This is a genomic window from Pedobacter paludis (assembly GCF_003173575.1).
In the GTDB taxonomy this organism is placed as follows: Bacteria; Bacteroidota; Bacteroidia; order Sphingobacteriales; family Sphingobacteriaceae; genus Pedobacter; species Pedobacter paludis.
In genome coordinates, this window is the sequence record NZ_QGNY01000006.1 from 173014 (window position 1) to 288356 (window position 115343).

Genomic DNA, 115343 nt, shown 5'->3' on the forward strand with positions numbered 1-115343 from the left:
CAAGCGTTTTCTTTAGATGAAGACTTTTAACTAGAATTTGAATTTAGGAATGATAGAATGAGTGAATGCTTATCCCGTCATCGAAAAAATAATTAAAATATACGAGTGGTTTAAAATGTTGAAAGGAAGTCCATTCACTCATTCAAAACCCGCTCATTCAATCATTAACAAAATAAATCTCATAAATTATGTTCGTACTAAAAAGAGATGGCCGCAAAGAGGCGGTGCAATTTGACAAAATCACAGCTCGGATTCAAAAGTTGTGCTACAGTTTAAATTCAGACCTTGTAGACCCGATTGATGTTGCCAAAAAGGTAATCGAAGGTTTATACGATGGTGTAACCACATCAGAGCTGGATAACCTTGCTGCGGAAACTGCTGCATCGTTAACCACAAAACATCCTGATTATGCGTTATTGGCATCGCGTATTGCGGTTTCCAACTTGCATAAAAACACTACTAAATCATTCTCGGGTACGATGAAAATGTTGTACGAATATTTCGACCCGAAAGCGCAGAAAGCTGCACCGCTTATCGCTGATGATGTTTATGAGATCATTGAAAAAAACAAGGATATTTTAGATAGTTCTATCATTTACGACCGCGATTTCGGTTTCGATTATTTCGGTTTCAAAACTTTAGAAAAATCTTACCTGTTAAAAGTAAACAATAAAATTGTTGAGCGTCCTCAGCACTTATTTATGCGTGTTTCTGTAGGTATCCACAAAGAAGATATCGAAAGTGCAATCAAAACATATAACTTAATGAGCGAGCGCTGGTTTACACACGCTACGCCAACATTATTCAACGCAGCTACTCCAAAACCTCAAATGTCATCATGCTTCTTGTTAACCATGCAGGATGATAGCATCGAAGGTATTTATGATACTTTAAAACAAACTGCTAAAATTTCTCAAAGTGCTGGTGGTATTGGTTTAAGCATCCATAACATCCGTGCAACAGGTTCTTACATTGGCGGTACAAACGGTACAAGTAACGGTATTATACCAATGTTGCGTGTATTTAACGATACTGCTCGCTATGTAGACCAAGGCGGAGGTAAACGTAAAGGTGCTTTCGCAATCTATTTAGAGCCTTGGCATGCAGATGTTTTCGAATTCTTAGACCTTCGCAAAAATCACGGTAAAGAAGAAATGCGTGCCCGCGATTTATTCTATGCACTTTGGATTAACGATTTGTTTATGCAACGTGTTAAGGACAACGGCGAATGGACTTTATTCTGTCCGCATGAAGCACCTGGTTTAGCAGATTGTTTCGGCGCTGAGTTCGAAGCATTATATACTAAATATGAAACTGAAGGCCGCGGACGTAAAACCATTAAAGCACAAGAGCTTTGGTTTGCGATTTTAGATTCGCAAATTGAAACCGGTACGCCTTATATGTTGTTTAAAGATGCAGCGAACAGCAAATCTAACCAACAAAATTTAGGTACAATCAAGTCTTCTAACTTATGTACTGAAATTATTGAGTACACTTCTAAAGATGAAGTTGCGGTTTGTAACTTAGCATCATTAGCATTGCCTCGTTTCGTAATCAATGGCCAATTCGACCACCAAAAATTATACGATGTAACTTATCAGGCTACTTTAAACCTGAATAAAATTATTGACCATAACTATTACCCAGTTCAAGAAGCTGAAAATTCAAACATGCGTCACCGTCCGGTTGGTTTGGGTGTACAAGGTTTGGCAGATGCATTTATCTTATTGCGTTTACCATTCGAAAGTGATGAGGCAAAACGTTTAAACAAAGATATCTTCGAAACGATTTATTTCGCGTCGATGACAGCTTCACACGATTTAGCTGTGAAACATGGTCCTTATCAAACATTCAAAGGTTCACCATTATCAAAAGGTAAATTCCAGTTCGATTTATGGAATGTAACTCCTGATAGTGGAAGATGGGATTGGAGCGCATTACGTAAGAAAGTAGTTAAAGATGGTGTGTACAACTCTTTATTGGTTGCACCAATGCCAACTGCTTCTACCTCGCAGATCTTGGGTAACAACGAGTGTTTTGAGCCGTATACTTCAAATATCTACACCCGTCGTGTATTAAGTGGAGAGTTCGTAGTGGTAAACAAACACTTATTGAAAGATTTAGTAGCATTAGGTTTGTGGAACAACGATATGAAAAACCAAATCATATTGGCTAACGGTTCAATCCAGGCCATTCCATCAATTCCTGATTATATTAAAGAATTGTACAAAACAGTTTGGGAAATCAAAATGCGTAACATCATCGATATGGCTGCCGATCGTGGCGCTTATATCTGCCAATCTCAATCGCTAAACTTGTTCGTAAATGCACCAAATACTTCAAAATTAACTTCAATGCACTTCTATGCATGGGAGAAAGGTTTGAAAACCGGTATGTACTACCTACGTACTCAAGCAGCATCGCAAGCAGTTAAGTTTACGGTTGAAAACCAAGGTGGTAAAGCAATTGAAGCGGTTATTCCGGCTGAGATGACGCAGGATCAGGTTGCGGAAGAAATCGTTGACGGACCAGTTTGTTCAATGGAAGAAGGCTGCATTAGCTGTTCAGGTTAAACCCCTAAATCCCCTAAAGGGGACTTTAAAGCGATCGTCATGCTGAATTTATTTCAGCATCTTTTCAATGGTTCCTGAAAAACAAGTTCAGGATGACGAATCTAATAATATCGTAAGGTTTTGGGCAAACGCTCAAAACCTTATTTTTTGTTTATATTTTTGTGCTTAGCTTTAAACTTTCAACTTTTGACTTTCAACTCTATAAATAGCAAACACGAAATCATTCCCTGCGAAAGATGCGGAACAGCTATTGAGTGCAAGGCAAATTCTTATACTAAATGCCAATGTAGTGTGGTTCAATTGAGCATTAATGAAGTTCAGCATATATCAGAATTGTATGATGGCTGTTTATGTGCTAAATGTTTGTTTGAGTTACAACAAGAATATAGAGAAGAAATTGGGGTTTGAGTACCTTTATTGGGCTCTCGTCATTGCGAGGAACGAAGCAATCTCAATCAAATAGTTGTTAATCCGCTTGCTTCAATGCTTAAAAATATTTAGAAAAGCAAGTTTCTATGCTTTTCATTGCTGAAGACTTGCTTTCCCTACTCCAGATGAAAATCGGGATTCTTCCCATCCAATTTAATTAACAGCGTAGATTTGCTCATTTTAAAACCTTTTTAGCCCTAGTCTGTATCATTTTTAAGCCAAATGCTTAGATCCGAAATAGGACATCTTTTCTAGGACTTATTAACAAATTTTATTTATTTCCATCAGCACATTTATGGTGTAACCTAAAATGTTAGTTTTGGGCCTTTTTGTTGAGTTTAAAAGACGATTTCGGAAAATGTCAAGTACAGTTGGTATTTATACTTAAATCGATCTTAAACCATCCCTGAGGCCTTAAAATCGATGAAAATATATATCTAAAATATGTGTTAAATCTTGTAACAAAGCACTTCATTTGCTATCAATATCATGCTTATTAAATGGTTTATTAAGTTAAAAAAAATAGAAAATACATAATATTATGGAAGCGCTCATTTCTAATTACTGGTGGGTTTTAGTGGCACTGTTGTGCGTAGTTTTATACAAATATATTTTACGGTTTTTATTTGGGATGGTTATCGTACCTGAAGATAAAATCGGGTTAATTACCAAAAAATTCGTGCTCTTCGGTTCAGACAGAGAGTTGCCCGATGGGCGTATTATCGCCGTAAAAGGTGAGGCAGGTTTCCAGGGTAAAACATTGGCGCCGGGATTATATTTCGGGATGTGGTTTTGGCAGTACAGTGTAACCATGGAACAATTTACAATTATCCCAGAAGGAAAAATCGGGCTGATTATGGCTAAAGATGGTTCAGAAATCCCGACAGGAAATATTCTAGGGCAACGAGTAGAATCAGATAATTTTCAAGATGCAGTGAAGTTTTTGGAAAATGGCGGTCAAAGAGGTCGACAAACTTCATACATTACTTCCGGTTCTTACCGTATCAACACCATGCTTTTTCAGGTTTCAGTTACCGATATGATTCGGATTCAGGAAAGCATGGTTGGCATTGTAACCACACTGGATGGTTTACCGATTGAAGCCAATCAGATTGCAGGTAAATTGGTTGAGGGACACAACAATTTTCAGGATTTTGATGCTTTTATTAAACAAGGCGGTAATCGTGGTTTGCAACCGCAGGTAATTTTGGCCGGTTCCTACAACTTAAATCCATGGGCAATTCAGTTAGAAGAAATCCCGATGACCGAAATTGCAATTGGTTATGTTGGAGTTGTTATTTCGTTTATTGGTACGGAAGGAAATGATTTAACTGGAGCAGATTTTAAGCACGGTAACATCGTAGCAAAGGGTTCGAAAGGCGTATGGCTCGAACCACTTGGTCCGGGAAAATACCCAATTAATAAGTACATTATGAAGGTAGAATTGGTGCCGACAACCAATTTAGTTTTAAACTGGGCATCGGCCCGTAGTGAAGCACACAATTTAGATAAAAACTTGTCTACAATTACGGTTCGTTCTAAAGATGGTTTCCCTTTCAACTTAGATGTGGCTCAGATTATTCATGTCCCAACAACTGAAGCACCTAAAGTAATTGCCCGTTTTGGTAACATGGTAAATTTAGTTTCACAGGTTTTGGAACCCACTATTGGTAACTATTTCCGTAACTCGGCACAGGGAAGCGATGTGATTGCTTTCTTAAGTACCCGTAAAGAACGTCAAGAATCGGCAAAAGAACATATTCGTAAAGTGCTTGATGAATATAACGTAAATGCTGTAGATACCTTGATTGGTGATATTGTTCCGCCGGAATCGTTAATGAAAACCTTAACCGACCGTAAAATTGCGGAAGAGCAAAAGGTCACTTACGAAACCCAGAAACAGGCGCAGGAAACACGCCAGGGGATGGAAAAAGAAACCGCAATTGCAGATATGCAAAAAGATATTGTTAAGGCGCAACAAAGTGTCGAAATTGCCGAACGTACTGCAAGTGCAACGGTTAAAAAATCAGAAGGTGATGCCGCAGGTGTAAAACTAGCTGTTGGTGCAGAGGCTGAGGCTACCAAAATGAGGGCACATGCCGAAGCCGAAGCTACAAAGGCAAGAGCACAAGCAGATTCTGAAGCCATTAAGTTAAGAGCATCTGCCGAGGCTGAACAGATTTCATTAACGGGTAGTGCCGAAGCTGGTAAAATTTTAGCCGTAGGTAAATCTACCGCCGAGGCCTACGAGCTTGCTGTTAAAGCACTGGGAGGCGAAAACTTTACCCGTTACAAAATTACCGAAGAGTTATCGAAAGGTAATGTTAAGTTAATTCCTGATGTGTTAATTGGTGGAAACGGAAACCATGGTGGCTCAGCAATGGATGGTTTATTAGGATTGAAGTTGATGGAACTTATGGATCCACAGCAACGGAAAGAAGTTGTAGCAGTTGCCGAAATTGTAGAAACAAAACCGAAACCTAAAAGGGATAACATTAACCCTTAATTGAATTAAAAATGTAAGAAGCCTCGATGAAAAATCGGGGCTTTCTTCTGTGGCCGTTGGCTGAATCCAAACGGCAATGAAATGCAATTTGGCTATCTGCCGAGCTATTCATTTGCAGGCTGCTTTAGCTGCCTGATCTAAATAAATTTCCATAGGCTTTAGCCAAAATTATACCTCCTGCAACCTCAAATAGTAGCAATATCTTTCCTTAATTAAACGGGATAGCAGTGGAATCCTTTTTACCAAGTTATCTACAGGGAATTTTGGGGTAAAAAGATTTAACGGATAGCCCGACTAACATTAATCCTTTGAACGGTCTTTGCTTTTCAAAAAACAATTACATAATTATGCCGTTCTACTTTTAAACAAAATAGTAACTTTGACGAAAATTTTGAATGGATGAATTTTGTGCCAAAGGCATCCCTATGGGAAATGAGTGAATGGGTTACGTATACCAAACATTCTATCATTTAATCATTCTGTCATTCTATCATTTCAATAAACATGAAGAAAGTAAAAGTTGGCTTGGTACAAATGACTTGTACAAAAGATAAGCAGGAAAATTTAGATAAGGCAATTGTAAAAGTGCGTGAAGCGGCTGCGAAAGGTGCTCAAATTGTATGCTTGCAGGAGCTTTTTACATCGCTATATTTTTGCGACGTTGAAGATTATGACAATTTCGATTTAGCCGAGGCTATTCCTGGTCCATCTACTGATGCTTTACAGGTTGTAGCAAAAGAACTGGGTGTTGTTATAATTGCATCTTTATTTGAAAAACGGGCAGCTGGTATTTACCACAACACCACCGCTGTTTTGGATGCTGATGGTGCTTATTTAGGTAAGTACCGTAAAATGCATATTCCAGATGACCCTGCCTTTTACGAGAAATTTTATTTTACGCCCGGCGATTTAGGCTATAAAGTTTTTGAAACCAAATTTGCCAAAATCGGTATCTTGATTTGTTGGGATCAATGGTATCCGGAAGCTTCGAGAATTACTGCCCTAATGGGTGCCGATATTATGTTTTATCCGACTGCAATTGGTTGGGATACTCAACAAGATGAAGAAACCAATCAAGACCAATACAATGCTTGGCAAACCATTCAGCGTTCTCACTCGGTAGCCAACGGCGTTCCTGTAGTAAGTGTAAATCGTGTGGGTTTTGAGCAAGATGGCGCCATGAAATTCTGGGGTGGAAGTTTCGCAACAAATGCCCAAGGCAAATTGCTTTATTTGGCATCACACGATAAGGAAGAAACCGAAGTTGTGGAATTGGATTTAGACCAAAGCGATTTCATGCGTAAACATTGGCCGTTTTTAAGAGATAGAAGAATTGACTCTTATCAGCCGATTACGAAGAGATATATTGATGAGGATTAAATAAGTCGGAGGTCTGAGGACAGAAGTCCGAAGAATTAGGGCTTAGGTTAAAAGTTCAAATTAGTATCTTCATACTTAAATGAATTAACTTCTGATTAAATGGCTTTCAAATTCGAGAAACTAAAAGTCTGGCAAAAAGCTTTGGACTTGGCAGATGAGATTGATAAAATGACCAAAACTTTTCCAAAGGAAGAGGTGTATGTTTTGACATCTCAAGCAAAACGAGCTGCTGATTCTATTTCGATGAATATTGCTGAAGGAAGTACAGGACAAAGCAACCCAGAGTTTAAGAAATTTTTAAGTTATTCACTAAGGTCAGATATTGAAGTTGTAAATTGTTTGCATCTAGCGATGAGGCGTGGATACATCACTGATGAAATTTTTAAAAAACACTATAATGCTTGTGAGGAAATTTTGATAATGATTTCAGCTTTAATCAAATCTTTAGAATAAAAAACTTAATATCTTCCGACCTCGTGCACAGATTTCGGACAAATTATAAAATTAAATATCTTCTGACTTCGGACATCCGACCTCAGACTTTTTAACAAGAAACATGTCAAATTTCCCTCCTAGAGCAGAATTAAATTTAAATCAATTCGATTATTCTCCAAAACAACAAGGTTATTCTTTCCCTGCCGAATGGACAAAACACGAGGCAACCTGGTTAAGTTGGCCGCACAAAGAGGCGAGCTGGCCAGGAAAAATCGAAACGATTTACGAACCGTATTGCCAGTTTATTAAAGCTGTTGCCGTGGGCGAAAAAGTTCGTATCAATGTAAAAGATGAAGAAATGAAAGCTTTTGCTGTTTCGGAACTTGAAAAAGTGGAGGCAGATTTAAGCCAAATTGAATTCTATTTCAACGAAACAAACGATGCCTGGTGCAGAGATCACGGTCCGGCTTTTGTATTAAAAGGAAACGAAAAAGCGGTAGTTGATTGGGGCTACAATGCATGGGGGGGGAAATATCCACCATTTGATTTGGACGATGTTGTGCCAACCAAAATTGCCAAGCAGTTTAACTTACCTTTATTTCTACCTGATATTGTAATGGAAGGCGGTTCAGTTGAGTTTAATGGAGCTGGAACGGTTTTAACTACAACGGCTTGTTTGTTAAACGAAAATCGCAATCCACATTTAACTAAAGAACAGATTGAAAAATATTTGCTGGAGTATTACGGACAAGAGCAGGTTTTGTGGTTGGGTGACGGCATTGTTGGCGATGATACCGATGGGCACATTGACGATATTACTCGTTTTGTAAACGAAGACACCGTTTTAACGGTTGTAGAAAGCAACCCGCTTGATGAAAACTACATTTTGTTGCAAGAAAATTTAGAAGCCTTAAAAGCAATGAAATTGAAAGATGGCCGCTCTCTTAATATTGTAGAATTGCCTATGCCATCGCCTGTGATTCATGAAGATACACGTTTACCGGCATCTTATGCCAATTTCTACATTGCTAATTCGGCTGTTATTGTTCCAGTTTTCGATGATGTGAATGATCAAAAAGCTTTGGATATTATTCAAGGTTGTTTTCCAGATAGAAAAGTTATCGGCATCAATTCGGTAGATATAATCTGGGGATTAGGAAGCTTTCACTGTTTGAGTCAGCAGGAACCGTTGGTTTAAATGAAATATAATGACCAATTAATAAGCGAAATGATAAATTCCAAGAGACTTAAGTTAGGTTATTGGGATAAAATTTCACATTATTGGATTGTGATTTTAATGCTCTTTGGAACAGGATTTTTCTGGTTTCAGGCTACTAAAAGTTATCTTAATAAATTAGAACCTGTAATTCACAGTTCAGATAAATTATTTAATATCGGTTTTTGTTTTTTAGTAATTGCTATGTTATTCTTTACTATTCAATATCGTAAATTAACCTTTAAAAAAGTATCCATTAATTTTACCGAAAGCCAATATAATCGTGCGCTAGCTATAACATGTAAAGAAATTGGGTGGATTGTAATAGATAAAAATAATATTTATGTTAGTGCATTTCATGAAACTCTTACTTATTTTAATTGGGGAGAATTAATTACAATCATTAAAATTGATAACGGAATATTGATAAATAGTATTTGTGATCCAAGTGCTAAAACGGCTATACTTTCTTTCGGGTGGAATAAAAAAAACAGAAATGCTTTTATTCGTAATTTAGAATCGATAGTACTTCAATAGAAAAACTAAAAATAAAAATTTTAGTTTTTGGATTAATATTAACTTTACAACAGTTTAAATTTTTTATAAATTATATTAAAGTCCCCTTTAGGGGATTTAGGGGTTATGAAATTATTAGAAGGAAAAACAGCATTAATTACGGGCGCATCAAAAGGTATTGGTCGTAAAATAGCTGAAAAATTTGCTGAGCAAGGTGCTAACGTTGCTTTTACCTATTTATCATCAGTAGAAAAGGGCGAAGCATTGGAGCAAGAATTGCAAAGCTTTGGAACAAAGGTTAAAGGTTACCGTTCTGATGCATCAAAATTCGACCAAGCAGAACAATTAATCAACGATATTGTTGCGGAATTTGGAACAATAGATATTGTTGTAAATAACGCAGGTATTACCAAAGATGGTTTATTAATGCGTATGAGTGAAGAAAATTGGGATGATGTAATCAACATCAACTTAAAATCTATATTCAATGTTACTAAGGCAGCATCGAAAGTGATGATGAAGGCACGCAAAGGCGTCTTCATTAATATGAGCTCGGTTGTTGGGGTTACGGGTAACGCCGGACAAGCGAATTACGCAGCATCTAAAGCTGGTATTATTGGCTTTACAAAATCAGTAGCTAAAGAATTGGGTTCTAGGAATATCCGTGCCAACGTTGTTGCGCCAGGTTTTATCCGTACAGAAATGACAGAGGTTTTGGACCCTGCAGTTGTTGCGGGCTGGGAAAAAGATATTCCATTAAAACGTGCTGGAGAAACTGAAGACATTGCCAATGTTTGCGTATTCCTAGCATCTGATATGAGCGCTTACGTAACCGGACAAACATTATCAGTTTGTGGCGGAATGCTTTAAAAGAGGTAGATGATAAAAAGGTTTAAGGTGGAGGGTTTTCTTTCCACCTTTTTTGTCAAATAGGATTATAATCCTTTAATCATAATTCGAACAATCGAAATATTCCATAGGAGTTCCTTTTGAGCAATCTCAACCAGCAGGATTTTTAAGCCTATCGTCATCTCGACTGGAGCGCCTGCGAAACGGAGAGATCTTTGAACAAATAAAAAAAAATCAAAGATTTCTCCACTGCGGTCGAAATGACGGGTTTGCTTTAATTCGATTTTCCAAGCCTAGACATAAGTAATTTTAATAGTTTACAGAATGGATAAAAACCCATAATTCAATTGATCGAGATTACTCTATAGAAGCTCCTTTGGAACAAATCTCAGCCAGCAAGCAAATTTTGATGACCACAAAGAAGATATTTTTAATATGCACCGGAATTTTCTTAGGTGTAATTTTGCTTGGCTCAAGTTTCACTAGTGCATCAGATGGTAATGATGTTATCGGTTTTCCATTTACTTTCTATCAATATTTAGGTGGAAAAAAATTTCCTGAACCCGTGAGTAGGCATAGTTTTAATGCAGTAATATTTTTAGCCGATTTATTAATCTCCTTTGGCATCCCATTTTTAATATTATTTTATCTCAACAGAAAAAAGTAATCTCGACTAATTAAAATGTGTTGTTACCAGAGCTTTTCAACATTCCAACTTTAAAACATTCTAATTACCTTACAACATATTTTCCTTTAACCTCTCTAATTTCCGCTAGGTTTTTGTTTTTCTCAAAAGCTAAATAACCCAATTGTAATGTCTTCCAAAAACTGGCCTGAGCCGGAAACTGGCTGGAATATTTTTTCAAATTTCCATCAGTCATTTTGAAAGGGTAAATATTTACGGGAATTTTTTCTTGACCGGAGTTTCTTGCTTCCACGCCTAAAACATACACTTCTTTAATCTTTTCATCCGTTAAAGGAATGCATCCAACAGTTACGCAGTTTCCATGAATATATATGTCTCCGCCAGGTTTTCTATCTTTTCCCGTTCTGGCATAATCCACAGCATTTGGATAATTTACGCCAAGCGATAAATGAAAATTACTCATTGGATTAAAAACATTGATATAATAAAATCCCTCTGGGGTTTGTCCATCGCCTTCAATAACTTTTGGTCCCAGTGTGCCAGAATGGGCGCAGAAATCGTAAGTTCTAAATAAAGAATAGGCTTTATCAGAATTCCCCTTAAGCCAAACTTCAAGTTTTCCTTCTGATTTGTATGCATTTATGAGCATCGAAAAATCATCACCATAACCACCAGCTTTCACGAATTTTTTTAAATCTTCCCATTTTTCGTTATAAGCTTTTTCTACTCTTTCGAATTTTATCTGCGTGGCTTTGAAACCGTTTTGTGCATTAGCCATGATGCTTAGGGATAATAAAAATGTTAAAAAGATAAGTTTCATAAATTTTGCTTTGGATAAAGCTAAATAAATTATTGATTTGACCACAGCGTTCACTGAGCTTTTTAACCACAAAGGCACAGAACACACAAAGTTAAATTGTGCCTCTATGATGCTCTGTGTATTTCTTTATGCTCTGTAGTTAAAAATTTCAACACCTTACTTTTTTTGCGTCCTTTGCAGTTAATAACAAAATTAGCATCTTTATAAAATATGAATGGCTTTTTTGCTGGTACTTCTATCTTGTATTTTCTAGTTTGCCTGGCTTTGGGTATTTTTTATGCTTGGTTACTCTATCGAAATAATAAAAACCTCGATAAGAAATTACTTTATGGATTAACAACAGTAAGAATAATCGCAGTTACAGCTATAGCCTGGCTCTTGTTTGCGCCATTAATTAAAACACTCAATTATACTTTAGATAAGCCAGTAATTATCATCGGGCAAGATAATTCTCTTTCAGTTGGTCAGGTCAAACCATCTGGTTTTGATCAGAAATTGTATGAGCAAAACCTAAAAATTCTGCAAGAAAAATTATCTGATAAATATGAAGTAAAAACCTACAATTTTGGAGATTCAGTTGGCGATGGATTTGATTTTAAAAATCAGGGGAAATTAACAGACGCCTCTGCGCTCTTTCAGAAGATAAGAGATGAATATACCAATCGAAATGTAGGAGCAATTGTAATGGCTACCGATGGCATTTTTAACCATGGCGGTAACCCGCTTTACAGTATAAATCAGATTAATGCACCAGTTTATACCGTTGCTTTGGGCGATAGTGTTCCTAAAAGGGATATTTTGATATCAAATATCAATTACAACAACATTGTTTATTTAGATGACGATTTTACCATTGAAGTTCAAGTTCAGGCATTCCAAAGTAATGGGGAAAATGCAACCTTGAGTATCGCTCAGAATGGCACCAAAATCACGCAGGAAAATATTTCGGTAAATGGAAATTCATTTGTTAAAACTATTCCTATAAAACTACATGCAGGGAAAATTGGAATACAAAAATATACTGTTCAAGTTGGACCTTTAAAAAACGAAATTACAACCAAAAATAACGCTCAAACATTTTATATTGAAGTAATTGATGGTCGGCAAAAAGTGCTGTTGGCTTCAGCTGCTCCACATCCGGATTTAGGCATTTTGAAAGAAGCCATTTCACTTAACAAACATTATGAGGCCAAATTAGCACTTGCTGATGATTTGAATTCGACTGATCCTTCTAAATTCGATTTGATTATTCTTTATCAATTACCCGATGCCCAAAATCTGGCTTCAGGTTTCTTGCAAAAATTAACGAATTTAAAAAAGCCAATCTGGTACGTTGTAGGTGCTCAGAGTAATATTAGTGCATTTAATCAAATTCAAAATCAGGTTAATATCGGTTCTGCTAACGGATCAATTCAAGAAGTTTATCCAGATTTGGCAAATGGATTTACGAGTTTCAATCTCTCAGAAAATGATAAGAAACAATTTTCTACATTTGATCCCTTACTCTCACCTTTTGGTCGATTAACGGTTAACGCAAGTGCCACACCGGTTTTTAATCAACGAATTGGGAAAGTGAGTACCCAACAACCATTATTGTTTTTTACCAATGAAAATGGTTTAAAAATTGGTTATTTAATGGGCGAGGGCTTATGGCGTTGGAAATTATCAGAAGCTGAGAACGAGGTTGAAGCATCTGTACTGAATAATCTTATCTCCCAAACGATTCAATATCTTTCGGTAAAGGATGATAAAAGAAGATTCAAAGTCTTTACTTCTAAATCTGCTTACGATGAAAATGAAACCATCCAGTTTAACGGAACGCTTTATAATGAAAGTTATCAGCCTGTAAATGAATCAGAAGTTAATCTCCAAATTAAAAATGAAGGGGGAAAAGTTTTTAATTATGTGTTTTCAAAAACAGAAAATGGTTACCAGCTTGATGCCGGTACAATGCCAGCCGGAAATTATTCTTATATAGCTAATGCCGTTTTAGGAGGTAAGAAATTTACCGCTTCCGGTAGTTTTTATGTAAATGCTTTAATTGCAGAATACCAACAGACTACAGCCAATCATCAATTGTTAAATACGATTTCTAAGCAAAGCAACGGAATGCTTTTCATGCCTGCTGATCTACTGAAAATTGCAGATGAAATTCTTAAAAACGAAAATATCAAAACCATTAGTTATGAAGATCGTAAATACGATGAGCTTATTAACATGAAATGGATATTTGGCTTGATCTTGATCTTATTCAGTACTGAATGGTTTTTACGGAAGCGAAATGGAGAATTATGATGTAAAATCTGGACGATGTTGAGCGCTAAAATATAGGTTTATCACTACCTTGTTCCTTTACCCATTTTCCCTCTAACATCTCTCAGTGCCATTCATCCTTATAAACAAACTTGGGCATTTGCCATTCGTACTTTATAGAGAGTAATCTGATCGTCAAACCTACCAAAGCAGCTAAGATGGTTGCTAATAATTCGCTCCCATGAAAATGCTCTACACCAATATAAACTGCTCCCGTTACAATTGCAGCGCTTGCATAAATTTCCTTACGAAACAAAAATGGAACTTCATTACACAGTACATCACGAAGAACACCGCCCGCACAGCCTGTAATCATTCCACTAAATAAAACAATTAAATAGGGAAGGTGGATTTCTTGAGCCACCCGACAGCCGATAATTGTGAAAACAACCAAGCCCATGGCATCAAGATAAAGGAATAATTTTTTTAGCTTGGTCATAATAGAGGCAATGAAAGCCGCCAATAATGCTGCGCCTGCCGTAATAATTAAATATTCTGGGTGTTCTACCCAACTCATCGGGTAATGACCAAAGAGTACGTTTCTAACAGTTCCGCCACCTAACGCGGTAACCCAGGCAATAATGCAGACGCCAACCCAATCCATATCTCTTCTTCCAGCAGAAAGTGCCGCTGTCATCGCTTCGGCTGTAATTGCAATGATGTATAAAATGTGGAGCATGAGAGAGAAGTGGTTAGCTGTTTGAATTGTTTAAATCGGTTAACTGTTCAAGTTGACTAATTATTAACTGGAAATTGTTTAACTTTTTGAATCGTTAAACTGTTTAAATGCGAACTGCCGACTGAAACTGACTAATCTTTTTTCTCTTCGTGGATAATAACAAAAACATCCTCATTGTCTTTTTTCATGAAATATTTTTCACGGGCAAACTTTTCAGCTGTATTCAGATTGGTATTGAGTTCGTTTAAATCCTTCTTAACCTGTGCCGTTTCTTTTTCGAAATATTCTTTTTCTTCCTGCAATTTATTGGCCTGACTGCGATATTCATATTGCGACATCATATCGTTTTTATCGAAAAAAAGCATCCACATTGCAAATGCAACTGTTGCAAGGAAATATTTATTACGGAAAAGGTCTATTAAACGTTTCATAATTTTCTCGAAATGACGTAAATGTATAAAAAAACATCCGAAGATTTAAAATCCTCGGATGTTCTACAAATAAGTTTTTCAACTTCTTAACACCCCAAACCCCTAAAGGGGCTTTACGGCATTTCCTTAAGTCCCCTTTAGGGGATTTAGGGGTTTATTTCTTTGCGTATTTGAAGCTTTTGCCAATAAAACGAGCAGTTTCACCGAGTTCTTCTTCAATGCGTAATAACTGATTGTATTTTGCAATTCTATCAGAACGAGATGCCGAACCAGTTTTAATCTGTCCGCAGTTTAATGCAACAGCTAAATCAGCAATGGTTACATCTTCTGTTTCTCCAGAACGGTGACTCATTACAGATGTATAACCGTTAGTTTGTGCTAACGATACAGCGTTGATGGTTTCAGTTAAAGAACCAATTTGGTTAACTTTTACTAAAATTGAATTAGCCGTTGCTTCATCAATACCACGTTGTAAACGAGTTACGTTTGTTACGAATAAATCATCACCAACCAATTGAACTTTATCTCCGATTTTATCGGTTAAAGCTTTCCAGCCAGTCCAATCGTTTTCATCCATACCATCTTCGATAGAAATGATAGGGTATTTTACAGATAAATCAGCTAGATACTGAGCTTGCTCTTCGCTTGTGCGTATTGCACCTTTATCGCCTTCGAATTTAGTATAATCGTATTTACCATCTTTGTAGAATTCAGATGAAGCACAATCTAAAGCCAAATAAATATCAGAACCAGGTTTGTAGCCCGCTTTTTCAATGGCTTTTAAAACCGTTTCAATGGCATCTTCAGTACCATCAAAAGTAGGAGCGAAACCACCCTCATCACCAACAGTTGTAGTTAAACCTCTATCATGAAGAATACCTTTTAAAGTATGGAAAACCTCGGTTCCCCAACGTAATGCCTCAGAGAAAGATGGAGCACCAACTGGCATAATCATAAATTCTTGGAATGCAATAGGCGCATCAGAGTGAGAACCTCCATTAATGATATTCATCATCGGAATAGGCAATGTGTTTGCATTTACTCCGCCAATGTAACGATATAAAGGTTGGCCAATTTCATCTGCAGCCGCCTTTGCAGCCGCCAAAGAAACACCCAAAATAGCATTAGCGCCTAAATTACCTTTGTTTTCGGTAGCGTCAAGGTCTAACATTATTTTATCAATTGTATTTTGTTCAAAAACATCAATGCCTCTTAATGCATCAGCAATTTTAGTATTAACATTTTCTACCGCTTTTAAAACGCCTTTACCTAAATATGTAGATTTATCTCCATCGCGTAATTCAACAGCCTCATGTTGGCCAGTAGATGCACCACTTGGTACCGCTGCACGCCCGAAAGCGCCTGCTTCTGTTACTACTTCTACTTCTAGTGTTGGATTGCCTCTCGAATCGAGAATTTGTCTGGCATGGACATTAACAATTATGCTCATTTCTATTTGATTTTTTGTGATTTTATAACGTGCTTAGTGTATAAAGTACAATTACTAAGCGTAACATCAAAGTTAGTATATTTTTTAAATAAATAAAGAGATAATGGCCTTAATGTTACGATAGTTATTCAAGTTTAATCCGTTCTTAATTTTAAATTAATATGGGGTTTTTGGAAAGCAGTAGCAGTAGTTTTTGGGTAAAACTTACAATTTTATGTTCTGTCAGTTGAAACTGACGGTAATGAACTGCCGAGCAATTTCCATTCATTACTGTTGACTTCATTCAACTTAAAAATTGTTAGCCATGATATTTGTATGCAGTTTGCATTTTCATTGCCGTTGACTTCAGTCTACTTGAAAATTTTCAACCATGATATTTGTATGCAATTTCCATTTCATTGCCGTTGAGTTCATTCAACTTGAAAATTGTCAGCCATGATATTTGTATGCAGTTTGCACTTCATTGCCGTTGACTTCATTCAACTAAAAAATTGTCAGCCATGATATTTGTATGCAGTTTGCATTTCATTGCTGTTGACTTCAGTCTACTTAAAATTGTCAACTATGATATTTGTATGCAGTTTGCATTTCATTGCCGTTGACTTCAGTCAACGGTAAACTATTGAGCTATAAACTTATAAAATGGAACAAATTCTCTATGCCAAAACCATTCTGTATGTTTCCCATCCTCTTTTTCTAAGAACACGACATTTTTATTTGCTCCATCAGGATTTAGAATATCATGCACTTTTTTCATATCTCTAACCATTGCAACTCCTTCTTTATCACCAGCTACAAAGAAAATTCTGTTATTCTTTAGATTTGGTAAACTTAAAGTTACATCATCATAAATTTTCGGGGCCAACCAAAATGCAGGACTAAAAACCCCAGCTGAACCAAATATTTTAGGATATGTTGCAATTGCATACATCGAAATTAAACCACCCATAGAGCTGCCGGCAATAGCAGTATTTTTAAAATCAGGCTGGGTACGGTAGTTTTTATCAATGTAAGGTTTTAAGGTTTCGGCCAAAAAAGAAACATAGGCTTTGCCTTCGCCCTTTCCGTACTTGCTATCATAAGGATTATATTCTTTTAAACGATCATCTCCACCATGATCAATTCCAACAATTATCATTTCTTTCAATCCCTGCCTAATCAAACTATCCATAATCGTATCAACAGCCCATTCATCCGGCCGTGGTGGGTTTGCGTGAAACAGGTTTTGCCCATCTTGCATATAAATTACAGGGAATCTCTTTTTCGATTTTGAATAATCCTTAGGTAAGTATATCCAGACCTTTCGATGTTTGTTTAATTGAGGGATAAAAAAGGCCGAATCAATAATGTGTACATGATCGCCAAAATGGTAATTTTCCTTTACCGTTTTAAAGTTATCAGCCCAATTCTCAATCCTTAAATCCATACTTGTATCAACAGTTAAATTTACGGTTCTGTTTGCAATGGGTTTTCCATCACTTTTCGATTCTACTTTCTCCCAGCTTCCACGGGTAATTTTAAATTCCTGATTGCCTTTAGGTAAATTTAATTGAATGACGTAAGTTGAACTATCTTTTCTAGTAAAACAGAAATTGCTGTTTTTAGGGTTCCAATCGTTAAAATTTCCAGCAATAAATAAACTATCACTGGCACTGTGAGGAATGGACAACATTAAATTAACCTTAATTTGGGCTAGTAAAATATTGGGGAATATGAGTAATAAAAATATTTTAATATGCCGTTTCGGCATTTGTATTATCATTTTTTTTAAGGGCATGTAAATCGAATAAAAATTTAATAATGATAAAGGGAAATATAATAGCAACCTGATTGTAAACCCCAAAAGATAGGTGGAAATATTCAAACTTGCCACTGGTTAAAAACCACATTACGCCACCAAATATGATAGATAAATGCAAAATAAAAATATTGCTGTTTATTGGTATAATCATGAAATCTTCTTTTTTCGCCTTATTTAAATCGATAAATAAATTAATGCTTTCGCGAAGAATGATAATTGAAACTGAAATATTGAAATAGATATCTTTAAAAAGAAATATCATCAAATTTCGGGTAAACTCATTTATGCTGGTATTTAGAAGACCATAAAACAGACCAAAAACAATTACTATAAAAATAGAATAAACAAACAGCATAAAAAAGCGTGCTCTAATCGCACTGTTTGCTGCTCTTGTGTCTATGCCAAGTGCTTTAAACCGCATTGATTTTATTGCAATAAATATATTTTTGATTACTTCATCCAGAAAAAATAAATAGATGATGAAAAATAAATTGGCCTGACCACTGAGTACAACATATAGCGAATATGCAGTAAATAACAATAAAGAAATGAGGTTGGTTAGCTTTGTGGTTCTCATTTTCAGCGCAATCTTAATCTTAAAATTAAGTAATAGGAATGAGTTTTAAACCATTTCGATTATTTTAACTCATCCAAAACCTTGAATAGCTTTTTGTTAATTCCACTTCCACTGTAATTATTGATGTTGATTACAATGATGTACTTATTGCCGGCAGAATCTGTATGGTAACCTGCGAATGCCGAAACATCGTTAATTGTTCCACTTTTAATTTTCATGCTATTATATTCTGGAAATGCCCTGTAATAATCTTCAAACCAACTTTCTTTTTGCGCCTGAAATAACACATTCGCCATTGCCGAAGTTGTAATCCGATCACCTGGAGATAACCCGCTTCCATCGATAATATTCAAGCCGCTTTTTTCGATGCCCTTATTAGCCCAGAAGTTAATTTCGGTTTCAGCGCCTTTTGAAGTTGTAGCTGGTTTTCCTGATTTTAATGCAATGGTTTTGAGCAAGGTTTCACCATATAAATTGATGCTCTTTTTTAAAAACCAATAGGTAATCTCGCTTAAAGGTGGCGAGCTGATTGTGCTTATTTTTTGAGTTACAGCAGGAATGGGTTGATTGTTTAAAGCCATTAATCTGCTTGTAGTAACGGGTTGATTGGTATTAATTCCAAGTCTTTTCAGCGTATCCTGCAAGCGGTAAGCACAATCAAAAGCAGGATCTGGCAATGCAACAGAAATTCCAGCTTTACCAATTCCTATGCCCCAACTTCCCCGCAAATAGGCAACATTACTATACGGTGGGAAAAATGCATAGCTTCGATCTCCTGTTCCGGCGCTTCCGGTTTTTAGCTCGTTTACAATTTGAATGTAAGGGGTTTCAGGGACCGCTTTAACAACTTTAACCTCATCCGTAGTGCTCGTACCTGGGCGTAAGTGAATATCGAACTGATTTTCTCTCCATGCCAGGCCAGATGTTCCTGCTCCGTAATAGTTTCCAATATCTTGCCATACCCAGCCTTCAGGGGTAGTTTGTGTTCCAAAAATTCTATCGTCTCCAATAATTGAACCCTCAATTTTTTTTATTCCTGCCGATTTTATTGCTGAAACCCATTGTGTTAAAACGGCATTTTCCTTATTCTGATATCGCCAGGAACCTAAAGTCGGGTCGCCACTCCCAATGATGATTAAATTTCCTTTCAAAGTTCCATCAGCAGTTATATTGCCTGTGTAAGCCAAAGTAGTTTGGAACTGATAATCCTTGCCCAGAATGCTAAAAGCTGTTGCGGCGGTTATGGTTTTCAGGGTTGAAGCGGTAGCTAAGCCAATCTGTTCGTTTTTTGCAAAAAGTGTTTTGCCGGTATTGGCATCTAAAACACAAAGTGAAGTAATGGCATGTTTAGTCTGCTCATCGTTTAATAAATTATTAAAGGCTTTTTCCAAATTTTGAATGCGGTTTTGGGCGAAACAGCTAACTGAAATAAGGATTAAGAATAGGGTAGGCTTTAAAAACTTCATCAGGTAAAATTAAAGGAAATAAAAAAAGTGATGTGTAACAAACACATCACTTTTTTAAATTTTATCGTCTCTCTGAATTTATATCAGCGTCTGAAATTTAAGATGCTGAACTGAATTCAGTATAATATATGATTGCTAAACCAATTCTTTCTGAATTAAGTATTCTGCAATTTGAACTGCGTTAGTTGCAGCGCCTTTACGCAGGTTATCGGCAACAATCCAAAGGTTTAAAGCTTTCGGAGCCGATTCATCTCTACGGATACGGCCTACAAAAACCTCGTCTTTTTCATGAGCATCTTTAGGCATTGGGTATTTTAAGTTTGCAACATCATCAACAACGATAATGCCTGGCGATTTTTCTAAAATACTGCGCACTTCTGCCAAATCGAAATCGTTTTCAAACTCGATGTTAACAGATTCTGAGTGACCACCCATAACTGGAATACGAACGGTAGTTGCAGTAACTTTAATGCTGTCATCGCTCATAATTTTATTCGTTTCCTTAACCATTTTCATTTCCTCTTTAGTGTATCCATTATCCATGAAAACATCAATATGAGGAAGTACGTTTAAATCGATTTCGTATGCATAAGCTTTTGGCCCATCAATACCTTTTCTTTCGTTCATTAATTGCTCAACCGCTTTAACACCCGTTCCGGTAACCGATTGGTAAGTAGAAACTACTACACGTTTAATTTTATATTTATCGTGCAAGGGTTTTAAAACTACAACCATTTGAATGGTAGAACAGTTCGGGTTTGCAATAATTTTATTATCAATAGAAAGCTCGTGCGCATTAACCTCCGGAACGATTAATTTAATCGCCGGGTCCATTCTCCATGCCGAAGAATTATCAATAACCGTTGTACCAGCTTCTTTAAAACGTGGTGCATGCTCTAGTGAAGTATTTCCTCCTGCAGAAAATAAAGCGATATCTGGTTTCATCCCGATTGCAGTATCCATGCTAACGATTGGGAACTTCTTACCCTTAAAAGTAATTTCCTTACCAACGCTCTTTTCTGATGCTACGGGAATTAACTCTGTTAAAGGGAAATTTCTTTCCTCCAATACTTTTAACATTACAGTGCCTACCAATCCGGTTGCACCTACTACTGCTACTTTCATTTTAAATTTTAATTATTATATTTATAAACATTTGATATAAGCCCAAATATGAAGAAAATTCTGCTTATATCCCTATTGTTATTTTCTAAAATTGCATTTTCCCAAGTTTCTGATTCATTTAATGATGGCGATTTCTCTCAAAATCCTGTCTGGAATGGCGATGCAAGCTACTTTCAAATTAATTCACTAAGCCAGTTGCAATCGAAAGGGCAACAACTTGCATCTCAAACAATTTCCCTCTCAACGGCAAATCAGCTCGGTTTAAATGCCAGTTGGGAGTTTTTGGTTCAGCTTAATTTTGATCCAACCACAACTAATTTTGTCCGCATTTATTTGACCTCTGATCGGGAAGATTTAAAAGGAAATCTGAACGGTTATTTTATACAGATAGGAGAGACTGGAGCAACGGATGGATTTCATTTGTACAGGCAAAACGGAACTTCGACAACAAGGATCATTACAGGACCGCAAAAAAACAGGGCGAATGCTAACGTTGTTTATGCAAAAATAAAAGTAACAAGAGATGCTTCCGGAAAATGGGACTTGTTTAGTGATCTGGCTGGTGGAACTAATTTCAACCTGGAAGGAAGTATTGTCGATAACACTATTACCTCTTCAGAATTTACTGGTGTTTATTGTAAATATGCCACAGCAAGCAGGTATAATCAATTTATTTTTGATGATTTTATAGTAGACGATCTTGTTCCTGATATCATACCGCCAAGCATAAAAAGTATTGTTGTTGTTAATCCGCTAGCTTTAGATGTTACGTTCTCCGAAGCTTTGGATTTGAATTCTGCTTCAACTTTAAGTAATTATTATTTATCAAATGGCTATGCTAATCCGGCAAATATTTCTGCAACGGCTTTCCCGAATGTGTATCGTTTAACTTTTTCAAAAGAATTTATTTCAGGTGATTATAGCTTGACGGTTAATAATGTAAAGGATAAAAAGGGGAACACAATAACACAAAATAGCAATTTGGGTTTTACATATATTAAGCCTTATGTAGCCAAGTATGGTGATGTTGTGATCAATGAAATTTTTGCAAATCCGACGGGAAATACTACTTTACCCCAAAAGGAATATGTGGAACTCTGGAATACCACGAACGAATATATCTTAACTCAAGGATGGAAATACAGCGATCAAACTTCAACCTATACGTTTTTAGTTGATACGATAAAGCCAAATCAGCATGTTGTTTTAACAGCAAAAGCTGATGAAACACTATTTAAACCGTTTGGGAAAACAATTGGACTTTCGCCATGGCCCAGCTTAAATAATGATAAGGACATTTTAACCTTAACGGATAACACAGGAAAAATAATTGATAAAATTGCCTATTATGATGCTTGGTATAAAGATGATGTAAAGAAAAAAGGTGGATATTCTTTAGAACTGATTGATCCAAAAAATATTTGTGGAGGGATACAAAATTGGTCTGCATCGGTTAATGTTTCTGGTGGAACTCCCAGTCAGCAGAATTCTGTTTTCCACGCTCAAATCAGCACAGAGATCCCAAAGTTATTGAGTGCGGGTATTATTGACAGCGTTACCGTTCAGATCTCGTATTCAAAATCGGTTGATAGCTTATCAGCTGTACAGCTTTCTAATTACTCCATAAATAATGCCATTGGGAATCCGATATCTGCAATTGTTCAAACTCCTTATTTTAATTCTGTAACGCTTAAGTTTTCAAATGAAATTGCCCGTGGAATTGAAAGCCTATTAACGGTAAATAACATAACAGATTGTGCAGGGAACGTAATCAGCTCTACCCAAAACTCAGCAAAATTATTTATTGCAAAAAAGATTGTTAAAGGGGATATTCTTATCTCGGAACTGTTGTTTAATCCCAGATTAGGCGGAGCTGATTTTGTTGAGATTTACAACCATACAGATCATGTTTTAGATTTAAAAGATTTGCAGTTGGCCACCGCAGACGGAAGTGGAAACCCTGCAAGTATCAAAAATATATCAACCAAAAATTTACTTATTCCATCTAAAACCTATTGGGTTATTACTATTAATGAAGCCAATATCAAACAAAATTACGAAACGAGGTTTCCATTGCAGTTTGTGCAGTTAGCAAGCTTGCCGGCATACAATAATGATAAAGGTTCAGTGATTTTGCTTAACAATGGTCAGGTTATCGATCAATTAAATTACAATGCCAAAATTCATCATCCACTCATTCAGAACGATGATGGAATCTCGATTGAAAGAGTTTCTTTTGATGTAGATACCAACGATCCGCATAATTTCAAATCAGCTGCATCTACGGTAGGTTTTGCAACACCCACTTACAAAAACTCACAGGAATCGAATGGAGGAGAAAGTTTTGTAAACCTCCAATCCAAAACTTTTTCTCCAGATGGCGATGGATTTGAAGATGTATTGATGCTGGATTATCAGCTTGCAGAAAAGGCTAGTCTGGCGACAATTAGTGTATTTTCCGATAAAGGGAGACTGGTTCGAAAACTTTTAAAAAATCAGACCATTGCAACTAAAGGTAGTTTAACATGGGATGGTTTGGGTGATCGGGGAGAGACTTGTGGAATTGGAATCTATGTTGTTTTGTTTGATGTTTTCGATTTAAATGGAAATACAAAAAGATTTAAAAATACCTGTGTACTGGCAGGTAAACTGAATTAAATCAATTCTGTCATTTCGACCGTAGTGGAGAATCTTTGAAGTTTGTCAGTTCAAAGATCTCTCTGTTTCGCTGGCGCTCCAGTCGAGATGACGATATATTTAAGTGAGGTAAACTGAATCAATTCCGTCATTTCGACCGTAATGGAGAAATCTTTGAAGTTTGTCAATTCAAAGATCTCTCTGTTTCGCTGGCGCTCCAGTCGAGATGACGATATATTTAAGTGAGGTAAACTGAATTAAATCAATTCCGTCATTTCGACAGTAGTGGAGAAATCTTTGAAGGTTTCTTTGTTCAGAGATCTTTCTGTTTCGCTGGCGCTCCAGTCGAGATAACGATATATTTAAGTGAGGTAAACTAAATCAATTCCGTCATTTCAACCGTAATGGAGAAATCTTTGAAGTTTGTCAGTTCAACGATCTCTCCGTTCGCTGGCGCTCCAGTCGAGATGACGATATATTTAAGTGAGGTAAACTGAATTAAATCAATTCCGTCATTTCGACCGTGTGGAGAAATCTTTGTAGGTTTCTTTGTTCAAAGATCTCTCCATTTCGCTGGCGCTCCAGTCGAGATGACGATATATTTAAGTGAGGTAAACTGAATTAAATCAATTCCGTCATTTCGACCGTAGTGGAGAAATCTTTGAAGGTTGTCAGTTCAAATATCTCTCTGTTTCGCTGACGCTCCAGTCGAGATGACGAAAGAAATTATATCAAATTAGCTTTAATGTAATCGCAACTTGATTTTATAGATCCAATTGGATCAGGATAATAATTATTTTCGTGCTCAACAAAGAAATGTTGCATTCCAGATTCTTTTGCCTTTGCAAATATGGCTTTAAAATCAATCGAACCTTTACCAACTTCGGTATTCAGTTCGGGTTTTGTTTTATCCATATCTTTAACATGCCACATTGGGAAACGACCTGGATGGGCAGAAATTAAGGTCAACGGATCATTACCTGAACGAACAACCCAATATAAATCCATTTCAAAGCCAACCAGATTTTTATCGCTTTCGTTTAAGTAAACATTATATCCTGTGGTATCGCCAATTTTCTTGAATTCAAAATCGTGGTTGTGATAAGCAAATTTTAAACCCGACGCTTTGGCGAATTCAGCAGCTTTATTAAAGGCAAGCGCTGTACTTTTAAACCCATCTGCACCTTTAGAGGTATCTACATGTGCACCTGCAATTGTAAAATATTTTCCTCCGATTGTAGCGCAAGCTTCAATGTCGGCCTTTAAGCCATCACTGTTTCCGGTTTTAATAAAATCATCCATTCCATAATGCCCACTTGGTGCCTTTAAGCCATTAGAACTTAATAAAGCCTTAAATTCTTTAGGTGTTAATCCCCAAAACTTTCCATCCGAATAGCCATAGGTTTCAACCTCTTTGTAGCCTGCTTGAGCTACCTTTTCAATTATGCCCCTAACATCCTTAGGTAATTGATCCCTTAGGGTATATAGCTGTAAACCAACATTTTTATTCACTTTATCAAAGGCTAATGATGGAACAATTAAGGTAGCGCCCGCTACCAATCCAACTTGTTTAATAAACGTTCTTCTTGAGTTCATGGCAATTTTAAATCAGTTCTTTTTTAACGTAAGCACAACTTGCTGTAACAGATCCAATTGGGTTAGGCTTGTAATTGGTTTCATGCTCAACAAAGAAATGTTTCATTCCAGAAAGTTTGGCTTCAGCAAAAATGGCTTTGAAATTAATCGAGCCTGTTCCAACTTCTGCATTTAAATCTGGGTTTGATTTGTCCATGTCCTTAACGTGCCACATGGTAAAACGGCCTGGGTTTTCTTTAAACAGTTTTAGTGGATCATTTCCCGATCGAACAACCCAGTATAAATCCAGTTCAAAATCAACTAGTTCTTTGTCTGTTTCTTTTAATAGAATTTCGTAACCTGTGGTATCGCCTTGCTTTTCAAACTCAAAATTATGGTTATGATAGGCCAACCTTAAGCCAGCATCTTTACACATTTTGCCTGCAACATTTATTTTACTGGCAAGTTTTTTATAGTCTTCTGCATTTGTTCTCACACTTGGATCTAACCATGGAATGGTTACATATTCGCTTTCCAAAACTTTCGCTGCTGCAATTGCTGCTTTCAATTCATCAGTATTTCCATCTGATAAATATGTACCTAAGCCGTAATGACCACTAACTGCCTTTAAGCCATTGGCATCCAATAGTTTCTTAAAATCGCTTGGCGAAAATCCCCAGAACTGATCTTTGATAGAGAAGCCATAAGTTTCAACTTCTGAAAAACCTGCTTTAGCAACTTTCTCAATGGTTTCTTTTACACCCTTCGGAAGCTCATCTCTAAGAGAATAAAGCTGTAAACCAACAACTTTTTTGCTGGCAACGCAAGCAAAAGATGGAATTAGAAGCGCTGCGGCTGTAGCCATGCTGCTGCTTATTAAAAAACTTCTTCTTGATAACATAAAGGGGTTTTTAAATATCACAAATTGAAATTGCCTTTTTTAAGGAGGCTAATTCATCTTCGTTTTTGGGTATAAATTCTTGTGCAACGAAACCTTTAAAGCCCGTTTCGGCAATGGCTTTCATTATGGCTGGATAATTCAGTTCCTGAGTATCATCAATTTCATTTCTACCTGGAACACCAGCGGTATGATAATGGGCAATATACTGATGATTTTCTTTAATTGTGCTAATTACATTACCCTCATCAATTTGCATGTGGTAAATGTCGTAAAGGAGTTTAAAATTCTCTGAACCTAAACGCTTGCAAAGTTCTACACCCCACGGTGTATTATCGCATTGGTAATCTTTGTGATTAACCTTACTGTTTAAAAGTTCCATAACCAGTACAACCTTGTGTTTTTCTGCCAATGGAAGAAGTTGTTTTAAACCTTCAACACAATTTGACCAACCGGTTTCATCATCTTTACCTCTACGATTTCCGCTGAAGCAGATTAAATTTTTATAGCCTGCCTCGGCAACCAAGGGAATCATTTCCAAATAGTTTTTGATCAATGTTTTATGAAATTTTTTATCATTAAAACCATCAACCAAATTAATTTCTGCACCATTGCACATGGTTGATTCCAAGCCGTGCTTTTTCAAAGTTGGCCAGTCTTTAGGTCCTACAAGATCAATTCCTTTTAATCCGATTTTTTTTGCTTCGGTACAAAGTGTTTCAACATCGAAGCTACTAAAGCACCATCTACAAACTGAATGATTTATATTGCCTTTTAGTTTACCAGAAATCGATTTTGGTTCTTTTTTATCCATTGCCAAAGCAGAAAAACCAGAAGAAACACCCATCGCAGCGGTTCCTGCGATGATGTTTTTTAAGGCGTTTCTTCTGTTTAAGTTCGAAGACATTTTATAGGGTATTTGCTTCTATTTCTGTTTTGGTTTTATTATTATCTTTAAAAAATAAAATAAATAATATAGCCACTGCTCCGGCAATTGCAGCTGGAATAAGCCATATTGCATACCAATTATGAGTGCCACTTATAGAATATTTGTTAACGACCATACCGGATATAATAGACCCGATTAACATTCCAACTCCATATGTTGCCAATGTAATAAAACCCTGTGCAGCACTTTTGAACTTTTCTCCAGCAAGCCTGTCCGTGTAAATTTGACCAGTCACAAAGAAGAAATCGTAACAAATTCCATGCAGTACAATGCCACCAATTAGCATCCAATAATTACTTTCTGCATTACCAAACGCAAAAAATAAATACCTAACAACCCAGGCTATCATTCCTATCGCAAGCATTTTCTTAACGCCCAATCGAGCAAAGAACAATGGCATTAAAAGCATAAATAAAGTTTCTGAAACTTGACCAAGAGATTGTACTCCTGCTGCTTTTTTCATCCCCACCTCATTTAGAAATGGATTTGTAAAGTTATAATAGAAGGCTAGTGGAACGCAAATTGCCACGGATGCAATAAAAAATAAAAGGTAAGATTTGTTTTTTAATAATCCAATTGCGTCTAAACCTAATATATCTCCAATGGAAGTTTTTTCGCCCTTTTTAATCGGAGGCGTATTCGGAAGGAAAAAACTGAAAATTCCTAATGCAATTGAAGCAATTGAAGCAGTTTTAAATGTTAATATTAAATTGCCTGATTGTTCCCAATTCAACCATCCAATTATTAATCCTGCTATTATCCAGCCAATAGTACCGAAGACCCTTATTGAAGGAAACTCTTTCCCTGGATCTTTTAGTTGCTTGAATGAAATAGAATTAACCAAAGCAAGCGTTGGCATAAATGCGATCATATAGCCCAGTATAAAAGGAAAAAATGCATCAAAATTTAGTGATGTTCCTGCAATCCACAAAAGTACTCCACCTACAAGATGTAAGACACCTAATACTTTTTGAGCAGAAAAAAATTTGTCAGCGATTAAACCAATAATAAATGGGGCAATAATTGCGCCTAAGGATTGTGTACTGTAGGCAGAACCAATTTGAACATCATTGGATAATAAGTTTTTTCCAAGGAAAGTTCCCATTGTAACAAACCATGCGCCCCAGATAAAAAATTCTAGAAACATCATGGTAGAGAGCTTAAAGCGAGTTGTGGTATTCATTTGGTTAGAGGTTATGTAAGATGTAATAGGTAAGAAGGATGATGGATTTTGTGACCACAAACATCTCACACGATTAATTTTATTTATTTACAATAGTTTGTAAGAGGGCCTTAGTAATTCACATTATACATTTTCCCTCTTACATTTTCCATTATTTATAGTTCTTTTATTGAGATGTTTTTGTACCAAACCTCATCACCATGATCCTGCAAAGCGATTTTACCGGTTTTAAATATTCCCCAATCTTTCCACGTTGCAAACTTACTTGCCGCAACAATTCCTTTCCAGTTTTCATCCCAAAGGGTAGTTTGTACAACCGTTACACCATTTAAAATTAAGGTTAGTTTACCTTTTTTACTAATGATTTCTGCTTTATTCCACTCACCAACAGGTTTTACCGGTTCAGAAGAACTTTTTACCAAGTCATACAGGTCACCAGCACGGTGTTTTGGGAATTTTCCATCTGGATGCCCGTCATTATCAATAACCTGCATTTCTAAACCTGTAGAGTAAGTAGCGCCATATTTTGGTTCTTCGTGAACGTAAAAAATTAATCCGCTATTAGCCTTTGGAGCAACTTTCCACTCGTATTTTAAGTGAAAATCTCCGTATTCTTTATCGGTAACTAAATCGCCACCACCATCTTTGCCTTTGGTTGCCAAATCTAAGTGAAGTGCACCATCTTGAACTTGCCAGGCACTGCCAACGGATGTTTTGTTATACGTATGCCAACCTGTTGTGGTTTTGCCATCAAATAAGGGCTTAAAACCTTTTTGAGCTTTTGTTATTTGTGTTACTGCTAATAGGATGCAAGCAGAAAGAATGATTTTTTTCATTTTGTTTCATTTGTCGTCATTGCGAGGTACGAAGCAATCTTAATGCAGAAGATTTTCTGAACCTTTTGCCCGTTGTGGGATTGCTTGGTAACTGGCAATGAAGAATATTTATTAATTAAAGAGTTAAGTTGTTCCAGCCCTTGCGGTATTCTCGTTTAACAAATTGGTTTGCTTCGTCAAAGTTGGTTACTTTCATGTTGTCGTTATCCCAAAGCATTTTTGTATATCTGCCTGGGTACGTTGTTTTACCACCAACTGTTTTTTGAATATCGAAACTTCTAATGGCCAAGTTTGCCATCAATAACGCCTCTGTTAATGGACCGGCAATTTCAAATGGCGAGCTTACTTCTTGTTTGCCGTAACCAGCAATTGCAGCCTCTACCCATTGTTTGTAGTGTCCGTTAGCACCGTCAGGTACGCGAGCATATTTTGGTGCAACTTTAATGTCTTTATTTTTGCTTAAAGGCAATAATTTAGGATTTGCGCTATAAGTTTCAGACATCATTTTGCCTTTTGTACCAATAAATAATGTTCCGTTTCCACCATCGCCAAAAGTTTCATTTGCTTCTAATTCTTCCGGGCGTTCAGGTTGAATTCCACCGTCCATCCAATGTAAAGTCACATCGCCTTTGGTTTTATTTGTTTTAGGGAATTTTAAGGTTACATGGCTTGATGGAGGGCAACTTTCTGGGAAATAGCCTCGTTTAAATTCATCAACATAAACAGAACCCACACTTGCTTCTACCTCTTTGGCATATTTTAAATTTAATACACTAAAAGGCGCTTCAATTAGGTGGCACCCCATATCTCCAAGTGCACCTGTTCCATAATCCCACCAGCCACGCCAGTTAAAAGGAACCAATTTATCAACAAAATCTTTCTCGGGAGCTGTACCCAACCATAAATTCCAGTCTAATTCTTTAGGAATTTCTGCTTTTTTACTCGGCCATGGAATGCCTTGAGGCCAAACCGGGCGGTTGGTCCAGGCGTAAACAGTATGTACGTCGCCAATTAAGCCAGCTTCGTACCACTCTTTCATTTGTCTTGGCCCATCGTTAGATGCACCCTGATTTCCCATTTGGGTAACTACTTTATATTTTTTTGCGGCAGCCGTTAAAATTCGGGCCTCATAAATATCGTGGGTTAACGGTTTTTGAACATAAACATGTTTTCCTAACTGCATGGCCGCCAAGGCTATAATGGCATGATTATGATCGGGTGTAGAAACAGAAACAGCATCAATGTTTTTGTGCTCCTTATCTAGCAATTCACGCCAGTCTTTGTAATATTTTGCCTTTGGAAAAGCTTTTACACTGTTAGCTGCTCGGCGATCATCTACATCGCACAAAAATGCGATGTCTGCTTTCCCGCTTTTAGCGAACATAGAAATATCACTTTCTCCTTTACCTCCAGCACCAATACCGGCAACTAAAAGGCGATCGCTAGGTGCTAAAAAGCCTTTTCCACCCAAAACATGGCGTGGAACAATCATAAATGCAGCGGCTGCGATTGCGCTGGTTTTAATAAAATCGCGGCGGTTACTCGCGTTTTTATTTTCTTGCTCTGTTTTCATTTTAGTAGTTGAGATTTGAAACTAATTATCTTATTTTTTTAATGATAAAATATATTTCACCATTAGTTTTGCATCGTCTTTTTTAACGGTTGGGTGCGCTGTCATTGGCATTGTACCCCAAACACCTGTTCCGCCTTTGATAATTTTATCTGCCAAAGTATTGATGTTTTTTTCTGTTGCCGGATATTTTTTTGCAACATCTACATAAGCCGGACCGATAATTTTATTGGTTTTATTGTGGCAACCCATGCAATCCGATTTGTTAATTAATTTCTCGCCAGCACTCATTTGAAAAGCATGGCTTTTTAAGGTTGCAGCAGCAACAGTTGTCTTTTCTTTTGCTAAATCTGCTTTGGTGAAGGATGCCATAAAAATGACTACAGCCCCTAAGATTAAAAATGTTTTTTTCATGTGTTTTGTAGTTTTTAAAGAATTCAGTCTACTAAATCGTTTTATATAAATAACTCCATTTAGTAGATTTTCATTGTGGTGTGTGTTTTATTTAATTTTATAAACCTAATATTTTTTTGTTAAAATCGCTATCACTTCCTGATGCTGCAAAATCATCAAAAGCTTTGTCTGTTACCTTTATGATGTGATTTTTAATAAACTCTGAGCCTTCTCTAGCACCATCCTGTTGATTTTTAATGCAACATTCCCACTCCATAACTGCCCAGCCTTTAAAATCATATTGAGCCAATTTACTAAAAATGGTTTTAAAATCAACCTGTCCATCTCCTGGAGAACGATAACGGCCAGCACGATTTGCCCAGCTTTGATAACCTCCAAAAGTGCCCTGCTTGCCTGTAGGGTTAAATTCTGCATCTTTAACATGGAAAGCTTTAATTCTTTCGTGGTAAAAATCGATGTATTGAATGTAATCTAATTGTTGCAACACAAAGTGAGATGGATCATACAATAAGCACGCCCGAGGATGATTATTAACGGCTTTTAAAAACATTTCGTAAGTTTCTCCGTCGAATAAATCCTCACCTGGATGAATTTCATAGCAAACATCTACACCGCATTGATCAAACTCGTTCAAAATTGGCATCCAACGTTTTGCCAGTTCTGCAAATCCTTCTTCTACCAAACCTTGCGGGCGTTGTGGCCAGGGATGAAAATATTGCCATAATAATGAACCACTAAAAGTTGCGTGGGCATTTAAACCCAAGTTTTGTGATGCCTTTGCTGCATATTTCATTTGCTGAACAGCCCATTCTGTTCTGGCTTTTGGGTTTTTATGAACTTCTTTTGGTGCAAATGCATCAAATAAATCATCGTATGCAGGGTGTACAGCAACCAACTGACCTTGAAGGTGCGTAGAAAGTTCTGTAATTTCTAATCCGTAAGATGCGATTTTGCCTTTTAATTCGTCTGCATAGGTTTTGCTTTCGGCAACTTTTTGCAAGTCGATAAATCTAGCATCCAAAGTTGGCATTTGAATGCCTTTGAAACCTAAATCGGCTGCCCATTTACAGATATTATCCAATGAGTTAAACGGTGCTTCATCACTGATGAACTGAGCTAGAAAAACCGCTGGTCCTTTTATAGTTGTCATTGTTTATTAAATTTTATAATCTGTCCATTTCTGATCTGACTGACTAGAAGCCACTACATTTTCAATAAAGGCCATTCCTCTAATTCCGTCATCAGCATTAGGAAAATCTAACATTTCAGCTGTCGGCGTTTCGTTATTTAGTTTAGCATCAACAGTTAGGGCGAAGTTTTTATAAATATTTGCAAAGGCTTCCAAATATCCTTCGGGATGACCCCCGGGCGTTCTGGTATTGTGCTGAGCGAAACTGCCCATGTAGCCATTACCTGTTCTGTAGATCTGAGCGGGCGCATTAGACCATTTTACAATTAAGGTATTCGGTTCCATTTGGTGCCATTCCATGCCGCCTTTTTCTCCATAAACCTTAATTTTTAAGGCATTTTCTTCACCAGCTGCAATTTGCGAAGCAACCAAAACACCGTTTGATCCATTATCAAATTTCAAGAGCACATTTCCATCATCGTCTATTGCTCTTCCCGGAACAACAATATTTAAATCTGCACAGATTTTTGAGATTTTTAATCCAGAAATGTATTCCGCTAAATGAGCTGCATGTGTACCGATATCGCCCATGCTTCCGCTTTTTCCGGTTTTTGCAGGATCTGTACGCCAAGCAGCCTGTGCATTTCCTTCGCGTTCTGATAAGGTACTTAACCAACCTTGTGGATATTCAACCATTATTTTTCTGATCGATCCTAGTAAACCTTCGCTAACCATTTGCCTGGCCTGTTTAACCATTGGATAACCAGAATAAGTATGCGTTAAACAAAGTGTGAGTCCAGTTTCATCAACTTTGGCTTTTAATTGTTTTGCTTCGTCTAAAGTTAAAGTCATTGGCTTTTCAATTACCACATTAAAACCTTTATCAAGCGCCATCATTGCTGGCGCAAAGTGGGCAAAGTTTGGAGTAACAATGGTTACGAAATCAATTCTTTCTTCGGCTGGCAACTCACTTTCTTTAGTGAGCATTTCTTCGTAATTTTTGTAGATTTTGTGATCTGGGAGAAAAAGAAGTTTTCCAGATTCATAGCCAACTTCGGGGTTTACGCTTAAGGCACCTGCATTAAGTTCAATTAAACCATCCATGTTAGCAGCTAAACGATGTACGGCACCAATAAAAGCGTCTTTTCCGCCGCCTATCATGCCCATTCTCAATTTTCTTCTCATTTTTATAAAAGGGATGAGGCGTAAGTGTAGGACTTAGGGTTATTCCCCTCATGCCATAATCTTACGCCTTTTACCTCATCTAGATGTTGTTTTTCTTTAATTCTTTAACCGCATAATCACATGCACGAGCGGTTAAAGCCATGAATGTTAATGACGGATTTTGACAGGCGATTGATGGCATACACGATCCATCGGTAACGAAAACGTTTTTAACCTCGTGCATTTGGTTCCATTTATTCAGAACTGAAGTTTTAGGATCGTTACCCATTCTTGCTGTTCCCTGTTCGTGAATGGCCATACCCGGATAACAACCATTATCATACGTTTTAACATTTTTCATGCCTGCTGCCTCCAACATTTCGGCTGCATCATTCATCATGTCTACACGCATTTTCTTCTCGTTTTCTTTGTATTCGCAATCAATTGCCAATACCGGCTGGCCCCATTTATCTTTTTTGGTTTTATCGATGTAAACTCTGTTTTCATAATACGGCAGCATTTCTCCGAAACCGCCTAAACCCATTGTCCATTTGCCCGGTTTGGTCATTTTTTCTTTCAAACCAGCGCCGAACGATAGTTCTGCAACATCGTTTTGCCAATTGCTTCTGCTTGCCCCACCTTGATAACCGAAACCACGTAAATATTCACGTTTATCGTTATTTACATTTTGATAACGCGGAACGTAGATTCCGTTTGCACGGCGACCGTAAGTATATTTATCATCAAAACCCTCAGCCTCACCAGATGCGCCGCAACGGAAATGGTGATCCATTAGGTTGTGACCCAGCTGACCACTACCGTTTCCTAAACCATTAGGATGAGCCTCGGAAGTAGAATTTAACAATACAAAAGTAGAACCTAAGGTAGAACCGTTTACGAAAACGATTTTGGCATAAAATTCCATTTCTTTATTGGTTTCCGCATCGATAACCATTACACCTTTTGCCTTTTTGGTATCCTTATCGTAAATGATATGATTCACGATAGAATAAGGTCTAACGGTAAGTCTTTTGGTAGCCATTGCAGCTGGAAGGGTAGAGGATTGTGTGCTGAAATAAGCGCCAAAAGGACAACCACGGCTACACAAATTTCTGTATTGACAATTTCCACGGCCTTTATGCGGAACGGTTAAGTTTGCAGTACGGCCAATCATCATTATACGCTCTTTTTTGTAGTGTTCTTCTATACGGGCTTTAACCGATTTTTCCACCACGTTTAAATCCATTGGAGGAAGAAATTGTCCATCAGGACATAATGGCCAGTTTTCTTTAGAGCCACTAATTCCTGCAAATCGCTCTGCATAATCATACCATGGAGAAAGCTCTGCATAACGAATGGGCCAATCGGTTCCATGTCCATCTTTTGCATTGTCTTCAAAATTATGGTCACTAAAACGGTAACTCTGGCGACCCCACATCAGCGATTTTCCACCCACATGAAATCCACGATACCAATCAAAGCGTTTATCTTCTGTGTAAGGACATTCCAGATCGTTTACCCACCATTTCTCGTTCGCTTCCTGATATGGATAATCCCTTTTTTGTACAGGGTGCGTACGCTTTTGTTCTTCTGTTAATTTACCGGCATGCTTAAACTCCCAGGGACTTTTCATCGCTGTTTCGTAACCCGTGATGTGCTCGATATTCATTCCTCTTTCGAGCATAATCACACGCAATCCCTTTTCTGTAAGCTCTTTTGCGGCCCAGCCACCACTAATTCCCGATCCTATAACAATAGCATCGTAGGTATTTTCTTCTTTTAAATTTATATTTAAATTCATGATGTTTTGTCGTTGTAGTTTAAACTAGGTTGCCCAAGATTTTTGTCCGGGTTTTAATTTAGTATTCCCATCATATCGCCCAGGAACGAGCACATACTCACGGGCTTTGGTACAACCAATTTCTGATGAATAATAACCTAGCAAAGTTAAATCTCTAGCGGTTGTAAAGAAGTAAACTAAATCTTTATTCTCTTCGGATTTGGTTTCCTTTTGAGCTAAAGAAATTGCCCTCAAATCGATCATCAATTTTGTTCTTTCTGCCGGAGTTAGTTCCAGATATTTCTTGCTAAAATCTTTCTCTGATTTGGCCTGTAAATCTTTGAAGCCCTGAGCAAAAGATTCTTGCATTTTTGCAGGGTAGCAATCTTGCATCATCATCGGAATAAATTTTCCTAATCCAGCAGCCTTGGCACCAGCCGATGATTTGGTGGTTGGTACAATAACATCAGCAAATTCGGCAAAGATTTTTTCATCCTGCAAAGAATAGGATACGAAGTTTTTTTCGTTTTCAGGGAGCGTAAAACTTTCAAATAAAACGCCCATTGTACTTGCGGAGATTGCTCCTCCAAGCAAGAAAGCGACGTTTTTGAGTGCTTCTCTTCTGTGCATCGTTTTTATGTATTTATATATTGGTTGTCATTGTGTTTAATAGGTAATATTAGAAAAAATAAGCCATAATTTTTAACTCTTATGGGTTAATTTATTAGTCTGCAATGCGATTGTTACCGAATAGAATTATTCTAAATAAATGAGGTGCGCTAAGTTTGGAATATTACTAAAACGTTTTCGTAAAATTTTTATTTATAGAACAATCGTTTGATCGAACCGGATAATTGCTTTTTTTATTTTTGAAAACATTGCCAAATATTCCGCAGGTTTGTTAAAGATTTTATGCCATTTTTTTACCTTTGCTCATTCTCTAAAAATACTATGCAGGAAAAAATTGTTGTTTTGGGCTCTAACGGGCAAATCGGTACCGAGCTGGTTACGATGTTACGTAAAATATATGGCGATGATCATGTAGTTGCATGCGATATTCGTAGGCCGGATTATGACATTAAAAATTCAGCTCCATTCGAATTTGTAAACGTGTTGGATAAGGAGATGATTAAAGGGATCTTTCAAAAATATAAGCCTACTCAAGTTTATCTTTTGGCTGCATTGTTATCTGCAACAGGAGAGCAAAATCCAAAATTAGCTTGGGATTTAAATATGAACGGTTTGCTCAATGTGCTCGATCTTGCCCTAGAATACAAAACCGCAAAAGTATATTGGCCAAGCTCCATCGCTGTTTTTGGTCCAAATTCTCCAAAAGACAATACTTCGCAATATTGTATTATGGATCCAAATACGGTATATGGAATTAGTAAATTGGCTGGAGAAAGATGGTGCGAATATTACAATCAAAAATATGGTTTAGATGTTCGAAGTATCCGTTACCCAGGATTAATTAGCTGGAAAGCAGCGCCAGGTGGTGGAACTACCGATTATGCAATTCATATTTTTCATGATGCATTAAAAAAGGGAAGTTATCAGAGTTTCTTAAATGCAGATACTGAATTGCCGATGATGTATATGGATGACGCCATTCGAGGAACGATTGAATTGATGGATGCACCTGCAGATCAAATTTCTGTTCGGAGCAGCTATAACTTTGGTGGCGTTAGTTTTACTCCAGAAGTTTTAGCGGCAGAAATCAGAAAACATATTCCAAATTTTACTTTATCTTACACAGCTGAAAATGATCCACGCCAGCAAATTGCAAATAGCTGGCCTCGTTCTATCGATGACAGTTATGCAACTAAAGATTGGAATTGGAAACCAGAGTTCGATTTATCGAAACTCACAATAGACATGTTAAATAATTTAAAAAAATAAAAAGAGTAAAATTGGTTAACTGTTTAGTCGGTTAATCGTTATTAAGTATCAGTTAAACGGTTTAAGCAATTTGAACAATTAACCCTTCTTAATAATAAATACTTAATACTAAAAAATGGGAAGAGCATTCGAATTTAGAAAAGAAAGAAAATTTAAGCGTTGGGCCAAAATGGCGGTTCAGTTTACGCGTATAGGCAAAGATATTGTAATGGCGGTTAAGGAATCTGGGCCTCATCCAGAAACCAACTCGCGTTTACGCACTGCAATGCAAAATGCTAAAGCTGTAAACATGCCTAAAGATAGGGTAGAGGCTGCAATAAAACGTGCTTCTGATAAATCTATGGCGAATTATGAGGAAATTGTTTACGAAGGTTACGCCCCTCATGGTGTTGCCGTTTTAATTGAAACCGCTACAGATAATACCAACCGTACAGTGGCTAACGTAAGAAGCTACTTTAATAAAACAGACGGATCGCTTGGTAAAACAGGATCTTTGGATTTTGTTTTCAACCGTAAATCAATTTTCCGTTTTGTGCCTGTTGATGGTTTGGATTTGGAAGAGCTGGAATTCGAATTGATCGACGCTGGTTTGGAAGAATTGTATGTAGAGGCAGATGAAGAAGGAAATGATATTGTAGTAGCGCAAGGTACTTTTGAAAACTTCGGACCTTTACAAAAGGCTTTGGAAGAGAAAGGAATTGAACTGAAAAGCTCTAAATTAGAGCGCATCGCACTTTCTCATCACGAAGTTACAGAAGAACAAGCTCTGGATGTTTTAAAACTGATTGATAAGTTGGAGGAAGACGATGATGTTCAGGCGGTTTATCATAACATGGCTGAATAGAATTAATTGAATATTTTTAAAAAGGCTTGAGGATTTTTTCTCAAGCCTTTTTTGTTTTAAACCTCGTAGGTTTTTAAAACCTACGAGGTTTGATTTGAACAGCAAATTATTTAAGTTTAAATATGATTAATGCTCTTCAACTTGAACACGGATGTTTTTACCACATCTACAATCGCGGAAATAACAGTGAGGTTATCTTTAAGGAAGAGGAGAATTTTCTGTACTTTTTGATATTATTAAAAAGCACATTTCACCAATAGCTGAAATTTATGCTTATTGTCTCTTAAATAATCATTTTCATCTTTTAATAAAGATAAAAGAGAATGAAAATAATGAGATAAAATACGAACAAAGCTTCTCGAATATTTTTAACGCCTATGCTAAAGCTTACAATAAAAAATATAACCGTACTGGAAAACTATTTGAAGAAAGGTTTAAAAGGAAAAAAATAGATGACGAATTCTATTTAACGGAACTAATTTATTACATCCACGCAAATCCACAAAAGCACGGAATTTCAAAAGATTTTAGAGATTATAAGTATTCTTCTTATAAAACAATCATATCTTCAAAACCTACCATGTTAAGTAGAAATGAAGTTATTACATGGTTTAGTGGCTTACCCTTTTTTATAGAGTATCATCTTGATAAGCACATCAGATTATCCAATGAAAAACTAGCTAAATTTGATATTTAAACCTCGTAGGTTTTTAAAACCTACGAGGTTGATGACTATTTCTTATGACTAAACAACCAAGGCAATAATTCTGGCTCTGCAAAGGCACTATCCCAACTGTTGTGGTTGGCGTTAGGGTACAGGCTAAATTTAACCTCATCGCCTACAGTTTTTAAGCGCTCGGCAATAACCATAGAAAAGGCAGGATCAACAACATCATCCTTTGCTCCATGAAAAATCCATAGTGGCACTTTTTGATATTTCTTTATGTTGTTGGTATTGTCGCCACCACAAATTGAAATTGCAGCTGCGAAAGTATTCCGCTTACGTCGAAGCAGTTCAAATGTGCCCATTCCGCCCATAGATAAACCGCCTACATAAACCTGCTCTTTATTAACAAAAGGTTTTTTCAAGAAATCTTTAACCATACCAACCAGTGCATGCATGGCTTTTGTGGGTTTGCCACCTTCTACAAACGTTATTTTTCGCTTACCATTTTCATCCTTTGTATTATTGATGTTTGCCCAAAAGTCGTTATCAGGGCATTGAGGAAAAACCACTATGGCAGGAAAATTCTTACGAACATCATCCTTAAGAAATAGATTGCCACCATGAGCCAATTGTTTTTCATTATCGCTCCCCCTTTCGCCACTGCCATGTAGAAAGAACACAATAGGGTATTTTTCTGTAGGATTAAAATTTTCTGGGAATAAAATTCTATAGTAAATAGAGTCTTTGCCTTTTATAAAACTTCCTTTATCGTACTTTTTAAAATCCTGAGCCCTTAAAATAAATGCGAAAAAGAGAAGACTAATGGTTAGAAATATATTCTTCATAAAACAAAATTAAAAAACCCCAGCTATTTTGCAACAGTCTGGGGTTCATAACCAACCTAATAATATTTATTTCAATGTGAATGCTGTTTCCTTAACATCATGTGAGTTTGTGCCAATAAATAATTTAAAATCACCAGGTTCTGCAACAAATTTTAAATCTGAGTTGTAGAATTTAAGATCATTTTCTGATATGTTGAACGTTACCTGTTTACTTTCTCCTGCTTTTAAATTAATTTTTTGGAAACCTTTAAGCTCCTTAACCGGACGTGTAATGCTGCCCACTAAATCTCTGATATACAGTTGCACAACTTCTTTTCCCTCATATTTTCCTGTATTTGTTAAGGTAACCGAGGCTGTGATGGATTTACCTTTGGTTAAAGTATTCGAACTTAATTTAATATCGCTGTAACTAAAAGAAGTATAACTCAAGCCATAACCAAATGGGAACAATGGATCGTTGCTTACATCTAAATAGTTGGAACGGAATTTCTCAAACCATTTTCCTTCTGCTAGTGGTCTACCAGTGTTTTTGTGTGCATAATACAACGGAACCTGGCCAACATTTTGTGGGAAAGTTGTGCTTAATTTTCCTGATGGATTAACATGGCCAAAAAGTACGTCGGCAATTGAATTTCCTGCTTCACTTCCTGGAAACCAAACATTTAAAATTGCTGGAATATTTTCATTTTCCCATTTCAAAGCCAACGGGCGACCTGTAAACATAACCAATACAATTGGTTTACCTGTTTTAGCCAATTCTTTTAATAAATTTTTCTGTGTTTGAGGAATCTCGATATTGGTAACACTGCTGCTTTCTCCTGTAAATTCAGATCCTTCGCCCATTACAGCAACAACTACATCCGATTTTTCTGCAACTTTTAATGCTTCTTTAATCATATCCGCTTCACTTCTCGAATCGCGAACATAAGTTGGATTATGAATATTTACATAGCGATGCTCCATAACTGAATCTGCTAGGAAGTTAGAACCACGAGCCGTTAATATTTTAGCATCATTACCCAAAGCATTTTTTAAGCCTTGAAGTACTGTAACCGATTTATCAAACAAAGCAGCAACGCTCCAAGTACCATACATGTTTGCCGTGTTATCTGCCAATGGGCCAATTAATCCAATCGTTCCAGTTTTTTTAAGCGGTAAAATATTATTGTCGTTCTTTAATAAAACGAAACTCTCTGCAGAAACCTCCCTAGCAATTTGACGATTTTCAGGACTGAAAACTTCTTTTTCTGCTCTCTGAGCATCACAAAACTTATATGGATCTGCAAATAAACCTAATTTATATTTTGCTTGAAGAATTAATCTACACGCATTATCGATTTGTTGAAGGGTAACTTTTTTCTCCGATAAAGATTTTTTTAATGTACCTAAAAAACCTTCTCCAACCATATCCATATCAACGCCTGCATTTAAGGCCAAAGCTGATACAGTTTGTAGATCGCCCATTCCGTGAGCAATCATCTCTGGAATACCTGTATAATCTGTTACTACAAAGCCTTTAAATCCCCATTGGTTGCGAAGCACTTCTGTCATTAACCACTTGCTCCCAGTTGCAGGGATACCATCTACTTCATTAAATGAAGCCATAATGCTTGCTGCACCAGCATCAACTGCAGCTTTGTATGGAGGAAGATATTCGTTATACATTCTAACCTTGCTCATATCGGTAGTATTGTAATCTCTACCACCTTCTGCAGCGCCATATAAGGCATAATGTTTAACACAAGCTAAGATCTCGTTATTGGCCTGAAGTTTACCTTGATAGCCTATAACCATAGCTTTTGCAATCTGCGATCCTAAATAAGCGTCTTCACCGCTCCCTTCCGAGATTCTACCCCAACGTGGATCGCGAGAAATATCTACCATAGGAGAGAAAGTCCAGTTAATGCCGCTGGCACTGGCCTCAATTGCAGCAACCCTTGCCGATTTTTGAACGGCATTCATATCCCAAGTACAGCTCAAACCTAATGGAATGGGAAAAACGGTATTGTAGCCATGAATTACATCCATTCCGAATAATAAGGGAATTTTCATTCGACTATTTTCTACAGCAATTTTTTGAACAGCTTTGATTTTTTCGACACCTTTAATATTAAATAAACCACCTACTTGCCCGTCTTTAATTTTCTTTGCAATATCACTGCTATTGGCCTGGCCGGTTGTAATATCTCCCGAACTCGGTAAATTGAGTTGACCGATTTTTTCATCAATGGTCATTTTTGCCAATAAGTTGTTAATGAAGGTATTCATTTTCCCTTCTTCGGCAGAAACTGGTTTTTTGGTTTGCGCTGAAGCATTCAGTGCAAGAATTGTTAAAAAAACAACTAGGATGTTCGCTCTATTCATTATATATGTGTTTATTCTTTTAAAATTTAATCAACTTTTTTTACTTCGGTTTTTGCAGATACGCCATTCTCATTTATCGCTTCTATAGAAAAGTAGTAAGCTTTTTGACTGTCCATTGCCTTAAACCAATACTCATTGAAATCATGGATCATAATGCAGTTGTATAACTTATCTGGTGCTGTTCCATAATACAAATTATAGGCAAAAGCATTATTAACAGGTTGCCATTTTATGTAGGCGCTCCGCTTGTCTTTTTCGGTTCTTAAAACGATTAGGTTTTTTACCTGAGTTGGTTTTTCGCCATTTCCATTTCCAAATACACGTAAACCGCTGATGGCGAACTTGCCTGTAGGCATATGGATGTTTACCATTTTTATAAATCTTGTTTTTATCGGTTTGTCTAATTCGATATAATCATGAGGAACATCAGTTTTGTTCTGACTTTTATCAACCAGCATTGTCCATTTTTTTCCATCAAGCGATGAAAGAATTTTGTATTGATGATAGATTCCGATCTGTTTGCCTATAAATTCAGCATCCTGATCTGCATAATTAATCTGGATTGCATTAACCGTTGATACACTTCCCAAATCGGTTTGGATCCATTCGCCATTGTTAGCTGTTTTTGCACTCCAATAGGTTTTAATGCTTTCATCAACAGCATTATTCGCATTAAAACTTCCAAGTGTAGAAGATACTGTAACTGGTTTTTTGTAATTAATTAACATCCAACCTGGGCCAGTAGGGCCATTTTCTTTTCTTTCTGATGGTAGATAAAGCGGATAATCGCCAAATGCCGTATTCGTCCACATTACATCATCTTGATCAAAACCTGTTGGCCAAATTCCCATTCTGCGTTCCCAAGTGTTTTTCACACAAATAATGCTTGTAGAAATGTGCCAGTAGTTTTTATTGTTATCCTGAAAAGTTGCACCATGACCTGCACCACGAGAAAAACCACCCCCCTTATAACTTAACGGATCAGATTGTGGGGTAGCTTGTATGCCATCAAATAAGGGCTTGCTTCCAACAACTACACCATCTGAATAGCCGCTAAATTCGGTGCCGGGAGCACCATATTGGAAATAATATTTGCCGTTATGTTTTGTCATCCATGCGCCTTCTGCAAATGGATCAAGAAAAGTATCGTCCATATATTCACCAAAGCGTTGCCATCCATACCTCCAGCTTTGGAGCAAATACATTGGGGTACGCGTTCCTTTAGGTTGAAAAGTTTTACGATCTAACTCAACACCATACATTGGATAATTGTTGCTGCTTCCGTTGTACATATAAAATTTGCCATCGTCATCAGTAAAAAATGCTGGATCCCAGCCACCAATTTCTAGAGAATCGACAAGTGGAAACCATTTGTTGCCCATTGGATCTGTGCTTCCCCAAAGTGTAAAGTTTTTGGTATAAGTGCTTCCGAAAACAACAACGGTATCGCCAATAATGCCTACACCCGGTGCGCAAAGTTCATCTTTTGTTTTATTCCATGGACGAAGAAATTTACGTTCTATAAATTTCCAGTTCAACAGATCAGAGCTATGCCAATAACCCCATTGATTCGTGCTAAAAAGTAAAAATTCACCTTTATAATTTACAATCACTGGATCAGCCGTTGCACGATGCTTGCCCCATTCGGTAAAAGATTCGAAAGGGGTATAGCCATAATCTACATTTATGGGGTTACAATAGGTTTTCTGCTTTTGAGCAAAAACGCTTATAAATGTTGTTAAGTAGAAAAGTGTAAGTAAGGTTTTTCTCATGTTGTAAACTATATTGCTCCGTCATTGCGAGGCACGAAGCAATCTCATTTGTGAGTAAGATTGCTTCGTGCCTCGCAATGACGATTTATTTTATCTCCGGGCTTTCAAAACCTAATTTTATTAAACCTTTTTGTACATCAGGATTACTCATAAATAGTTTCCAAAGCAATCCTGATCTATAATTTTCAATCATCACCACCATCGGACCCTGATCAATTCCTAAATATCTTTTTGGGTACCAATTTTCGGTTTCTGAAAAGGCATCATAAAATCCGTATTTCCCCCAAACTTTATCTCCTAAATTTTCATACAAATGTCTAATCACTTTCATTGATTCTTTTGGAGTATACGGAAGAGATGAAATGGCTGCGGTAGGGGAGATTACACCGAAATCTTCTTGAGGATTGTGAGCCGCATAACCTTTAACAGAATAGCTAGCAGTCAGTCCCCAATTATTTTCGCCATAGCCTTTAAAGCCTTTTGGATTGGCAACACAATAATCGTGGATGGCCAAAGTTTGATTTACGTTGTTTGCCCAATAATCTGCATATTGATCTTTTAAACCTTTCGGATTTAACCCCAGATACGAATAATGCGCCCAAAATAGTGGCCCAACAGAGTTCTTTTGCCCTTGGTAATCTAAAGTAAACGGATGTCCGTATAATTCAAATTTGGTTTTAATCTCTCCGTTTCTAGCCCAGCCCTGGTGATAAACTTCAGCAGGAACCGTATGTGTTGGAGAGGAGGCTGCTAAAACATACATGATTAAACATTCGTTATAGCCTTTAACGGGAAAATTCATTTCCCATTTATATTCTGGCGACCAATGCCAATAAAGTACATTTTGATTGCCATTTCTATACCAGTTAAAATCGATGCCTTTCCATAAATCGTCAGCCTTTTTTGCTAGGGCTTTTTCTTCTGCAGTACCGTTTTTGTAGTAGGCATTAATACAGATTAACGATTGCGCAACGAATGAACTTTCCACAAGATCGCCACCATTATCTTTTTTTCCGAAAGGATGAACCTTTGCCGTTTCGCCATAAATCCAATGAGACCAAGCACCATGAAAACGATCTGCTTTTGCCAAGAAGTCAAGTATTTTATTTAACCTTCCTAAACCTTCTTTTTTGGTTACATAACCTCGATCTATTCCGCTTAAAATAGACATTAAGCCAAAGCCTGTGGCACCAGTTGCCACTGTGCTCTTATCGTTATCAGGATAAATATTATCGACGTGAAAGCGTTCTCTAGCGGCGCCAGAAGTTGGCTCGGCACCATCCCAAAAGTACTGGAAGGTTTGTTGCTCCACCAAATCCAATAACTGATCATCTGAAAGGTTTTTCCTTATGGTTAAGTCGGGATTATAAGTTTCCTTAACTTTTTGGGCACAGGATGAACAGGTTAAAGCCGTTAAAAACAAAAACAGGAAATGTTGGAATGCAATTTTCATTGGATGTATAAAGGGATGTTAGAGATTTGGACTACTGAAACCAAGATTTTTCATGCCGGCTTTTACTTCTGGTGCACTCATAAATAAGTTCCAGATCAATTTAGATCTATAATTTTCAATCATTACGATAATTGGACCCTGATCGATTGCAAGTGTAGAAGATGCAAACCATTGATCTTGCAATGAAAATGCATCGTAAAACCCGTAATCTCCCCAAGTTTTGTTACCCAATTTATAATAGAAGTATTTAAGTGCCTGCATCGATTCAGTTGGTGTATAAGCTATAGATGATAATGCCGCAGTTGGTGCAATTACGCCAACATCATTTCCAGGAGCACTCGCCGTATATCCGTTTGGAATATCGCTAGCGGTTAAGCCCCATACATTTTCTCCATATCCGTAAAAACCAAGCGGATTTGCCTTGCAGTAATTATAGTTAATTAAGGTATGCGCTTTTGTTTGGGTTTCGTAATTGGCATAAGCATCAACTAAGCCAGTAGGGTTAATTCCCATAAAAGAATAGTGTGAAAAGAATAGTGGGCCACCATTGGCAGATCCAAGTGGAAGTTGAACGCCATAATAGGTATTGCCATTTTTCATTGCACCGTTTTGTGCCCAGCCCGTGTCATAAACAGTTTTTGGTATTGAATAAGTTGGCGATGCAGCCGCCATTACATAAGTTACCAAACATTCGTTCCAGCCTTTGATGGGTAGGTTCATATCCCAGTTGTAATTTGGACTCCAATGCCAATATAAGGTGTTACTGTTATCCTTACGATACCAGCTCCATTCTACACCATTGTAAATAGAATTAATATCGTTTCTTAAAGCGGTTTCAGAAGCATCAGCACCATTAAAATATTGACGGGCAGTAATTAAACCCGCCATTAAATAAGAGGTTTCTACCAAATCGCCTCCATTGTCTTTGGTACTAAAAGGGATAACCTTTCCGGTATTTCCATCTAACCAATGTGGATAAGCGCCATGGAAACGTTCAGCAGTTTTTAAAAAGGCAACAATTTTCTGCATACGGGCAAGTCCATCAGCTCTGCTAATAAAATTGCGGCTTATACCGGTAACCAATGCCATAATTCCGAAACCAGAACCTCCTGAAGTTACCGTATTGCCTGAAGAATTTCTTTCTCGAGCCAGGCCACTAGTCGGGTGACCAAAATCCCAGAAATATTTAAATGTTTGTTTTTGAACCAAGGTTAAAAGTTCATCATCACTAATGCGGGGAAATTTATCCGTATCATCTACAGCGGTAATTAAATTTACGGTTATTGCCGTTTGAAGTTTATTGCCGCCTTTTGATAAAAGCCCCGTATTAACGGTTAAAATATATTTAGTAATCGGCTGTAATGTAGATGTTGTAATTACAACTGTATTATCGTTATTCTCTAAGGTTGGAGTGAATGCAATGGCTGTGCCATTTGCATCATTTAAGGTAATGTTTCCGCTAACGGAAGTTAAGTTAATAGGAGATGAAAAGGTGATTTTAACAACTGGAGCAGTGTTTAAACCATAATATGTAAAGCCACTGTATGTGCCGTTTACTTTAAGATCGGAAAAAGAGTAGGATGATGGTGGCGTTACTGGATCAACAGGAGTTGGGGTATCGCTTTTTTTGCAGGCAAAAATGAAAACGGATAGAATTAGAATATAAGAATATAGTTTGCTCATCATTTGGGAGTTAAAAAGGGTTGCCATTATAGCAACCCTTTAATTGTTTATTGCCTTAATAAGATTAGGACTTATTATTTTCCTCTACCTTCAAGTTTTTGTAACGAACTGATTTCCGTATCAGTTAAGGCTTTGTTGTAAATTCTAACTTCGTCTAATTGGCCAACTAAATAGCTTGCCCAATCTTGTTTGCCAGTTGCTGTAGTTAAACTTGGTGTAGTTTGGAAATGAACTGTCCCAAAAACCATTTTACTCGCATTTTGGAAAACCAAAGCACCATTGTTTGCGATAACCTGAGTTGCTATTTTAGCTCCGTTAACATAAACTTTATAGGTTGATGTTGCTTGATCATAACTTAAAGCAATTTGATTCCATTTATCCCAAGGGCTTGTCATCGCATAGTTACCTAACCAATTATCAACGCCACCATTGTTTATGTGGAATTTTAAATTGCCAGAAGCAGCAGTTCCACCATTTTCAAAAAAGGTTGTCATGTTACCCCAAAAAGATGTTGAATTCGAAACATCAACTAGACCAACAATACCTTTATCATTTAAAGGCATTTTTTCCCAAAGGGTTAAGGTAAAGCTTTTTAGGTTTTGAACAGCAGTTGGCGTATTAGATACCACATAGCCATTTAAAGCACCTTGCAAACCCTGACCTTTAACAGCAGGAGCAAATGAAGTTCCAGTATTAACACCTACAGTGTTGGAAACACTATCAATCAAACTTCCATCAAATGCCCAATAAGCAACTAAACTGCTAGGAGCTACTTGTTTTGCACTTGTATAGCCTCCAATGTTTAGTGCAGGAGCATAAGTGGAAGGATCAAACTCCTTTTGGCAAGAAGATAACCCTAAGGTTGCAACTGCCATCAATAAAAAATATTTTGTTTTCATTTTTATTAAAAATTAGCGATTAATAACCTGGATTTTGAGTTAAAGTACCTGCGCTTAAATCGATCTCTGTAGATGGAATTGGCCAAACTTCGTTTTTGCCTGCTTTCCAGCCTTTTGTACCAAATACTGCGGTACCGCGACCTTGACGAATTACATCAAAATAACGATCAGATTCCATAGCTAACTCAACTTGTCTTTCTTTCCAAATGGCCTGACGAATCGCATCTTTGTCTGTTGAAGTAACATCAGGTAAAACACCAGAAACACCACCTCTCGCACGAGCACGAACCCTGTTTAAGGAAGTTTTTGCCTGTGTTGGATTTCCCAATTCATTTGCAGCTTCTGCATTCATTAGCAATACATCGGCAAAACGCATTACTCTAACATTTTGTTGAGCGCCTTCATTAAAACCAGTAATGATTAAACTAAATGGAACGTAAGATTTTTGATTATACATCGGATTATCGCCAGTAGCCGGAATGATATCACCTTCAGGTGTGGTTTCACCTCTAAAAATGATGGTTGCGTCTCTTCGTGTATCGCCAGCCTCATATGCAGCTGCTAAAGTAGCTGTTGGTACATTAAAGCCCCAACCTGCAACTGTTCCTCTTACACCTTGAACCTGACTATATTGAGAAGTTGCAGAACCTGCGATGTTTTGTTTAATTTCACACTGTATCTCAAAAATCGACTCAATGTTGTTTTCATTATTTAAACGGAAACTCTGCTCGTAATTAGGAAACAAATCGTAACCTAAAGTCATTACAGTATTGGTAAAAGATAAAACTTGATCCCATTTAGCTTGGTACATAGCAACTTTAGCATGTAATGCTAATGCAGCGCCTTTTGTAGCTCTACCTAAATCGGTAATTGGATAACTTTGTGGTAAACCTGCAGCTGCATCATCCAAATCTTTTTCAATCGCTGCCCAAACTTGTGCTTTTGGAGTTCTGGGAATATTAAATTCTGATGCATCTTTTGGAAGGCTTAAGCGTAATGGCACATCGCCAAACGCACGAACCAACCTAAAGTATGAGTAAGCACGAACAAACTTAGCTTCTGCCAAGTAGCGGGCTTTCAAGCTGGCATCCATATTAATTGCTGGAATATTAGCCAATACCTGGTTACATAAATTGATATTTTGGTACTGACCTGTCCAAAAACCCTGAAATTGTCCTTCTGTTGATGAAGCCGAATAGTTGTCAAAATTATTAAGGTAACTCGCATCATTAACAGAGCTTCCTTTTTCAGCGTCATCTCCAGGGATACTTTCCACTGCAAGTGCAGGGAAGGCAGTATTTTCCCACGATCTTAAATTACCGTAAATTGCATTTACAGCTTTTGTTGCATCATCCTGCGATTTCCAAAAGGTAACTGCGGGTTGCTGAGCCTGTGGGTCTACATTTAAAAAATCTTTTTTACATGCAGGTAATGTCAAAAGAGTTGAGCACAATGCGATTATGCTAACTTTTTGAATATAATTATTTTTATAATTTTTCATCTCTTAATTGATATTAGAAAGTAACTTGAAGACCTAATCTATAAGTTGCTGATAATGGATAAACATTAGCATCAATACCTCTTGAAGTTGGACCACTACCAGTATCATATCCAATTTCTGGAGTGAAGCCTTTGTATCCAAATAAGTTAACAGCATTTTGTGCATCAGCAAATACCCTTACTTTTTTAATGCTTAATTTGTTCATTAAACTAGCTGGTAAAACATAACCCAGTTGAATGTTTCTTAAACGGATATATGATCCATCTTCTACGTAGAATGAATTTGGTGCTGCGTTTGCAGTAGAACCCACATTTGCTGATGGATAAGTTGTAGAAGTACCTTCTCCATGCCATCTGTTATCGTAAAAATCTTTGCTGAAGTTCTCATTACCAAAACGATAAGCAATATTTGCATTGTAAACATCAACATCAGCTACACCCTGAATATCAAGTGTTAAATCGAAATTTTTATAACCAAATGTTGAACTAAGTCCGTAGCTGTATTTTGGATTTGGATTTCCTAAAACAACACGGTCTTTTCCATCAATTACACCATCGCCGTTTGTATCAACATATTTGAAATCTCCAGGCTTAGCCGAAGTTTTTTGAGCTGAAGCAGCAACATCAGCCGCATTTTGGAAAATTCCTGCTACCTGATATCCGAAAAATGCACCAATTGGACTTCCTTGAACGGTTCTAGTAGCTAATGCACCATTTGCAATTCCTTGTCCACCACCATAAATTGGGTTTAGACCTGTGATTACAGATAATACTTTGTTATTATTGATGCCAACGTTTGCACTTACTGAATAACTAAAATCGCTTTTCGTTTTATCAGCATATGTTGCCAAGAATTCAAAACCACGGTTTTGGAAGTCGGCCTGGTTACCAATTAGTTTGCTTGATGCAGTACCAATTGAGCTTAATACGTTAATATCAAAGATTGCTTGCTGCGTTTTTTTGTTGTAAAAACCAGTCTCGATGCTCAAACGATTGTCTAAGAATCTAGCCTCTAAACCTAAATCTGTACCAACTGTACGTTCCCAGTTTAAGAATGAAGGAACAATAGAGTTAACGCTTGCACCTGTATAGCCTACACCATTAAAGAATGCAACTAAGTTACCACCTTGAGCAATGGTTAAAGTTGTTGGATTAACCGGAACACCAGCGTTACCTACTTTACCCCAAGATCCTTTTAATTTTAAATAGTTAACAACTTTTTGATCTTTCATAAAATCCTCGCTAGTTACAACCCATCCTGCTCCAACTGCTGGGAAATTACCCCATAAATCCCCACCGTTAAAGAATTGAGAAGCCCCATCTCTACGAATGGTTGCGTTTAATAAATAACGATCTTTGAAAGAGTAATTTACACGACCGAAATAAGATGCCGAAGTTCTTAAACTTCCTCCGTCACCTACAGTACGGGTTCCAGCTGATCCTAAAGCAAGGTATAAATCACCATCGCTAGAGTAGGGAACGTCAAATGCAGCAGAATTAATGAAATAATTTTTTCTACGTTGTGCAGTTGTACCGGCGAGTATTGTAATGTTATGATCACCGAAAGTGTTTTTGTAGGTTAAAGTATTCTCTACGATCCAATTTCTATTTTCATCTCTCTTAATGTCAAGTTTACTCTGAGTATTTCTCTGTCCCTGAGTTGCTTGATATACAGGAGCATAAGCTCTAACCTCATTTTGTGCAAATTCGCCACCTGCACTTGTTCTAAAAGTAAAATGCTTTGCAAAAGTTAACTCGGCATACACATTTCCAGTAATACGATAGTTTTTAGATTTTTGGTTAAAATAATCCAAAGTAACCTGAGGGTTAAAGTTGTTACCACCACCTAATCCAAAATCGTTCGCATCACCATAAGATCCATCTGCATAATAAACAGGTACTACTGGGCCAGCAGCATAAAGCTGACGAAAAATACCCCCGTCTATATCATTAGAATTAATTGCAGTTCCAGAAACCGTATAGCCAATTTTCAATGGTTTTAAAACTTGAAAATCATTAGATAATTTGGCTGTATAACGAGTATAGTCTTGAGTTTTAACAATACCCTCTTCATTTGTATAACCTAAAGAGAAGTTGTAAGTTGTTTTCTCAGTTCCACCGTTTACAGAAATCTGATGGTTGGTTTGCAATGCATTTCTAAATCCTTGATTGTACCAGTTTGTACCTTCTCCATAACTCGCTGGATTAGCAAAAAGTGGAGCTGCTGTTGCATCATTAGATTTAATCAATTCGTTAATTATTGTTGCATATTCTGTAGCATTAGCCATTTCAATTTGATTGGTTACTTTTTTATAACCTACCGAGCCGTTATAGCTAATTACAGGATCGCCTGTTTTACCTTTTTTAGTGGTAATTAAAACCACACCATTAGCAGCACGAATACCATAAATAGATTGAGAAGATGCATCTTTTAAAATACTTAAATTTTCAATGTCACTTGGATTTAGAAAGCTTACATCATCAAACCAAACACCATCCACTACATATAATACACCTAAGTTACCATAAATTGTTCCCGTACCACGGATTGTAATTTGTGGTGATGAACCTGGGGAACCGCTATTTGTAATGTTAACACCAGCAACTTTACCCTGTAATGCGCTAATTGGGTTAACCGAAGCTTGCTTAGAGATGTCTTCACCTTTTACTGAAGCTACTGAACCAGTAACATCAATTTTTCTTTGTGTACCATAACCCACAACCACTACTTGATCGAGTTGTTGGCTATTTGAAGCAAGTACAATATTTAGAGTTGTACGGTTATTTACCGGCACTTCTTGTGTTACATATCCAATATATGTAAATACCAATGTTGCATTCGCCGGAGCGTTGATGCTGAATGCACCCGTTGCATCTGTTTGTGTGCCATTTTGTGTTCCCTTTACCAACACGCTTACGCTAGGAATGGTCGACTTGTCGCCTCCATCTGTTACCCTACCTTTTACGGTAATGTTTTGCGCAAATGCTACGTTAATTGCGAGTAAACAAATTCCGGCTAGAACAGAAATTCTTGTAAAGATTCTTTTCATGCTTATTATAAATTTAGTTTAATTGTTAAGCTAAATGTGAGGTTGTTTTTCTGACTGTGCAAGTGTTTCTACCTCTACATTATTACATCATATGGATGTGTAGGGTATCTCAACAATCAAAACCAATTGTGATTTTGGGCCAAAAATGCAGTTTTAGCAATTGTAACTGAATAATTACCTACACACAAGTGTACAAAATACACCAAGTGATTTGTGGGGTGTAATTTTTGTCTATGAGAGGTAATGATGTAGTACTAGAAATAAAAATTTTTAAAGATGTTCAGAAGATTAGAATTTTATGCAAACGTTCCCGACCTAGCAACACCCTAGTTTATTGCAAAAATCCTGCGCTTATTACAGCTCCATTAAAAATTCTGTTAGGTTTTTATCGTGTGGTACTTCTAATTTTTTGCGCAGCCGATATCGACGAATTTCTACTCCTCTTAAAGTAATATTTAACAAGGAAGACATTTCTTTGCTGCTCATGTTCATCCTTAAATATGCACAGAGTTTTAAATCGTTGGGTACAAGATCCGGGTGTTGGGCTTTAAGCTTTTTAAAGAAACTTTCATGGGCTTCATTAAAGCTGTTTTCAAACAAATGCCAATCCCGTTCATCATTCATCCCATCATTAATAACCTTCTGGATTTTTCGAGTTTGATCTTCGGATAATTTCTTACCACTTTCATCCTTCAGCTTTGCAATCTCGTCACCTAGTTTTTGAAGCAGTTCATTCTTGTAAACCAAAGTCATTGCAGAGTTGGCCAACTCCCTGTTTTTAGAAGCCAGTTCTGCCTGGAGTTTTTCTGTTTGAAGTTTGTGAATTTGCCTTTCATTTGCTTCAGCTTCCTGTTTTAAAATTTCATCTTGCTCAGTTTTTAGGCGATCGCTGATTTTTTGACTGTCCTTTTGAAGTTTTCGTTCATAAATTTTCTTACCCATTATCAAAGCAATTACAGCAAAAATTAGGTAGAAGAGAACTGCCCAATTATTTAAATACCATGGTCTTAAAATGGTAAACTCGTAGGTTGTAACCTCACTTATGGATGAATCATCGGTTTTTGCCCTTACTTTAAATGTATAATTTCCACTGCCTAAGTTGGTGAAATCTTTTTGTGTAGCGTAACTCCAGTCAGACCAATCTTTAGAATAACCTTCTAAATAATATTGATATTTAATCTTTGCTTGCCTGTAATATGGCAGTGCGAAGGAAATTCGAATGTTGTTTCTACTATAACGAATCTCTGTTGGACCATCATCATTACCGGTTTCACTAATTGTGAAGTATTTATCCGTGATATCATCCACCCGTCTGATTAAAACTAATGGAAGCCTGTGTTTATTTGATGCAGTATTTTGACTGGTATTATAAATAACAAAACCATCATCAACACTGATTAAATATATAGAATTGCTAATTCGGCTTATATTTTCATAATATTGAACCATTCTTCCGTCTAATAGACTAAACTGATTTGAATCAATTTCTATTTTTCCAGGTTCGGTAAAGTTAACCAGAGCTGTTTTGCCATGGTTTATAAACCAGTATTTTTTATCGCCTGCACTTATAATTTTATTTGAAGTAGCGAAAGAACCGAGTTTTTTATTAAGAACCTCATACTTTGTAAATTTGTTGCTCAATTCATCGTATGTATAAAAACCCACATCAGAAGAAAAGACAATTCTATTCTCTAAGTTGAAAATATTAATGTTGTAATTTCCGGGTAAGCCATTTTTTTCGTCGAAATACTTTGTGCTGATAACCCGTGTGTAATCCGAATTTAGGGTTAATTTATACAATCCTTTGTAAGCATGAGCAACCCAAACGTCGCCCTTATTATCTTGTTCTACATAACGGGATGGAGCATCGAAACCAGCTATTTTTGTAATAAATTTTAATCCGGAAGCTGGCGACTTTGTAAAGAGCGCAAGTCCGGTATAGGTTCCTTGAATTAAATTATCTGGACTCGAATTTAGTTTCTTGATGGTCCAGCCACCGCTAGAATGAGAGATCCATTCAATTTTATCGCCAAGGACTTTAAATGTTCCATTATTATGGCCACAAATCAGTTCATTATCTATTATGGCCAATTCCCAAACCTGACCTTGTGAATTGGGGATTAATCTAAAATTAAAAGATAATAGCTCTTTATTGGGTGCCCATTCACTGTAAAATAAGCCTTGATTGGTTCCCAGGTAAATTTTGCCATTAAAAATAATACTGGAGTAGACGGTTCCAAATTGTCCTGTTTTATCAAAATAGAAATAGAGTGGCGAGTTTAGCTCGATCCGATCGATTCCATTATCAAGTCCGGTCCATAAATTTTGTTCGTTATCGGCATATAAACTCAATACCGTATTGTTTTGTAAACCACTAGATTTATTGATTTTTTGAACGATACGTCCCTCTTCATCAATAATGATTAGGCCATTTAATATGGTTCCGTAAGCATAATATTTACCTAACAGGCTTACGCCATTGTTTAACTGATAGGTTTTTAAATAGTTGTTTGCGGGTGTATTTAATGGCGTAAAATTTTTACCGTCGTATATAAATAAACCGTTTTTACTCGTACCGATTATAAAACCGCCACTTTTGTAAGGTAAAATTGATAAAATTCCTTCCTTACCCAATTTATCACTTTGTGTTACAAATTCTAATTTATTTCCCTTCAGCTCAAAAAGGCCTTTATCCAAAACTTCGATAAAATATCGATTGTAAACTTTATGAAGAAATAAAAAAGATGATGGTGATTTTACGATTTCAATCTTGTTGTTTTGATAAATGAAGATTCTAGAAAAGGATTGAAAGATTACTCTGTCTTTATCGACATATATTTTCCAAACTTCGTCCGTAACAGATACGCCTTTTGGTAAAAGATTGGTGAGTGAATTGTAGGTGAGTTTATTGTTTTTGATTGCCCAATAACCAAATTCTCCGAAGCTCCCTGTATAGATTCTTCCCTTATTGTCTGTCGCTACTGAACGAACAATCTGCCTGTTTGGCATCTTGTATTTTTGCCAATAACGGCCATCAAATGTGAGCAAACCTTCTGCATTGCCAAAGTACATAACCCCATTTTGATCTTTTGCAATACTCCAATTTTGATTTCCGGAAGCGTAAAGTGCTTTTGGGTAATTTTCTATATACGGTACCCCGATACTTTTGATATCGGCAGCAAAAAGTTTAAAGGATATTAAAATAAGGGATATGAAAATTAAACGTACTGTTTTTTGCATAAAATGGTTATTTGGCTAAGCCATTGTTGCAACAAAGTAAATGAAAAAAAGTTAGATGGTTATTAGACAATGGTTAATGGCTAAATGAATTTTTGATTATTAGCTTATTTGAAAGTAAACAGACGTTAGCTATGAACCATTAACTATAACCAATTAACCCTTAACCTACAGCTTCTGTTTTTTTACCAACCGGTTGAGGTACTTTAACGTAATAGCCAGTTCCATCGTAAGGACGTTTTCTTGGGTTAGTAGTACATGCGGTTGAGCAACATCCTTCCAATGCATCGCCACAGTCATCGCATTGCGTAATGTGTTCATTACACTCCGGATTGGCACAGTTAATCATTTTAGGTGTAGTTTTACCGCAGTTGTAACAAACTGAAACGATTGTAGGATTTACTTCATTAACATCAACAGCGATACGATTGTCGAAAACATAACACTTGCCTTCAAAATCTTTTCCTCCAGCTTCTTTTCCGTATTTTATAATTCCGCCATGGAGCTGATATACATCGTTAAAACCGTGGTGCAAAAGTAAGGCAGAAGCTTTTTCGCACTTAATACCGCCAGTACAGTAGGTTAGAATTTTTTTGTCTTTGTACTGGGCAAGCTGATTAATCTGTTCTGGAAAATCGCGGAAATTTTCAATATCTAAGGTAATCGCATTCTTAAATTTACCAAGATTATGCTCGTAATTTGAGCGCACATCAAGAATAATTACATCTTCCTCATCTTTCATTTTCATGAAATCTACAGGCTCTAAATGCTTTCCTGTTTGTTCGTTTGGATTAATAATAGAAGTATCTCTTAAGCCAGAATGAACAATTTCCGATTTATAACGACAATGCATTTTGATAAAAGATGGCTCTTCAACATCATCAATTTTAAATTCCGTTTTAGCAAATCTTTCATCGGCATGAATGGCCTCCATATAGGTTTTGCAATTTTCGATAGTACCAGAAACAGTACCATTTAAACCTTCATCAGCAACGATTATACGGCCAACTAAATTTAAGGATTTACAAAATTTAAGGTGATCGGTAGCAAATTGCTCCGCGTTTGCTATATAGCTATAGCAATAATAAAGTAGTGTTTGATATTTTTCCATAACGCTATTGATACCGTTGCAAACGGCGTTTAAAGCGGGGCAAAGATAAGGAAATTATGTAAGATGTGAAATGTAAGATGTAAAATGAAAAACGGTTCATTACCCATCTTACATTTCGTATCCACCATCCTAAAACCCGTAGCTAATCCTAAATCCCTGGGTTAATTTACGGGCACCATCGTAGGCAAAGCCATAGCTTGCTCTTAATACCAATCGCTGTAAACCAAAGTAAAATTCTTTATAGTTTCTTTTCTCTGGTGATGATAAATAACCTCCGCCGATAAATTCTTCGAGTTTGGCTTTGCGCAATAAAGGCACTTTATTCATAAAAAAGCCGGCAAAATTGTGTTCAACATGCGCCTCGAAATATTGCTGGTTTGTACTAAACTGGTAAAAATCCAAGTATTGGAATTTCCTGATATTGGGTGGAAAAATCGTCGAAATGTTTCCAGAAAAATGTTTGTATTCTGGATAAAACAATGATTTATTGTTTAAGAATTTTCCGGCACCAACCAGGAATGAAGTATATCCCCATAAGCCTAAACCAATTCTATCCTGATAAATTTCTGCCTTTACAAAATCGTAATCTACATCACTATTTAAAACATCTTTAAATCCTTTTTTATACAAAACGGTTATTTTAGGAAACTTCGATTCGGTGTAAAACTTACCATCAGGACGGGTAATGTATTTCTGACCAATGGTATAAACCAAACTCGCGGTAGCACTAAAAGAATTGTAAGTTGGAAATAATGGTGTTTCAGATTCTGGTGTAAAAGGATTGTTCGAAGTAAATTCTCTATCCTTTGCATCTATAAATTTAAAAGTAGAACTATTGGTTAAAGTATGGTTTCTTGCATAATCTACGCTAATGCTAGCTTGTAATCCATTAACCAATTCTCTGGTCGTATTAATGTTAATGAAGCTCTTTTCGTAATATTTTGGAAAATTCTTTTCATAGAACAATGAGTTAATAGAATTTCCAAGCAAAGTCATCGAACCAAGATTGTTTAAATCGAAAATTCCATTTCCAAACGAAGCGCCAATACTTGCACGTTTTAGTGGATCGTAATAATAGCTTCCTGTTAAGGTTCCGGTTAATTTCTGATTTGCAAAGCCATAACGCAATTCCGGACGGATACTGTAAGATCTTCTGTTTTCAAAATCCTTACGGTAAGTTACGCCATATTTTATTGCAAAACCTTCAACGGTGTTGTAGAATATTGCTCTTAAAACCGGATCGAATGTATAATATTCCTTATCGTACCTGTCATTCTTGCTATAACCCCTGAGTAAAAGTTTTCCAATCCCAAATTTGTTGTTGTCTTTTTCAATAGAATCTAAGTATTTCTTCGATTCTTTCAGTTTTGCAACGCTGTCTTTTTTTACATAGTTTAGCTTTTCATCCAGCGTTAGTGGAATCGGGCGATTATTTTTCCAATAAACCGAATCCTTTTTGTTAACCAATTCGGTTACTTTTAGAATTTCGCCATTAAAAAAGTTTTTCGGGAATTTTGGATCTATATTGTAATTGCTATAAACCCCAACATAATAGCCTGCAAACTTAAAGCCCAAAACATTGCCCGCAAATTGGAAATTGATATTTGTTGGCATGTAAACATCCTTAACCTTTGTGAAAGATTGATTGATGTTTAAAGTATCTATAAAATTGATGCCGGCGCTTTTGGTTAAGAATAAATCGGTATTATAAATTCTCCAGCTCTCGTCCATAATATAAATTATTCCTCTAAAAACGGGATCATTTTCACGGCGTGGGATCACTTCGATTTTATGAATGGTTTCTCCATTTTCCTGTGTTTCGCCTAAAAGTTTGTATTTATAGTAAAAAAGTGCATTATCGGCAATGGGCGAAATAAAACCTCTTGCACTTAAAGTATTTTCCAATAGATAATTATCGTAAAAATTTATAATCAAATCTGAAGCCTTGTTAAAGCTGAAAGCATTATTTCTTCCAGCAACTTTAGATGAGATCATTTCTTCGTGAACATCGTTTGGCCGTCTGAAACTAAATTTACTTTCCGATTCGGATAGATAAATAATGCCTTTTCTGTTGGTGTCTAATTCCAGAATTTTTTGAATATCCTGACCGAAAAACTTCTTTGGAGCACCTTTTAACCTTTGAACACCTTTAATGTAGACATTGCAATCAAATGCCTTTACTTCGGTAAGGTGGGTTTTGCGTTCTTTTATGGCCTTGCGGATTATTGCATAAGCCGGGTCTTCTGCATTCCCTCTGATGGTCACATTATCTAGGGTATAGCTTTCTGATGATAGCGTAACGTTTAGGTTTTGATCATCATCCAGGTTGATAATATGCTCTTGCTGCTTATATCCAACAGCCCTAAAACTTAATGTTTGTTGTCCTTTATTTAATTTAATCGAATACTTTCCATCAATGTTTGCCGAAGTGCCCTGAGTTGTATTTTTTAAATAAACCGAGGCAAAAGGAACGGTCTGTCCACCAGAATCTTTTATGGTACCCGTAACCGTATATTGTTGTGCAATGGCAAAATTTGTTAGGATTGATAAAAGAATGAGTGCGCAGAATCTTAACATATGTGTGATTAGTAAGCTATAAATATCGAATAAGTTTTAACACTATACATACAGGTAGGTGTTAAAGTTTGTTAAGTTCTAAAAAAAATAAATTTTGAGGCAATTTATTATCCAAAAAACATTATGATCACCAATCAAACGTTTGTTCTATAAACATTCAAAAATGTTGCCTTTTTAGGACTGTAACGAGTTTTTTTATAACTTTGGGCCAAAATCAACCATTAAGAAAAAGCCATGTACAAAACATTACAGCCTGCTCTAAAAAAAGAGTTAGAAGAGATAGAAAACGCCGGGTTATTTAAACGCGAACGCATTATTGTTACACCACAGGGAGCAGATATTAAAGTTAGCGGTGGGGTAGAGGTTACCAACTTTTGCGCTAACAATTATTTAGGTCTATCTTCTCATCCAAAAGTAATTGAAGCCGCAAAAAAAGCGATTGATGATCATGGCTATGGAATGTCTTCTGTACGTTTTATCTGTGGAACACAAGATGTGCACAAGGATTTAGAGGCGAAAATCTCAAAGTTTTTAGGTACTGAGGATACCATTCTTTATGCTGCGGCTTTTGACGCAAATGGAGGTGTATTTGAACCTTTGTTTAATGCTGAGGATGCCATTATTTCTGATGAATTAAACCATGCATCTATTATTGACGGCGTTAGACTTTGCAAAGCACAGCGTTTCCGCTACAAAAATGCGGATATGGAAGATTTGGAAAAGCAACTTATTGCAGCTAAAGAATGCAGACATAGGATTATTGTTACGGATGGCGCATTCTCTATGGATGGATCGGTAGCGCCATTGGATAAAATTTGTGATTTAGCAGATAAGTACGAAGCCTTGGTTATGATCGATGAATCGCACTGCTCTGGTTTTATTGGCAAAACTGGTCGCGGCACTCATGAGCATTTCAATGTTATTGACAGAATAGATATTATTACGGGAACTTTAGGTAAAGCTTTAGGTGGTGCATCGGGAGGATTTACATCTGGTAAAAAAGAAATTATTGATATGCTTCGCCAGCGCTCCCGTCCATATTTATTTTCGAATACATTAGCGCCTGCAATTGCTGGTGCATCCATTGCGGTTTTAGATATGTTGAGTGAAACCACTTCTTTAAGAGATAAACTGGAAAGCAATACCAAATATTTCCGCGAAAAAATGACAGAAGCCGGTTTCGATATTAAGCCAGGTTTCCATCCGATTGTTCCAGTTATGCTTTATGATGCAAAAATTGCGCAAAACTTTGCTGCTAAAATGCTTGAAGAAGGAATTTATGTAATTGGATTTTTCTATCCCGTTGTTCCTCAAGGCAAGGCGAGGATTAGAGTACAGTTATCTGCAGCGCATGAGCAACACCATTTAGATAAAGCCATTGCGGCATTTACCAAAGTTGGAAAAGAGCTTGGTGTAATTTAAAATATTCCTTTGTAGAATATATAAAAGCTGCCTAAGGCAGCTTTTTTGTTTTGGGTTCATTTTCTTTAATAATGACATTTAAATAGATTATTTGAACCGAACAACCTTAAAAATTTTAGAAAATTAGCTGTATATTTGAAGCCATGTTACAAGATAAAATAACACAATACACTGAAAAAATTAATGCTTTTGTAACTGAAAAAGCAGACGAATTAGAGCAGTTCCGAATTAAGTATTTGGGAAGCAAGGGAATCATCAAAGAAATTTTTGATGATTTTAAATCTGTTTCCGTTGAAGAGAAAAAATCTTTGGGTAAAGTTTTAAATGAATTTAAACAGCTTGCCGAATCAAAATACCTTACCTTAAAGGAATCTACTGAGCACGCCAGTGTTAAAACTGAAAATTTACAATTAGACATGACATTGCCTGGCGAAGGTTTTGAAATCGGTTCTCGTCATCCTTTAGCTTTAGTTCGCCGGGAAATTGTGGAGATTTTCGCAAAACTTGGTTTTAACGTAGAAGAAGGCCCAGAAATCGAAGATGATTGGCATAACTTCTCTGCTTTGAATTTTCCCGAAGAACATCCTGCAAGAGATATGCAAGATACTTTCTTCATTAAAAAAGGAGGGGAGAAAGGCGATATCGCTTTGCGTACGCATACATCTTCGGTACAGGTTAGAATGATGGAGCAAGGAAAACCACCATTTAGAGCAATTATGCCTGGCCGTGTTTACCGTAACGAAGCCATTTCGGCAAGAGCGCATTGCTTTTTCCATCAGATAGAGGGATTATATGTAGATGAGAATGTATCATTTGCAGATCTAAAACAAACCCTATTTTACTTCGTTCAAGAACTTTACGGAGAAGGTACCAAAGTACGTTTCCGCCCATCGTATTTTCCTTTTACAGAACCATCTGCAGAAATGGATATCTCTTGTACCATTTGTAATGGTACAGGTTGCCAGCTTTGTAAGCATAGTGGTTGGGTAGAAATTTTAGGCTGTGGTATGGTAGATCCTAATGTATTGGAAAACTGTGGCATCGATTCTAAAAAATATAGTGGCTTTGCATTCGGAATGGGCATAGAGCGTATTGCTAATTTAAAATATGTAATTAAGGATTTGCGTTTATTCTCTGAAAATGATGTTCGTTTCTTGAAGCAATACAAATCTGCTTTAATTTAAAAATGAAGTATTTATTTAGCATATTGTTCGCATTTGTTCTCTTTTCGGGTTGCGGAAAGGAAGAAAACTACATTCCAGACGTAGCTGTAAATTACAGCACACTTTTAACCGATCCGAGTTTAACGGGATTAAGTTCGGGCAAGGCAATTATTGTTAATGGTTATGGAATATCGGGCTTAATTTTATATAGAAATGTAGCCGGAAAGTATTTGGCATACGATAGGTGCAGCTCTGTGAATCCACAAAATAAATGCGCAGTTACTGTTGATGATTCGAACATAACCGTTACGGATCCATGTTCTGGCGCAAAATTTTTACTCGAAGATGGAAGTCCTGCTAAAGCTCCAGCAGAGAAATATTTGAAACAGTATACTGTAGGGATTACAGGAAATACAATACGTGTAAGCAATTAAAAATGGAAGCTGATAAAATTAAAGAAACGGTTAAAAAGGCCGCCAAAGAACTTTTTAGGAAATACGGGTACCACAAAACAAGTGTTAACGAGATTGCTAAAAAAGCACGAATTGCAAAAGCAACCATTTATAAATATTTTGAGAGCAAAGAGCAGGTTTTAGATAGTATCTTAATGGATTATCTAGACTCAAATCTCCACGAAATATTGCATAATAAATTAAGCTACGCATCAGAAGAGGAGCATTTAAAAGCCTTGGTTATGAAAACCAGCAGACTTTCTTTTACAGCCTGTAATGAGTTTATTGGATGGGATTTTGTAAGAGAAAATGCAAATTCGCAGGAATTTTTAAAACATTTATCCGATCAGTTAGAGGCGCTCCTTTTAGCTGCATATCTTCAACTGGATAATTTTAAGAACAATCCGGCAAGGCGAGAAGGCTTAGCCTTTTTGTTAAAGGCAAGTAAAAGCATTGTTTTCTCTTTTGCTTTTACGTCTGTTAGTGATTCGGATGTGCGCAAAAACTTTGTAAGTTTCCAAAAGGAAATTCTTCCATTTTTGGTTAAAGCCGCTTTATAAAAAGGATTACTATAGTATTATTGCTTGTAGTAATCTTTTATTTTAAACTTCTGAACCGTTCTCTTAACTTTTCCATCAACCATTTTCTGAGTAATAACGGTTACATCATCTCCAATGCTTGAGTCTTCGATAACAGAAGATGCTTCTATTAATCCTTTCTTGCTATCAAACATATAATTAATTGTTTTATCATAACAACAGCCATCTTTTTGATGAATGGCAAGCTGTTTTAACTTTCGATCTACATCAAACATACCGAGATTTTCGCTGGCCAGTTTGGTGAGTTCATTATTGAGTGTAAATCTATTGTTGGTGCTGTTTAAATAAACATCGTATGATGGTTCTTTGTATGCGCCATTACTTCCGTTTCTTACTGCAACATCTTCTAATCCGTCGAAGTTAAAATCCCCAAAAACAAGCGGTGTTTGGTATTTGCCCAGGTCAAGCCACCCGATATTCGCGTTCTGCTTTTCATTTAAATTGAAATCTAAATCAGTGGATTTGAAAGTCTGAAGCTCCGCATCAGTTGCTTTATCATAAAGAATTATTGTTGCCTTGCCGCCGCAAGAGCCGTCAGCACAATTGGCAACAAATATTTTGGCTTTATATTGATTGGAGCTGTTGAGCGCAAGAAACTTAAATTGAGCTTTAGCGTAACCTGTTGCAAATAGTAAGAAGAAACAGAAAACGAGAATTTTTTTCATTCGTAGATATTTTTGGTAAAAGTACTTCAATATCCAATTGCCAAAAGTTAAAAAAGGTTAACGAAAAAAAAATCGGATAGTCTTTAAAAATTTCTATCCGATATTAATTTTATATGTTGAGAAACTTTTTTTTATTCCCATTTAAAAACCTTAACAGCAACTGCATAAATGCCGATTCCCCAAAGTAAAAGAATCATGATCTGGAACTTAACATCCCATAATCCTAATCCTTCAAAAGCAACTTTACGCATCGCATCATTTAAGTAGGTAAGGGGCAAAGCTCTGCTAATGGGCTGTAACCAGGTTGGAAAAGCTTCGATTGAAAAGAAAGTACCTGATAGTAGGAATTGAGGTAAGGTAACAATGTTCGATATCGGAGGAACCATACTTTCGTTTTTTGCTATTCCTGATATAATGAATCCGAAACCCATAAAAACGATTACGCCAAGTGCTGCCAATAGGAGCATATTGACGACCGTGAGAGCTCCATGGACCAGCGTAAAGCTAAAAAAGAAATGACCAATTAATATTATAAACAATGCGCCCAACAATGCGAAGCCTATCCTCGCTATGCCTTCTCCAATTACAATACTCGATCGTTTAACAGGGGTTGCAAAAAAACGCTTAATAACCAAAGTTTGGCGCAAGCTCAAAAATACAAATGCAGTTCCAAATACTCCTGTACTTAGTAGGGAGAAACCCAGTTGACCTGGCAAAATGAAATCGATGGTTTTGTATTCACGACCATGAATTGTACTTTCTTTGATTTCTGCAACAGAGGGCTTTAAATTTTTATCATAAAATAGATTATTCAATACAGATTTTAGGATGTTTCCTTTATCCATTGAAGCTGAGGTGTAAACCACATTTACTGAATAGGCAACGGAATTCACTTTTCTGTGCACATCAATCATAGCATCGACGTTTCCTTTTTCAAGGAGTTTGTCATAATCAGCCTTTGATTTATTTTTAACCAAACGGATCATACCGGTTTTTTCGAGCATTCCAATCACAGGGTTTTTCATATCGGAACCTGGCGTAATACCAACATCAATATGTGTTCCGCCTCCGCCTAAAAACCCAAAAACCAATATAAATATTAATGGAAAGGCCAAGGTGAAAACCACTGCTGAGGGACTACGCATAATGGAACGGAAACTCGCTTTTGCAAGGGCTAATGTTGCTTTTGTATTGCTGTAACCCACTGCCCCTAAAGAAGATTTTGAATTTCTATCATTTAACCCCTCCGAACCTAAAGGGGAACTTGAATTTCTATCGTTCATATATGTATGATTTCTTATTTATCTTATTCAATTCTTTTTAGCAAGTGCTATTTCCATCTTGCCTGTAAAACTCTCCGCTAAGGGGGCTGGGGGGGGTTATTCTCTCCACTCTTTCCCTGTCAGATTGATGAAAACATCTTCCAGATTGGCTTTTTTAACTTCTTTTTTGCGTTCAAATCCACTATTTACCAATTGATCTATTAAATTATCTGGAGTATCTAAGGCAATGATCTGTCCGCGTTCTACAAAAGCTACACGATCGCAAAGTTGTTCGGCCTCGTCCATGTAATGTGTGGTAATCACAACTGTAGTTCCGGCATCTCTTATTTCGGTAATTAAATCCCAAAGGTTCCTTCTTGCTTGAGGGTCTAAGCCAGTAGTTGGCTCATCGAGAAAAATAATTTTAGGCTGATTGATTAAAGTTGTTGCGATGGAAAAGCGCTGTTTTTGTCCGCCAGAAAGCGCTTTGTATTTTGCTTTGGCTTTATCTTGAAGGTTTACTTTCTCGAGCATTTCCATAGGTTTAACATCTGCTCCGTATAATCCAGCAAAAAGCTCGAGCAATTCTACCAAGTTTAAATTTGGATAATAACCCGCTGCTTGCAATTGTACGCCAATAATTTGTTTGATATCCTGTGCTTGTTTATCAACAGAAAAGCCATCAACGATAATTTCACCCGATGTTTTTTCTCTAAGCGTCTCTATAATTTCTAGCGTAGTTGTTTTACCTGCGCCATTTGGCCCTAGCAAACCAAAAATTTCGTTTTCATAAACCTCGAAGCTTAAGCCTTGAACTGCAACAAAATCATCATATTTTTTTATCAGATTAGTTACGCTGATAATGGCCTTTTTTGTTTCCATATTGCGAATGTAAGGAGCTTTAAATGAATAGAAAATGAATTTAAACAGATGTTGATGAAAATGTCGGTAAAATGATGTTTTTGGTAGGTAAGACACCCATAAGAAAAAAATCTGCGAATCATAGGCTTTGATGCAGCCACAGATTCGCAGATTTAACAGTTGCTTTAGTCTTTAAGCTTTTCCCTTTAAACTTAATTTACCAAACTAGCTCACCCTTCATTACGTTAACGAAATCGTCAAATAAGTAACGAGAATCATGAGGACCTGGAGAAGATTCTGGGTGATATTGTACCGAAAATGCTTTTTTGCCTTTAACACGAATCCCTTCTATTGATTTATCATTTAAGTTAACGTGCGTAATCTCTACTTTGTCAGAGTTTCTAACCTCATCTGGAATCACACCGAAACCATGATTTTGAGAAGTAACTTCACAATGGTTTTTAATGATATTTTTTACTGGGTGGTTTAATCCGCGGTGACCGTTGAACATTTTCATTGTACCGATATCATTCGCTTCTGCCAATAATTGGTGGCCTAAACAAATCCCGAATAAAGGTTTGTCTTCAGCTAAAATTTCTTTTATGGTTTCAACAGCGTATGGCATTACCGAAGGATCGCCAGGCCCGTTTGAAATAAAGTACCCATCAGGACTGAATTTTTCCATTTCAGCAAATTTTGTTTTTGCCGGAAAAACCTGAACGTAAATATCACGATTTTCGAAACTGCGAAGAATGTTTTTCTTAATCCCTAAATCTAATGCGGCAACCTTTAAGCTTGCCTCTGGATTTCCATAAAAATAAGGTTCGGTTGTACTTACTTTAGATGATAGCTCTAAACCTTCCATAGAAGGAACTTCAGCTAGTTTTTGTTTCAGTTCATCCAAATCTGTAATTTCTGATGAAATTATGGCATTCATAGCGCCCTTGTCTCTAATATGACGAACTAAAGCTCTTGTGTCAATGTCAGAAATGGCAACCAAATTATCGTTTTGAAAATAATCCTGAATGGATTCTGTAGCTTGTTTACGACTATATACGATGTTGTAATTTTTACAAACCAAACCAGCAATTTTTATTGAATCAGATTCGATTTCATCTTTCTGGATTCCATAATTCCCGATATGCGAATTGGTGGTAACCATAATTTGTCCGAAATAACTTGGATCGGTAAAAATTTCCTGGTAACCTGTCATCCCGGTATTAAAACAAATTTCGCCAGTAGTGGTTCCAATTTTTCCGGCAGCTTTGCCGTAAAAAACTGTGCCATCGGCCAGTAATAAAATCGCAGGTAACTTGGTGTAGTTAGTCATGGTAATTACAATATGGATTTTGATTTAAAAAAGAGTAGAAAAAAGAGATCTTCTCAGCACTTAAGCTGTTTTTGCGGGGTGCAAAAAAAGATGAATATATCCCTTCCATTTCGGGGTACAAAGATAGGCTTTAAGAATGGGAATATAAAGAATATTTTAAATAAGTTTGGTTTAAAAGCGTAGGGTTTAATGCCAGGGTTTTGGAGCTTTAACCTTAAACCCTGCACCTTTTGCCTTTTACCTCTAATTTAAATAAAAAACTCCTACTTTTGACAGTACAAAACAAAAAGCATGTCAGTACATAAAGAAATCAAAAGAATCACTACGCACATTTTGCAAGAAATGAAACAGCGTGGCGAAAAAATATCTATGCTTACCGCTTACGATTATTCTATGGCCACTATCTTGGATGATGCTGGTTTGGATGTTTTGCTTGTGGGCGATTCTGCTTCTAATGTTATGGCTGGACATGAAACGACTTTGCCCATTACTTTAGATCAAATGATCTATCACGCTGCTTCTGTAATCAGGGCTGTTAAACGTGCTTTTGTAGTGGTCGATTTGCCTTTTGGTTCTTATCAGGGAAACTCTAAAGAAGCCTTGAATTCGGCCATTAGAATTATGAAAGAATCTGGTGCGCATGGTGTTAAACTCGAAGGTGGTGAAGAAATTATTGAGTCTGTTCAGCGCATAATTACGGCGGGAATTCCAGTAATGGGCCATTTGGGGCTTACGCCTCAGTCTATTTATAAGTTTGGTACATACACGGTGCGGGCGAAAGAAGAAGAAGAGGCAAATAAATTAAAAACAGATGCATTAGCCTTACAAAGTGCGGGTTGTTTTGCTGTTGTTTTAGAGAAAATTCCTGCTTCTCTGGGTAGGGAAGTATCTCAAAGCATTCAGATACCAACAATCGGAATTGGTGCAGGGCCAGATTGCGACGGCCAGGTTTTGGTCGTAAATGACATGATCGGTTTAACTAAAGGATTTAAACCTCGTTTTTTACGCCAGTATATCAACTTATATGATGAAATTCTGGGGGCTGCACAGTCTTATATTCGAGATGTTAAAGCAAACGATTTCCCGAACGATAAAGAACAATATTAGTTACCTATTATAGGTTATGGGTACAGGTTTAAAAAGCATAACTCATAACGCACAGCTCATAACCCATTCCATGCCAATAACGGATAAGGACATACTTTTTGAAGACAATCATTTAATCGCAATTAATAAAAGAGCTGGTGATATTGTCCAGGTTGATGAAACGGGCGATGAACCCTTAGATGAACAAGTAAAAAAATATATTGCTAAAAAATATAATAAACCTAATGGAGCTTTTTTAGGTGTTGTTCATCGTTTGGACCGGCCTGTAAGCGGGGTAATTCTTTTTGCCAAAACAAGCAAAGCGTTGGAACGGATGAATGCTGTTTTTAAAAATCGTGAAGTAAAAAAAACATATTGGGCGGTTGTTAAAAATAAACCAGCAGTAGAATCTGGAACCCTAATACACTGGTTGGTTAAAAATCCACAGAAAAACGTAGTAACGTATTATAATACCGAAGTTCAGGGATCGCAAAGGGCCGAACTTTCGTATAGATTAATTGCGCAAGTAGGAGATTATTATTTAATCGAAGTTGATCCACTTACGGGGCGTTCTCATCAAATTAGGGTTCAGCTTTCCTCAATGGGCTGTCCAATTGTTGGAGATAATAAATATGGTTACCCAAGGGGAAGTAGAAAGGGAAGTATTTGCTTACATGCCCGTAGGTTAAGGTTTGAGCATCCTGTAAAAAAGGAACCTGTTAATATTTTTGCAAAATTACCCATTGATGGTTTTTGGGAGCGTTTCGAAAATCTATAATCTAATTGCTCAATTTGGGTTATTTCTTTCCCAAAAAGTAGAATATATTACCCAATCAATTTCCCCATTATCGTTTTAATATGGCTTTAAATACGCTTTAAGATTGAATTTTTTTTTGGCATTATATTTAAATATGGTTAAGCAAAAAATAACCAAACAATAATGAAAAAAACAATTTTATCTGTTGCTGCAATAGGTTTATTCGCTGCAACTTTGGTATCATGCGATAGCACTAAAAAGGCACAAGGTTCTACTGATTCAACGAAGGTTGAGGCTACAGATTCTACTAAAAAAGATTCAACAAAAGTTGAAGAAAATACAACTAAATCTGATGCGCCGACTTTCTCAAGTGATGAGGTAAACAAAGGTTTAGCCGAATATGCTAAATTAAAAGACGAGTACATCGCAGCTTTAAAAAGCAAAAACGCTACTGAGATTCAGGCTTTAGGAACAAAATATTCAACTTGGGCTCAAAATTCTGCAACTTGGGCGAGCAAATTGAAACCAGAAGAAGTTCAGAAATATTCAGACTACATGACTAAATTAAGTCAAGAATGGGCTGCTGCTGCAACTGAAGCTGTAAAGTAATTAATAATTTCTATAATTGTAAGGGTTGTGCTTTTGAGCACAACCCTTTTTTATTTACAGTCGACAGGGTTAAATTCTATGGAATTTTCAAATTTAAGCTGATTGATGTTTTTAAATTTCATTTTTCCATCAACCTCTTCCGATTCTCCGAATCCTTCAATAAGTTTTCCATCTTTTCTTAACCAAACCACTTGCCTAACCGATGCCTTCCCTTCTGATTGAAAAGTATAATTGGCAATTATGGTATCACCTTTTACAATTCCATCAACTGTTCCATTATTTTTATCTTTTTCGTAAAGATTATAGGCTAAATCTCCTGAAACTGTGCTGTTATTATTCATCAATTTTAGTGTTGCCGTATCCTTATTTTTAACATATTCAAAGCACTGCTCAGAATTTTTAGATGTATCTACAGCAGTTGTAATTGTAGAATCGGTACTTGTAATTGTTTTGGTGGTATTGCTTTGGCAAGATGCCAATAGGGCCGAAGCCACCGCTAAAACTGGGATGATATTTTTCATAGATTATAGAATTGATTTACCTGTTTGAAGCAAAGCCCTTGCCAAAATTGCCTCTGAAATATTTTGGGAACATTTTAAAACTAGAAAGCCCCGCATATGCGAGGCCGACTAAACAATTAAATTATAATTTTACCAAACATACGTTGCAACAGCCCCTTTTTCTAAAGTACTGGTAACAATTTTGCCATTGTATTTTATGTTAAAAACTGTAGCATCGTTATTGTTATTGCAAACAACCAACACATTTTTGCCATCTGGAGTTTTGAATGCTACGTTTTGTAAATTGCCAATTATATTTGAAGCAATGCGAACTGAGCCTGGTTTTACAAACTTCGATGCATGAGCGATTACATAATAGGCCACGTTTCTACTCACAGCCGGAGCAATAGTTATTGCACCCAAACAAGTAGTACAACCACCTTTGTCTGTATGCGGGTTGTAATTCGGATCTGCCGCTAAATTCCATTCTAAAACATTACGACTCCAGTTACGGGTTGCCCCCACAATTAAAGTTGAAACATGCCATTTTAAGTCTTCTGAAAAATTGCCTGGTCCACCAACCCATTGCTCGGTGAAATAAACATTTTTATCAGGATGCGCATTATGCACCTGTGTTAAAGCAGAAATACTACCTGCATATAAGTGAAAAGCAGAACCATCAACATATTTCTTGGCTTCTGTGTCGTTCAATATGGTAATCGGATATTCTGGCTTGTCGGCATTATGATCATAAACAATAATTTTAGTTGTAATGCCAGCTGATTGGAAAATAGGCCCTAAAGCTGTTTTAATGAAATTTGCCTGATCTAATGCTTCCATGTACATACTTGGGTTGTTCCCAGGATGCAAAGGCTCATTTTGAGGCGTAATGGCATCTATAATAATTCCTTCGGCTTTCATTGCCTGAATATACTTAACAAGATACTTTGCATAAGTCTGGTAATATTCTGGTTTTAAACTCCCGCCAATAAAGCTTTTATTTGTTTTCATCCAAGTTGGAGCGCTCCAGGGCGAACCCAGAATTTTTATTGATGGATTAACAGCCACAATTTTTTTCAATACAGGAATTAAATCTGCCTGTTCTTTAGCTAGAGAAAATCTTGCAAGTGCTTCATCTGTTTCGCCATCAGGCAAATCATTATAGGTAAACGGTGTTGCACTTAAATCAGATGCACCAATGCTAATTCTTAAATAACTAACACCTATTGCATCATCAGAAGCTCCAAATAGTTCGTTAATTAATTTATCCTTATCTGCGGTTGGAAGTGCGTTGATTAAACTTGCACTTCCGCCTGTCAAGGTATAACCGAATCCATCTATTGTTTGAAAAGTAGTTGTTGGGTCAACTTCAATTATAGGATTGCTATTCGTGGTAGCTGAAAAATTAAGGGCAATATTTTGTTTTTTCAATAATGTGGATTGATCGCCTTTTGTGAGCCAAAAACCTACTTCGGTTTTTACAGGTTCCGTAGAAACCGGAAGTTGATCGGCTGTGGTACTTTTTGGGCTTTTACTGCACGCACAAGCAATAATTAGGATGCTTAAGGCTGTGCCCAAATTGTAAATTGGTTTCATAATTATAGTTTTGGTTAGAGATTTTATGGTTATATTCCTCATAGATTTTTAAAGAAAATAATGCGATAATGAATAATTGAAATAAAGCTTGTTCCAGTTTTTTGGAACAAGCAGTATTCTTTGCCGGAAGGCAAATGGTTTAATTTGTGTAATTAAATTTATTTTCTGAGCATCGATTTAATATGTCGATTTACAGTTGTTGTCACATCAAGAATTTAATAACAATACCTTCGGGATTTAAAGGTAAGCTTTTGATCTCTTGAGTTTTTTTAGCATTTCGAAGTCAGTAAACAAAAAATGCTTGCTGATTTAAAATTAAAAGGGGTATTATAATCCAAAGGCGACTATTGTCGCCCATGGATTATTTAAGGAAAAATTAGTGTACGTTAGGATTTTTGTCCAACTCATCCTGTGGAATTGGGAAAAGTAATTTCGCTGCTGTTACATTGTAATTTAGGTTTGCACCCGCACCGTCTGTTTGTGCGTTCATTACTGTAATCGCTCTGTTCGTTCTAACTAAATCGAACCAACGGTGACCTTCAAAAGCAAGTTCTAAACGGCGCTCTTTTTCAATTGCCAAACGCATGCTTGCTTGATCGTTTGCCGTTGTAACCCCTAAGTTTACCCGGCCACGAATTGTGTTTACAATTGTTGCTGCAGAAGACCATCCACCTGCACTTAATTCATTTAGAGCTTCGGCTTTTAAAAGCATAATATCGGCTAATCTCAAAATGTAATTATCTGATTTATCATCAGCACGGAATTTGTTTATGTATGGGTAATTGGCTTTAGACCAATAAGAATCGCTCCAACCCTCTGATACTACATTGTTAAATTTGATGCTAGATGCTTTACGAACAACATCACCTTCAGTATCAAACGCTTTTGATAAATCATTAGTTGGTGTATTAAATCTTTTCCAGCCTGTTCCAACCAAAACACTTGGCATCCAGTTACCATGTTTACCTCCATAGCCATCATATTGCATTTCCCAAATGGCTTCGGTATTGTTCTTATGGTTAGAATCCCAAAGGAAATCATAATTAGATACCAATGAATAACCGCCATTAATTACTGCATCACAATATGTGATTACTTTTGCCCAATCTGGTGTACTTTTAGTTGCGTAAACTTTGGCCAATAATGCATTTGCAACACCCTTTGTCATAATGCCTTTGTTGGCTGCGGTAGTTTGAGCATTCGCTGCACCGTATTCTAAGTCTGTGATAATCTGAGCATAAATTGCATCAACGCTTGCTTTTGCCGGATAAAAATCTACATCTGCTGAAGGAATTTTAGTTACCAGAGGAACCGAACCCCATAGTCTTACTAAGTTAAAATACATGTATGCTCTTAGAATACTAGCTTCAGCTAAAATCTGTTTTCTTCTATTGTTCGCATCAAGTTTTGCATCCTGGATATTTGGAACATTGGTGAGAATTAGGTTACAGTTTTTAATATCGCTATACAATGCATTCCAATCTCTCAAAACGTTTCCATTTGTAGAGTTAACCGTAAATAAATCGATTTGAATATTAGCAGGATTATCGCCACCGGCATAAGCATTATCTGCTTTTACATCACCATTTGTTTGATAATCCCAAATGTGGTAATCATTATACATGCCATCATACGCACCCTGAATTAGTTTTTCTGCAGCTGCAGCATCCGCAAATGCTACATCCGGGCCAACCTGAGTAATAGGTGTTTGATCTAAGAAATCTTTTTTGCAGCTGCTCAACGCCATAGAAATGGTGCTTACTGCGATTAATGAATATATTTTTAGTTTCATCGTTTTTTTAATTAAAAGCCTACGTTAACACCAAATAAAAATGTTCTTGACTGAGGATAAGTACCGTAATCGATACCCATTGCTGGTCCGTTAGCTGAGTTTACGTTAACCTCTGGATCAAAGCCCGTATATTTTGTAAAAGTTAACAAGTTATAACCTGTAGCATAAATCATAAACTTGCTCATTTTTAATTTACCTAAACTCATAGAGCCAAAGTTATAGGAAAGAGTAGCTGTTTTTAAGCGCAGGTAAGAACCATCTTCAACAAAACGGCTAGAAGTATAGGTATTGCTCGTATTGTCTTTTATTGCTTTTGGAATGCTGGTAATTTGTCCGGGCGTTGTCCATCTGTCTAACACTACTGCTGATTGATTTTTTGAATCATTCATCCCTTCCAGTTCCATTCTAGATGCGTTGAACATATCATTGCCCTGAACACCCTGGAATAAGAAATTTAAACCAAAGTTTCCATATGTAAATGTATTGTTAACACCATAAGTAAAGCTTGGCTGTGCAGACCCGATAAATGTTCTATCATCTGCAGTAATTGAACCATCGCCATTTAAATCTTGGTAAACGATATTACCCGTTTGAGGATCAACACCATTTGATACATAGCCATAGAAACTTCCCAATGGGCGACCGGTTACTACTCTTATTGCAGCATCACGTTCATAAATATCGCCAAAATTGATAGAAGAAACACGATCGCCAAGGCTTGTAACTTTATTTCTGTTTAAAGAGAAGTTGATATCGGTGTTCCAGGTAAATTTATCGCGAATAAAGTTTTTGGTCGATAAAACAAACTCAATACCTTTATTTTCCATTGCACCAACATTTCTGGTGATGCTACCAAAACCGGTTGAGTTTGGAATAGGTTGTTGAATCAATAATCCGTCAGTTTTTTTCAAATAAGCATCTGCTGTGAAAACAATGCGGCTATTGAACATTGATAAATCTAAACCGATATTGTTTTGAGTAGTTTCCTCCCAGCTTAAGGTAGGATTAGCCAATTGCGAGAAATTATAGGATCCCTGAGTGGTTGGTGTATACAATTCTAAGTATGAATAATCTCCAATACCCTCATCGTTACCAACTTTACCCCAACTTACTCTTAATTTTAAATCGTTAATAGCTTTAACATCCTTTAAGAAATTCTCTCCAGAAATTCTCCATCCAATTGATGCAGATGGGAAATAACCATAACGGTTTTCTGGTGCGAAACGAGAAGAACCATCTGCCCTGAAGTTAGAACTGAATAAATATTTACCATCATATGCATAGGTTATACGAGCCAGATAAGAACGTTTAGACCATTCTGCCGCCGTTGGCAATTGAACAGGAATTGATGTCCCTCTATCTAAAAGCTGACCACTTGTGCCAATGAAGTTTTGTTCATTGTAGCCTAAGTAATAGTATTTGGATTCTTGTAATGTCATACCGCCTGTAGCTGTGAAAGCATTTTTACCTACGTTTTTTGTGTAGTTTAAGATGTTCTCATTCAACCAAACATGATCGGTACTGAAGTTTGCATTTCTAACACCTTTCTGTGCCCTACCATAATCTGTAGAATACGGATCGATAAAGTAAGAATAACGACTATCGCTATTATTTGTGCTGATACTCGATTTAAAAGAGAATGCAGGCGTAAATTTTACCTCAGCTGCAAAGGCACCTAAGAAACGGAAGTTTCTATTGCTATTTTTAGCTGCCATTGCATTGGCTACTGGATTTTCTGAACCACCTTTATAAGGATTAAAGGCATAAGTTCCGTCTGCAGCATAAATTCCGATAGTTGGTGGTGTAGTTAAAGCAGAAAGAATTGTTCCGCCTCTAGCTACGTTGGCATTATCGCTAACATCCACAGAGTTTTTCTGTGTTAAAGCCGCACTTCCTGTTAATTTTAACCATTTTGTAATGTTTTGCGATCCATTAAAATGTGCCGTGTATTTATCTAATTTAGCGGGATCAACCACACCTTTATCTTGTTGATAGCCAGTTGAGAATGAATAAACGCCACCTTTAATACCACCAGAAATAGATGCTTGATAACTGTTTTGAGTTCCGGTGCCAAATGTTAGGTCTTGCCAATCGGTATTTTGGTTACCCAAACCATTGGTGTCATAACCTAATTCCTTCATTAAGGCAACATATTGATCTCTGTTTAAAACATCTTGTTTTTGCCATAAGTTAGAAAAGCCCGTAAATGCATTAAAAGCAACTCTCAATTTATCAGAGCTTCCTTTTTTGGTAGTGATTAAGATTACACCATTTGCACCGCTTGACCCGTAGATCGCTGCAGCAGAAGCATCTTTTAAAATAACCAAACTCTCTATATCGGTAGGGTTTAAGAAACTTGCATCTCTTGAGGTTACGCCATCAATTACATACAATGGACTGTTAGATGCATTGATTGAAGTATTACCGCGGATGGTAATTGAAACTCCTGAGCCTGGTTTGCCAGATTGAGAGCTGATTTGAACGCCAGCGGCTTTACCTTGTACCGCTTGCAAAGGATTAGTTACGGGTTGATTTTCTAAATCCTTTGAAGAAATAGAAACCACCGCAGTAGTTAAATCTTTTTTGGTTGTTGTTCCGTAACCAATAACTACAACTTCATTTAGTTGCTGATTGTCATCAGATAATGTTACGTTAACAGTTGTGCGATTATTCACAGCCTCTTCAACGGCTTTAAAACCGATGAATGAAAATTCCAATGTCGCGTTTTGTGGTGCGCTAATGGTGTATGTACCATTATCTGCAGTAGAAGCTCCTTGGCTAGATCCTTTTACTTTTACAGAAACACCAGGTAAGGGTAGACCTTTTTGATCTTTTACTTGGCCCTTTACAGTTATATTCTGCGCCCAACTCAAAGAGATTCCGCATAGAATACACACCATAAGCAATGTAAACTTTTTTCTCATAATTTTTGCTCTAATTAATATTAATGAGGTAAAGTTAACACTGAATTAACCTAATAAACAAGTTTTTCGATTAAATATTTTAGCGTAACTTATTGATAATTAGGATTTTGTATTGAAATTAATACGCTTTAATACCGTAAGTTTTTTAGGTCTTTTAAGCTTGATTATCAGCGTTTAAGCCATATAATCATGTAGAGATACAATTCGGTTTTGATACGCTTAAATACCTATTGATTTTATTGAAAAAAAACTGTTATATATTGCATTTGTGACGCAGAAATGAAAGAATTCTACTCTATAACCAGCTGGCTCCAGCCATTTTTTGCAGATTTTTTTAGGGTTTTCTTCCGATCATCCATCACCTTCTTAATGCGGGCACCAAATGTCCAACAGGTACTTTGCCTAATCGATAAAAGTTCTGATAATTTATGCGATGAGATTTTTCCCTTTGAAGAATAAATCAGGAAAATCATATAAAATGCTTTGTTAATCGGAATCCGTGTATTGTGAAATATGGTATAGGTAGTAACCGATTCTTCATAACCACATTTGCTGCATCTGCGGCTATGTAATATGTGGCCATTAAAATAATGATCGTTACTACACTTTTTACAGTGATAGCCATTTGCCCATTTCAGCTCTGCTAAAAATTCGTAGCAACTTTCTTTATCAGGATATATCTTACTAAATTCTTCAAAATCAACTTCGGTATTCATTACCCGATCTCGAGTAACTTTTTCTACATTGGTTTGAAGTTCGATATTATCATGTTCTAATAAAACATTCATTCTCGAAATTTCTTCAGCCTGTTGTTGCAAGCGTAAATTTGCTTCTTCTAAGGCCTGGTTTTTACTTTCGATAATTAATGATTTGTGATAAACTTCTCGGGTTCGCTCCTCAACCTTACTTTCTAATTCTAGGTTTAATGTATCTTTAAGCTTAGCATTTACAGCCATTTGTCTGATGATTTTCTGCTGAGCTTTATCTTTCTTCATTTTCAGAATCCGAACCTTATCACCAATAGCAAAGGATAGGAAGACCATTTCTAATACAAAACAAAAACTAAGGCTATAATAACTAACCGCACCAAAGTTTAACCAGCTAATTCCAAGCATAATCAAAAACTTGAGCGTAAAGCCGGCAAATAGGAAGCTATAGCCTAAAACGAAGAAACGAGCTGGTTGGTAACCATTTTTGTAAATGTAAATTCCTGTAAAGAAGGCAACAGCTAGAGGGATAGCCTCTATAAATTTATAACTGAATAAGGTTTGATCAAATAGATAACAGTAAACAAAAAATGCCAATCTAAAGGCAATTACTCCAATAATTAATTTATTTAATTTGGGGGCTTTTGCTTTTACAAAAAGTAGCTCTCGGGTAAAAAGAAGTGCAAAAATACTGGTTGCACAAAGTGCAAATGCATAGGCAACCTGATTCCAAGCCGGTGCATTAGGCCATAAATATTGATAAGCAATACCATCTGTGCTCATCTCAAAAAAACCAACGCTTAAATTATACAGCACATAATATAAATATTGCTTTTGCCTAATAGCGATAAACATAATCAGATTATAAAAACTGAAAACGAGAATCATTCCATAAAATATTCCAAAATAGAAGTACTCATCTAAAGCGTAAGAGATAAACCATTCTGCAGTTCTGAGCACAATGATTACATCGGAAATTTGCGAGGATTTTATTTTAAAATAATAGGTCTGCGTTTCATTTCCCTTATTTTCAATTGGAATTTCGAAATTTTTATGGTGAATTAACCTTTTATTAAATGCTCTTGCATCACCAAGTTCCTCTACTTTAAAGCTACGGTCGCTTTGAGGGATGTACGCTGTGATATGATCGATTGTTTGATCAAAAAATTCCAGTATGAATGGTTTTTTTGCCAAATCATTTTTCTTGATCTTAATCCGAAACCAATATGTTTTGTTTAGTTCTTTGGTTTGTGGCGTACTCGTAATACTTGCCTTGAATTTTTTTTCAAAATTTTCGCCTTTAACCTCATTGAAAGAAAGAGTTCCGCTTGCATCTTCTATAACTTCAATTTGCTTAAAGGTAAAAATGTGTTGGGCAACTGAATCTTGAATTTCTACAGGTTGCTGTGCCTTTAAGCCAAAAGCAGTAAAGCTTATGATTGCAACTGTAAAAAGAAATTTGTTTTTAATATAAGATGGAATCAACATCGACAGCAAAGGTACAAAATTGTATGTATCTGCTATCTATAACGTAATCAGCTGAATTTCATTTTAAAAGACAAGAGAGATACTTGTGCCTTTTTGTTCTTCGGATTTTATCTCCACATCAATTTTATGAAATTTGGCAATACTCTGTACAATGGCCAAGCCTAAACCAAATCCATTTTCTTCTGTATTGCCTCGCTTGAAGCGATCGAAAGCATTTTCTACCAACGCTGCACTCATGCCTGATCCTGTATCGCTGATGGTTAAAACATATTGATGATGATCTTTTTTGCCAAGGATATTTAAGGCTCCTCCATCAATATTGTATTTTATAGCGTTGTTAATGATATTGATTAATAAGGTATGAATCAGTGCTTTATTTCCGGTAAAATTAAATTCATCTTCTAAATATAATGAATAAGAAATATTTTTATCCACGATTCTATCCTCCAGATCCTCGTAAATATCAACGAGTTCTTGCTTGAGATTGATTTCTTCTGTTTTTAAATATTGGTTATTTTCTACTTTTGAAATCAGCAAAAGGCTATTTATAATTACTTTTAAGCGATTCAGGGTTTTTAAGGAGGCATAAATTTTGTTCTCATGCTCTAAAGGAATACCCGATGTATTTAGCATGTTTTCGAAACGCGTGCTCAGAATGGAAATGGGCGTAAGTAATTCATGAGAAACGTTTGCGATAAACTGCTTTTCTAATGCAAAAAGCGTATTTATCTTACGCATTAATGAGTTGATACTATTATCCAGAATTTTAAAATCATCAGTATTTGTTGGAATGTTTTCGTAATTATAATGCGAAGGATCATCAACTCGATTGATTTTCTTATCAATAATTAAATAGAATGGTTTAAGAAGAAAATTGGAAAAAGTATAATCCGTTATTAATGTAATTAACAAGGCTGCAAAAAGAACAACAAGCATGTAAAATCTAATTACATTTTTAATGGAATCTAAGGCGGTCATGGTTTCGCCTATTTCTAAATTATACCAATTGGTGTGATATAAAAATTTGTAGTTTAAAATCCGGTAAACCTCAACATCACCTTCAATTTCTCTTTTTTCTGTAAATACCCTAGAAAGTGAATCCTTTTGATTATCTGGAATATCCGTTAATACGATAAATTCTTCCTTTAAAATATTGTAATCGGTAAAAGATTGTTGGTTGTTTAATAGACTATCAATTTCATCATCATTAAGGTGTTCTATGATTTTGTTTTTCTTTTTTATTAATCTATTATCCAGCTGGTTATAGGCAAGTCTATCTAAAGAAAATAAAATTATAGCCCCCAATACCAAGATAATGGCAATTTTGGTGATGGCATTGTACAAAGAAAACTTAACCTGTAATTTCATTTTTTGTTGGTCAATAGTTCATTTGTCATTGGTTTATTGGATAGCTAGCAATTTATTCTGTACCCAATGCTTCTCACAGTTTCAAACCAATCGATCGGTGTTATAGCAGCCAGTTTCTTTCTTAAATTTTTAACATGAACATCAACAAAATTCGAATCAGAGTTTACTTCTAAAATGTCGCCCCAAACGTGTTCTGTTAAGCTCATTCTAGAAACTACCCGATTTTTGTTTAATACCAGGTAATTGAAAATCTCGAATTCTTTTTTAGTGAGGTTTAATCTTTCTTCGCCAAAGGAAACAGTTCTATTTTGAATGTTCAAGAGAAAATTATGAATGTTTACTTCGTTTTTTTCCAGTTTATGTTTTCTTCTTGTAATGGCATGCATTCTTGCCAAAAGCTCATTCAAGGAAAAAGGTTTAGGCAAATAATCGTCGGCACCTTCGTCTAAACCCTTAATGCGATCGTCCACAGCACTTCTGGCCGTTAAAATGATTACGGCATCATCTCGATCTTTTATTGCTTTTAGCTGTTTCAGAACTTCAAAACCATCACCATCCGGTAGGCCTAGATCCAATAAAATGAAATCATAATTGTTTACAAAAATCTTTTCCTCTGCCGAGGATTTTTTCCAGGCATGTTCAACTATGAAACCTTCATTGCTTAAGAATTCATCCATTTCCAATGCTAGGCTTTTCTCATCCTCAACGATTAGTACATTCATTTTAGTAGTAAGTATAGTATTTAATGTCAGGTATCATGACCAGTTGAAAAGGCCATTTTAAGCTTTGGTCCATGTTCTTTGCTCTTTAATCTTTTACCCTAAAGCGAAGTTAATATTTTTTAGGATGATTGAACAGGCTTCTTCAATTTCTTCTTTGGTGATGATTAATGGAGGCGCAATGCGCATGGAATTGCTACAATGCAAAAACCAATCAGATAAAAGGCCATCTAAAATACAGGCATCTATAATTTTTTTATTGATTTCGAAACTTTCAAATTCTACAGCAAGCATTAAGCCTTTACCTCTTATTTCTTTAATGGCAGGATGGTTTAGCAGTTTTTTAAAGAGTAGGCCTTTTTCTTCTACCTCTTCAACTATTTTCTGATCAACTAATATTCGCAATGTTGCCAAGCCCGCTGCGCAACAAACTGGATGTCCTCCAAAGGTTGTCATATGTCCTAAGATTGGAGTGTGCGATAAAACCGACATAATTTCCAGTGAGCTTATAAACGCACCAATGGGCATTCCACCTCCAATTCCTTTAGCTAACAGCAAAACATCTGGAACTACGTTATAATGTTCGAAAGCAAACATTTTTCCGCTTCTACCAAAACCCGATTGAATTTCATCGAAAATAAGCAATGTTCCTGTTTCGTTACATTTTGTCCTTAAAGCATGCATGTAAGCCAGATCGGCCACTCTAATCCCAGCCTCACCTTGAATGGGCTCGATAAAAACGGCTGCAATTTCTGCAGTGATTTTATCTAAGTCTGCTAATTTATTGTGCTCTATAAAACTAACATTCGGTAAAAACGGGCCATAACCAGATGAATAGAAATCGCTTTCCATTAAACTTTCTGCACCTTGTGTACTGCCATGATAGGCATTTTTGCAGGCAATAAAACCTTTTCTGCCCGTATAACGTTTGGCCAACTTCATGGCGCCTTCTACGGCTTCGGTTCCAGAATTTAAAAAATAGGTACAGCTTAATCTTTCGGGTAAAATGTCTGCCAGCGCTTTCGCAAAATTTACCTGCGGACTTTGAACATATTCTCCATAAACCATTAAATGCATATAGGTTTCTGCCTGTGCTTGAATGGCCTTAACCACCGATGCATGACAATGACCAACATTACTTACCCCAATGCCGGCAATAAGATCGATGTGTTTTTTGCCTAATGAATCGTAAATATATATTCCTTTTGCGCTTACAAATTCTAATAAAAGAGGCTCAGGAGAGGTTTGTGCATTATGTTGTAAAAACAACTGACGTTGTGTTAGCATGATGCAAAAATACGTAAATGATATTTATTCTAGTTTTTATTTGACATCACATCGTAAAATCCAGCATACTTTCTACCAATTGGAATTTTCAAATCATTATTAAGTATAATATATGAACGTTCCAGAATCTTTATTTGCTTTTCAGCAATGATAAATGATCGATGAACTTGAGAAAACCCTATCTCACTATCCAGTAAGCCTAATATTTCAGATAAACTGGAATTTGAAGAGGTCGATCCAGTCTTAGTGAAAATTTTAGTTGATCGCTCTTGCGCTTCTACTGCTATGATCTCAGCAATATTCAGTTTTATAAATTGGTTACGTTGTACTGTACTTTTTACCAAAATAAATTCTTTTGCATTTTGATGTATAACTGGGTTAAGCATACTGAGCAATTTTTGGGTGGTTTGTTTAAACCTTGTTGTTGATATTGGTTTCAATAAAAAATCATCAGCATCTAGCTCATAAGAATTAATGGCATAGCTGGCATATGCAGTGGTGAATACTAACTTTTTAACCTTATTCTTAATTCTCTTGGCTAATTCTAAACCATTCATTTCAGGCATTTGTATATCCAAAAACACAATATCAATAGGGTTTACGGATTTTTCTATGGTTGCTAGGGCAACTAATGGGTTGGTATAGGTTTTTAGTAATTTAAGCTGGGGCTGTTCAGCTATGTAGTCAGTTAAAAGTTCTAAAGCTGAAAATTCATCATCAATAGCAATACAAGTGTTCATATTTTATTCCTTAGTTGAGCGTTAAAATTGGATATCTTTATTTAAGGAATGATTGTAACAAAATTATATATTTAACCAAATACAACAAAAAATAATTGTATTAAAATAATTATTAAGGTAAAATATGTCATTCGTGTCACTTCGTTTGTCATTCATGTCATTTCATTAGCTGTTGGTGAAAAAAATATTATTTTAGCTTTTAATCGGTGAGGTTTGAGGTAATTAATTAAAAATTAACCTTAAACAAAAAACAAAATGAAAAAACTATTATTTGCTGCCATGATGTGCTTAATGAGCATAGGAACATTTGCGAGTAGCATCCCGGTTTTAATTAAAAGCACAGAAAATGGCTTATTTCTTTGTAGAGCAACAATTATGCAATATGATGCACAAGGTAATCATATATGCGATTACGTAGCTTATGGAAATACCTGTGCTGAAGCAATGGCAAACGCAAGGGAATTACAAGCTGAGTGCCAAGAAGATTAATTGCTTTTAACACTTTTTCAGAGTAATCTGGAAAAGTGTTATTATATTAAATATATTAAACACGAAATAATGAAGTCATTCAAAAATAAAGTCTTTAAACTAAGTTTAGTCTTCTTGCTTTTTTCAAGTTGTGTGAATGCTCAATTGTCAGCAACAATCAATTATAAGTTGACAATCGCAGATCCTGCAACAAACTCTACAAATACAACAAATTCAATTTTATATATAAGCAATAATCAATCTCTCCAAATCGGTCTTGACAAAAGTGTTGCTCCTAAAGACTTGGATGATAACACAATAATTGAAATTGTAAAGGGACGACCTATTTTTATTCTTAAGGATTTTAAAAAGAAAACTTTACTTCTGTCAGACTATATTGGCATAAAAACTAGACTAGTTAAAGATACTTTGCTCAATTTTAAGTGGATAATCACTAAAGAAAAAAGAAAAATTTTAAATTTTAATTGTACAAAGGCACAATTAAATTTCAGAGGTAGGTTATATGAAGCCTGGTTTGCAAACGATATCCCTATACAAAATGGCCCTTGGAAATTTTGTGGATTGCCGGGTCTTATCATTAAAATAAATGATGATAAGAAAATTTTCACCTATGAACTAACGGGCATCGATTTAAAAACAAAAATAGATAAAAATATTGTTTCGGTTCCATCCAGTTATTTAAAAGATGAACCAATTACCCACAAAGAATACATAATGTTATTAAATAAAAAGGTTTTGGCATATCAAAAAATGGCTAGGGTTGTACAAACTGGTAAGGAAGGGGATTATCCATCGCCAACTGTTGTTTTGCCATCAAAACAAGAAAAATTTTAATGTTAAAATTCTTTATTCTAGTTCTTTTTAGTTTAAGTATTTGTAATCTTGCTGTTGCCCAAATTGCAAAAATCAATGGTAATATACAGTCTGGTAGTCAAATTTTGCCATCTGCCTCTATACAATTAAAAACATTTAACGATGATTTGCTTTTCTACGGTTTTACAGACGAAAATGGTAATTATACAATTTCTGGATCTTTAGATCAGTCAGATAAATTTTTTTTAATTGCCTCGTACATTGGTTATAAAAGAGATACAATAATCGTTAATAGAAGTGTTTTAATTGGTAAAGAATATAAATACAACTTCAATTTGGTTGAAGATAAAAACCAAATTGATGAAATTTATATAAAAGCGCCACCAGCAGTAGAGGTAAATAACGATACTACAAAATATAATGTTCTTCGGTTTATCAGCCCAGAAGATAGAAACCTAGAAAGCGTTATAAAGAAAATGCCTGGCATGGAGGTAAACAAAGACGGAACTATATTTTTTAAGGGGAAAAGAATTAGTAAAGTTTTGCTGGAAGGTGATGATTTAACAGGTGAGGGCTACAAAGCCATTACTAAAAACCTTAAACCTGAATTTATAGAAGAAGTACAAGCTTTAGATCATTATGTAGAAGATGATTTGCTTAAAGGTATTATTAACAGTGATGATATTGTTTTAAATCTAAAAGTAAAAAATAAAAAAGCTCGTAAAATTATTGGAAGCTTAGATGGTGGTTTGGGTACTAACGATAGACGCCAGCTGTCTACCAATCTAATTTCATTTATCGATAAAACTAAAGCCTTTGCTTTTGCAAATCATAATAATTTAAACAGCGAATCTAACAGTAATATTTTAGATTTGGCTGATGAAAACCGAAAACTTACAGGAAACAATCAAATTATAAAGCATGAAATAGGGACTTATAATCCATTCGATGATAAACTTTACACTATTAACAATACTACACAAGGAAGTTTAAATGCCATAACAAGACTGAGTGATCGGTTAAAAATTAACTATTCGCTCTTTTATTTATGGAGTAAGTTGAACGGGGAAACCTCATTGCTAAATACCTACTTTCCACCTAATGCAATTTATATTGAAGATAATGATCACAGACAGAGTTTAAATAAAACCTTAAAAGCAGATTTCAGTGCAGATTACTTAGTGAAAAAGAATGCTCGCTTTTGGGCAAAGTTTACTTATAAGCAAGAACCCAAAAGCTTTAACAGTTCGGCATTTTCGATTTACAACAATATCATTGGGGATAGTGTTTTACAAAACCAACGGGATTTAAACCGAACACTTAATGGACAATTAAAGTACACCATTAAGGCAAATATGCGAACGGCTTACCTATTCTCAGCAAGGATTCTTGCAGATAATGTAAATCAAGGCTATAATGTAAGTTCAAACTTATATAGTGATATACCAATTTTTAATGGTTCAACATATCTTTCGCAAGAAGTAAATAATCAAAACTTTAAATTAAAAATAGATGCCGAAGTATTGAAACGATACCATACAAGTTTTTTGTACTTCAATATCGGAAATGAAATAAATCAGTTCAAAGTAAACTCAAATTTGCTCAATGCGAATAACACTTCAATAGGGGAAGATTATGTTAATAATAATCTTTTTAAAATAAATCAAACTTATTTAACCTCAAAATATGTGTATGATAACCAGACGGTTAAAGTTATAGCTCAATTAAAATCTACCTTACAACTTTTAAAAAATATGGATAAGGATAGTACATATTTAATACTTGAGCCTAATATTGTTTTTGCGTACAAACTTAACCAAGTTCAGAACCTATCTTTAAATTATAATTATAGGAATAATAATCCTCAACCTATTGAATATTATAAAAGTTACATCTTAACAGATATCCGGAATTTTAACAGTGGTTTAACAAATTTTTTTAATTACAACAATCATTCTGTTAGCTTGAATTATGGATTAAATGATTTTGTCAACAGCTATTTCAACTTTAATATTTCAGTAAATGGAGGTTATAGTAGGTATGGATTTTTGTACACAAACTTTTTTGATAACACATTAAACTATTCTGAAAAGCAACCCTACAAAGGCATTAAAACTTTTAACGCAAATATTAATACTAAAAAATTTATTCCCTTTTTGGCTATTAGTATATCAGCAAATTATGCCCCATCTGTATCAAATTATTATAGTCAGTTTGACGGTGATGCAAAAAAATACACTTCAATAAATCATTCGATTAATACTAAAGTTAATACCGGTTTTGGTTTGCCAATCAATTTTGGAATCGGTACCGAATTGCTGTTGAATAAAACAAATAGTGAAGGAGCTTTGGTAGCAAAAAGCAATGCTTACAAATATATATTCGAATATCGATTCAAAATTAGCCCTAAAATTTTGAATTTTTCATCCTACAATATATATAGAATGAATAATCAAAATTTTAGTCTAATTAATACGGAATTTCAATTTAACCCCATTAAGGGGAGTTTTAAATATAGTCTACAAGGAAAAAACTTAGCGAATCTTAAAGCTTTCACCAATGTTAATATCAATGAAATTTCCTCTTCTAAATATTCATCTTCCATTCTTGGAAGATATGTTATGCTAAATGTTTCTATGTCTATTAAATAACAAAAAAGACTTAGTGTTTAACTAAGTCTTTTTTGTTATTTCGGTCCGCCTTTATATCGGTTAAGCAACTCTCGCTTAAATGATTCCTGAGCTCTAAAATACTTCCCAACTATTTTAATCGGTAAGGAAGATTTAAACTTGTTATAATATTTCTTTTCTAAGTTAAGATCTCGTTGTCTAAAATCAAGTTCGCTGGTAATTAAACTTTGTACCTGCGCATCAGTTAAATTATCAATTTCAGTAGTTTTTCTAAAAGAGATCATTTTTTGCATTCTTTCTTTGCGCAAAGCCGATTGTTCGCGTTGCATTTCGTTATAAATTGGCCAAAAAATCTTGGCTTCATCAGGAGATAAATCAAGTTTTTGTGTGAAATAAGCGATTTTAAGCGATTCTATTTCCTCAACTTTAGGCCTTTGGGCCCAAAGCATTGTGGGTAATAAAAATAATAAGGTGGCGAAAAATAAATTCTTCATTTTAATTAATTGTTTAATTCCTGAGTTAAATCACTCGAAGAGTAGTTGTTCAGGATGTAGTTTTCCATATCTGTATCTGACGCAGATTTGGCATTGGTTACCGATGAGTTAACATTTTGGGATTCTATATGCTCAATAATTGTACTCTCATCAATATCGTACAACATTTGTTCTGTAGAAAAATCTGCCGTTTGTATTGGAAGTGTTTCCGTTGATGCATTGTTCTGATAGAAATAAAATCCGAAAGATGCCATTAAAACAAAGCAAGCGGCACTTGCGTATTTAACAAAGCTTTTTCTCCATAAAGGGATAATCTTTGGTTCTTTTTTTACTTCGGTGGTTGCAATTTTACTTGCTATTCGATCTTGTAGCGTATCAAAATAATTCTCTGGAACAGCGAAAGCATTTTCAGGTTTTACAATTTGACTTAATGTTACGTTTGTTTCTATGCGTTCCGTTAATTCTTTGAAATAATTTTGAGGAACTTCAAAACTATTGCTTTTTGTATTTTGCTTTACTCCATCTATAAAAATGGAAGAAAAGATAGCCTCATCACAATTTTCGAAATATCCATCAGGAACGGAGAAAGGATTGCGTTTCCCCATTGCCGCAAGAGCAGGAGCTTCGTTTATCCAATCGTTATTTTCTATATTTTCGTTCATCACAGATATATGATACAATTAAGATCAAAAGGTTTAATAGTCTATTTCATCATTTGTTATAATTGCCTCAATTTTTTTTGCTGCAATGTGAAATGATGCTTTTAAAGCACCTACGGATGTTCCGAGTACTTCAGAAATTTCTTCATATTTCATATCGTCGAAATATTTCATATTAAAGATAATTCTTTGTTTTTCGGGTAAGGTAAGAATCGCTTTTTGAAGTTTTAGTTCGAGCTTATCGCCATTAAAATATGATGAAGCCACAAGATTATCTGCAAGTTCTGATGAAACTTCATCCAACGGAGTATTGTTTCGCTGTTTTTGCTTGTTTAAAAATGTAATAGATTCGTTTGTAGCGATCCTGTAAATCCACGTGTAAAGTTGCGAATCGCTTCTAAACTTCTCCAGATTTTTCCAAACTTTAACAAATACTTCCTGAAGCAAATCATCACAATCATCGTGATTAAGGACTAACCTTCGGATATGCCAATAAATTTTTTGCTGATATTTTTTTAAAAGCAGGTTAAAGGCTTCGTTCCGAGTTTTCTCGACGGCAAACATGGCAAGAATTTCCGAATCTTCAACTTGTTTCATTAAGGACGATTGTTTTATAAACCACGAAGACACCAAGACCACAAAGTTTTGGCTATTTACTTTGTGTGCTTTGTGTCTTTGTAGTAATTTTTAATTCTATTTTTTTCTGCCGATTACTTTTTGAACAGCCTCAACAATGTTAACCGCATCTAAGCCGTATTTAGACATTAATTGATCTGGTGTTCCGCTTTCGCCAAAAGTATCATTTGTTGCAACAAATTCCTGTGGGGTTGGCAGTTCTGTAGTTAATAAACGAGCTACGCTTTCACCAAGTCCACCAAATTTGTTATGCTCTTCACAAGTTACAACGCATCCGGTTTTCTTTACTGATTTTAAGATTGCTTCATCATCCAAAGGTTTAATCGTGTGGATATTTATAATTTCTGCATCAATACCTAGTTCTGCTAATTTTTCGCCAGCTTCGATTGCTTTCCAAACCATGTGGCCAGTGGCAATAATGGTTACATCCGTGCCTTCGTTAACCATCCAAGCTTTACCGATTTCAAATTTTTGATCAGGATCCGTAAATACAGGAATAACCGGACGACCGAAACGTAAATAAACCGGGCCTTCGTACTCCGCAATTGCCAATGTAGCCGCTTTGGTTTGGTTATAATCACAAGGATTAATTACCACCATTCCCGGCAACATTTTCATTAAACCTATATCCTCTAAAATTTGGTGTGTTGCACCATCTTCCCCCAAAGTTAAACCCGCGTGAGATGCACAAATTTTAACATTTTTATTTGAATAGGCTACAGATTGACGAATCTGATCGTAAACACGGCCTGTAGAAAAGTTTGCAAAAGTTCCGGTAAAAGGAATTTTTCCGCCAATTGTCATACCTGCAGCAATACCAATCATATTGGCTTCTGCAATACCAACTTGAGTAAAACGCTCTGGAAAATCTTTAATAAAGGCATCCATTTTTAGCGATCCAACTAAATCGGCACATAATGCAACCACATTTTCGTTTTTCTTTCCTGCTTCATGTAAGCCAGCACCAAATCCCGAACGTGTATCTTTTTTCTCTGTATAAGTATATTTTTTCATTGTTTTTTAGATATGAGATATGAGATTTTAGATGGGAGATCAAACGCTATATAGCCTAATCTATATCTATTGTCACAAATCTATTTTAATATTTATATGAAATTTTAGATGATGGATATTGGCCACTAATGGTCTCAAATCTCACATCTACTATCTCACATCTAGTTTAGTAATCTCCTAAAGTTTCTGGTAACTGTGCTAAAGCTGTAGCCAATTGTTCATCGTTTGGAGCTGTACCATGCCATTTGTGAGAACCCATCATATAATCTACACCAGCACCCATTTGTGTGCTCATTAAATTTAAAATTGGTTTACCTTTTCCGGTTAATGTTTTAGCATAGTGCAAACCTTCAACAATAGCTTGCATGTCGTTACCATCGGTATTGATTACATGCCATCCGAAAGCCTCGAATTTTGCCTGTAAGCTATCTAAGGAAAGTACTTTTTTAGTTGGACCATCAATTTGCTGGCCGTTATAATCTACACTACAAATTAAGGTATCCAACTCGTGGAATGGTGCAAACATTGCGGCTTCCCAGTTTTGCCCTTCTTGCAACTCGCCATCGCCATGTAAAGTAAAAACGTAAGATTTATCGCCATTTAATCTTTTGGTTAACGCGGCACCAATCGCTACAGACATACCCTGACCTAATGAACCCGATGCTACGCGGATTCCCGGCAAATGCTCGTGTGTAGTTGGGTGTCCTTGCAATCTAGAATCTAACTTACGGAAAGTTGCCAATTCACTTTTATCGAAATAGCCAGCATGCGCCAATGTACTATACCATACTGGAGAAATATGTCCGTTAGAAAGGAAGAATAAATCTTCTCCAATACCGTCCATGCTAAATTCTTTTTTATGATTTAACACCTCAAAATATAAGGCAGTAAAAAAATCGGCACAACCAAGTGAACCACCTGGGTGGCCAGATTGACATCCGTGAACCATTCTTACGATATCTCGTCTAATTTGCGAGGCAATATCTTCTAGCTCTTTAATTGTATGTTTCATTAAAATAAGAGGTTGTTGTTACATAGCAAAGTTAATATTTTAACTGCTATATCATAATTAGTTATTGATTAAATCGAGTACTTGCTGAGTAGCGTTTTTGGTGTCAACTTTTTTAATAATGTGGGCAATTTTACCTTCCCCGTCTATAATAAAAGTTGTTCGAACGGTGCCCATATATTTTTTGCCATACATGTTTTTTTCTGCCCAAACACCATAATCATTAACTATTTTCTGATCGGTATCTGCCAACAAGATAAAAGGCAAGCTGTGTTTGGTTACAAACTTCTGATGCGATTTTTCATCATCAACACTTACGCCCAATACCACAATTCCTTTTGCCTGTAAGCCTTGGTAATTATCTCTAAAGTCACAAGCTTCGGCCGTACAGCCTGGCGTATCATCTTTCGGGTAAAAATAAAGTACCACCGTTTTTCCTTTATAATCGCTGAGCGAAACTTCATTTCCGGTTTGATCTTTTGATGTAATTGCAGGAGCTTGATCGCCCTCACTTAGTTCTGCCATATGTTTAATTTTAATATGTAAATCTATGATTTTGCAAGTTAAACAGTTTAACCCATTATACTGTTCAATCGATAATAAAATATGACTTTAACTTGTATTAAAGAGATTTTCTAGTTTTTATTATTTTGAAAAGCAAGACCGGTATTTCATTTTAACGTTCGTCCCGTTTTTTGCTCATACGCCTGCAGGCCTTAAGCACCGGCCGGTATCCGCGTCAACCGGGTTTATAAACAAAGAGCAGCTCATTACTTAGAAAATGCAATTTTATAATGCCTGGTGTTTTCTTTCATATCTGTAACCACGAGCTCGAAGGTATGCTTGCCAGCGCCGGTTCTATCATCGAAACTATGCCAAAGTGTAGCGGTTTTGGTATCGAATTCCATTAAGACCCATTGCCCATCAATGTAGCCATTAAAACTTTTAATGCCGGAAAGGTTATCGCTGATTTTGAAAAACATTTTCGACAAACCTGCCATACTCTTTCCATCTGCAATATTTACCGGAATAATTCTCGGAGCAATCGTATCTGTTGAAATATAAAAACTGCCAAAATTTTTCGGTGTTGCTTTTACATAGCCATTTTCAAAAAATCCACCTTGCGACGATCCATTGGAATTCACAATTAAAGCTTTACTTCTTAAGCTTTCCGGAAGATTATCGGCTTTAATCCACAAATCAAAACCAATATGAAGCGGTGTGTATCTATTATGGATTTGATGTGTGGCAGACCATGCGTTTCCAGCTGGTTTTGGTAATTTTTTATAGGTGAAGTTAAGATCATTGTACAATGTTCCTTGTGGGAAAATCACTTTAACACCTTCAGCATTAAACTCGTTTACTTTTCCATAAGGGTAAATCGTACCTGGCAGAACTACTGGTGTGGCAATCGGGGCAGAGCCTGCATTAACCGTAAAAGGTAGTATAGATGAGTTTCCTTTTGAATCGGTAATGATGTAGCGAAGTTGATGAGTTGCACCATCGTTAAAATTGATTCTTCCGCTATTTACCAGTCCACTATAAATTTTTAATGGATTTCCGGGATCAACAAAACTCTTTTGTATACTTCTTTTTGTATTTAAATAAGTAGGATAATCGATATGTGAATTAATGGCCTTGCTATCCTCAAAAGCAAAACGCTCCAGCGCAGATGTGTATACCATTTTGCCATCTAACTCTAGTTGGATGGAATAAACGCCGTTGGTTCCGGATAAACCATTATGTCGGTCCGTTGTTACAATTCCAAATCCTACTTCGCCAGTTAAACTGACAGGGGCATTGGTTTTATAACTGCCATTTGCACCACTTATGCCTATTGCTTGTTTTGGAGTAGATTCATTAAAGGTTTTTCCATTGAGGCGGTAAACATATAAGCCATGAATAACCGGAGGAATATTATCTGGAATTAAAATCCCGAAAAACTGTGGATTAATGGTTTCCTCGGTTTTTGTATCTCTAATTTCAAAATGCAAATGCGGTCCGCCAGAACTACCTCTATTACCAGACCATGCAATAACTTCGCCTTTATGTACAGGAATTAAAGTTGCGTCAGGAAATTCGTCAATCTCAAACGATTTCTTTTCGTATTCTAGATTTTTAACAATTGTTGCGATTTTAGGGGCAAACCGCTGTAAATGTCCATACACAGTTGTAAAACCATTTGGGTGATTTAGATAAAGCGCTTGGCCGAAACCGCTGTTTTGAACCCTTAATCTAGAGATATAACCATCGGCAACCGCATAAACCGGGTAGCCCTCCCGTTGGTTGGTTCTAAAGTCAATACCCGAGTGAAAGTGGTTGCCGCGAATTTCACCAAAAGATCCCGCTAGGGCAGGAGGCGTAATATCTAAAGGTTGTCTGAAATCCGTAATCGGATATTTATTGGTACTGAATATTTGTTGTGCCTGTAAAAAATTGGCCGTCAAAGAAAAACAAATGAGAAGAGAGGTTTTAAATAAAGTGCGGATCGGGTTTTTAATCATTCGTTATTTTACATCAAAATTTAAAAGTTGTTTGCCTTCTAACCAAGCCTCCAATTTATCTCCCTGATTGGTTTTGCCAACTCCCTCGGGCGTTCCAGTGAAAATTAAATCGCCTTTTTTTAGGGTAATGTACTGCGAAACAAAGCTGATTATCTTTTCGAACGAGAACAACAAATCTTTAGTATGTCCGTTTTGACGTGTTTCGCCATTAACTTTTAATTCGAAATTTAGATTATACAAATCTTCAAAATCACTTTTCGGTGTGAATATGCTAATTGGGGCAGAGTTGTCAAAAGCTTTAGCAAGCTCCCAGGGTAAACCTTTTTCTTTATGCTTGCTTTGAATATCGCGAGCGGTAAAATCTATTCCCAAGCCAATTTCATCGTAATAGTTAGAGGCAAATTTCTCAGCAATATGCTTGCCCTCCTTGCAGATTTTTAAAACTACTTCTAATTCAAAATGAACATCATCAGAGAAATCTGGCAAATAAAAGGGTTTGTTATCCTTCAGTAAAGCCGTATCTGGTTTCATAAAAATTACAGGAGTTGTTGGAACAGGGTTGTTTAGCTCCTTGGCATGTTCAGCATAATTACGACCAATGGCGATGATTTTCATATAAATACAGGATTTGAAATAATAAACGAGACGAAAAATCTCAATCAACCAAAAATAGAAAAGAAAATGATGTTATAAAACAGATATCCGTTTTACCTGACTTTCGGAACCCGCAACTACTCTTAAAAAGTAGATTCCAGCATTCAAACGACTAGGTAGGGCGAACGTTTTGGTTTGTTCGCCAGAATTTAAACGCTCGTTGGAAAGTGTTACCACTTCATTACCAAGCAAATCAATAATCTTAATTGTAGTTTGAGTACCATCTTTTCCAATAGATAAGATAATATTTAACTGGTCTTCAACCGGATTCGGGTATATTTTTACGATGGTTAAAAGTTTGTCTTTTGCGGTTGTTAGTGTAGCTGGCTTTGATGTTCCTGAATAAGTATTAAACATCCCCGAACCACCAATTGACATATAAAGCGGTTTATAAGGTTGAATGTTGGCTTTAATCTCAGGAATTCTACTGACTTTTTTTGTTTTTGCTTTAAGGCTAATCCTAATACTATCAGTCTGTTGCGCCCAAGAAGTAACACTGCACAGCAAAACAATGCACATTGTGCACATTATTTTAGAGAGTAGCGTTATCTTAGTGTAGAGTTTCATCAAATTGGTATCGCAAATGTATTAATTTAAAACAAAGAAATTAAACATTTTGTTTAAAAGCCATAATTTAACACAATTTAACAATAATATTTGTTTTTCATAGTGTTAAAAATACACAATAATTTGGTTGTTAAATTGTTATAGTTAGTTTACTTTTGCCGCACTAAAAATATCAACGAAGTGTCAAATCATAAAAATGTCAACGCATTAACCGCCGGCGGAGTTCTAATTAGTTTAGGAATCGTGTTCGGTGATATTGGTACATCACCCTTATATACCCTAAATGCAATCTTTACCAGTATTCTGGGTGTTAAAAAAGAACTTATTAACGGTGTAGAAAAAGTAGTCTCCTTAAATCAGCAGGCAATAACCGCTGATATTGTTCTTGGAGTATTATCTTGTATCATTTGGACGCTTACCTTACAAACCACTATCAAATATGTTATTATAACCTTAAGGGCAGATAATAAGGGTGAGGGTGGGATTTTTTCACTGTTTTCACTTGTTAGGAAAAAGGCCAAATGGCTCATTGTTCCAGCTGTTGTGGGTGGTTGCGCACTGTTGGCAGACGGAGTTATAACGCCAAGTATAACCGTAACCTCAGCCATTGAGGGTTTAACAAATAAATTTGATGTTCCGGTAGTACCCGTTGTTATTGCCATTTTAACATTACTTTTTATTATCCAGCAGTTTGGAACAAATTTGGTCGGAAAACTTTTCGGTCCCGTAATGTTTGTTTGGTTTACCGTTTTGGGCGTAGCAGGACTTCTTTTTATCATTAAAGATTTTACAATTTTAAAAGCCCTTAACCCATATTATGCCGTTCATTTACTGGCCAGCAACAGTAAGGCATTTGTTATTTTAGGGGGAGTGTTTTTATGTACCACAGGGGCAGAGGCCTTGTATTCAGATCTTGGTCATTGCGGTAGAAACAACATTAGAATCAGCTGGATTTTTGTAAAACTGACCTTGATTTTAAACTATTTAGGACAGGGTGTTTGGATATTGCAGAACGAAAGTACGTTTGTTCCAAGTTCAAAAATGAATCCTTTCTTTCAGATTATATCAAGCCACTTTCAGGTTCCAATGGTTATTTTGGCCACAATGGCTGCGGTTATAGCCAGTCAGGCGCTAATAAGCGGTTCATTTACTTTGATATCAGAGGCTGTTCGATTAAATCTTTGGCCTAAAATAAAAATTGTTTATCCTTCAGTATCTAAAGGACAACTATACGTTCCTTCAATTAATTTTATGCTCTGGTTGGGCTGTTGTAGCATTGTGTTTTTTTGGAAAGAATCGTCTAAAATGGATGCTGCTTATGGCCTTTCTATAACCATAGCCATGCTAATGACCACCATTTTAGTTAGTGTTTATTTGCGAAGTAAGCGGTTTCCAAAATATTTAATTGCCATTTTTATCTCCGTTTATGTTATTATTGAAGGTACATTCCTTTTCAGTAATCTACATAAGTTTTCTGATGGTGGTTGGTTAACCGTGCTTATTGGTTCTGCACTTTTTACGGTAATGTGGAGTTGGTTTGTAGCCAGAAAAATTAAAAACCGTTTCGTTAAATATGTTGAAATTGAAGATTATTATCAGATTTTAACCGAATTAAGTGTTGATGAATCTGTACCAAAATATTCCTCTCAATTGGTGTATTTAACCAGCGCTAACTTTAAAACCGAAATCGAATCTAAGATTATTTATTCCATTATTCAGAAAGAACCCAAACGTGCGGATGTATATTGGTTGGTTCACGTTGATGTAATGGATGAGCCATATACATTAGATTACAAAGTTGAATTCTTAATTCCCGGAAAGTTAATTCGGATAGATTTTAGGCTAGGTTTTAGAGTTGAGCAACGTGTAAATCTACTTTATCGCAAGGTTGTTGAAGAATTGGTTAAAAACGGGGAAATTGACATCACAAGTCAGTATACTTCGTTGAATAAACATAAAATTGCTGGCGATTTCCGTTTTGTTCTTTTGGAAAAACATTTGTCAAAATTCACCAAACTGAGTTTTTACGAGAGAACCATTATGGATTACTACTTCATTTTAAAGAAACTGAGTTTATCGGAAGAACGAAGTTTTGGATTGGACAGCAGTTATGTTGATGTTGAAAAAGTGCCCTTAATTTTCGTTACTCCCGATGATATCGAATTGCACAGATTGCCAGTTTAATTGATGAGAAGACTTGTTTTAATATTTGCGATTTGCCTTTTTATTATTGGCCCCATAGCGAAAATTTCGCATTGGCCACATGAAGATAAATATGTAATTGCTTCAATTACAGGATTGGTCTTAGTAACGGTTATGGCTTTCGTGAAAAAGAAAGATTAAGAATACATCATAAAAAATCCCTCATCTTTTAAAGATTGAGGGATTTCTTTTTTTTCTCCAGCTTTTGCTTAATCCTTAACCTTTTACTGTTGATGATGTATTAATAGGTTATATTTTGTTAAACTAACTCTGAACCTGAGCCAATTTACTATGCCTATAACCATATGCAAAGTAAACAACAAGGCCAATAACCAGCCAAATTCCAAACCCAATCCAGTTCGATATGCCAAGTTCGCACATCATATATAAACAGCTAATCAATCCTAAAACGGGAATTAGGGATAGGTTTTTAGTGATGCAATAATAGGTGATGATTACGCAGATAATTAAGAAAATCCACATCGGAATTTTGTGTTTAAATAATCCCCAGCCACTTTCATATTTCTTTTCTATCGAAACTTTTGAGGCAGAAATAAACTGCTCATAACGATCGGCGGGCAAAGCACTTAAATAAGATTCGGCATCTACTTTATCTGTTAAAATTAATTGTGGCGCTGCATTCTTTATGATTTCTTCCTTAACAATTTTAAGTTCATCTTCATTTAGTGAGGTTACAAAAGTTACCGTTTCAATGGTTTTAGGCGAGTTTAATAGGAATGCCTTTGTCTCCTTGCCATATTTTGTAAACGCAAAAGCTATTGTGGCAACAAAAACAATCGGAATAATATATTTACTGTTTGCATAAGGAATTTTAAATTTCCCACGCTGTACATCTGGTCTATTTTGAAGCACCAATACGCCAGCACAAACCAGTACAAAAGCAAATAATGTTCCGATAGAACAAAGATCCGTTACAATGGTTAAGTTCATAAATAACGATGGAACTGCAACCACAAAGCCTACAACAATGGTAGCAAAAGATGGTGTCTTATATTTAGGGTGAATCCTCGAAAAGGCCTTTGGCAACAAGCCATCTCTACTCATGCTCATCCAAATTCGGGGTTGCCCCATCTGGAAAACCAAAAGCACGCTTGCCATGGCAAATACGGCGCTTACGGCAATAATCCCACTCATTAATTTTAAATCAATTTGATCAAAAACGAATGCCAATGGATCGCCAACCGCCAAAGTATCTGATTTTACTATTCCTGTTAAAACCAGGGCAATGGCTACATATAAAATTGTACAAATAATAATGGCCCACATCATACCTCGTGGCAAATCCCGCTGCGGATTTTTACATTCCTCAGCCGTTGTAGAAATGGCATCGAAACCTATGTAGGCAAAAAATACGGCTGATACGCCCTTTAGTACTCCGGATACGCCATTTGGTGCAAATGGATTCCAGTTTTTGGTGTCTACATAAAATATTCCAACGGATAATACCAAAAGGATAACCGCCAATTTTACGACCACCATGGCATTACTTGCATTGCGACTTTCTTTCATTCCACGGTAGATTAACCAGGTAATTAGAATAATGATCCCCAATGCAGGAATATCGGCCACTAAGTGAAAACTTCCAATTAATGGAGCTGTTAGCCATGCGTTATTGGCTAATGCGGTGGCAGCATCTAAGTCGGCAATATTTTTCCCAGCAGCAAGAAGTGCTTCGGCATGCTTATGTCCGTTATAAGCGCTGAGGTAATCCATAGTCATCCAATCTGGAACATGAATGCCATTTATCCCAAGAAAGGGTATTTTTATTGTGGAGAGGAGCCCTGTAAAATAGTCGGACCAAGAAATGGCAACCGTAATGTTTCCAATGGAATACTCCATTATGAGCGACCAACCAATAATCCAAGCAATTAATTCTCCAAAGGCAACATAAGAATAGGTATAGGCACTTCCAGAAACTGGAACCATTGAAGAAAATTCTGCATAGGCAAATGCCGCAAAACTACAAGCAACAGCTGTGAAGATAAATAGAAAAATTACAGCTGGACCTCCATCTGCACTTGCTTTACCTATCGTGCTGAAAATACCCGCACCAATAATTGCTGCAATACCAAATGCGGTTAAATCGCGAACGCCTAAAGTTTTATGAAGTGAGTTTTCATGGTCGCCATAACCGTTTGCCGCATCTTGTAGTATTTTGGAGATAGACTTCTTTCTAAATAGCTTTTCGAACATCGTAATTTGCTTGTTGTATTCTTCAAACTTAAAAAAATATCGTTTAAAAACCGCTAATGGAGTATATAAATTTCATAACACCCCAATTGCCAGTAAATTATTTGGTGGGTGTGCAATAAAAAGAAGATTTCTTTAAGAAAAGTCAAAATCCCTAATTATTTGCTAACCATAAATGTTTGTTTGAATCGCATAATTTTATAGTTATATAAAATTTTACTTTTGCGCCTCACGATAATTCAAATGATAATGTTCACCTCGATTATTCATTTGATTTAAAATAGAATTCAGATAAAATATTATGGCACCGGCATCTGTGAATATCAAATACATAAAAGAAAAACATCAAAGTTTGGCAACATTGCTGGCATTTGCACTGATCCCACTTTCGGGCTTTGCCACTGATATTTACATTCCTTCTTTACCAACAATGGCTGGAGAAATGAATGTTAGCAGTATTCAGGTTCAACTTACTTTGAGTATATTTTTAATCAGTTACGGGGTTTCACAACTTTTTATCGGAAGTGTTCTAGATAGTTTCGGACGTTATAAAATTGGTTTATATTCACTGTTGATTTTTGCTGCAGCCAGTATAATTATCGCAACAACCCACAATATTTATCTGATCTATTTAATGAGGATTGTCCACGGATTAACTGTTGGAGCTATCGTTGTTGCCAAAAGAGCTTACTTTGTTGATTTATTTAGCGGCGATACGCTAAAGCATTATTTAAGCCTGTTTTCTATTATTTGGTCAACCGGGCCGATTGTAGCACCATTTATTGGCGGTTATTTGCAAAGTGCTTTTGGCTGGGAATCTAATTTTTACTTTTTAGCAGGTTTTGCGCTGGTTTTCGCTCTTCTAGAATTTCTTTTCAGTGGAGAAACGTTAAGGCATTTCACCGATTTTCAGTTTAAGAAAATTACAGATATTTATCTCAGCATGATTAAAACCACAAGCTTTACATTGGGGATTGTTATGCTCGGTTTGGCTTACTGTATGGTTATGGTTTACAACATGACAGGCCCTTTTATTATTGAGCACCAATTGCATCTTTCTCCAATTGTTGCTGGCTACAGTTCGTTGGTTTTAGGTTTTGCCTGGATGGTTGGCGGATTTATTGGTAAAGCCACTATTAATAAACCATTTTTTAAACGCTTGGCCATAAATTCTTTAATGCAGGTGGTTTTTGTAGTGCTAATGATTATCAGTTTAAATTTTATTTCGAATCTATTTTCACTGATATTCTTTGCCTTTATTATTCACATTGGAGCTGGGTATACATTTAACAATTACTTTACTTTTTGCTTGAGTAAGTTTCCTAAAAATGCGGGAATTGCAGGTGGGTTAACGGGAGGAATAACTTACGTTATTGTATCTTTTTTGAGTTACGGAATTGTGAATGTACTGCCTGCGAAAGATGAAAGAAACCTAAGCTTTAGTTATTTGATTATGATAATAATCTCCGTTTTGGTTATGATTACCATATTGAAACTCAGAAAAAAGGATGAAGTTTTGGCGTAATTAACCACAGGTGCACACAGATGTGAAATCTGCATCTAACTTTTCTGCTGATCAAATCTTGGTTGAATAAAAAAGTCGCAGCACTATGCTGCGACTAGATTTTTTATAACTGGGTTAATCCCTTTTATCTGTGGTTAAACTTCATTAGCCCAATTTCTGCAATTCTTCTTTGACAAAACTGGCCAATTCTTTCACATATTCTGCACTGAAATCAAATTTGATTCCTGCGGTTTCATAAATTTCATTCATTGGTTTAGTGTAGCCCAATGACAAAGCCGCTAAGTATTGTTCTAATGCTTTTTCTGGATTTTCCTTGTAATTTTTCCAAACTGCAATGGCGCCCAATTGGGCAATTGCATATTCAATATAATAGAAAGGCACTTCAAATAAATGCAATTGTTTTTGCCAAACATTTCCAAACTCGTGCTCAAGCCCTTCCCAATTGGCAAATCCTGCACCAAAGCGGTTGTAAATTTGTTTAAAGGTTTCTTCTCTATCTGCTGCGGTATGATTTGGATTGGTGTAAACCCAATGCTGAAATTGATCTATTACCGCAACCCAAGGCAAGGTTTTTAAAACATCGGCAAGCTGTTCTTTTTTTGCACGATTCAATTCTTCAGGATTATCAAAATAAACATCCCAATTGTCCATGGATATTAATTCCATACTCATTGAAGCCAGTTCTGCAACTTCAGATGGACAGTGCTTAAAATCGTTTAATTCTAAATTTGCCGTTAAAAAGGTATGAATGGCATGGCCACCTTCGTGTACCATTGTGGTTAAATCGCGTAGCGTGTTAGCCGAGTTCATAAATATAAACGGTGCTCCGGTTTCTGCCAAAGGATAATTGTAACCGCCTGGTGCTTTGCCTTTTCTGCTTTCTACATCAAACAGGTTATTGGCTTTCATGGTTGCCAATTTTGCGCCAAGTTTTTCATCAATCGCATTAAAGCAGGCAATGCTTTTATCAATTAATTCTTCGCCGTTGTTAAAAGGTTTCAAAGCTGGTTTTCCGCTTATGCTTACCTCTAAATCCCAAGGTTTTAAAATATCCAAGCTTAATGCTTCGCGACGTTTTTCTGCCTGCTCTTTTAGGATTGGAACAATTTCTTTTTCAATAGCATTTGCAAAATCATAACAATCCTGCGGTGTATAATCAAAACGGCCTAAAGCTTGAAACATATAGTCGCGATAGTTTTCAAAACCTGCATTTAAAGCAACCTGATTACGTAGGCGGATCAATTCATCATATAAAATATTCAAATCGTCTTTGTTTACCAATCTCCGTTGCTGGATGGTTTTCCATGCATTTTCGCGAACCTCGCGGTTTAAATCTTTAACAAAGATTGATGCCTGTTCTAATGTATATTCCTGGCCATTAATTTCGACGCTCATTGCGCCGGTTATACCCTGATATTTCTGTTGTTTAACCTGAAGCTCAGTAAACAGTTCTATATTTTCGTCGCGATAAAGTTCTAAAGCTTTCTTAATTGCTCTGCTGTAAACAAAGAATTTTTCCTTGTCCAGCTCATCCATATAAGGGCTTTCAACAAATTTTTTGTTTAATTCGTTGGCCAATGGAGAAATCTTCGGATCGATCTCAGTTGCGAAGTATTGGAAATTTTTAACCAACTCCTCATTTGCCGTATCGCAGCTCATTTTAATGTACCGCCAAGCGAAGTCTTCTTCCAATGCGGCTTCCAATTCAGAGCGGTCTCTCAGCCACTGTTCTAATTCGCTAACATTATTAAGCTCACGGTTTTGTAATTCGGTAAAAAGAGGCTCAAGACTATCCCATGTTATGGCTAAATCTTGTGGAATATATGTTCTAGGTTTTTTGCTAATAATCATACTATGAAATTCTATTATTTTTATCTATTTCTCAAATATGCATCAAGTAGAAAGCATATTGCAAAAACTACAGAAGCCATTCCATTTGTAGTAGCGAATGCTTTATTTACTTTGCTTATATCATTCGGTTTAACCAACAGATGCTGATAGGTTAATGCAAAACAGAAAAATGCTACGCCTATGTAATATACCCAACCAAAAGAATTTGGCATCAAAAATATGGGTGCAATTACGCAAGTTGCAGAGAAAATGTGCAATACAACGGAAACATTAAGTGCATTTTTTATGCCAAGCGCCGATGGAATAGAGTGTAAATTTTCTTCTCGGTCGAAATCCTCATCCTGTAAGGCATAGATAATATCGAAACCGCTCACCCAAAATAGCACGGCAAAAGAATACAAAACAGGTACCAATGCAAAATGACCAGTTACTGCAATGTATGCGCCGATGGGAGCAAGTGATAAACCCAAACCCAAAACTAAGTGACAAAGTGCTGTGAATCTTTTTGTATAGCTGTAAAATAAAACAACAAACAGGGCTATTGGTGATAGGTAAAAGCAAAGACTGTTAATGAAAAAGGTACTGATTACAAAAAGTACACAATTGGCAATTACAAAAACCAAAGCTTCGTTTGCAGAAACCTTACCCGCAGGGATGTCACGCATTTTTGTACGGGGGTTTTTCGCGTCGATATTTCGATCTAAATAGCGATTGAATGCCATTGCCGAATTACGGGCAAAAACCATACAAAGTAAAACTAAAATTAGCTTTTGCCATTGAAATGGGCTTTCTGTTGTGGTTACCCCCAAAAAGAAGCCAATCATAGCGAAGGGCAATGCAAATATAGAGTGTGCGAATAATACGAGTGAAAAGTATTTTTTCATTTATCAAAACTTCTTGTAATCCGTTGGCATAACAAAATCTTTGTTTACTTCATGAATGAAACCCAAAACCTCATCTTTTCCGGTTCCTTTTTCTGCAGAAGAAACAAAAGTTGATGGAATTTCCTCGAAGAATTCCCCTAGCTTTTTCTTAAACGAAGCAACGTTTTTTTGAGTGGTTGTCATACCCTGTTTATCGGCTTTCGTAAATATTAAAGAAAAAGGAATCTGCTTTTCGCCTAGCCAGTAACAAAATTCAATGTCGATTTGTTGAGGCTCTAAACGGCTGTCTATTAAAACAAAAACACATTGTAAGCTTTCTCTTTTAGTAATGTAAGCACGGATAAATTTTTCCCATTTTTCTCTACTTGTTTTTGAAACCTTAGCATATCCATATCCAGGCAAATCGACAATATACCAAGATTCATTAATTAAGAAATGATTAATTAACTGGGTTTTCCCTGGTCGTTGAGAAGTTTTTGCTAAGCCATGTTGATTAACCAGCATATTTATTAAAGAAGATTTGCCCACGTTTGAGCGACCTATAAAAGCGTATTCTGGCATTACCGGTGGTGGTAGAGCCGAAACTTGGGTGTTGCTGCAAACAAATGTTGCTGTTTTGATAACCATTTGGCAAAGGTAGGGTTTTGAGTCGGAAGTCCGAAGACCGAAGTCGTAGTTCAAAATCATTACATCTCAGAAATGTAAACTTTCTATTGATTATCTATTTTGTTTCCATAATGAACATGTTGTGTTTGAGACTTCGGACTACAGACTCCCGACTTTTTATTTATCTTTGCCACACATCATGAATCAGAATATCACTCCATATCAAGCTGCAGATGCGACCAAAAAAGAGCAGGTTGCAACCATGTTTAATAACATTTCGGGCACTTACGATTTTTTAAATCATTTCCTTTCCTTAGGCATTGACGTTTTATGGCGCAAGAAGGCAATAAAGGAACTCGTTTCTATTCAGCCTAGAATAATGCTTGATGTTGCAACCGGTACGGGAGACTTTGCTTTTGAGGCAATCAAGAAACTACATCCAGAAAAGGTTGTTGGTGTAGACATTTCTGAAGGCATGCTAGAAGTTGCAAAAAAGAAAATTAACGAACGCAGTTTGCATGAAATCTTTTCCGTTCAATTGGGCGATTCTGAGGGTCTGCATTTCGAGAATGATACTTTTGATGCCATTACCGTTGCATACGGTGTTCGCAATTTCGAAAACCTTGAAAAAGGTTTAAGTGATATGTTTAGGGTATTAAAACCCAATGGCAAAATTGTAGTATTGGAGTTTTCTAAACCTAAAGCCTTTCCTGTTAAGCAATTGTATAGTTTTTATTTTAAACAGGTTACTCCATTCTTCGGAAAACTCTTTTCAAAAGACAGTAGGGCATATACGTATTTGCCAGAATCTGTCGCGGCCTTTCCGGATGGAAATGATTTTACAACATTAATGGAAAAAGTGGGCTTTAAAAGTACCAAACAAAAAATTTTAACGTTTGGAATAAGTTCGATATACACCGGCACTAAATGATCAGAAAATTAAGCCTCATAATCTCCCTCTTTACGATTTCTACAACTGCTTTTGCCCAAAACTGGGGCGGGGGTGTAGACGATGAGGATTGGACTTGGGGTTTTAACTTTCAATACATATCTGCAGAGTATAAAATTCTAAAAAAACCAACCTGGCGAAACATTTACCTCGACCCTTTGGATGGTTCTCCAGTAACATCAGCACCGATTTCTATCTCTAGTCCTCCCTCTCAAGGCTTTGGATTGGGCTTTGTAATGAATAGAAACATCAGCGATAATTTCGATATCCGGGCTACGCCATCTTTAATTTTTAGCGATCGGGTGGTCCGATATGAGTATGAGCCGCTTCCTCCAGTTGATTTGGGCAATGGACAGACTAAAAGCTTTCAGTCTTCAATCGATAAAAAGATTCAATCGACTATGTTCGAATTCCCTTTGGGCTTGAAGGTTAAATCTAACCGAATGAACAATTTTAGAGCTTACTGGCTAGGCGGATTGAAATATTCGATGGACATTGCCTCAAAAAAGAAAACCTTTGATGAGGGCGAAACGCCTATAAACAAATTGCTTAAAAGCCAACGGAGCTACCTTTCTTACGAAACTGGCATCGGCTTCGATCTATATTTCGAGTATTTCAAAATGTCGCCAGAAATTAAACTTTCCTATTCAACCAGCGATTTGCTTCAGCATGATGATACTGCGTTTGCGAATCCGATTGATAAGTTAATGTTGCGTCAATTAACATTCAGTTTGATTTTTCAATAGCCGTACAAAACAAAAAAACTTACCTTTGTTTCCAATTGGTAAATCAGTGAGCAGTTTTCTGTTCGGAATAACCAGGCTTATAAATTCATAAACATGTCTAAAATTGCATTAATTACAGGCGCAACTTCTGGTATCGGCGAAGCTTGTGCGCACATATTTGCTCAACAAGGTTACAATCTTATTTTGTTGGCCCGTAGAGAAGACCGCTTGGCAAAGAATGCCCATCATCTTGAAGATAAATGTGGCATTACGATTAAACAGGTTTTGGCTGATGTTAGAGACAAAGATAATCTATCAACAGCCTTAGAAGCTCTACCCGATGAATGGAAAAAAGTTGATGTTCTGATTAATAACGCAGGTTTAAGTCAAGGCTTAGATCCAATTGACAAAGGCAATACGGATGATTGGGATACCATGATCGATACCAATGTAAAAGGATTGCTTTACATTACCAAAATTGTTTCCAATTGGATGATTCCTAATCTGTCTGGTCATATTATAAACATTGGTTCCATAGCAGGTAAAGAAGTTTATCCAAACGGAAACGTATATTGTGCGAGTAAACATGCGGTAGATGCCTTAAGTAAAGCCATGAGAATCGATCTTTTGCCTTACGGAATTAAGGTTACGGAGATTAATCCAGGAATGGTAGAAACCGAATTTTCCATTGTACGTTTTAAGGGCGATGAAGAAAGAGCAAAAAAGGTTTACGAAAATTTCGAACCTTTAATTGCGGATGATATTGCAGATGCCATATGGTACGTGGTAAGCAGACCAAAACATGTAAACATTAACGACATGTTGATTATGCCAACAGCGCAGGCTACAGCAACGATTATAGATAGGAAATAAGTTTAACTGTTTAAATTGTACAAATTGGTTAACTGTACAATTAACAATTTAAAGAATAGTAATATTTGAAAATAGAATTGAATGAGGGTTAGCAATTAACCAATAAGTCAATTCGACCAATTCACAAGTAATGATATCAAATACAATAGATCAGGAAATAAAAAAAGCCATGTTGGCTAAAGATAGTGCTCAGTTAAGAGGGTTGAGAGCGATAAAAGCAGCCTTGCTTTTAGCTAAAACAGAAAAAGGATCTTCTGAAGAAATTACGGAAGAAGCTGAACTGAAAATTCTTCAAAAACTAATTAAACAGCGTCGCGAATCGGCTGATATTTACAAACAACAAAATCGTGAGGATTTATATCAGGTAGAAGAAGAAGAAATTGAAGTGATCAATAAATTTTTGCCTCAGCAATTGGGAAGGGAAGAAGTTGCAGTAATTATTGATGATGTAATCAAACAATCTGGCGCAACATCAGTTAAGGATATGGGAAAGGTGATGGGCTTGGCAAATAAAGCACTGGCAGGTAAAGCCGATGGAAAATTAATTGCCGAACTGGTTAAAGAAAAGCTTGCTTAAGGCTAGAAGGGAAAAGATAAAAACCGAAAGATTTGTATCGAACGTATTTAATTTTCTAAATACCAACAGCGAATACTTTCATCTTGATCCTTAACCTAGCTTCTTGATGCTTTAATAAATGTTTTTGTACCGTTTTCGATTTTATTTCAATAAAATGGCACAGAAATGCAAAAATTTAATTTTACTCTACTAACTTAGTAGCAAAGTACCATCTCGAATATAATATGACCTACCAGATAATAGAAGAAGACGGATTTAAATTCATAGAAGCCGGACAAGGTGAAACGTTGGTGTTACTACATGGCTTAATGGGCGAATTAAGCAACTGGGAACTGGTTATTGAACATTTTAAAGACCGTTACCATGTTGTTGTACCCATATTGCCAATTTATGAATTGCCTATCTTAACCTTGGGTGTTAAAGCCTTGTCGAGATATGTACATCGTTTTTTAAAATATAAAAATTACAGTCAAGTTGTACTTATTGGTAACTCTTTAGGCGGCCATGTGGGCTTGGTGTTTACAGTTGCACACCAGGAATTTGTTAAGGCATTGGTTCTTACCGGAAGTTCTGGTTTATATGAGAATGCTTTTGGTGGGTCGTTTCCGCGAAGAGAAAGTTACGATTACATAAAAGAGAAAGTAGAATTTACCTTTTACGATCCGGCAACAGCCACGAAAGAACTTGTTGACGATGTTTTCAAAACTGTTAATGATCGTTCTCGTGTTATTCGAATCTTAACCATGGCAAAATCGGCTATCCGACATAACATGGCTAAAGAGTTATCGAAAATCACCATCCCGGTTTCTTTAATCTGGGGTAAAAACGATAAGGTAACACCTCCGGAAGTGGCAGAGGAATTTCACCAATTACTGCCCAATTCCGAATTAAACTGGGTTGACCAATGTGGCCATGCGCCCATGATGGAGCATCCAGATATTTTTAACAATTACCTTGAGAAATTTTTAGATAGAATATTACTTAAATAATGTTTGCCGAAGAAATCATATCGAATGCAATTTCACCCTTAAGAACGGATGACACGGTTCAAAAGGCTTTAGATCGTATGAACGAGTTTAAGCTAAAGCATATGCCCGTTGTTAACGATGGCGCATTTTTGGGCTTACTTGCAGAAGATGATTTGTTGAGCCTTCGCGATCATGATGCTTTAATAAAAGACCTTTCAGTAAATCTACTCAATGTTTTTATCCTTAAGGATGCGCATACTTATGATGTAATTAGACTGTTGAGCCAACTTAAGTTAACGGCCGTTGCTGTTTTGGATACGCAAAAAAATTATGTGGGCTTAATTTCGATTAATAATATGATCGATGCCGTTGCAGAACAATATGCAGTTAACGAGGCTGGCGGAATTATCGTATTGGAAATTAGCAATCGCAATAATTCTCTTGCGCACATCTCACAAATTGTGGAGGCCGATAATGCCCAAATTTTATCATCCTATGTAAATTCTTTCGAGGATTCTACCCGTTTAGAAGTTACGCTAAAAATAAATAAGACAGAAGTTAGTGGCCTAGTTGCTTCATTTGAGCGATACGATTACCTAGTGAAAGAAGTATATAACAATACGCAGGTTGACGATGGCTCTCAGGAACGTTACGATTCTTTCATGAACTATTTAAACGTTTAAACCCTAATTATGAGGATTGCAATTTACGGGAGGGATTTTAATGATTCAGTATTACCTTACATTCAAGAGGTTTTCGATCATTTAAAAAGTCACAATATCCAACCCGTTTTACACCATAAATTTAAAAATTCCTTACACGGGAAAATCAAACTGCCCGCTAATACGGTCATCTTTCATAACCATAATGAACTAAAACTCCATGCCGATGTGCTTTTGAGTTTAGGAGGTGATGGAACCTTGCTTGATACACTTTCTTTGATCCGTAATTCGGGTATCCCCGTAATCGGGATTAATTTTGGCCGTTTGGGGTTTCTTGCCAGCATCAATAAAAATGAAATTGGTTCTGCACTGCATGCTTTGATTAACCAGGAATATACTTTAGATACGCGTTCGCTTTTGGTTCTGGAATCCGAAAACGGTTTGTTCGGCGAAGAGAACTTTGCACTGAACGATATCACCATCCACCGAAGAGATAATTCTGCCATGATGATTATTCATGCTTCCATGAATAACGAATTTATTAATTCATATTGGGCAGATGGGTTAATTATTGCAACGCCAACCGGATCAACAGCTTATTCTTTAAGTTGCGGTGGACCAATTATTTATCCGGATTCTGAAAATTTTGTAGTTACACCTATTGCACCACATAACTTAAATGTACGGCCAGTTGTTGTACCCGATGACAATGCTTTGTCTTTCGAGGTGGAAGCACGTGAATCCAAATTCCTAGTTTCTTGCGACAGTAGAACAGTAACTGTAGAACGATCGGTAAAAATTACCATAAAAAAAGCCGATTTTTGCGTAAATCTTATTCGCCTTAACAATGAAACGTATTTAAACACGTTAAGGAATAAATTATTATGGGGCATAGATACCCGTAACTACTAAGTATGACGCTAAACAAACTCCTATTCATCATCCTCTTATTCTTTTTCGGTGGACAGCTTGCCTATGCGCAAACGGCCAATTGGGAATTGGGTATAAATGCAGGCGGAGCAGGTTATATGGGCGATTTGAATCAGAACAATCCCTTAAAAATAAGTGGCTTTTCTGCTGGTGCTTATGCAAAGCGGAACTTTAACCAATACCTGGGTCTCCGCTTTAACTATACTTATGGCCAAATTCAGGCTAAAGATTCACAATCGAATAATGAGCAATTTCGGGAGCGTAACCTGAGTTTCAAAACCTCGCTTAATGAGTTTAGCGCTTTATTGGATTTTAATTTTTTCGATTTTAGATTAGGTGGAGGCACAAGACAGTTTACGCCTTATCTTTTTATGGGTGCTGGAGCCGTTATTTTTAAGCCAACGGCTAAATACGATGGAAATACGTACCGTTTGGATCGATTGGGTACAGAAGGGCAGGATTATGCCTATAGCAATGTTGTTTTAACCATTCCTTATGGTGTTGGTTTAAGATATAACTACAAAGATACCTGGAGCATTTTTACTGAAATAGGCTATAGGACACCATTAACAGACTATATTGATGATGTAAGCGGTGTTTATCCTGTAAGACAAGTTGTTGTAGGAAACTCCCCAAATCAAATCAATTTAACCGACCCATCGCTTAACCAAATCGGGTACGCTGGAACACAAAGAGGAGATTTCAGAAAAAGAGACACTTATCTATTTGTTAGTGTTGGCATATCTTTTACCTTTGTATCCTCAAAATGCTATTCCTTTTAAGCTGATTTTGATATAATTAATGGGATTTAAAGAACAAATAGACTATAACCGCCTGCCAAAGCACATTGCCGTAATCATGGATGGTAATGGCCGTTGGGCCAAGGGCCAAGGCAAAATGCGGGTTTTTGGTCATGAACACGGTGTGTTATCGGTAAAAGATATTGTAGAAGGCTGTGTAGAAGTTGGTATTGAATACCTTACACTTTATGCTTTTTCTACTGAAAACTGGAACAGACCAAAAGAAGAAGTAGATGCTTTAATGCAAATTCTGATTTCGACCATCAATAAAGAAACGGAGACGCTTAATAAAAACAATATAAAGCTTAATGCCATTGGCAACATAGAATCGTTACCACAAGAATGTATTGATGATTTGAAAGAAGCGATGGCCAAAACCGCCCATAACGAAAAATGTACCTTAACACTGGCTTTAAGCTATAGTTCGAAATGGGAAATTGTAGAAGCGGTAAAGAAAATTGCATCAGCAGTTAAAGATAATTCGATAACATTGGATGATATTGATGAAAATCTCTTTTCATCAGAGCTCACAACAGTAAATATTCCCGATCCTGAGTTAATGATCAGAACAAGTGGAGAGCACAGAATTAGCAATTATTTGCTGTGGCAAATGGCTTATACCGAGTTTTATTTTACAGATGTTTTATGGCCGGATTTCAGACGTGAAGATCTTTTCGAGGCCATTGTAGACTATCAAAAACGCGAACGCCGTTTTGGTAAAATTAGCGAGCAATTAAACTAATTTTTCTTTTAACACTTTTTAACAAGCGTTTAAACTAACTTAGCACCACTTTTATACGATAAATGAAACCACTTCAAAGGGAAACTAAATAAAGTAATTTTGCTTTATAAAACATTGTTACCTTCGTGGCCATTACTGAACAAATTATTTTAATGAAAAGAATATTTCAAGTTTTAATCCTACTCGTTTTAGCATCTCCGGCCTTTGCTCAAATACGTCCACAAGGTCAGGCACCGGCAACGCCTTCATTAAAGGTTGGGGGCTTAGATCTCGATTATTTTAGTCCTAAAGAATATATTATTGGCGGTACTACAATTTCTGGAACTCAGTATTTGGATAAAGAGGTTTTAGTTACCTTATCTAAATTAACCAAGGGTGATAAAGTTGTTCTTCCAGGTGAAGCTACAGCCGATGCAATTAAAACGCTTTGGGCCCAAGGATTGTTTGATGATGTTAAATTAAACATCGAAAAATTTGTTCAGGATACGGTTTATTTTGAAATTGAAGTTGTTGAGCGCCCGCGTTTAAGTTCTATCGATTTAAAAGGCATCAGCAAATCTCAGAGAACAGCCATTCAAGAAAAGCTGAACGACAAGACAGGTAAAATCGTAAACGACAACTTATACAACACCACATCTGCCATTGTAAAAAAATACATGTTGGATAAAGGTTATTTCTTTACCACGATTGATTACAAAACCCGTAAAGATCCCAATGCAGAAAACAGTGTTGTTTTAGAAGCCTATATTGATAAGGGAAGCCGTGTTAAAGTTCAGCATATCGATTTTACCGGCAACAAAGATTTCAAATCGGCAAAGCTTAGAAAATACCTTAAAAGCCCTAAACAGTTTGCATGGTGGCGTTTTTGGGGTTCTGGTAAATTTGCAAAAGAAAAGTACGAAGAGAACAAGGTAAAGATGATTGCTAAAATGCATGAAAAAGGTTACCGTGATGCCGAGCTTTTGAAAGATACCATCTATCAATACAATAAAAAGAAAGTTAACATTAGAATGGATTTGTATGAAGGCAAGAAATATTACTTCGGTAAAATTACCTGGGCCGGAAATGCAATTTATCCGGATAGTATTTTAAATAAAGTACTTACCATCGAAAAAGGAGATATCTTCAGCGAGGAGAAATTAAATAAAAAACTTAACGGTGGTGGCGAAAACGGTGGCGATATTAACAGTATGTATACCGATAACGGTTACTTGACTTTCAATATTGATCCGGTACAGACCAAAATTTATGGTGATACGGTTGATGTTGAAATGCGCATGTATGAAGGACCTCAGTATACCAATAACCGCATTACTTTAAAAGGTAATACAATTACTAACGATAAGGTTGTTTTGCGTGAGATTCGTACCAAACCGGGACAAAAATTTAACAAAAGCGATTTGATTCGTACCATTCGTGAGATTGGCCAATTGGGTAACTTTGATGAATCTAAAACGGTACCAACCCCACGCCCTAATCCGGCAGATGGAACAGTTGATATAGAATATTCGGTAGAAGAAAAACCTTCTGATCAAATTGAGTTATCGGGTGGTTTTGGCGGTGGCCGTATCATTGGAACATTGGGCTTAACCTTTAACAACTTCTCGTTACGTAACTTATTTAATTTAAAAGCTTACAAACCTTTACCAAAAGGAGATGGCCAAAAATTAAGTTTACGTGGACAAACCAACGGTAAATATTACCAATCGTATAGTTTCTCTTTCTCTCAACCTTGGTTTGGAGGTGAGAAACCGGTTAGCTTTGGTGTGAGTGCATTTACTTCATTACAATCTAACGGTTATGATGAGGCAAGTTCTTCTTATCAAAAAATTCGCTTAAATGGTGTAACCGTAAGTTTGGGCAGAAGATTAAACTGGCCAGATAACTACTTCCAATTGAGCCATGCAGTTAATTTACAACAATATATTTTAAATAATTATTCAGGTTACTTATTTAGTACGGGTACATCTTATAACCTGAACTTATCACAAGAGATCAGTCGCGATTCAAGAGATTCGCCTATTTTCCCTAAATCAGGTTCATTCCTTCGTTTTACCATTCAGGCAACGCCACCATATTCATTGTTTAACAAAACAAATTATGCAACGGCATCTGATAAGGAAAAATATCGTTTCACTGAGTATCACAAATGGAAATTCGATTCGCAGTGGTATCAACGTGTTGTTGGAAACCTGGTTATTAAAGCGCAGGCTCAATTCGGTTTCTTGGGCCAATATAACAAGGCCGTTGGTCAATCGGCATTCGAGCGTTTTAAATTGGGCGGTGATGGTATGCAGGGATTTGATTTCCTACAGGGTTCTGAGTTAATCGCGATGCGTGGTTATGCAAACAATACTGTAATTCCAGTAGGTTCTGATCCAACAATTGCACAACAATCTGGTAGTCCGATTTATACCAAATATGTATTAGAGGCACGTTATCCGGTAATTGCAAGTCAGCAGGCAACAGCGTTCGTGCTGGCATTTGCTGAGGGTGGTAATACCTGGAACAAGTTCAACGATTTTAATCCGTTCAACATTAGAAGATCAGTTGGTGTGGGTGCCAGAATCTTCTTGCCAATTTTTGGTTTGTTGGGTATTGATTATGGTTATGGTTTCGATAAGATCCCTGGTTTACCAGATGCGAACAAAGGACAGTTCCACTTTAGTATCGCACAACAATTAGGTGGATTTTAATTGATAAATAATAAAAATTTAACTATTTATGCAATAAAACATATTAAGTTGAGTTTATAGAAAGCTTAGGTTATTACTAATCATTAAAACACACACAAAATGAAAAAATATCTTTTTATCGCATTTTTACTTTGCACCACTTTCGGAGCCTTTGCGCAGAAGTTTGCTTATGTGGATACGGAGTATATCCTTAAACATTTGCCAGAATACAAATCGGCATTAAGCCAGTTGGATGTAGCCTCCAAACAATGGCAACAGCAGGTAGATCAAAATTTTGGCGAAATCGACAGGATGTACAAGGCTTATCAGGCAGATCAGGTTTTATTAACAGATGATATGCGTAAGCGCCGTGAAAACGAAATTATAGAGAAAGAAAAACAAGCGAAAGAGTTTCAGCGCCAAAAATTTGGACCAGACGGAGAACTTTTCCAAAGCAGAACAAAACTTATCAAACCCATTCAGGATAAAGTTGCCGATGTAATTAAACAAATTGCCAAAGCAAAATATCTGGATTTCATTTTTGATAAGAGCAGTGAAGCAACGATGATGATTTACGCCAGCAGTAGTTACGATGTTAGTAATGACGTGATTGTAAAATTAGGTTACAAGCCGGGAACTGCGAATAATTAATTATATTCGCCCCTTGATTTTTAGGAAAAACAATTAGAAAAATAAAAAAAGTAAAATAGAACGATGAGAAAGTTAATTAACGTATTCTTTGTAGCAGCAGGTTTATTGTTTACAGCGAATATGGCAAATGCACAACAAAAATTGGGTCACATTAATTCGGAAGAGGTATTTGCAAGTTTGCCTGAGGCTAAAACTGCTCAAACTACTTTAGAAGGCCTTGGTAAAACTAAACAAGCCGAAATTGATGGGATGATTAAAGAATATCAAACTCAATTGGCTGCAGCGCAGGCTAAAGAAAAAACTTTAAGTGAAGCAAACAAAGAACAAGTAGGTAAAGAATTGCAGGTTGCTGGTCAGGCATTACAAGATCTTGAAAAACGCATTACGGATGCCCGTACAAAAGCATCACAAGATTTAAGTACCAAACAAGGTGAGTTGTTCGAACCAATCCGTGTTAAAGTTGGCAATGCAATTTCTTCAGTATCTAAAGAAAAAGGACTGGCTTACGTTTTTGATATTTCGAACGGACAAGGTGGTAACAACTTGGTTTTCTGGGAAGGTGGTGATGATATCACTGCAGCGGTTAAAACTAAATTAGGTATATCTGCAACAGCAGCCAAACCAGCAGCACCAAAAAAATAGTTAATAGTCTTGAATCGTTAGGTTCAAATTAAAATTATATTGCGGAATTAAGTTCATCTTAATTCCGCTTTTTTGTTATCAATCGTCATGCTGAATTTATTTTAGCATCCTGAATACTCATTCTTTTAATGTAAGGTCCTGCTACTAGTTCAGGATGACGACAGATCATATCAACTGCTCAACCCTCGACATTTTTCAATATCTTTATCGCAATGCAAGATTCACCAATAGGTATTTTCGATTCGGGTTACGGAGGTTTAACTGTTTTTCGTTCTATTGCAGAACAATTACCTGAATATAATTACATCTATTTAGGGGATAATGCCCGATCGCCTTATGGAGATCATTCTTTCGATACCATTTACCGATATACCCTAGAATGCGTAGAATGGCTTTTTGCTAAAGGGTGTAAACTGGTTATTCTGGCTTGCAATACGGCATCTGCAAAAGCATTGAGAACCATCCAGCAAAAAGACTTACCAACTAAATATCCCGATAGACGAGTTTTAGGCGTTATAAGGCCAACAGCCGAAGTTATTGGGCAATATACATCAACCAATCGAGTTGGGGTAATGGGAACCAGAGGAACGGTTAATTCCCAATCGTACTTGTTGGAGATTAATAAATTGTTTCCAGAAATTACTGTTTATCAACAAAGTTGCCCAATGTGGGTGCCACTTATTGAAAATAACGAACATTTGCAGGCAGGAGCAGATTTTTTTGTAAAAGAATACTGTAATGCATTGCTTCAGCAAGCTGGGGATATTGATTGTGTCTTGCTTGCCTGTACACACTATCCTTTGTTGTTGCCCAAATTGAAAACTGT

The 115343-nt window shown here is 36.3% G+C and carries 95 protein-coding genes (2 of these 95 only partly in view); 39 read left to right on the top strand and 56 right to left on the bottom strand.

The features are described from left to right. The 10 genes from DF947_RS16870 to DF947_RS16915 form a co-directional block, all read left to right on the top strand. Nucleotides 1–30, top strand: the 3' portion of a protein-coding gene (locus DF947_RS16870; protein ID WP_109931222.1) for a ribonucleoside-diphosphate reductase small subunit. It extends 942 nt beyond the left edge of the window; 30 of the gene's 972 nt are visible here — the last part of the coding sequence; its start codon lies beyond the left edge, outside the window; its stop codon occupies nt 28–30. Nucleotides 31–188: 158 nt separating this feature from the next. Then, nucleotides 189–2573 (top strand): ribonucleoside-diphosphate reductase subunit alpha, encoded by a 2385-nt coding sequence (locus tag DF947_RS16875; RefSeq protein WP_109931223.1) that lies wholly within the window; start codon nt 189–191, stop codon nt 2571–2573. 186 nt (nt 2574–2759) lie between these two features. Continuing rightward, on the top strand, nt 2760–2981 hold the full coding sequence (locus DF947_RS16880) for a cysteine-rich CWC family protein (protein WP_240615405.1): 222 nt from the start codon (nt 2760–2762) through the stop codon (nt 2979–2981). 562 nt (nt 2982–3543) lie between these two features. Further along, the gene (locus DF947_RS16885) at nt 3544–5508 is read left to right on the top strand and encodes an SPFH domain-containing protein (protein ID WP_109931224.1); all 1965 of its coding nucleotides are present in this window, start codon (nt 3544–3546) and stop codon (nt 5506–5508) included. A 504-nt stretch (nt 5509–6012) separates the two neighbouring features. After that, nucleotides 6013–6888, top strand: coding sequence for a carbon-nitrogen hydrolase (locus DF947_RS16890; RefSeq protein WP_109931225.1), 876 nt, complete (start codon nt 6013–6015; stop codon nt 6886–6888). 99 nt (nt 6889–6987) lie between these two features. Next, complete coding sequence (locus DF947_RS16895; protein WP_109931226.1) at nt 6988–7341, top strand: four helix bundle protein; 354 nt, start codon at nt 6988–6990, stop codon at nt 7339–7341. A 103-nt stretch (nt 7342–7444) separates the two neighbouring features. Next, on the top strand, nt 7445–8521 hold the full coding sequence (locus tag DF947_RS16900; RefSeq protein WP_109931227.1) for an agmatine deiminase family protein: 1077 nt from the start codon (nt 7445–7447) through the stop codon (nt 8519–8521). Continuing rightward, the gene (locus DF947_RS16905; protein WP_109931228.1) at nt 8522–9076 is read left to right on the top strand and encodes a hypothetical protein; all 555 of its coding nucleotides are present in this window, start codon (nt 8522–8524) and stop codon (nt 9074–9076) included. A gap of 105 nt (nt 9077–9181) precedes the next feature. Beyond that, nucleotides 9182–9925, top strand: a complete 744-nt coding sequence (gene fabG / locus DF947_RS16910; protein ID WP_056870069.1) for a 3-oxoacyl-[acyl-carrier-protein] reductase — start codon at nt 9182–9184, stop codon at nt 9923–9925. Between the two features lie 355 nt (nt 9926–10280). Next, nucleotides 10281–10571: a hypothetical protein gene (locus DF947_RS16915; RefSeq protein WP_146202934.1), complete on the top strand. Its 291-nt coding sequence runs from the start codon at nt 10281–10283 to the stop codon at nt 10569–10571. A 64-nt stretch (nt 10572–10635) separates the two neighbouring features. Here the strand turns inward: DF947_RS16915 and DF947_RS16920 are convergent, their stop codons facing one another. After that, nucleotides 10636–11370: a L,D-transpeptidase family protein gene (locus DF947_RS16920; protein ID WP_109931230.1), complete on the bottom strand. Its 735-nt coding sequence runs from the start codon at nt 11368–11370 to the stop codon at nt 10636–10638. Between the two features lie 210 nt (nt 11371–11580). On the opposite strand from DF947_RS16920, the gene DF947_RS16925 reads away from it, so the two are divergent. After that, nucleotides 11581–13665, top strand: coding sequence for a hypothetical protein (locus DF947_RS16925; RefSeq protein ID WP_109931231.1), 2085 nt, complete (start codon nt 11581–11583; stop codon nt 13663–13665). A gap of 82 nt (nt 13666–13747) precedes the next feature. On the opposite strand, the gene DF947_RS16930 is transcribed toward DF947_RS16925, so the two are convergent. The 7 genes from DF947_RS16930 to DF947_RS16960 form a co-directional block, all read right to left on the bottom strand. Beyond that, nucleotides 13748–14362: a trimeric intracellular cation channel family protein gene (locus DF947_RS16930; protein WP_109931232.1), complete on the bottom strand. Its 615-nt coding sequence runs from the start codon at nt 14360–14362 to the stop codon at nt 13748–13750. A 131-nt stretch (nt 14363–14493) separates the two neighbouring features. Then, nucleotides 14494–14793, bottom strand: coding sequence for an FtsB family cell division protein (locus tag DF947_RS16935; RefSeq protein WP_109931233.1), 300 nt, complete (start codon nt 14791–14793; stop codon nt 14494–14496). Nucleotides 14794–14947: 154 nt separating this feature from the next. After that, complete coding sequence (gene eno, locus DF947_RS16940; protein ID WP_109931234.1) at nt 14948–16243, bottom strand: phosphopyruvate hydratase; 1296 nt, start codon at nt 16241–16243, stop codon at nt 14948–14950. Between the two features lie 619 nt (nt 16244–16862). Next, nucleotides 16863–17915, bottom strand: a complete 1053-nt coding sequence (locus DF947_RS16945) for an alpha/beta hydrolase (protein ID WP_158526288.1) — start codon at nt 17913–17915, stop codon at nt 16863–16865. 58 nt (nt 17916–17973) lie between these two features. Further along, entirely contained in the window at nt 17974–18621 is a 648-nt protein-coding gene (locus DF947_RS16950; protein WP_109931236.1) for a DUF6498-containing protein, read from the bottom strand. Between the two features lie 59 nt (nt 18622–18680). After that, the gene (gene dacB / locus DF947_RS16955) at nt 18681–20087 is read right to left on the bottom strand and encodes a D-alanyl-D-alanine carboxypeptidase/D-alanyl-D-alanine endopeptidase (protein WP_109931237.1); all 1407 of its coding nucleotides are present in this window, start codon (nt 20085–20087) and stop codon (nt 18681–18683) included. A gap of 135 nt (nt 20088–20222) precedes the next feature. Further along, a complete protein-coding gene (locus DF947_RS16960) occupies nt 20223–21212 on the bottom strand; it encodes an aspartate-semialdehyde dehydrogenase (RefSeq protein WP_109931238.1) in 990 nt (329 codons plus the stop codon). Between the two features lie 48 nt (nt 21213–21260). Here DF947_RS16960 and DF947_RS16965 point away from each other — a divergent pair, with 48 nt between their 5' ends. Further along, a complete protein-coding gene (locus DF947_RS16965; protein WP_109931239.1) occupies nt 21261–23870 on the top strand; it encodes a lamin tail domain-containing protein in 2610 nt (869 codons plus the stop codon). 705 nt (nt 23871–24575) lie between these two features. Here the strand turns inward: DF947_RS16965 and DF947_RS16970 are convergent. The 11 genes from DF947_RS16970 to DF947_RS17020 form a co-directional block, all read right to left on the bottom strand. Then, on the bottom strand, nt 24576–25445 hold the full coding sequence (locus tag DF947_RS16970; RefSeq protein ID WP_109931240.1) for a sugar phosphate isomerase/epimerase family protein: 870 nt from the start codon (nt 25443–25445) through the stop codon (nt 24576–24578). Between the two features lie 7 nt (nt 25446–25452). Continuing rightward, nucleotides 25453–26325, bottom strand: coding sequence for a sugar phosphate isomerase/epimerase family protein (locus DF947_RS16975; protein ID WP_109931241.1), 873 nt, complete (start codon nt 26323–26325; stop codon nt 25453–25455). Between the two features lie 10 nt (nt 26326–26335). Then, entirely contained in the window at nt 26336–27229 is an 894-nt protein-coding gene (locus tag DF947_RS16980) for a hydroxypyruvate isomerase family protein (protein WP_109931242.1), read from the bottom strand. A gap of 1 nt (nt 27230) precedes the next feature. Beyond that, nucleotides 27231–28454 carry a nucleoside permease gene (locus DF947_RS16985; protein ID WP_109931243.1) on the bottom strand — a complete coding sequence of 408 codons (1224 nt, stop codon included), beginning with the start codon at nt 28452–28454 and terminating at the stop codon, nt 27231–27233. Between the two features lie 155 nt (nt 28455–28609). Next, on the bottom strand, nt 28610–29290 hold the full coding sequence (locus tag DF947_RS16990; RefSeq protein ID WP_109931244.1) for a 3-keto-disaccharide hydrolase: 681 nt from the start codon (nt 29288–29290) through the stop codon (nt 28610–28612). Between the two features lie 115 nt (nt 29291–29405). Beyond that, the gene (locus DF947_RS16995) at nt 29406–30863 is read right to left on the bottom strand and encodes a Gfo/Idh/MocA family protein (protein ID WP_109931245.1); all 1458 of its coding nucleotides are present in this window, start codon (nt 30861–30863) and stop codon (nt 29406–29408) included. A 30-nt stretch (nt 30864–30893) separates the two neighbouring features. Next, nucleotides 30894–31274 (bottom strand): c-type cytochrome, encoded by a 381-nt coding sequence (locus DF947_RS17000; RefSeq protein WP_109931246.1) that lies wholly within the window; start codon nt 31272–31274, stop codon nt 30894–30896. A gap of 97 nt (nt 31275–31371) precedes the next feature. Then, nucleotides 31372–32424 carry a sugar phosphate isomerase/epimerase family protein gene (locus tag DF947_RS17005; RefSeq protein ID WP_109931247.1) on the bottom strand — a complete coding sequence of 351 codons (1053 nt, stop codon included), beginning with the start codon at nt 32422–32424 and terminating at the stop codon, nt 31372–31374. Between the two features lie 6 nt (nt 32425–32430). Then, nucleotides 32431–33588 carry a Gfo/Idh/MocA family protein gene (locus DF947_RS17010; RefSeq protein ID WP_109931248.1) on the bottom strand — a complete coding sequence of 386 codons (1158 nt, stop codon included), beginning with the start codon at nt 33586–33588 and terminating at the stop codon, nt 32431–32433. Between the two features lie 79 nt (nt 33589–33667). After that, nucleotides 33668–35368 (bottom strand): GMC oxidoreductase, encoded by a 1701-nt coding sequence (locus DF947_RS17015; RefSeq protein WP_109931249.1) that lies wholly within the window; start codon nt 35366–35368, stop codon nt 33668–33670. Nucleotides 35369–35392: 24 nt separating this feature from the next. Continuing rightward, nucleotides 35393–35977, bottom strand: a complete 585-nt coding sequence (locus DF947_RS17020; RefSeq protein ID WP_109931250.1) for a gluconate 2-dehydrogenase subunit 3 family protein — start codon at nt 35975–35977, stop codon at nt 35393–35395. A 321-nt stretch (nt 35978–36298) separates the two neighbouring features. Between DF947_RS17020 and DF947_RS17025 the strand changes: the two genes are divergently transcribed. Continuing rightward, complete coding sequence (locus DF947_RS17025; RefSeq protein WP_109931251.1) at nt 36299–37246, top strand: NAD-dependent epimerase/dehydratase family protein; 948 nt, start codon at nt 36299–36301, stop codon at nt 37244–37246. 115 nt (nt 37247–37361) lie between these two features. Then, nucleotides 37362–38090 carry a YebC/PmpR family DNA-binding transcriptional regulator gene (locus DF947_RS17030; RefSeq protein WP_109931252.1) on the top strand — a complete coding sequence of 243 codons (729 nt, stop codon included), beginning with the start codon at nt 37362–37364 and terminating at the stop codon, nt 38088–38090. Between the two features lie 732 nt (nt 38091–38822). On the opposite strand, the gene DF947_RS17040 is transcribed toward DF947_RS17030, so the two are convergent. From DF947_RS17040 to DF947_RS17090, 11 genes are all read right to left on the bottom strand, one after another. Continuing rightward, nucleotides 38823–39602, bottom strand: coding sequence for a carboxylesterase family protein (locus DF947_RS17040; RefSeq protein ID WP_109931253.1), 780 nt, complete (start codon nt 39600–39602; stop codon nt 38823–38825). Between the two features lie 66 nt (nt 39603–39668). Next, complete coding sequence (gene bglX / locus DF947_RS17045; protein WP_109931254.1) at nt 39669–41966, bottom strand: beta-glucosidase BglX; 2298 nt, start codon at nt 41964–41966, stop codon at nt 39669–39671. Between the two features lie 26 nt (nt 41967–41992). Further along, nucleotides 41993–43738 (bottom strand): discoidin domain-containing protein, encoded by a 1746-nt coding sequence (locus DF947_RS17050; protein WP_109931255.1) that lies wholly within the window; start codon nt 43736–43738, stop codon nt 41993–41995. Between the two features lie 85 nt (nt 43739–43823). Beyond that, nucleotides 43824–45191 (bottom strand): glucoamylase family protein, encoded by a 1368-nt coding sequence (locus DF947_RS17055; protein WP_109931256.1) that lies wholly within the window; start codon nt 45189–45191, stop codon nt 43824–43826. Between the two features lie 18 nt (nt 45192–45209). Further along, on the bottom strand, nt 45210–46877 hold the full coding sequence (locus DF947_RS17060) for a glucoamylase family protein (RefSeq protein ID WP_240615403.1): 1668 nt from the start codon (nt 46875–46877) through the stop codon (nt 45210–45212). A 71-nt stretch (nt 46878–46948) separates the two neighbouring features. After that, nucleotides 46949–47773, bottom strand: coding sequence for a LamG domain-containing protein (locus DF947_RS17065; RefSeq protein ID WP_109931258.1), 825 nt, complete (start codon nt 47771–47773; stop codon nt 46949–46951). 19 nt (nt 47774–47792) lie between these two features. After that, complete coding sequence (locus tag DF947_RS17070; protein WP_109931259.1) at nt 47793–49274, bottom strand: RagB/SusD family nutrient uptake outer membrane protein; 1482 nt, start codon at nt 49272–49274, stop codon at nt 47793–47795. A 13-nt stretch (nt 49275–49287) separates the two neighbouring features. Next, complete coding sequence (locus DF947_RS17075) at nt 49288–52323, bottom strand: SusC/RagA family TonB-linked outer membrane protein (protein WP_109931260.1); 3036 nt, start codon at nt 52321–52323, stop codon at nt 49288–49290. 354 nt (nt 52324–52677) lie between these two features. Then, nucleotides 52678–55563 carry a ligand-binding sensor domain-containing protein gene (locus DF947_RS17080; RefSeq protein ID WP_109931261.1) on the bottom strand — a complete coding sequence of 962 codons (2886 nt, stop codon included), beginning with the start codon at nt 55561–55563 and terminating at the stop codon, nt 52678–52680. A 160-nt stretch (nt 55564–55723) separates the two neighbouring features. Beyond that, entirely contained in the window at nt 55724–56671 is a 948-nt protein-coding gene (trhO, locus tag DF947_RS17085; RefSeq protein WP_109931262.1) for an oxygen-dependent tRNA uridine(34) hydroxylase TrhO, read from the bottom strand. Nucleotides 56672–56800: 129 nt separating this feature from the next. Next, entirely contained in the window at nt 56801–59248 is a 2448-nt protein-coding gene (locus tag DF947_RS17090; protein ID WP_109931263.1) for a DUF5686 and carboxypeptidase regulatory-like domain-containing protein, read from the bottom strand. Between the two features lie 234 nt (nt 59249–59482). Here DF947_RS17090 and kbl point away from each other — a divergent pair, with 234 nt between their 5' ends. The 4 genes from kbl to DF947_RS17110 all read left to right on the top strand — a co-directional run bounded on the left by kbl (nt 59483) and on the right by DF947_RS17110 (nt 62845). Beyond that, entirely contained in the window at nt 59483–60670 is a 1188-nt protein-coding gene (gene kbl / locus DF947_RS17095; RefSeq protein WP_109931264.1) for a glycine C-acetyltransferase, read from the top strand. 143 nt (nt 60671–60813) lie between these two features. Next, entirely contained in the window at nt 60814–61854 is a 1041-nt protein-coding gene (pheS, locus tag DF947_RS17100) for a phenylalanine--tRNA ligase subunit alpha (protein ID WP_109931265.1), read from the top strand. A 2-nt stretch (nt 61855–61856) separates the two neighbouring features. Beyond that, nucleotides 61857–62267, top strand: coding sequence for a Rieske (2Fe-2S) protein (locus DF947_RS17105; RefSeq protein WP_109931266.1), 411 nt, complete (start codon nt 61857–61859; stop codon nt 62265–62267). 2 nt (nt 62268–62269) lie between these two features. Continuing rightward, nucleotides 62270–62845: a TetR/AcrR family transcriptional regulator gene (locus DF947_RS17110; RefSeq protein ID WP_109926116.1), complete on the top strand. Its 576-nt coding sequence runs from the start codon at nt 62270–62272 to the stop codon at nt 62843–62845. Between the two features lie 17 nt (nt 62846–62862). On the opposite strand, the gene DF947_RS17115 is transcribed toward DF947_RS17110, so the two are convergent. The 4 genes from DF947_RS17115 to carA all read right to left on the bottom strand — a co-directional run bounded on the left by DF947_RS17115 (nt 62863) and on the right by carA (nt 67002). Continuing rightward, nucleotides 62863–63549, bottom strand: coding sequence for an XAC2610-related protein (locus tag DF947_RS17115; protein ID WP_109931267.1), 687 nt, complete (start codon nt 63547–63549; stop codon nt 62863–62865). A gap of 131 nt (nt 63550–63680) precedes the next feature. Continuing rightward, entirely contained in the window at nt 63681–64832 is a 1152-nt protein-coding gene (locus DF947_RS17120) for an ABC transporter permease (RefSeq protein ID WP_109931268.1), read from the bottom strand. A 96-nt stretch (nt 64833–64928) separates the two neighbouring features. Then, a complete protein-coding gene (locus DF947_RS17125; RefSeq protein WP_109931269.1) occupies nt 64929–65693 on the bottom strand; it encodes an ABC transporter ATP-binding protein in 765 nt (254 codons plus the stop codon). Between the two features lie 196 nt (nt 65694–65889). Beyond that, entirely contained in the window at nt 65890–67002 is a 1113-nt protein-coding gene (gene carA / locus DF947_RS17130; protein ID WP_109931270.1) for a glutamine-hydrolyzing carbamoyl-phosphate synthase small subunit, read from the bottom strand. A 291-nt stretch (nt 67003–67293) separates the two neighbouring features. Here carA and panB point away from each other — a divergent pair, with 291 nt between their 5' ends. The 3 genes from panB to DF947_RS17145 all read left to right on the top strand — a co-directional run bounded on the left by panB (nt 67294) and on the right by DF947_RS17145 (nt 69454). Next, a complete protein-coding gene (gene panB, locus DF947_RS17135; RefSeq protein ID WP_109931271.1) occupies nt 67294–68109 on the top strand; it encodes a 3-methyl-2-oxobutanoate hydroxymethyltransferase in 816 nt (271 codons plus the stop codon). A 70-nt stretch (nt 68110–68179) separates the two neighbouring features. Next, on the top strand, nt 68180–68866 hold the full coding sequence (locus tag DF947_RS17140; RefSeq protein ID WP_109931364.1) for an RluA family pseudouridine synthase: 687 nt from the start codon (nt 68180–68182) through the stop codon (nt 68864–68866). A gap of 162 nt (nt 68867–69028) precedes the next feature. Next, nucleotides 69029–69454 (top strand): hypothetical protein, encoded by a 426-nt coding sequence (locus DF947_RS17145; protein WP_109931272.1) that lies wholly within the window; start codon nt 69029–69031, stop codon nt 69452–69454. Nucleotides 69455–69504: 50 nt separating this feature from the next. On the opposite strand, the gene DF947_RS17150 is transcribed toward DF947_RS17145, so the two are convergent. The 9 genes from DF947_RS17150 to DF947_RS17190 all read right to left on the bottom strand — a co-directional run bounded on the left by DF947_RS17150 (nt 69505) and on the right by DF947_RS17190 (nt 82575). After that, complete coding sequence (locus DF947_RS17150; protein WP_109931273.1) at nt 69505–69975, bottom strand: hypothetical protein; 471 nt, start codon at nt 69973–69975, stop codon at nt 69505–69507. A gap of 129 nt (nt 69976–70104) precedes the next feature. Continuing rightward, complete coding sequence (locus DF947_RS17155; RefSeq protein ID WP_109931365.1) at nt 70105–71550, bottom strand: glycoside hydrolase family 30 protein; 1446 nt, start codon at nt 71548–71550, stop codon at nt 70105–70107. Nucleotides 71551–71926: 376 nt separating this feature from the next. Beyond that, a complete protein-coding gene (locus DF947_RS17160; RefSeq protein WP_109931274.1) occupies nt 71927–73342 on the bottom strand; it encodes a RagB/SusD family nutrient uptake outer membrane protein in 1416 nt (471 codons plus the stop codon). Between the two features lie 11 nt (nt 73343–73353). Further along, entirely contained in the window at nt 73354–76266 is a 2913-nt protein-coding gene (locus tag DF947_RS17165; RefSeq protein WP_109931275.1) for a SusC/RagA family TonB-linked outer membrane protein, read from the bottom strand. Nucleotides 76267–76556: 290 nt separating this feature from the next. Continuing rightward, a complete protein-coding gene (locus DF947_RS17170) occupies nt 76557–78461 on the bottom strand; it encodes a 7TM diverse intracellular signaling domain-containing protein (protein ID WP_109931276.1) in 1905 nt (634 codons plus the stop codon). 63 nt (nt 78462–78524) lie between these two features. Continuing rightward, a complete protein-coding gene (locus DF947_RS17175) occupies nt 78525–79829 on the bottom strand; it encodes a sensor histidine kinase (protein ID WP_109931277.1) in 1305 nt (434 codons plus the stop codon). Between the two features lie 44 nt (nt 79830–79873). Further along, a complete protein-coding gene (locus DF947_RS17180; protein WP_109931278.1) occupies nt 79874–80551 on the bottom strand; it encodes a response regulator transcription factor in 678 nt (225 codons plus the stop codon). Between the two features lie 93 nt (nt 80552–80644). Continuing rightward, nucleotides 80645–81835 carry an aspartate aminotransferase family protein gene (locus DF947_RS17185; protein ID WP_109931279.1) on the bottom strand — a complete coding sequence of 397 codons (1191 nt, stop codon included), beginning with the start codon at nt 81833–81835 and terminating at the stop codon, nt 80645–80647. Nucleotides 81836–81864: 29 nt separating this feature from the next. Continuing rightward, nucleotides 81865–82575 carry a LytR/AlgR family response regulator transcription factor gene (locus tag DF947_RS17190; RefSeq protein WP_109931280.1) on the bottom strand — a complete coding sequence of 237 codons (711 nt, stop codon included), beginning with the start codon at nt 82573–82575 and terminating at the stop codon, nt 81865–81867. 255 nt (nt 82576–82830) lie between these two features. Here DF947_RS17190 and DF947_RS17195 point away from each other — a divergent pair, with 255 nt between their 5' ends. The 3 genes from DF947_RS17195 (at nt 82831) to DF947_RS17205 (ending at nt 86528) form a co-directional block, all read left to right on the top strand. Continuing rightward, entirely contained in the window at nt 82831–83064 is a 234-nt protein-coding gene (locus tag DF947_RS17195) for a hypothetical protein (RefSeq protein ID WP_146202935.1), read from the top strand. A 69-nt stretch (nt 83065–83133) separates the two neighbouring features. Then, nucleotides 83134–83898 (top strand): GLPGLI family protein, encoded by a 765-nt coding sequence (locus tag DF947_RS17200; RefSeq protein ID WP_109931282.1) that lies wholly within the window; start codon nt 83134–83136, stop codon nt 83896–83898. Beyond that, nucleotides 83898–86528, top strand: coding sequence for a peptidase associated/transthyretin-like domain-containing protein (locus tag DF947_RS17205; protein ID WP_109931283.1), 2631 nt, complete (start codon nt 83898–83900; stop codon nt 86526–86528). The genes DF947_RS17200 and DF947_RS17205 overlap by 1 nt, the downstream gene beginning before the upstream one ends. 35 nt (nt 86529–86563) lie before the next feature. Here the strand turns inward: DF947_RS17205 and DF947_RS17210 are convergent, their stop codons facing one another. From DF947_RS17210 to DF947_RS17250, 9 genes are all read right to left on the bottom strand, one after another. Beyond that, complete coding sequence (locus tag DF947_RS17210; RefSeq protein WP_109931284.1) at nt 86564–87001, bottom strand: hypothetical protein; 438 nt, start codon at nt 86999–87001, stop codon at nt 86564–86566. Nucleotides 87002–87006: 5 nt separating this feature from the next. Next, entirely contained in the window at nt 87007–87663 is a 657-nt protein-coding gene (locus tag DF947_RS17215; protein ID WP_109931285.1) for a hypothetical protein, read from the bottom strand. 33 nt (nt 87664–87696) lie between these two features. Beyond that, complete coding sequence (locus tag DF947_RS17220; RefSeq protein ID WP_109931286.1) at nt 87697–88257, bottom strand: RNA polymerase sigma factor; 561 nt, start codon at nt 88255–88257, stop codon at nt 87697–87699. 96 nt (nt 88258–88353) lie between these two features. Next, nucleotides 88354–89310 (bottom strand): transketolase family protein, encoded by a 957-nt coding sequence (locus tag DF947_RS17225; protein ID WP_109931287.1) that lies wholly within the window; start codon nt 89308–89310, stop codon nt 88354–88356. A gap of 166 nt (nt 89311–89476) precedes the next feature. Beyond that, the gene (locus DF947_RS17230) at nt 89477–90322 is read right to left on the bottom strand and encodes a transketolase (protein WP_109931288.1); all 846 of its coding nucleotides are present in this window, start codon (nt 90320–90322) and stop codon (nt 89477–89479) included. Between the two features lie 57 nt (nt 90323–90379). Further along, nucleotides 90380–90844 (bottom strand): thioredoxin-dependent thiol peroxidase, encoded by a 465-nt coding sequence (gene bcp, locus DF947_RS17235; RefSeq protein ID WP_109931289.1) that lies wholly within the window; start codon nt 90842–90844, stop codon nt 90380–90382. 245 nt (nt 90845–91089) lie between these two features. Next, nucleotides 91090–92823 carry a M23 family metallopeptidase gene (locus DF947_RS17240; RefSeq protein ID WP_109931290.1) on the bottom strand — a complete coding sequence of 578 codons (1734 nt, stop codon included), beginning with the start codon at nt 92821–92823 and terminating at the stop codon, nt 91090–91092. A gap of 3 nt (nt 92824–92826) precedes the next feature. Beyond that, a complete protein-coding gene (locus DF947_RS17245) occupies nt 92827–93438 on the bottom strand; it encodes a fumarylacetoacetate hydrolase family protein (RefSeq protein WP_109931291.1) in 612 nt (203 codons plus the stop codon). A 72-nt stretch (nt 93439–93510) separates the two neighbouring features. Beyond that, the gene (locus DF947_RS17250) at nt 93511–94044 is read right to left on the bottom strand and encodes a T9SS type A sorting domain-containing protein (protein ID WP_240615404.1); all 534 of its coding nucleotides are present in this window, start codon (nt 94042–94044) and stop codon (nt 93511–93513) included. Between the two features lie 180 nt (nt 94045–94224). Between DF947_RS17250 and DF947_RS17255 the strand changes: the two genes are divergently transcribed. Next, complete coding sequence (locus DF947_RS17255; protein ID WP_109931292.1) at nt 94225–96228, top strand: KUP/HAK/KT family potassium transporter; 2004 nt, start codon at nt 94225–94227, stop codon at nt 96226–96228. A 282-nt stretch (nt 96229–96510) separates the two neighbouring features. On the opposite strand, the gene DF947_RS17260 is transcribed toward DF947_RS17255, so the two are convergent. Beyond that, nucleotides 96511–98460: an amino acid permease gene (locus DF947_RS17260; protein ID WP_109931293.1), complete on the bottom strand. Its 1950-nt coding sequence runs from the start codon at nt 98458–98460 to the stop codon at nt 96511–96513. 298 nt (nt 98461–98758) lie between these two features. On the opposite strand from DF947_RS17260, the gene DF947_RS17265 reads away from it, so the two are divergent. Next, nucleotides 98759–99982, top strand: coding sequence for an MFS transporter (locus DF947_RS17265; protein ID WP_109931294.1), 1224 nt, complete (start codon nt 98759–98761; stop codon nt 99980–99982). 144 nt (nt 99983–100126) lie between these two features. Here the strand turns inward: DF947_RS17265 and DF947_RS17270 are convergent, their stop codons facing one another. The 3 genes from DF947_RS17270 to yihA are packed head-to-tail and all read right to left on the bottom strand — an operon-like array spanning nt 100127 to nt 103344. Then, nucleotides 100127–101833 carry a M3 family oligoendopeptidase gene (locus DF947_RS17270; RefSeq protein WP_109931295.1) on the bottom strand — a complete coding sequence of 569 codons (1707 nt, stop codon included), beginning with the start codon at nt 101831–101833 and terminating at the stop codon, nt 100127–100129. 20 nt (nt 101834–101853) lie between these two features. Further along, nucleotides 101854–102717 (bottom strand): UbiA-like polyprenyltransferase, encoded by an 864-nt coding sequence (locus DF947_RS17275; protein ID WP_109931296.1) that lies wholly within the window; start codon nt 102715–102717, stop codon nt 101854–101856. Between the two features lie 3 nt (nt 102718–102720). Then, the gene (gene yihA, locus DF947_RS17280; RefSeq protein ID WP_109931297.1) at nt 102721–103344 is read right to left on the bottom strand and encodes a ribosome biogenesis GTP-binding protein YihA/YsxC; all 624 of its coding nucleotides are present in this window, start codon (nt 103342–103344) and stop codon (nt 102721–102723) included. Between the two features lie 178 nt (nt 103345–103522). Between yihA and ubiE the strand changes: the two genes are divergently transcribed. From ubiE to murI, 13 genes are all read left to right on the top strand, one after another. Further along, on the top strand, nt 103523–104254 hold the full coding sequence (gene ubiE, locus DF947_RS17285; RefSeq protein ID WP_205940810.1) for a bifunctional demethylmenaquinone methyltransferase/2-methoxy-6-polyprenyl-1,4-benzoquinol methylase UbiE: 732 nt from the start codon (nt 103523–103525) through the stop codon (nt 104252–104254). Beyond that, nucleotides 104251–105018 (top strand): type IX secretion/gliding motility protein PorT/SprT, encoded by a 768-nt coding sequence (porT, locus tag DF947_RS17290; protein ID WP_109931298.1) that lies wholly within the window; start codon nt 104251–104253, stop codon nt 105016–105018. Before ubiE ends, porT begins: the two co-directional genes overlap by 4 nt. A gap of 93 nt (nt 105019–105111) precedes the next feature. Then, nucleotides 105112–105870 carry an SDR family oxidoreductase gene (locus tag DF947_RS17295; protein ID WP_109931299.1) on the top strand — a complete coding sequence of 253 codons (759 nt, stop codon included), beginning with the start codon at nt 105112–105114 and terminating at the stop codon, nt 105868–105870. A gap of 130 nt (nt 105871–106000) precedes the next feature. Next, complete coding sequence (locus tag DF947_RS17300) at nt 106001–106447, top strand: GatB/YqeY domain-containing protein (protein WP_109931300.1); 447 nt, start codon at nt 106001–106003, stop codon at nt 106445–106447. Nucleotides 106448–106671: 224 nt separating this feature from the next. Continuing rightward, on the top strand, nt 106672–107436 hold the full coding sequence (locus tag DF947_RS17305) for an alpha/beta fold hydrolase (protein ID WP_109931301.1): 765 nt from the start codon (nt 106672–106674) through the stop codon (nt 107434–107436). Continuing rightward, nucleotides 107436–108098 (top strand): CBS domain-containing protein, encoded by a 663-nt coding sequence (locus tag DF947_RS17310; protein ID WP_109931302.1) that lies wholly within the window; start codon nt 107436–107438, stop codon nt 108096–108098. Before DF947_RS17305 ends, DF947_RS17310 begins: the two co-directional genes overlap by 1 nt. Nucleotides 108099–108107: 9 nt before the next feature. Further along, the gene (locus DF947_RS17315) at nt 108108–108989 is read left to right on the top strand and encodes an NAD kinase (RefSeq protein WP_109931303.1); all 882 of its coding nucleotides are present in this window, start codon (nt 108108–108110) and stop codon (nt 108987–108989) included. A 2-nt stretch (nt 108990–108991) separates the two neighbouring features. After that, on the top strand, nt 108992–109789 hold the full coding sequence (gene porG, locus DF947_RS17320) for a type IX secretion system protein PorG (RefSeq protein ID WP_109931304.1): 798 nt from the start codon (nt 108992–108994) through the stop codon (nt 109787–109789). 19 nt (nt 109790–109808) lie between these two features. Then, a complete protein-coding gene (locus DF947_RS17325) occupies nt 109809–110549 on the top strand; it encodes an isoprenyl transferase (RefSeq protein WP_109931305.1) in 741 nt (246 codons plus the stop codon). A 152-nt stretch (nt 110550–110701) separates the two neighbouring features. Then, entirely contained in the window at nt 110702–113245 is a 2544-nt protein-coding gene (gene bamA, locus DF947_RS17330) for an outer membrane protein assembly factor BamA (RefSeq protein ID WP_109931368.1), read from the top strand. 99 nt (nt 113246–113344) lie between these two features. After that, the gene (locus DF947_RS17335; protein WP_109931306.1) at nt 113345–113875 is read left to right on the top strand and encodes an OmpH family outer membrane protein; all 531 of its coding nucleotides are present in this window, start codon (nt 113345–113347) and stop codon (nt 113873–113875) included. Nucleotides 113876–113938: 63 nt separating this feature from the next. Further along, a complete protein-coding gene (locus DF947_RS17340) occupies nt 113939–114517 on the top strand; it encodes an OmpH family outer membrane protein (RefSeq protein ID WP_109931307.1) in 579 nt (192 codons plus the stop codon). Between the two features lie 212 nt (nt 114518–114729). Next, nucleotides 114730–115343, top strand: partial view of a glutamate racemase gene (murI, locus tag DF947_RS17345; RefSeq protein ID WP_109931308.1) — the 5' portion only. The gene runs 202 nt beyond the window's last position; the window shows 614 of its 816 coding nt (coding positions 1–614); its start codon is at nt 114730–114732; its stop codon lies beyond the right edge, outside the window.

What these genes read in the sequence shown, in the direction of transcription:
- DF947_RS17225 (WP_109931287.1), bottom strand. Translation starts at nt 89,310, where the DNA reads ATGAAAAAATATACTTATACAGAGAAAAAAGATACACGTTCGGGATTT.
- DF947_RS16970 (WP_109931240.1), bottom strand. Translation starts at nt 25,445, where the DNA reads ATGAACTCAAGAAGAACGTTTATTAAACAAGTTGGATTGGTAGCGGGC.
- DF947_RS17305 (WP_109931301.1), top strand. Translation starts at nt 106,672, where the DNA reads ATGACCTACCAGATAATAGAAGAAGACGGATTTAAATTCATAGAAGCC.
- DF947_RS17185 (WP_109931279.1), bottom strand. Translation starts at nt 81,835, where the DNA reads ATGCTAACACAACGTCAGTTGTTTTTACAACATAATGCACAAACCTCT.
- panB (WP_109931271.1), top strand. Translation starts at nt 67,294, where the DNA reads ATGTCAGTACATAAAGAAATCAAAAGAATCACTACGCACATTTTGCAA.
- DF947_RS17000 (WP_109931246.1), bottom strand. Translation starts at nt 31,274, where the DNA reads ATGAAAAAAACATTTTTAATCTTAGGGGCTGTAGTCATTTTTATGGCA.
- DF947_RS17315 (WP_109931303.1), top strand. Translation starts at nt 108,108, where the DNA reads ATGAGGATTGCAATTTACGGGAGGGATTTTAATGATTCAGTATTACCT.
- DF947_RS17335 (WP_109931306.1), top strand. Translation starts at nt 113,345, where the DNA reads ATGAAAAAATATCTTTTTATCGCATTTTTACTTTGCACCACTTTCGGA.
- DF947_RS17190 (WP_109931280.1), bottom strand. Translation starts at nt 82,575, where the DNA reads ATGAACACTTGTATTGCTATTGATGATGAATTTTCAGCTTTAGAACTT.
- DF947_RS16990 (WP_109931244.1), bottom strand. Translation starts at nt 29,290, where the DNA reads ATGAAAAAAATCATTCTTTCTGCTTGCATCCTATTAGCAGTAACACAA.
- DF947_RS17340 (WP_109931307.1), top strand. Translation starts at nt 113,939, where the DNA reads ATGAGAAAGTTAATTAACGTATTCTTTGTAGCAGCAGGTTTATTGTTT.
- DF947_RS16975 (WP_109931241.1), bottom strand. Translation starts at nt 26,325, where the DNA reads ATGTTATCAAGAAGAAGTTTTTTAATAAGCAGCAGCATGGCTACAGCC.
- DF947_RS17080 (WP_109931261.1), bottom strand. Translation starts at nt 55,563, where the DNA reads ATGCAAAAAACAGTACGTTTAATTTTCATATCCCTTATTTTAATATCC.
- DF947_RS17175 (WP_109931277.1), bottom strand. Translation starts at nt 79,829, where the DNA reads ATGAAATTACAGGTTAAGTTTTCTTTGTACAATGCCATCACCAAAATT.
- DF947_RS17220 (WP_109931286.1), bottom strand. Translation starts at nt 88,257, where the DNA reads ATGAAACAAGTTGAAGATTCGGAAATTCTTGCCATGTTTGCCGTCGAG.
- porG (WP_109931304.1), top strand. Translation starts at nt 108,992, where the DNA reads ATGACGCTAAACAAACTCCTATTCATCATCCTCTTATTCTTTTTCGGT.
- DF947_RS17210 (WP_109931284.1), bottom strand. Translation starts at nt 87,001, where the DNA reads ATGAAGAATTTATTTTTCGCCACCTTATTATTTTTATTACCCACAATG.
- DF947_RS16995 (WP_109931245.1), bottom strand. Translation starts at nt 30,863, where the DNA reads ATGAAAACAGAGCAAGAAAATAAAAACGCGAGTAACCGCCGCGATTTT.
- DF947_RS17195 (WP_146202935.1), top strand. Translation starts at nt 82,831, where the DNA reads ATGAAAAAACTATTATTTGCTGCCATGATGTGCTTAATGAGCATAGGA.
- DF947_RS17060 (WP_240615403.1), bottom strand. Translation starts at nt 46,877, where the DNA reads ATGATGAGCAAACTATATTCTTATATTCTAATTCTATCCGTTTTCATT.
- DF947_RS17180 (WP_109931278.1), bottom strand. Translation starts at nt 80,551, where the DNA reads ATGAATGTACTAATCGTTGAGGATGAGAAAAGCCTAGCATTGGAAATG.
- DF947_RS16980 (WP_109931242.1), bottom strand. Translation starts at nt 27,229, where the DNA reads ATGTCTTCGAACTTAAACAGAAGAAACGCCTTAAAAAACATCATCGCA.
- DF947_RS17250 (WP_240615404.1), bottom strand. Translation starts at nt 94,044, where the DNA reads ATGAAACTCTACACTAAGATAACGCTACTCTCTAAAATAATGTGCACA.
- DF947_RS17270 (WP_109931295.1), bottom strand. Translation starts at nt 101,833, where the DNA reads ATGATTATTAGCAAAAAACCTAGAACATATATTCCACAAGATTTAGCC.
- DF947_RS17145 (WP_109931272.1), top strand. Translation starts at nt 69,029, where the DNA reads ATGAAAAAAACAATTTTATCTGTTGCTGCAATAGGTTTATTCGCTGCA.
- DF947_RS17055 (WP_109931256.1), bottom strand. Translation starts at nt 45,191, where the DNA reads ATGAAAATTGCATTCCAACATTTCCTGTTTTTGTTTTTAACGGCTTTA.
- porT (WP_109931298.1), top strand. Translation starts at nt 104,251, where the DNA reads ATGATCAGAAAATTAAGCCTCATAATCTCCCTCTTTACGATTTCTACA.
- DF947_RS17015 (WP_109931249.1), bottom strand. Translation starts at nt 35,368, where the DNA reads ATGAATTTAAATATAAATTTAAAAGAAGAAAATACCTACGATGCTATT.
- DF947_RS16920 (WP_109931230.1), bottom strand. Translation starts at nt 11,370, where the DNA reads ATGAAACTTATCTTTTTAACATTTTTATTATCCCTAAGCATCATGGCT.
- DF947_RS16945 (WP_158526288.1), bottom strand. Translation starts at nt 17,915, where the DNA reads ATGTTGTCCATTCCTCACAGTGCCAGTGATAGTTTATTTATTGCTGGA.
- DF947_RS16885 (WP_109931224.1), top strand. Translation starts at nt 3,544, where the DNA reads ATGGAAGCGCTCATTTCTAATTACTGGTGGGTTTTAGTGGCACTGTTG.
- DF947_RS17275 (WP_109931296.1), bottom strand. Translation starts at nt 102,717, where the DNA reads ATGAAAAAATACTTTTCACTCGTATTATTCGCACACTCTATATTTGCA.
- DF947_RS17030 (WP_109931252.1), top strand. Translation starts at nt 37,362, where the DNA reads ATGGGAAGAGCATTCGAATTTAGAAAAGAAAGAAAATTTAAGCGTTGG.
- DF947_RS17120 (WP_109931268.1), bottom strand. Translation starts at nt 64,832, where the DNA reads ATGAACGATAGAAATTCAAGTTCCCCTTTAGGTTCGGAGGGGTTAAAT.
- DF947_RS17240 (WP_109931290.1), bottom strand. Translation starts at nt 92,823, where the DNA reads ATGATTAAAAACCCGATCCGCACTTTATTTAAAACCTCTCTTCTCATT.
- bcp (WP_109931289.1), bottom strand. Translation starts at nt 90,844, where the DNA reads ATGGCAGAACTAAGTGAGGGCGATCAAGCTCCTGCAATTACATCAAAA.
- DF947_RS16925 (WP_109931231.1), top strand. Translation starts at nt 11,581, where the DNA reads ATGAATGGCTTTTTTGCTGGTACTTCTATCTTGTATTTTCTAGTTTGC.
- DF947_RS17090 (WP_109931263.1), bottom strand. Translation starts at nt 59,248, where the DNA reads ATGTTAAGATTCTGCGCACTCATTCTTTTATCAATCCTAACAAATTTT.
- DF947_RS17295 (WP_109931299.1), top strand. Translation starts at nt 105,112, where the DNA reads ATGTCTAAAATTGCATTAATTACAGGCGCAACTTCTGGTATCGGCGAA.
- DF947_RS17150 (WP_109931273.1), bottom strand. Translation starts at nt 69,975, where the DNA reads ATGAAAAATATCATCCCAGTTTTAGCGGTGGCTTCGGCCCTATTGGCA.
- DF947_RS16935 (WP_109931233.1), bottom strand. Translation starts at nt 14,793, where the DNA reads ATGAAACGTTTAATAGACCTTTTCCGTAATAAATATTTCCTTGCAACA.
- DF947_RS17070 (WP_109931259.1), bottom strand. Translation starts at nt 49,274, where the DNA reads ATGAAAAATTATAAAAATAATTATATTCAAAAAGTTAGCATAATCGCA.
- DF947_RS17105 (WP_109931266.1), top strand. Translation starts at nt 61,857, where the DNA reads ATGAAGTATTTATTTAGCATATTGTTCGCATTTGTTCTCTTTTCGGGT.
- DF947_RS17155 (WP_109931365.1), bottom strand. Translation starts at nt 71,550, where the DNA reads ATGAAACCAATTTACAATTTGGGCACAGCCTTAAGCATCCTAATTATT.
- dacB (WP_109931237.1), bottom strand. Translation starts at nt 20,087, where the DNA reads ATGAAGTTTTTAAAGCCTACCCTATTCTTAATCCTTATTTCAGTTAGC.
- DF947_RS17245 (WP_109931291.1), bottom strand. Translation starts at nt 93,438, where the DNA reads ATGAAAATCATCGCCATTGGTCGTAATTATGCTGAACATGCCAAGGAG.
- DF947_RS16985 (WP_109931243.1), bottom strand. Translation starts at nt 28,454, where the DNA reads ATGAATACCACAACTCGCTTTAAGCTCTCTACCATGATGTTTCTAGAA.
- DF947_RS17025 (WP_109931251.1), top strand. Translation starts at nt 36,299, where the DNA reads ATGCAGGAAAAAATTGTTGTTTTGGGCTCTAACGGGCAAATCGGTACC.
- DF947_RS17110 (WP_109926116.1), top strand. Translation starts at nt 62,270, where the DNA reads ATGGAAGCTGATAAAATTAAAGAAACGGTTAAAAAGGCCGCCAAAGAA.
- yihA (WP_109931297.1), bottom strand. Translation starts at nt 103,344, where the DNA reads ATGGTTATCAAAACAGCAACATTTGTTTGCAGCAACACCCAAGTTTCG.
- DF947_RS16950 (WP_109931236.1), bottom strand. Translation starts at nt 18,621, where the DNA reads ATGAGAACCACAAAGCTAACCAACCTCATTTCTTTATTGTTATTTACT.
- ubiE (WP_205940810.1), top strand. Translation starts at nt 103,523, where the DNA reads ATGAATCAGAATATCACTCCATATCAAGCTGCAGATGCGACCAAAAAA.
- DF947_RS17020 (WP_109931250.1), bottom strand. Translation starts at nt 35,977, where the DNA reads ATGCACAGAAGAGAAGCACTCAAAAACGTCGCTTTCTTGCTTGGAGGA.
- trhO (WP_109931262.1), bottom strand. Translation starts at nt 56,671, where the DNA reads ATGGAAAAATATCAAACACTACTTTATTATTGCTATAGCTATATAGCA.
- eno (WP_109931234.1), bottom strand. Translation starts at nt 16,243, where the DNA reads ATGAGCATAATTGTTAATGTCCATGCCAGACAAATTCTCGATTCGAGA.
- DF947_RS17325 (WP_109931305.1), top strand. Translation starts at nt 109,809, where the DNA reads ATGGGATTTAAAGAACAAATAGACTATAACCGCCTGCCAAAGCACATT.
- DF947_RS16960 (WP_109931238.1), bottom strand. Translation starts at nt 21,212, where the DNA reads ATGAAAGTAGCAGTAGTAGGTGCAACCGGATTGGTAGGCACTGTAATG.
- bamA (WP_109931368.1), top strand. Translation starts at nt 110,702, where the DNA reads ATGAAAAGAATATTTCAAGTTTTAATCCTACTCGTTTTAGCATCTCCG.
- DF947_RS17260 (WP_109931293.1), bottom strand. Translation starts at nt 98,460, where the DNA reads ATGTTCGAAAAGCTATTTAGAAAGAAGTCTATCTCCAAAATACTACAA.
- carA (WP_109931270.1), bottom strand. Translation starts at nt 67,002, where the DNA reads ATGACTAACTACACCAAGTTACCTGCGATTTTATTACTGGCCGATGGC.
- DF947_RS17310 (WP_109931302.1), top strand. Translation starts at nt 107,436, where the DNA reads ATGTTTGCCGAAGAAATCATATCGAATGCAATTTCACCCTTAAGAACG.
- DF947_RS17040 (WP_109931253.1), bottom strand. Translation starts at nt 39,602, where the DNA reads ATGAAGAATATATTTCTAACCATTAGTCTTCTCTTTTTCGCATTTATT.
- DF947_RS17200 (WP_109931282.1), top strand. Translation starts at nt 83,134, where the DNA reads ATGAAGTCATTCAAAAATAAAGTCTTTAAACTAAGTTTAGTCTTCTTG.
- DF947_RS16890 (WP_109931225.1), top strand. Translation starts at nt 6,013, where the DNA reads ATGAAGAAAGTAAAAGTTGGCTTGGTACAAATGACTTGTACAAAAGAT.
- DF947_RS17005 (WP_109931247.1), bottom strand. Translation starts at nt 32,424, where the DNA reads ATGACAACTATAAAAGGACCAGCGGTTTTTCTAGCTCAGTTCATCAGT.
- DF947_RS16905 (WP_109931228.1), top strand. Translation starts at nt 8,522, where the DNA reads ATGAAATATAATGACCAATTAATAAGCGAAATGATAAATTCCAAGAGA.
- DF947_RS17165 (WP_109931275.1), bottom strand. Translation starts at nt 76,266, where the DNA reads ATGAGAAAAAAGTTTACATTGCTTATGGTGTGTATTCTATGCGGAATC.
- DF947_RS16895 (WP_109931226.1), top strand. Translation starts at nt 6,988, where the DNA reads ATGGCTTTCAAATTCGAGAAACTAAAAGTCTGGCAAAAAGCTTTGGAC.
- DF947_RS17300 (WP_109931300.1), top strand. Translation starts at nt 106,001, where the DNA reads ATGATATCAAATACAATAGATCAGGAAATAAAAAAAGCCATGTTGGCT.
- kbl (WP_109931264.1), top strand. Translation starts at nt 59,483, where the DNA reads ATGTACAAAACATTACAGCCTGCTCTAAAAAAAGAGTTAGAAGAGATA.
- DF947_RS17010 (WP_109931248.1), bottom strand. Translation starts at nt 33,588, where the DNA reads ATGAGAAGAAAATTGAGAATGGGCATGATAGGCGGCGGAAAAGACGCT.
- DF947_RS17170 (WP_109931276.1), bottom strand. Translation starts at nt 78,461, where the DNA reads ATGTTGATTCCATCTTATATTAAAAACAAATTTCTTTTTACAGTTGCA.
- DF947_RS17140 (WP_109931364.1), top strand. Translation starts at nt 68,180, where the DNA reads ATGCCAATAACGGATAAGGACATACTTTTTGAAGACAATCATTTAATC.
- DF947_RS16900 (WP_109931227.1), top strand. Translation starts at nt 7,445, where the DNA reads ATGTCAAATTTCCCTCCTAGAGCAGAATTAAATTTAAATCAATTCGAT.
- DF947_RS17160 (WP_109931274.1), bottom strand. Translation starts at nt 73,342, where the DNA reads ATGAAACTAAAAATATATTCATTAATCGCAGTAAGCACCATTTCTATG.
- DF947_RS17215 (WP_109931285.1), bottom strand. Translation starts at nt 87,663, where the DNA reads ATGAACGAAAATATAGAAAATAACGATTGGATAAACGAAGCTCCTGCT.
- bglX (WP_109931254.1), bottom strand. Translation starts at nt 41,966, where the DNA reads ATGAATAGAGCGAACATCCTAGTTGTTTTTTTAACAATTCTTGCACTG.
- DF947_RS16930 (WP_109931232.1), bottom strand. Translation starts at nt 14,362, where the DNA reads ATGCTCCACATTTTATACATCATTGCAATTACAGCCGAAGCGATGACA.
- DF947_RS17115 (WP_109931267.1), bottom strand. Translation starts at nt 63,549, where the DNA reads ATGAAAAAAATTCTCGTTTTCTGTTTCTTCTTACTATTTGCAACAGGT.
- DF947_RS17075 (WP_109931260.1), bottom strand. Translation starts at nt 52,323, where the DNA reads ATGAAAAGAATCTTTACAAGAATTTCTGTTCTAGCCGGAATTTGTTTA.
- fabG (WP_056870069.1), top strand. Translation starts at nt 9,182, where the DNA reads ATGAAATTATTAGAAGGAAAAACAGCATTAATTACGGGCGCATCAAAA.
- DF947_RS17205 (WP_109931283.1), top strand. Translation starts at nt 83,898, where the DNA reads ATGTTAAAATTCTTTATTCTAGTTCTTTTTAGTTTAAGTATTTGTAAT.
- DF947_RS17065 (WP_109931258.1), bottom strand. Translation starts at nt 47,773, where the DNA reads ATGAAAACAAAATATTTTTTATTGATGGCAGTTGCAACCTTAGGGTTA.
- DF947_RS17230 (WP_109931288.1), bottom strand. Translation starts at nt 90,322, where the DNA reads ATGAAACATACAATTAAAGAGCTAGAAGATATTGCCTCGCAAATTAGA.
- pheS (WP_109931265.1), top strand. Translation starts at nt 60,814, where the DNA reads ATGTTACAAGATAAAATAACACAATACACTGAAAAAATTAATGCTTTT.
- DF947_RS17265 (WP_109931294.1), top strand. Translation starts at nt 98,759, where the DNA reads ATGGCACCGGCATCTGTGAATATCAAATACATAAAAGAAAAACATCAA.
- DF947_RS17050 (WP_109931255.1), bottom strand. Translation starts at nt 43,738, where the DNA reads ATGAGAAAAACCTTACTTACACTTTTCTACTTAACAACATTTATAAGC.
- DF947_RS16965 (WP_109931239.1), top strand. Translation starts at nt 21,261, where the DNA reads ATGAAGAAAATTCTGCTTATATCCCTATTGTTATTTTCTAAAATTGCA.
- DF947_RS17125 (WP_109931269.1), bottom strand. Translation starts at nt 65,693, where the DNA reads ATGGAAACAAAAAAGGCCATTATCAGCGTAACTAATCTGATAAAAAAA.
- DF947_RS16875 (WP_109931223.1), top strand. Translation starts at nt 189, where the DNA reads ATGTTCGTACTAAAAAGAGATGGCCGCAAAGAGGCGGTGCAATTTGAC.